Annotated in this window: 117 protein-coding genes, 1 other RNA gene, 2 pseudogenes and 1 riboswitch (2 of these 121 running past the window's edge); of the genes and pseudogenes, 22 read left to right on the top strand and 98 right to left on the bottom strand. The window is 37.9% G+C overall.

Translation table 11 applies throughout. The annotated features are described in order from the left end of the window. From ACLIJJ_RS02940 to ACLIJJ_RS02950, 3 genes are all read right to left on the bottom strand, one after another. Positions 1-516, bottom strand: partial view of a superoxide dismutase gene (locus ACLIJJ_RS02940; RefSeq protein ID WP_237941673.1) — the 5' portion only. 378 nt of this gene lie to the left of the window's left edge; 516 of the gene's 894 nt are visible here — the first part of the coding sequence; its start codon is at positions 514-516; the stop codon falls past the left edge of the window. Between the two features lie 132 nt (positions 517-648). Continuing rightward, positions 649-1,230, bottom strand: a complete 582-nt coding sequence (scpB, locus tag ACLIJJ_RS02945; protein ID WP_282581398.1) for an SMC-Scp complex subunit ScpB — start codon at positions 1,228-1,230, stop codon at positions 649-651. Further along, entirely contained in the window at positions 1,227-1,982 is a 756-nt protein-coding gene (locus ACLIJJ_RS02950; protein ID WP_233313310.1) for a segregation/condensation protein A, read from the bottom strand. Before ACLIJJ_RS02950 ends, scpB begins: the two co-directional genes overlap by 4 nt. 190 nt (positions 1,983-2,172) lie before the next feature. Here ACLIJJ_RS02950 and ACLIJJ_RS02955 point away from each other — a divergent pair, with 190 nt between their 5' ends. Then, positions 2,173-2,700 (top strand): DUF309 domain-containing protein, encoded by a 528-nt coding sequence (locus ACLIJJ_RS02955; RefSeq protein ID WP_411410526.1) that lies wholly within the window; start codon positions 2,173-2,175, stop codon positions 2,698-2,700. A gap of 58 nt (positions 2,701-2,758) precedes the next feature. On the opposite strand, the gene ACLIJJ_RS02960 is transcribed toward ACLIJJ_RS02955, so the two are convergent. Further along, positions 2,759-3,127 carry a GNAT family N-acetyltransferase gene (locus ACLIJJ_RS02960; RefSeq protein WP_233313307.1) on the bottom strand — a complete coding sequence of 123 codons (369 nt, stop codon included), beginning with the start codon at positions 3,125-3,127 and terminating at the stop codon, positions 2,759-2,761. Positions 3,128-3,575: 448 nt separating this feature from the next. Here ACLIJJ_RS02960 and ACLIJJ_RS02965 point away from each other — a divergent pair, with 448 nt between their 5' ends. Continuing rightward, entirely contained in the window at positions 3,576-4,442 is an 867-nt protein-coding gene (locus ACLIJJ_RS02965) for a DUF1002 domain-containing protein (RefSeq protein ID WP_233313305.1), read from the top strand. 37 nt (positions 4,443-4,479) lie between these two features. Here ACLIJJ_RS02965 and lysA read toward each other — a convergent pair whose 3' ends face one another. The 9 genes from lysA to ACLIJJ_RS03010 form a co-directional block, all read right to left on the bottom strand. After that, the gene (gene lysA, locus ACLIJJ_RS02970; RefSeq protein ID WP_411410527.1) at positions 4,480-5,805 is read right to left on the bottom strand and encodes a diaminopimelate decarboxylase; all 1,326 of its coding nucleotides are present in this window, start codon (positions 5,803-5,805) and stop codon (positions 4,480-4,482) included. Positions 5,806-5,987: 182 nt separating this feature from the next. Continuing rightward, on the bottom strand, positions 5,988-7,460 hold the full coding sequence (locus tag ACLIJJ_RS02975; RefSeq protein ID WP_282581399.1) for a spore germination protein: 1,473 nt from the start codon (positions 7,458-7,460) through the stop codon (positions 5,988-5,990). After that, on the bottom strand, positions 7,441-8,022 hold the full coding sequence (gene spoVAEA / locus ACLIJJ_RS02980; protein WP_233313295.1) for a stage V sporulation protein SpoVABEA: 582 nt from the start codon (positions 8,020-8,022) through the stop codon (positions 7,441-7,443). The genes ACLIJJ_RS02975 and spoVAEA overlap by 20 nt, the downstream gene beginning before the upstream one ends. 34 nt (positions 8,023-8,056) lie before the next feature. Next, positions 8,057-8,476, bottom strand: coding sequence for a stage V sporulation protein AB (locus ACLIJJ_RS02985; protein WP_233313293.1), 420 nt, complete (start codon positions 8,474-8,476; stop codon positions 8,057-8,059). Next, positions 8,466-9,086: a stage V sporulation protein AA gene (locus ACLIJJ_RS02990; RefSeq protein WP_233313291.1), complete on the bottom strand. Its 621-nt coding sequence runs from the start codon at positions 9,084-9,086 to the stop codon at positions 8,466-8,468. Before ACLIJJ_RS02990 ends, ACLIJJ_RS02985 begins: the two co-directional genes overlap by 11 nt. A 118-nt stretch (positions 9,087-9,204) precedes the next feature. Continuing rightward, positions 9,205-9,960, bottom strand: coding sequence for an RNA polymerase sporulation sigma factor SigF (gene sigF, locus ACLIJJ_RS02995; RefSeq protein WP_233313290.1), 756 nt, complete (start codon positions 9,958-9,960; stop codon positions 9,205-9,207). A 12-nt stretch (positions 9,961-9,972) separates the two neighbouring features. Then, a complete protein-coding gene (gene spoIIAB / locus ACLIJJ_RS03000) occupies positions 9,973-10,413 on the bottom strand; it encodes an anti-sigma F factor (protein WP_233313288.1) in 441 nt (146 codons plus the stop codon). After that, entirely contained in the window at positions 10,414-10,764 is a 351-nt protein-coding gene (gene spoIIAA, locus ACLIJJ_RS03005) for an anti-sigma F factor antagonist (RefSeq protein WP_233313286.1), read from the bottom strand. It abuts the gene before it with no gap. Positions 10,765-10,889: 125 nt separating this feature from the next. Next, the gene (locus ACLIJJ_RS03010) at positions 10,890-12,053 is read right to left on the bottom strand and encodes a D-alanyl-D-alanine carboxypeptidase family protein (protein ID WP_411410528.1); all 1,164 of its coding nucleotides are present in this window, start codon (positions 12,051-12,053) and stop codon (positions 10,890-10,892) included. Between the two features lie 227 nt (positions 12,054-12,280). Here ACLIJJ_RS03010 and map point away from each other — a divergent pair, with 227 nt between their 5' ends. Then, entirely contained in the window at positions 12,281-13,027 is a 747-nt protein-coding gene (gene map, locus ACLIJJ_RS03015; RefSeq protein ID WP_411410529.1) for a type I methionyl aminopeptidase, read from the top strand. A 45-nt stretch (positions 13,028-13,072) separates the two neighbouring features. On the opposite strand, the gene ACLIJJ_RS03020 is transcribed toward map, so the two are convergent. From ACLIJJ_RS03020 to spoIIM, 9 genes are all read right to left on the bottom strand, one after another. After that, positions 13,073-14,488 (bottom strand): amidohydrolase, encoded by a 1,416-nt coding sequence (locus ACLIJJ_RS03020; RefSeq protein ID WP_411410530.1) that lies wholly within the window; start codon positions 14,486-14,488, stop codon positions 13,073-13,075. 118 nt (positions 14,489-14,606) lie between these two features. After that, positions 14,607-14,951 carry a DUF6176 family protein gene (locus tag ACLIJJ_RS03025; protein ID WP_411410531.1) on the bottom strand — a complete coding sequence of 115 codons (345 nt, stop codon included), beginning with the start codon at positions 14,949-14,951 and terminating at the stop codon, positions 14,607-14,609. A gap of 115 nt (positions 14,952-15,066) precedes the next feature. Beyond that, positions 15,067-16,371: a pyrimidine-nucleoside phosphorylase gene (locus ACLIJJ_RS03030; protein WP_411410627.1), complete on the bottom strand. Its 1,305-nt coding sequence runs from the start codon at positions 16,369-16,371 to the stop codon at positions 15,067-15,069. A 26-nt stretch (positions 16,372-16,397) separates the two neighbouring features. After that, a complete protein-coding gene (locus tag ACLIJJ_RS03035; RefSeq protein WP_233313274.1) occupies positions 16,398-17,219 on the bottom strand; it encodes a purine-nucleoside phosphorylase in 822 nt (273 codons plus the stop codon). Positions 17,220-17,231: 12 nt separating this feature from the next. After that, positions 17,232-18,416 (bottom strand): phosphopentomutase, encoded by a 1,185-nt coding sequence (deoB, locus tag ACLIJJ_RS03040; protein WP_411229284.1) that lies wholly within the window; start codon positions 18,414-18,416, stop codon positions 17,232-17,234. A gap of 167 nt (positions 18,417-18,583) precedes the next feature. Beyond that, positions 18,584-19,474 carry a site-specific tyrosine recombinase XerD gene (xerD, locus tag ACLIJJ_RS03045; RefSeq protein WP_341077658.1) on the bottom strand — a complete coding sequence of 297 codons (891 nt, stop codon included), beginning with the start codon at positions 19,472-19,474 and terminating at the stop codon, positions 18,584-18,586. Between the two features lie 6 nt (positions 19,475-19,480). Then, a complete protein-coding gene (locus ACLIJJ_RS03050) occupies positions 19,481-19,708 on the bottom strand; it encodes a YqzK family protein (RefSeq protein ID WP_237941678.1) in 228 nt (75 codons plus the stop codon). A 133-nt stretch (positions 19,709-19,841) separates the two neighbouring features. Then, positions 19,842-20,291, bottom strand: coding sequence for a ferric iron uptake transcriptional regulator (gene fur, locus ACLIJJ_RS03055; protein WP_233313267.1), 450 nt, complete (start codon positions 20,289-20,291; stop codon positions 19,842-19,844). Positions 20,292-20,414: 123 nt separating this feature from the next. Beyond that, a complete protein-coding gene (spoIIM, locus tag ACLIJJ_RS03060; RefSeq protein WP_233313264.1) occupies positions 20,415-21,083 on the bottom strand; it encodes a stage II sporulation protein M in 669 nt (222 codons plus the stop codon). A gap of 155 nt (positions 21,084-21,238) precedes the next feature. Between spoIIM and ACLIJJ_RS03065 the strand changes: the two genes are divergently transcribed. After that, entirely contained in the window at positions 21,239-21,796 is a 558-nt protein-coding gene (locus ACLIJJ_RS03065; RefSeq protein WP_411410532.1) for a GNAT family N-acetyltransferase, read from the top strand. A gap of 52 nt (positions 21,797-21,848) precedes the next feature. Here ACLIJJ_RS03065 and ACLIJJ_RS03070 read toward each other — a convergent pair whose 3' ends face one another. Both ACLIJJ_RS03070 and ACLIJJ_RS03075 read right to left on the bottom strand, forming a co-directional pair. Further along, on the bottom strand, positions 21,849-23,021 hold the full coding sequence (locus tag ACLIJJ_RS03070; protein WP_411410533.1) for an endonuclease Q family protein: 1,173 nt from the start codon (positions 23,019-23,021) through the stop codon (positions 21,849-21,851). A 9-nt stretch (positions 23,022-23,030) separates the two neighbouring features. After that, entirely contained in the window at positions 23,031-23,573 is a 543-nt protein-coding gene (locus ACLIJJ_RS03075) for an NUDIX hydrolase (protein ID WP_411410534.1), read from the bottom strand. 93 nt (positions 23,574-23,666) lie between these two features. Here ACLIJJ_RS03075 and mciZ point away from each other — a divergent pair, with 93 nt between their 5' ends. Then, entirely contained in the window at positions 23,667-23,819 is a 153-nt protein-coding gene (mciZ, locus tag ACLIJJ_RS03080; protein WP_233313259.1) for a Z-ring formation inhibitor MciZ, read from the top strand. Between the two features lie 73 nt (positions 23,820-23,892). Beyond that, entirely contained in the window at positions 23,893-24,804 is a 912-nt protein-coding gene (locus tag ACLIJJ_RS03085) for an aldo/keto reductase (RefSeq protein ID WP_411229282.1), read from the top strand. Between the two features lie 38 nt (positions 24,805-24,842). Here ACLIJJ_RS03085 and ACLIJJ_RS03090 read toward each other — a convergent pair whose 3' ends face one another. Together ACLIJJ_RS03090 and ACLIJJ_RS03095 are read right to left on the bottom strand one after the other, a co-directional pair. Then, positions 24,843-25,088 carry a YqkE family protein gene (locus ACLIJJ_RS03090; RefSeq protein ID WP_411410535.1) on the bottom strand — a complete coding sequence of 82 codons (246 nt, stop codon included), beginning with the start codon at positions 25,086-25,088 and terminating at the stop codon, positions 24,843-24,845. Positions 25,089-25,108: 20 nt separating this feature from the next. Beyond that, a complete protein-coding gene (locus tag ACLIJJ_RS03095; protein WP_233313256.1) occupies positions 25,109-25,558 on the bottom strand; it encodes an OsmC family protein in 450 nt (149 codons plus the stop codon). Between the two features lie 305 nt (positions 25,559-25,863). On the opposite strand from ACLIJJ_RS03095, the gene ACLIJJ_RS03100 reads away from it, so the two are divergent. Together ACLIJJ_RS03100 and ACLIJJ_RS03105 are read left to right on the top strand one after the other, a co-directional pair. Beyond that, on the top strand, positions 25,864-26,772 hold the full coding sequence (locus ACLIJJ_RS03100; RefSeq protein ID WP_233313254.1) for an alpha/beta hydrolase: 909 nt from the start codon (positions 25,864-25,866) through the stop codon (positions 26,770-26,772). A 40-nt stretch (positions 26,773-26,812) separates the two neighbouring features. Beyond that, a complete protein-coding gene (locus ACLIJJ_RS03105) occupies positions 26,813-27,250 on the top strand; it encodes an ASCH domain-containing protein (RefSeq protein ID WP_411410536.1) in 438 nt (145 codons plus the stop codon). A 47-nt stretch (positions 27,251-27,297) separates the two neighbouring features. Here ACLIJJ_RS03105 and msrA read toward each other — a convergent pair whose 3' ends face one another. The 3 genes from msrA to rnz form a co-directional block, all read right to left on the bottom strand. Next, a complete protein-coding gene (msrA, locus tag ACLIJJ_RS03110; RefSeq protein ID WP_237941683.1) occupies positions 27,298-27,813 on the bottom strand; it encodes a peptide-methionine (S)-S-oxide reductase MsrA in 516 nt (171 codons plus the stop codon). Between the two features lie 198 nt (positions 27,814-28,011). Further along, complete coding sequence (locus tag ACLIJJ_RS03115; protein WP_411410537.1) at positions 28,012-28,803, bottom strand: SDR family NAD(P)-dependent oxidoreductase; 792 nt, start codon at positions 28,801-28,803, stop codon at positions 28,012-28,014. Positions 28,804-28,830: 27 nt separating this feature from the next. Then, complete coding sequence (gene rnz / locus ACLIJJ_RS03120) at positions 28,831-29,760, bottom strand: ribonuclease Z (protein ID WP_233313249.1); 930 nt, start codon at positions 29,758-29,760, stop codon at positions 28,831-28,833. Between the two features lie 386 nt (positions 29,761-30,146). Here rnz and zwf point away from each other — a divergent pair, with 386 nt between their 5' ends. Together zwf and ACLIJJ_RS03130 are read left to right on the top strand one after the other, a co-directional pair. After that, positions 30,147-31,652 (top strand): glucose-6-phosphate dehydrogenase, encoded by a 1,506-nt coding sequence (zwf, locus tag ACLIJJ_RS03125; RefSeq protein WP_245399878.1) that lies wholly within the window; start codon positions 30,147-30,149, stop codon positions 31,650-31,652. Between the two features lie 89 nt (positions 31,653-31,741). After that, entirely contained in the window at positions 31,742-32,851 is a 1,110-nt protein-coding gene (locus ACLIJJ_RS03130) for a metallophosphoesterase (protein ID WP_411410628.1), read from the top strand. A 49-nt stretch (positions 32,852-32,900) separates the two neighbouring features. Here the strand turns inward: ACLIJJ_RS03130 and gndA are convergent, their stop codons facing one another. The 4 genes from gndA to ACLIJJ_RS03150 all read right to left on the bottom strand — a co-directional run bounded on the left by gndA (position 32,901) and on the right by ACLIJJ_RS03150 (position 37,562). Then, positions 32,901-34,310 (bottom strand): NADP-dependent phosphogluconate dehydrogenase, encoded by a 1,410-nt coding sequence (gndA, locus tag ACLIJJ_RS03135; protein WP_233313247.1) that lies wholly within the window; start codon positions 34,308-34,310, stop codon positions 32,901-32,903. Between the two features lie 161 nt (positions 34,311-34,471). Further along, a complete protein-coding gene (locus tag ACLIJJ_RS03140) occupies positions 34,472-35,728 on the bottom strand; it encodes a DNA polymerase IV (protein ID WP_237941685.1) in 1,257 nt (418 codons plus the stop codon). 23 nt (positions 35,729-35,751) lie between these two features. Next, complete coding sequence (locus tag ACLIJJ_RS03145; protein WP_245399879.1) at positions 35,752-36,228, bottom strand: chemotaxis protein CheW; 477 nt, start codon at positions 36,226-36,228, stop codon at positions 35,752-35,754. Positions 36,229-36,437: 209 nt separating this feature from the next. Beyond that, positions 36,438-37,562 carry a tripeptidase T gene (locus ACLIJJ_RS03150; protein WP_233313244.1) on the bottom strand — a complete coding sequence of 375 codons (1,125 nt, stop codon included), beginning with the start codon at positions 37,560-37,562 and terminating at the stop codon, positions 36,438-36,440. Positions 37,563-37,725: 163 nt separating this feature from the next. Between ACLIJJ_RS03150 and prli42 the strand changes: the two genes are divergently transcribed. Next, positions 37,726-37,818: a stressosome-associated protein Prli42 gene (gene prli42 / locus ACLIJJ_RS03155; protein ID WP_233313242.1), complete on the top strand. Its 93-nt coding sequence runs from the start codon at positions 37,726-37,728 to the stop codon at positions 37,816-37,818. Between the two features lie 137 nt (positions 37,819-37,955). Here prli42 and ACLIJJ_RS03160 read toward each other — a convergent pair whose 3' ends face one another. From ACLIJJ_RS03160 to ACLIJJ_RS03230, 15 genes are all read right to left on the bottom strand, one after another. After that, a complete protein-coding gene (locus tag ACLIJJ_RS03160; RefSeq protein ID WP_233313238.1) occupies positions 37,956-38,477 on the bottom strand; it encodes a L,D-transpeptidase in 522 nt (173 codons plus the stop codon). A gap of 214 nt (positions 38,478-38,691) precedes the next feature. After that, positions 38,692-39,414, bottom strand: coding sequence for an amino acid ABC transporter ATP-binding protein (locus tag ACLIJJ_RS03165; RefSeq protein WP_233313237.1), 723 nt, complete (start codon positions 39,412-39,414; stop codon positions 38,692-38,694). Further along, the gene (locus ACLIJJ_RS03170) at positions 39,407-40,066 is read right to left on the bottom strand and encodes an amino acid ABC transporter permease (protein WP_233313235.1); all 660 of its coding nucleotides are present in this window, start codon (positions 40,064-40,066) and stop codon (positions 39,407-39,409) included. Before ACLIJJ_RS03170 ends, ACLIJJ_RS03165 begins: the two co-directional genes overlap by 8 nt. An 85-nt stretch (positions 40,067-40,151) precedes the next feature. Next, a complete protein-coding gene (locus ACLIJJ_RS03175; RefSeq protein ID WP_233313234.1) occupies positions 40,152-40,925 on the bottom strand; it encodes a transporter substrate-binding domain-containing protein in 774 nt (257 codons plus the stop codon). A 243-nt stretch (positions 40,926-41,168) separates the two neighbouring features. Beyond that, positions 41,169-41,606: a BrxA/BrxB family bacilliredoxin gene (locus ACLIJJ_RS03180; RefSeq protein WP_341077700.1), complete on the bottom strand. Its 438-nt coding sequence runs from the start codon at positions 41,604-41,606 to the stop codon at positions 41,169-41,171. A gap of 110 nt (positions 41,607-41,716) precedes the next feature. Next, entirely contained in the window at positions 41,717-42,988 is a 1,272-nt protein-coding gene (locus ACLIJJ_RS03185; protein ID WP_411410538.1) for a dihydrolipoamide acetyltransferase family protein, read from the bottom strand. A 26-nt stretch (positions 42,989-43,014) separates the two neighbouring features. Further along, positions 43,015-43,998 (bottom strand): alpha-ketoacid dehydrogenase subunit beta, encoded by a 984-nt coding sequence (locus tag ACLIJJ_RS03190; RefSeq protein ID WP_233313230.1) that lies wholly within the window; start codon positions 43,996-43,998, stop codon positions 43,015-43,017. Positions 43,999-44,012: 14 nt separating this feature from the next. Then, positions 44,013-45,005: a thiamine pyrophosphate-dependent dehydrogenase E1 component subunit alpha gene (locus ACLIJJ_RS03195; protein ID WP_233314714.1), complete on the bottom strand. Its 993-nt coding sequence runs from the start codon at positions 45,003-45,005 to the stop codon at positions 44,013-44,015. Between the two features lie 53 nt (positions 45,006-45,058). After that, positions 45,059-46,480 carry a dihydrolipoyl dehydrogenase gene (lpdA, locus tag ACLIJJ_RS03200; protein WP_233313229.1) on the bottom strand — a complete coding sequence of 474 codons (1,422 nt, stop codon included), beginning with the start codon at positions 46,478-46,480 and terminating at the stop codon, positions 45,059-45,061. A gap of 21 nt (positions 46,481-46,501) precedes the next feature. Next, positions 46,502-47,575, bottom strand: coding sequence for a butyrate kinase (buk, locus tag ACLIJJ_RS03205; protein ID WP_233314713.1), 1,074 nt, complete (start codon positions 47,573-47,575; stop codon positions 46,502-46,504). A 40-nt stretch (positions 47,576-47,615) separates the two neighbouring features. Further along, positions 47,616-49,250, bottom strand: coding sequence for a sigma 54-interacting transcriptional regulator (locus tag ACLIJJ_RS03210; RefSeq protein WP_411229278.1), 1,635 nt, complete (start codon positions 49,248-49,250; stop codon positions 47,616-47,618). 196 nt (positions 49,251-49,446) lie between these two features. Then, positions 49,447-50,172 (bottom strand): glycerophosphodiester phosphodiesterase, encoded by a 726-nt coding sequence (locus ACLIJJ_RS03215; RefSeq protein WP_233313227.1) that lies wholly within the window; start codon positions 50,170-50,172, stop codon positions 49,447-49,449. Between the two features lie 84 nt (positions 50,173-50,256). Continuing rightward, the gene (locus ACLIJJ_RS03220; protein WP_127737529.1) at positions 50,257-50,457 is read right to left on the bottom strand and encodes a cold-shock protein; all 201 of its coding nucleotides are present in this window, start codon (positions 50,455-50,457) and stop codon (positions 50,257-50,259) included. Between the two features lie 611 nt (positions 50,458-51,068). Beyond that, a complete protein-coding gene (locus ACLIJJ_RS03225; protein ID WP_233313226.1) occupies positions 51,069-52,025 on the bottom strand; it encodes an AEC family transporter in 957 nt (318 codons plus the stop codon). A 203-nt stretch (positions 52,026-52,228) separates the two neighbouring features. Beyond that, positions 52,229-53,926: an NAD-dependent malic enzyme gene (locus ACLIJJ_RS03230; RefSeq protein WP_233313225.1), complete on the bottom strand. Its 1,698-nt coding sequence runs from the start codon at positions 53,924-53,926 to the stop codon at positions 52,229-52,231. Between the two features lie 240 nt (positions 53,927-54,166). Here ACLIJJ_RS03230 and ACLIJJ_RS03235 point away from each other — a divergent pair, with 240 nt between their 5' ends. Then, complete coding sequence (locus ACLIJJ_RS03235; protein ID WP_233313224.1) at positions 54,167-54,487, top strand: winged helix-turn-helix transcriptional regulator; 321 nt, start codon at positions 54,167-54,169, stop codon at positions 54,485-54,487. Between the two features lie 183 nt (positions 54,488-54,670). Further along, a complete protein-coding gene (locus tag ACLIJJ_RS03240) occupies positions 54,671-55,156 on the top strand; it encodes a hypothetical protein (RefSeq protein ID WP_411410539.1) in 486 nt (161 codons plus the stop codon). 115 nt (positions 55,157-55,271) lie between these two features. Here ACLIJJ_RS03240 and ACLIJJ_RS03245 read toward each other — a convergent pair. From ACLIJJ_RS03245 to spo0A, 15 genes and pseudogenes are all read right to left on the bottom strand, one after another. Then, positions 55,272-55,403, bottom strand: a pseudogene (locus ACLIJJ_RS03245) (sporulation initiation factor Spo0A C-terminal domain-containing protein); the annotation flags it as partial. 260 nt (positions 55,404-55,663) lie between these two features. Continuing rightward, positions 55,664-57,577, bottom strand: coding sequence for a hypothetical protein (locus tag ACLIJJ_RS03250; protein ID WP_411410540.1), 1,914 nt, complete (start codon positions 57,575-57,577; stop codon positions 55,664-55,666). Positions 57,578-58,003: 426 nt separating this feature from the next. Next, on the bottom strand, positions 58,004-59,677 hold the full coding sequence (locus tag ACLIJJ_RS03255) for an RNA-directed DNA polymerase (RefSeq protein WP_411410541.1): 1,674 nt from the start codon (positions 59,675-59,677) through the stop codon (positions 58,004-58,006). Between the two features lie 192 nt (positions 59,678-59,869). Continuing rightward, positions 59,870-61,549: an SIR2 family NAD-dependent protein deacylase gene (locus ACLIJJ_RS03260; protein WP_411410542.1), complete on the bottom strand. Its 1,680-nt coding sequence runs from the start codon at positions 61,547-61,549 to the stop codon at positions 59,870-59,872. Positions 61,550-62,083: 534 nt separating this feature from the next. After that, positions 62,084-63,685 carry a tetratricopeptide repeat protein gene (locus ACLIJJ_RS03265; protein WP_411410543.1) on the bottom strand — a complete coding sequence of 534 codons (1,602 nt, stop codon included), beginning with the start codon at positions 63,683-63,685 and terminating at the stop codon, positions 62,084-62,086. Continuing rightward, positions 63,657-64,334 carry a hypothetical protein gene (locus ACLIJJ_RS03270; protein WP_411410544.1) on the bottom strand — a complete coding sequence of 226 codons (678 nt, stop codon included), beginning with the start codon at positions 64,332-64,334 and terminating at the stop codon, positions 63,657-63,659. The genes ACLIJJ_RS03265 and ACLIJJ_RS03270 overlap by 29 nt, the downstream gene beginning before the upstream one ends. 466 nt (positions 64,335-64,800) lie before the next feature. Then, entirely contained in the window at positions 64,801-65,364 is a 564-nt protein-coding gene (locus ACLIJJ_RS03275) for a recombinase family protein (RefSeq protein WP_411410629.1), read from the bottom strand. A 699-nt stretch (positions 65,365-66,063) separates the two neighbouring features. After that, the gene (locus ACLIJJ_RS03280; RefSeq protein ID WP_411410545.1) at positions 66,064-67,329 is read right to left on the bottom strand and encodes a putative phage abortive infection protein; all 1,266 of its coding nucleotides are present in this window, start codon (positions 67,327-67,329) and stop codon (positions 66,064-66,066) included. Between the two features lie 299 nt (positions 67,330-67,628). Next, entirely contained in the window at positions 67,629-68,669 is a 1,041-nt protein-coding gene (locus ACLIJJ_RS03285; protein ID WP_411410546.1) for a hypothetical protein, read from the bottom strand. A gap of 183 nt (positions 68,670-68,852) precedes the next feature. Next, positions 68,853-69,812, bottom strand: coding sequence for a hypothetical protein (locus ACLIJJ_RS03290; protein ID WP_411410547.1), 960 nt, complete (start codon positions 69,810-69,812; stop codon positions 68,853-68,855). Positions 69,813-70,022: 210 nt separating this feature from the next. Then, complete coding sequence (locus ACLIJJ_RS03295) at positions 70,023-70,445, bottom strand: HNH endonuclease (RefSeq protein WP_411410548.1); 423 nt, start codon at positions 70,443-70,445, stop codon at positions 70,023-70,025. A gap of 831 nt (positions 70,446-71,276) precedes the next feature. After that, positions 71,277-71,966 (bottom strand): hypothetical protein, encoded by a 690-nt coding sequence (locus ACLIJJ_RS03300; RefSeq protein ID WP_411410549.1) that lies wholly within the window; start codon positions 71,964-71,966, stop codon positions 71,277-71,279. A gap of 126 nt (positions 71,967-72,092) precedes the next feature. Further along, on the bottom strand, positions 72,093-72,989 hold the full coding sequence (locus ACLIJJ_RS03305) for a hypothetical protein (protein ID WP_411410550.1): 897 nt from the start codon (positions 72,987-72,989) through the stop codon (positions 72,093-72,095). 1,358 nt (positions 72,990-74,347) lie between these two features. Next, a complete protein-coding gene (locus ACLIJJ_RS03310) occupies positions 74,348-75,346 on the bottom strand; it encodes a tyrosine-type recombinase/integrase (protein WP_411410551.1) in 999 nt (332 codons plus the stop codon). A gap of 159 nt (positions 75,347-75,505) precedes the next feature. Continuing rightward, entirely contained in the window at positions 75,506-76,303 is a 798-nt protein-coding gene (spo0A, locus tag ACLIJJ_RS03315; protein ID WP_233313221.1) for a sporulation transcription factor Spo0A, read from the bottom strand. Between the two features lie 419 nt (positions 76,304-76,722). Between spo0A and ACLIJJ_RS03320 the strand changes: the two genes are divergently transcribed. Then, entirely contained in the window at positions 76,723-77,640 is a 918-nt protein-coding gene (locus ACLIJJ_RS03320) for a 1,4-dihydroxy-2-naphthoate polyprenyltransferase (RefSeq protein WP_237941688.1), read from the top strand. A gap of 35 nt (positions 77,641-77,675) precedes the next feature. Here the strand turns inward: ACLIJJ_RS03320 and spoIVB are convergent, their stop codons facing one another. From spoIVB to spoIIIAA, 20 genes are all read right to left on the bottom strand, one after another. Continuing rightward, positions 77,676-78,962: a SpoIVB peptidase gene (gene spoIVB / locus ACLIJJ_RS03325; RefSeq protein ID WP_411229318.1), complete on the bottom strand. Its 1,287-nt coding sequence runs from the start codon at positions 78,960-78,962 to the stop codon at positions 77,676-77,678. A gap of 216 nt (positions 78,963-79,178) precedes the next feature. Continuing rightward, the gene (gene recN, locus ACLIJJ_RS03330) at positions 79,179-80,867 is read right to left on the bottom strand and encodes a DNA repair protein RecN (protein WP_233313216.1); all 1,689 of its coding nucleotides are present in this window, start codon (positions 80,865-80,867) and stop codon (positions 79,179-79,181) included. Between the two features lie 15 nt (positions 80,868-80,882). After that, positions 80,883-81,332, bottom strand: a complete 450-nt coding sequence (gene ahrC, locus ACLIJJ_RS03335) for a transcriptional regulator AhrC/ArgR (RefSeq protein ID WP_233313215.1) — start codon at positions 81,330-81,332, stop codon at positions 80,883-80,885. Positions 81,333-81,588: 256 nt separating this feature from the next. Next, on the bottom strand, positions 81,589-82,410 hold the full coding sequence (locus tag ACLIJJ_RS03340) for a TlyA family RNA methyltransferase (protein ID WP_233313212.1): 822 nt from the start codon (positions 82,408-82,410) through the stop codon (positions 81,589-81,591). Between the two features lie 7 nt (positions 82,411-82,417). Then, positions 82,418-84,310 (bottom strand): 1-deoxy-D-xylulose-5-phosphate synthase, encoded by a 1,893-nt coding sequence (dxs, locus tag ACLIJJ_RS03345; RefSeq protein ID WP_411410552.1) that lies wholly within the window; start codon positions 84,308-84,310, stop codon positions 82,418-82,420. A gap of 418 nt (positions 84,311-84,728) precedes the next feature. Beyond that, positions 84,729-85,616, bottom strand: a complete 888-nt coding sequence (locus tag ACLIJJ_RS03350; protein ID WP_233313210.1) for a polyprenyl synthetase family protein — start codon at positions 85,614-85,616, stop codon at positions 84,729-84,731. Between the two features lie 4 nt (positions 85,617-85,620). After that, the gene (gene xseB / locus ACLIJJ_RS03355) at positions 85,621-85,854 is read right to left on the bottom strand and encodes an exodeoxyribonuclease VII small subunit (protein ID WP_233313209.1); all 234 of its coding nucleotides are present in this window, start codon (positions 85,852-85,854) and stop codon (positions 85,621-85,623) included. A gap of 6 nt (positions 85,855-85,860) precedes the next feature. After that, positions 85,861-87,207, bottom strand: a complete 1,347-nt coding sequence (gene xseA, locus ACLIJJ_RS03360; RefSeq protein ID WP_285109839.1) for an exodeoxyribonuclease VII large subunit — start codon at positions 87,205-87,207, stop codon at positions 85,861-85,863. Between the two features lie 110 nt (positions 87,208-87,317). After that, positions 87,318-87,707: a transcription antitermination factor NusB gene (nusB, locus tag ACLIJJ_RS03365; protein ID WP_233313206.1), complete on the bottom strand. Its 390-nt coding sequence runs from the start codon at positions 87,705-87,707 to the stop codon at positions 87,318-87,320. Between the two features lie 280 nt (positions 87,708-87,987). Next, positions 87,988-88,395 carry an Asp23/Gls24 family envelope stress response protein gene (locus tag ACLIJJ_RS03370; protein ID WP_233313205.1) on the bottom strand — a complete coding sequence of 136 codons (408 nt, stop codon included), beginning with the start codon at positions 88,393-88,395 and terminating at the stop codon, positions 87,988-87,990. A gap of 14 nt (positions 88,396-88,409) precedes the next feature. After that, entirely contained in the window at positions 88,410-89,768 is a 1,359-nt protein-coding gene (gene accC, locus ACLIJJ_RS03375) for an acetyl-CoA carboxylase biotin carboxylase subunit (RefSeq protein WP_233313204.1), read from the bottom strand. Between the two features lie 18 nt (positions 89,769-89,786). Then, positions 89,787-90,266, bottom strand: a complete 480-nt coding sequence (gene accB, locus ACLIJJ_RS03380; RefSeq protein ID WP_411229275.1) for an acetyl-CoA carboxylase biotin carboxyl carrier protein — start codon at positions 90,264-90,266, stop codon at positions 89,787-89,789. Between the two features lie 241 nt (positions 90,267-90,507). Continuing rightward, positions 90,508-91,083, bottom strand: a complete 576-nt coding sequence (locus tag ACLIJJ_RS03385) for a SpoIIIAH-like family protein (RefSeq protein ID WP_233313201.1) — start codon at positions 91,081-91,083, stop codon at positions 90,508-90,510. Between the two features lie 13 nt (positions 91,084-91,096). Then, positions 91,097-91,771: a stage III sporulation protein AG gene (gene spoIIIAG, locus ACLIJJ_RS03390; protein ID WP_233313200.1), complete on the bottom strand. Its 675-nt coding sequence runs from the start codon at positions 91,769-91,771 to the stop codon at positions 91,097-91,099. 7 nt (positions 91,772-91,778) lie between these two features. Further along, positions 91,779-92,405, bottom strand: coding sequence for a stage III sporulation protein AF (gene spoIIIAF / locus ACLIJJ_RS03395; protein ID WP_311315886.1), 627 nt, complete (start codon positions 92,403-92,405; stop codon positions 91,779-91,781). Between the two features lie 9 nt (positions 92,406-92,414). Next, positions 92,415-93,632, bottom strand: coding sequence for a stage III sporulation protein AE (gene spoIIIAE / locus ACLIJJ_RS03400; RefSeq protein ID WP_233313199.1), 1,218 nt, complete (start codon positions 93,630-93,632; stop codon positions 92,415-92,417). Between the two features lie 28 nt (positions 93,633-93,660). Continuing rightward, positions 93,661-94,053: a stage III sporulation protein AD gene (gene spoIIIAD / locus ACLIJJ_RS03405; protein ID WP_233314711.1), complete on the bottom strand. Its 393-nt coding sequence runs from the start codon at positions 94,051-94,053 to the stop codon at positions 93,661-93,663. A gap of 11 nt (positions 94,054-94,064) precedes the next feature. Beyond that, positions 94,065-94,271: a stage III sporulation protein AC gene (spoIIIAC, locus tag ACLIJJ_RS03410; protein ID WP_127737492.1), complete on the bottom strand. Its 207-nt coding sequence runs from the start codon at positions 94,269-94,271 to the stop codon at positions 94,065-94,067. A gap of 18 nt (positions 94,272-94,289) precedes the next feature. Beyond that, positions 94,290-94,805 carry a stage III sporulation protein SpoIIIAB gene (gene spoIIIAB / locus ACLIJJ_RS03415; RefSeq protein ID WP_233313198.1) on the bottom strand — a complete coding sequence of 172 codons (516 nt, stop codon included), beginning with the start codon at positions 94,803-94,805 and terminating at the stop codon, positions 94,290-94,292. A gap of 3 nt (positions 94,806-94,808) precedes the next feature. Then, positions 94,809-95,735: a stage III sporulation protein AA gene (spoIIIAA, locus tag ACLIJJ_RS03420; protein WP_411229273.1), complete on the bottom strand. Its 927-nt coding sequence runs from the start codon at positions 95,733-95,735 to the stop codon at positions 94,809-94,811. 190 nt (positions 95,736-95,925) lie between these two features. Between spoIIIAA and ACLIJJ_RS03425 the strand changes: the two genes are divergently transcribed. Together ACLIJJ_RS03425 and ACLIJJ_RS03430 are read left to right on the top strand one after the other, a co-directional pair. After that, positions 95,926-97,302: an alkaline phosphatase gene (locus tag ACLIJJ_RS03425; RefSeq protein WP_411410553.1), complete on the top strand. Its 1,377-nt coding sequence runs from the start codon at positions 95,926-95,928 to the stop codon at positions 97,300-97,302. A gap of 104 nt (positions 97,303-97,406) precedes the next feature. Next, positions 97,407-97,805: pseudogene (locus ACLIJJ_RS03430) on the top strand (M23 family metallopeptidase); the annotation flags it as partial. Positions 97,806-98,045: 240 nt separating this feature from the next. Here the strand turns inward: ACLIJJ_RS03430 and ssrS are convergent. From ssrS to ACLIJJ_RS03450, 4 genes are all read right to left on the bottom strand, one after another. Continuing rightward, a non-coding RNA gene (gene ssrS, locus ACLIJJ_RS03435) (6S RNA) lies at positions 98,046-98,238 on the bottom strand. 57 nt (positions 98,239-98,295) lie between these two features. Beyond that, a complete protein-coding gene (gene efp, locus ACLIJJ_RS03440; protein WP_233313196.1) occupies positions 98,296-98,853 on the bottom strand; it encodes an elongation factor P in 558 nt (185 codons plus the stop codon). Positions 98,854-98,874: 21 nt separating this feature from the next. Next, a complete protein-coding gene (locus tag ACLIJJ_RS03445; RefSeq protein ID WP_233313195.1) occupies positions 98,875-99,936 on the bottom strand; it encodes a M24 family metallopeptidase in 1,062 nt (353 codons plus the stop codon). A gap of 126 nt (positions 99,937-100,062) precedes the next feature. Beyond that, positions 100,063-100,611 carry a YqhR family membrane protein gene (locus tag ACLIJJ_RS03450; RefSeq protein WP_233313194.1) on the bottom strand — a complete coding sequence of 183 codons (549 nt, stop codon included), beginning with the start codon at positions 100,609-100,611 and terminating at the stop codon, positions 100,063-100,065. A 206-nt stretch (positions 100,612-100,817) separates the two neighbouring features. Between ACLIJJ_RS03450 and ACLIJJ_RS03455 the strand changes: the two genes are divergently transcribed. Together ACLIJJ_RS03455 and ACLIJJ_RS03460 are read left to right on the top strand one after the other, a co-directional pair. Beyond that, positions 100,818-101,756, top strand: coding sequence for a DUF1385 domain-containing protein (locus tag ACLIJJ_RS03455; RefSeq protein ID WP_233313193.1), 939 nt, complete (start codon positions 100,818-100,820; stop codon positions 101,754-101,756). A gap of 171 nt (positions 101,757-101,927) precedes the next feature. Beyond that, positions 101,928-102,302 carry an SA1362 family protein gene (locus ACLIJJ_RS03460; protein WP_233313192.1) on the top strand — a complete coding sequence of 125 codons (375 nt, stop codon included), beginning with the start codon at positions 101,928-101,930 and terminating at the stop codon, positions 102,300-102,302. Positions 102,303-102,412: 110 nt separating this feature from the next. Here the strand turns inward: ACLIJJ_RS03460 and ACLIJJ_RS03465 are convergent, their stop codons facing one another. Then, on the bottom strand, positions 102,413-103,297 hold the full coding sequence (locus ACLIJJ_RS03465; protein WP_233313190.1) for a patatin-like phospholipase family protein: 885 nt from the start codon (positions 103,295-103,297) through the stop codon (positions 102,413-102,415). Between the two features lie 202 nt (positions 103,298-103,499). Here ACLIJJ_RS03465 and ACLIJJ_RS03470 point away from each other — a divergent pair, with 202 nt between their 5' ends. After that, a complete protein-coding gene (locus ACLIJJ_RS03470) occupies positions 103,500-103,703 on the top strand; it encodes a spore coat protein (RefSeq protein ID WP_233313189.1) in 204 nt (67 codons plus the stop codon). A gap of 42 nt (positions 103,704-103,745) precedes the next feature. Here ACLIJJ_RS03470 and splB read toward each other — a convergent pair whose 3' ends face one another. Together splB and ACLIJJ_RS03480 are read right to left on the bottom strand one after the other, a co-directional pair. Next, the gene (splB, locus tag ACLIJJ_RS03475) at positions 103,746-104,771 is read right to left on the bottom strand and encodes a spore photoproduct lyase (RefSeq protein WP_233313187.1); all 1,026 of its coding nucleotides are present in this window, start codon (positions 104,769-104,771) and stop codon (positions 103,746-103,748) included. Between the two features lie 119 nt (positions 104,772-104,890). Then, positions 104,891-105,727 carry a lipoate--protein ligase family protein gene (locus tag ACLIJJ_RS03480; protein WP_233313185.1) on the bottom strand — a complete coding sequence of 279 codons (837 nt, stop codon included), beginning with the start codon at positions 105,725-105,727 and terminating at the stop codon, positions 104,891-104,893. A 191-nt stretch (positions 105,728-105,918) separates the two neighbouring features. On the opposite strand from ACLIJJ_RS03480, the gene ACLIJJ_RS03485 reads away from it, so the two are divergent. Then, positions 105,919-106,299: a rhodanese-like domain-containing protein gene (locus tag ACLIJJ_RS03485; RefSeq protein WP_233313184.1), complete on the top strand. Its 381-nt coding sequence runs from the start codon at positions 105,919-105,921 to the stop codon at positions 106,297-106,299. 85 nt (positions 106,300-106,384) lie between these two features. Here the strand turns inward: ACLIJJ_RS03485 and gcvPB are convergent, their stop codons facing one another. The 3 genes from gcvPB to gcvT are packed head-to-tail and all read right to left on the bottom strand — an operon-like array spanning position 106,385 to position 110,296. Beyond that, positions 106,385-107,839: an aminomethyl-transferring glycine dehydrogenase subunit GcvPB gene (gcvPB, locus tag ACLIJJ_RS03490; RefSeq protein ID WP_411410554.1), complete on the bottom strand. Its 1,455-nt coding sequence runs from the start codon at positions 107,837-107,839 to the stop codon at positions 106,385-106,387. Continuing rightward, a complete protein-coding gene (gene gcvPA / locus ACLIJJ_RS03495; protein ID WP_251644991.1) occupies positions 107,832-109,178 on the bottom strand; it encodes an aminomethyl-transferring glycine dehydrogenase subunit GcvPA in 1,347 nt (448 codons plus the stop codon). Before gcvPA ends, gcvPB begins: the two co-directional genes overlap by 8 nt. Positions 109,179-109,198: 20 nt before the next feature. Continuing rightward, a complete protein-coding gene (gene gcvT / locus ACLIJJ_RS03500; RefSeq protein ID WP_411410555.1) occupies positions 109,199-110,296 on the bottom strand; it encodes a glycine cleavage system aminomethyltransferase GcvT in 1,098 nt (365 codons plus the stop codon). Positions 110,297-110,571: 275 nt separating this feature from the next. Further along, positions 110,572-110,662: riboswitch (glycine riboswitch) on the bottom strand. Between the two features lie 371 nt (positions 110,663-111,033). On the opposite strand from gcvT, the gene ACLIJJ_RS03505 reads away from it, so the two are divergent. Together ACLIJJ_RS03505 and ACLIJJ_RS03510 are read left to right on the top strand one after the other, a co-directional pair. Further along, positions 111,034-112,743, top strand: a complete 1,710-nt coding sequence (locus ACLIJJ_RS03505) for a DEAD/DEAH box helicase (RefSeq protein ID WP_233313181.1) — start codon at positions 111,034-111,036, stop codon at positions 112,741-112,743. After that, entirely contained in the window at positions 112,712-113,509 is a 798-nt protein-coding gene (locus ACLIJJ_RS03510) for a YqhG family protein (RefSeq protein WP_251644988.1), read from the top strand. Before ACLIJJ_RS03505 ends, ACLIJJ_RS03510 begins: the two co-directional genes overlap by 32 nt. Positions 113,510-113,556: 47 nt before the next feature. Here the strand turns inward: ACLIJJ_RS03510 and ACLIJJ_RS03515 are convergent, their stop codons facing one another. The 5 genes in view from ACLIJJ_RS03515 to comGD are tightly spaced (at most 59 nt apart) and all read right to left on the bottom strand, a layout consistent with a single transcriptional unit that may run on beyond the window. Then, positions 113,557-113,736 carry a YqzE family protein gene (locus ACLIJJ_RS03515; protein WP_233313179.1) on the bottom strand — a complete coding sequence of 60 codons (180 nt, stop codon included), beginning with the start codon at positions 113,734-113,736 and terminating at the stop codon, positions 113,557-113,559. A 59-nt stretch (positions 113,737-113,795) separates the two neighbouring features. Next, positions 113,796-114,176 (bottom strand): competence type IV pilus minor pilin ComGG, encoded by a 381-nt coding sequence (comGG, locus tag ACLIJJ_RS03520; RefSeq protein WP_233313178.1) that lies wholly within the window; start codon positions 114,174-114,176, stop codon positions 113,796-113,798. Beyond that, entirely contained in the window at positions 114,173-114,655 is a 483-nt protein-coding gene (gene comGF / locus ACLIJJ_RS03525; RefSeq protein ID WP_411410630.1) for a competence type IV pilus minor pilin ComGF, read from the bottom strand. The genes comGG and comGF overlap by 4 nt, the downstream gene beginning before the upstream one ends. Beyond that, on the bottom strand, positions 114,609-114,929 hold the full coding sequence (locus tag ACLIJJ_RS03530; RefSeq protein WP_237941697.1) for a hypothetical protein: 321 nt from the start codon (positions 114,927-114,929) through the stop codon (positions 114,609-114,611). The genes comGF and ACLIJJ_RS03530 overlap by 47 nt, the downstream gene beginning before the upstream one ends. Next, positions 114,913-115,343 carry the 3' portion of a competence type IV pilus minor pilin ComGD gene (gene comGD, locus ACLIJJ_RS03535; RefSeq protein WP_233313175.1) on the bottom strand. 13 nt of this gene lie beyond the right edge of the window, so the window shows 431 of its 444 coding nt (coding positions 14-444); the start codon falls outside the window, past its right edge; it ends in the stop codon at positions 114,913-114,915. Before comGD ends, ACLIJJ_RS03530 begins: the two co-directional genes overlap by 17 nt.

Genomic DNA, 115,343 nt, shown 5'->3' on the forward strand with positions numbered 1-115,343 from the left:
CCAAAAGATCGTATGCAAATAATGACCAGATCCGTGGAAGGCTAGCTCTCTCGACCAATGCTTCACAAGGTCAAACTTTCGATCTTTTCTTGCTTGTGCCAGCATTGTTTCTGCTTTATTTAGTCCATCCACATAGGATTGATGATGTTTTGTATGGTGAAGCCTCATAATTTCTTCCTCTATATAGGGCTCCAATGCATTATAAGCATACGGCAGCGGCGGCAGCTTGTGGCCTCCTGCCTTTACTGACGGTTCATTGATGAAAATCGTTCCAACCTGCTGTCTCTGCTTAAAGTAACCTTCCATTTCGTCCTGAAGCTCTTCCGCTTTATGCTGGATTTTAATCAGTTCCTCTGTATCAATCGGTTTGCGTTGGACCGTTTCCATTAAGGATGTAAACTTATCAAGGCTTTTCCAAATTTCTGCGCTTCTTTGGACATTCTCTGTTTCTAAAAAGTCCTTCAATTCTCTGTTCCAGACTAACACATCTTTTACATATTCATTGTAGCTGCTCATTGATCTCAGATAACCCCTTTTCTATCTAAAGTCATTCTTTACAGAATATGTGCAGAATGGGGGGAACATGTTTAAATAACCGAAAAAAAGAAGCAGGATGAATGCGTTGCTTTCATCCTGCCTCTTTTTGTTTTAGTCATCCAATTGCTGGAATGATTCGAAGAACAAATCTGCCTCTTCCTGCTTATAATCTTCCTCTTTTTCTGCTAATTCAGGAAGTTCCTTTAAGTCCTTTAAACCAAAATGATCTAAAAATTCCTTTGTCGTTCCGTATAAGATTGCCCTGCCTGCACCTTCTGCTCTGCCGACCTCTTTTATTAGCGCTTTTGCAGAAAGGGTATGAAGGGGCCTTTCTGTTTTCACACCGCGGATTTCTTCAATTTCTGCTCTTGTAATCGGCTGCCTGTAAGCAATAATGGCAAGGGTTTCAAGTGCAGCCTGTGATAATGTAGAAGCATGCGGGGATTCAACAAGCTTTTTTAAATAGACTGAATGCTCTTTTTTCGTGGCAAGCTGAAAGGTCCCGGCTATTTCCACAATGGAAATACCTCTATTTTCATCTTTACGATAATCCTCCATCAGCTCTCTTGTTACCTGCTCCGCCTCGAATTGCTCCACATTCAGGACATGGGCCAGCTGCTTAAGTGTCAAGCCTTCATCTCCAGCTGCGAATAATAAACTTTCAATAATACCTTTCCAATTTGTAACCATCAAAATCTTTCCTCTTCCTTTCCAACCACAAATATATCTGCAAAGTTATGCTCTTGTTCCACAAATAACGCCTGGCGCTTCATTAGCTCCAACAGAGCAAGAAAGGTCACAACTATATGGGTTTTATCATGGACAGGAAAAAGCTCTTCAAAATGAGTTCTTCTTCTGCTTTTAATGAAAACAAGAATTTCCTCCATCCTGCTCTCGATTGGAATTTCCTGTCTTGTTATTTTTGTCGATAGGGGCGCCTGCAGCTTTTTCCTGCGCATCAGCTTTTGGAACGCAGCCAGCATATCGTATAAAGACACGTCCAAATCGCTTTTAGCATTTTGATCTGCATCTTGGGTAAAGTCAGATAAATCGCTCGGAGGCTTCGTGAAAATCAACCCTCTCTCCTGCTCCATCTCCTTAAGATCATCCGCTGCTTCTTTAAATTTACGATATTCTACCAGTCTTTCGATTAAGTCTTCTCTTGAATCTTCTTCTGGCTCATACATAAGGTCATCATCAAGAAGCTCTTCATCGTATTTAGGAAGCAGCATCTTGCTTTTAATTGCGAGAAGTGTCGCTGCCATCACTAAAAATTCACTTGCAATATCAAGCTGCAGCTCTGACATTGCATGGATATATTCTAAGTATTGTTCCGTTATTTCCGCGACATTTATATCATATATATCAATTTCTAATTTATTTATTAAATGCAGCAGCAAGTCCAAAGGACCTTCAAAACTGTCAATCTTCACATTATATTGCATTATATCTCACCAAAATCCTAATAAAATAACATCCATATTCCTTATGCTAGTATAAGTATAGATGATTCCATAAAGTTATCCAATAATAAATTATACCATCTTCAAAAGCATATAGGGTAACTGACTTTTCTATCTGCTTGTAAAGGAAGTATAATAGCAAAAGATACTTTTTGTCGGGAAGGAGAAAATAGTGGTGTATCCAGATGAATATATTGAGTATTTGGCACATTTTCATGGAGATCAAGATTTCTTTGAGTGCCATGAAATATTAGAGGAATATTGGAAAGAGGTGGATCCAGGCAATAAAGAATCGATTTGGGTCAGCTTTATTTTAATGGCAGTATCATGTTATCACCATCGTCGCGGAAATTTCACTGGCGCACGCAAAACATTAGAAAAAGCCATTATCATGTTTAAGCATGGAAACTGGATATGGTCAGACTATGGACTGGATGAGCATATATTGCTGGCGAGATTGGAAGAAAGATTGCATAATATTAATAACCAGCTTCCCTTTAAACCGTTAGTCCTGCCTATTAACGATGCTTTTTTAGAAGAGCAATGCGTGAAATGGTGTCTATCGCATGGAATGGAGTGGAAATCAAGTTTAATACCTGCTGAAGCAATTGTTCATCGTCATCTGACACGAGATAGAAGCGAGGTCATCTTAGAAAGAAATGCTGCCATTGCAGAGCGTAAGGAACGCAGGAAGAAATAGGTAGCAAAAAATCCCTGACCGCTTACCTGTAAGGAATCCGGTCAGGGATTTATTTTTATTACGAATTAAGATTTTCCTCCATATTCATGCATTTAGAAAGAAAGCCTACAGTCAATTCGTTCGCTTCGATTTTTTTGTTGGTATATAATGACTTAATTGCTTGCACCATCGATTTACCGACACCTTGATGTCTGTACGAAGGGTTTACGGATATATGCTGGATGCTGATTCTGTCCGCATCTTCAAAGCTGATTCCTATAAGCCCGATAATATCCTCTTCTTCCTTCCATAAAAAAAGCTGCCAATTCTCGTTAGCTTCGTATTGCTTTATCGTTTGCTGTAGCACTTTTAAATCCTTTTCGGCAGGCATAAAAGAAAGCAGGCCCATCGCAATTTTCTCAAAAGATTTTTTATAACGAATAATCATTTGTATCCCTCATTATTATTAAAGCATATTTACCTGTAAGTTTTCCCATAATGGATTGTTTCCAAACAATATTCTATTTTAAATATGAAGAAACCGGCACTAGTATTTAAATCCGCCATAAGAGCATAAATTATCTGACTTTGGCGAAACCTGTTATAAATACTATCATACATAAATTATGATTAATCTTCAATGAAAATATTATAAGAAGAAAGCATCATTACAGTAACTGCGTCAAAATCCCTACTGTTTGCAAGTAATCCATATATCATCTTCTCATTATAATAGTATGCTAAAACAATTCATTCAGCTACTATTTTTATTAGCCTTATTATCGATTATAATAGCAAGTGCAAATCCCGTCCTTTACACAATATGTGGGTAGAAGGAAACTTTTTGATTTGCCTGTACGTCTATATGCATAGAACATATTTAGGAGGAAACACAGATGATTAGAAAAAAATGGGCTGTGCTTGTCTTTTCACTTTTGCTCCTGCTGCCATTGCACGCATTAGCAGATGCAGCGCCAGGGGATATGATTATCACTTTAGGTGAAAACTTGACAGAAGAGCAGAAGAAACTGCTTCTGACGGAAATGAAAGCGCCTGATGATGCACAAATCATTACAGTCTCTAATAAAGAAGAACATCAATATCTAGGAAGCTATATTTCCAAGGCATTGATTGGCACAAGAGCCATCTCTTCCTCCGCTATTACCATCAATGATGCAGGAAGCGGAATAGAAGTGACAACTAAAAATATAAACTGGGTAACAGATGAAATGTATATTAATGCGTTAATAACTGCAGGTGTAAAGGATGCTGACATTTATGTTACAGCTCCAATTGAGGTTTCGGGGACAGCAGCACTTACAGGTCTTATTAAAGCATATGAAGTATCAACAGATACAGAAATTCCAGAGGATGTTAAACAGGCTGCCAATGAAGAGATGGTGCAGACCGCTAACCTCGGTGAAGAAATAGGAACAGATAAAGCATCTGCACTAATGGCAAAAATCAAAGAAAAAATCGCGGAAAATAAACCGTCGACAGATGCTGAACTGGAAAAAATCATCAATGATGCAGCAAGCGAGCTTAATATTTCGTTAAGCGATACTCAAAAGCAAACATTGATGGATTTCTTCAATAAGCTTAAAGAGCTGGATATCAACTGGAATCAGGTTGGAGATCAGCTGCAAGATGCAAAAGATAAATTTAATGCATTTATTGAAAGTGAAGAAGGTCAAGGTTTTCTTGCAAAAGTAAAAGAATTTTTTGCAAGTCTCGTTGATGCGATAAAATCATTCTTCTCTTAATAGAAAAAAAAGGAAGTGCAAATGCACTTCCTTTTTCTTATTTATTTACAGACGCCTTCTCTTTCAAAGGTAAATCCAGACGAACTATGTCCTCATACGTCTCTCTTTTTACAACAAGAACCGCTTCCTTGTTTTCCACAAAAACGACTGGAGGTCTTGGAATTCGGTTATAGTTATTAGCCATAGAATAACCATATGCACCTGTGCAGAACACTGCTAAAATATCTTGTTCTCCTGCTTTGGGCAGTGGTAGATCCCAAATTAGCATATCTCCTGATTCACAGCATTTGCCAGCGATGGACACCGTTTCTTCTGCTTCAACCAAAGGTTTATTTGCCAAAACAGCCTCATATTTCGCATCATACAATGCCGGACGGATGTTATCTGTCATTCCTCCATCAATCGCTAAGTATTGGCGCACTTCTGGAACTTCTTTTCTCGAACCAATCTTATATAGAGTTGTGCCTGCATCCCCAACTAGTGATCTGCCTGGCTCAATCCAAATTTCCGGCATGCTCATGCCAAATTGATTCATATTTTTCTCCACTTCAGTAATAATCTCTTCCACATATTCTGAAGGCTGGATCGGTTGGTCTTCGTTTGTATATCTGATACCGAAGCCCCCGCCAAGGTTTAAAACTTTAGATTCAAAGCCGAAAGCCTGTTTCCATTTATAAAGCTGACCAATAATCTTTTTTGCAGCAAGCACAAAGCCTGTTGTCTCAAAAATTTGAGAGCCGATATGACAATGCAGCCCTAACAGCTCAAGATTTTCAGATTCCATCGCTTTAAGGATCGCTTCCTCTGCTTGTCCATTTTGCAGTCCAAAGCCAAATTTAGAATCCTCTTGTCCTGTAAGGATATAGTCATGTGTATGTGCTTCAATCCCAGGTGTTACGCGAAGCAGAATCGGCATCTTGCTGTGGTTCTGTTCACACAGCTCCTGCAATAAGGCAAGCTCATAAAAGTTGTCAACTACAATACAGCCGATTTTATGCTCAATTGCCATCAGCAGTTCTTCTCTGCTTTTGTTATTGCCGTGGAAATGGATTCTTTCCATCGGGAAACCAGCTGTAATTGCCGTATAAAGCTCACCGCCGGATACTACGTCAAGGGACAGCCCTTCCTCATTGGCAAGCTGTACCATTGCAATTGTTGAAAATGCTTTGCTTGCATAAGCAACCTGTGCCGGAATACCTCGTTTAGCGAATGTATCCTTAAATCCTCTTGCTCGTTCTCTGATAAGTGCAACATCATATACATATACTGGTGTTCCGAATTCTTCGACTATTCTCACTGTGTCAACACCGCCAATTTCCAAATGGCCAGCTTCGTTCACACTGGAAGTTCCATAATAATGCATATATCCCCCTCGATTCTCCCTAAGATTGATATGAAAGGCTAAGATGAAAAAATAAGAAACAAGCAGACAGTTCCCCTTTCGAACTGTCTGCCTTTTTATGTCCAATTATTTAACAGCCTACTTGATTAAACAAATGTATCATAAATAAACCCATTTCTCAATCCTCTTTTTATTGGATATTTCTATTTATTACGGTCTTGAGCATGTGCATGGCTTGGTCTTAATTTACTACTAGGAACTGTTCTTCTGATAAGAATATTAAGTAGCGCCTTTGGATAAAACGGAATGAAAGGCCATAGATATGGAACATTCAATGTGCGCAAGCTTGCTAAAAACAGAACATACAAAGTACAGCCGACAACAAAACCTGGAGTATGGAATATAGCGACTAATATTAAGAGAACAAAGCGTACGAGCTTATTGGCAATCCCTAATTCATAACTTGGAGTCGCAAAATTCCCGATTGCTGCCACTGACACATAAAGAATAACTTCTGGTACAAACAAACCAACATCAATGGCGATTTGCCCAATCATAACGGCCGCAATTAAGCCCATAGCGGTCGACAGCGGTGTCGGTGTATGAATGGCTGCAATCCTTAAGAATTCTAAACCGAAGTCAGCAATAAATAACTGAACAATAATCGGCAAGTGGGTACGCTCTGTCGGTCCGATAAAGGCCAGGTTTTCCGGCAGCAAAGACGGCTCAAGTGTAACAAGAAACCACAATGGCAAGAAAAACAAGGAAGCGATAACACCTAAAAAGCGAACCCAGCGCACAAATGTGCCGACCATTGGAGCTTGTCGATATTCCTCAGCATGCTGCAAATGATGAAAGAACGTAGCAGGTGTAATAATAACACTCGGTGATGTATCAACATATATGACAACATGGCCTTCTAGCAAATGATTGGCTGTGACATCTGCTCTTTCTGTGTAGCGGACTAGAGGATATGGATTGTAACCTTGCTTTAGCAAAAACTCCTCAATTGTCTTGTCTGCCATCGAGATGCCATCAACATTTATTTGCTCTAGCTCCTTTTTAATGATTGCAACTAGATCTGGATCAGCAATATCTTTAATATAACCAATTGCCACATCAGTTTTTGACCGTTCTCCGACCTTCATAATCTCAAAACGGAGCCGCTCATCACGTATTCGTCTTCTTGTAATTGCCGTATTTACGATAATATTCTCGACAAAACCATCACGAGAACCGCGGATAACCTTTTCTGTATCCGGTTCCTGCGGAGTTCTGCCAGGATAGCTTCTTACATCGATGGCAATACCTTTTTCATAGCCTTCCATGACTGCAACAACTAAACCAGACAGCACTTGGTCTACAAGCTCATCCATTTTTTCCAGGGGCTTTACTTGGTGGTGCACAAGCTGGTTTTCAATAATTTTAAAAAAGTCATCTGATTGATGTACACGTTCTTCATCATTTAAAAATAATAGCTGTTCTAAAAGCTGAGAAATGATGGCACTGTCAACGAGTCCGTTCACATAGTACACATTTACCTCATGATGGAGAACACTGATTTTTCTCACTCCAAGGTCAAAGCTGACACCTAAGCCTACCCTGTCGGTCATGTACTTTTCTACATCGCAGAGCCTTCTAAAAATAGTCTCCATATCATGTGTTTCCTTGCTCATAAAATCCACTTCTTTCTAAAATATATTCCACTGCAATTCGTGTTATTGGTGCACCTTTTTCATAGGAATCTCTTTTTCCCATTTTGCCTATATCACCGATGCCGACAACTAAAGGCAAGTCGAGACTATCGAGACTGTAGACAGTATCACCGCTCATTCTTCCTATCTCATACTCTGGAATGCCAAGCTTATCTACACCGTAAGGAGTCAGATTGCCATCTTGGTCGATTGCCACATCAATCCTTGTCCATTCCTCTCTTCTCGTTCTGCTTGCAACAGCAATTACCCCAAGCACTTCCACATCCTTGTGTGCTGCTATGTATTTCAAAGCTGTCTCGCCTGCCCCCTCACCCACATAGCCACTATCATCAAACATCACTAATACGGGATCATTTTTGGCTTTTTTTATGAGATTTAAAATCTCCGGTCCACTATGGGTGGAGGGATTTCCAAATGACGTAGAAATGCAGCGGCCTCCCACTTCTTTTGCCACCATTTCAACTGCTCGTTTTGCATATTCGTCTCCATCTGTTATTAAAATAATTTTTCTTTTTGTACCCATCTGCAAATTCCTTTCTTTGACACTTTGCTAGAATCTACGGTGCAAAATACATCCAGTGAAATAAGGAGCCAAAGATTTTACCAAAGACAAGTGCCATCATCAATACGAGCAGCCGATCATCGAGGCTTACCCTTTTTGCGAGAAGAGGAAAAACATTTAATACTTCTGTAAGTGCTGCAGCAATCATACCTATATAGATTCCACCGGCTAGACCCATTACTGTTAACAGAATGGCTGGTAATGAGAAGGCTGGTTCTCTCAAAAAGACGAATGTACCGCAGACTGCACCGCAGACGACAGACCATTCATAGGAATATATCTTGCTTCCTGTTTTCGTCAGCTGCGTCAATCTCGGAATAATCCCAAAGACGGTTAAAAAAGCAACATAACCGGCTCCGACTGTTATTCCCCAAGCTCCCCCAATAAAAAGGACAGCAAGTATTTTAATGATCATCTAATTTTTTCATGCTTTCTTTATTTTCATGCATGATGACATATTGGTCCAAAGCTTGCTGATAAGAGAAAACTTCTACTTCCAGGGGGCTTGGTTCCTCATTAAAACGCTTTTTGAATACATGGTTGAAAAAAATGATCATTCCTAAGCCTAAACCTAGACTATAGGGAATTTGGAAGATGAGAGGCTTTTCTACCTCTTTTCCTGTAATGATTTTATACAGCTTTTGGTGGACTGCCTGCATGCTGACGTCTTCATGAAAATTCATAATAGTCAAGGCAGAGCCAATAAAAAGGAGCAGCCAAACCAAAAGGAACAGCGGTATAGACACTTCTTTTTTTTTGAGGATGACTTCAATGATGGTTTGTGCAGGACCGATAATCTGTATCTCCAAGTTTAGATTGAAGCTGCGTATTGCCTTAATTACCCTTGTGCTGTCGATGATGATGATGTTACGGTCACTTTCTGAAATAGAATAGATTACCAAATTATTCAATTGTTCCATTAAGCTATCAGCAGCTATTACTTGGGCTAAATCCTTCAGCAGCACATCTTCATTCAATCTTTTTTCGATACGATTTCTCATCCGAATATAGACTGTCTCAGCCATTCATCAACACATCCAATCATCTAATGTTTTTACGATGATGGTAGTATTTGCTTAATGTGGGCAATTTATAATGATAATTTTTTTGGTAATATTTCCATATAAAAAGAGCAGATGGATATTAAATATCCATCTGCTCTTTCATTTGTAGCAATATTTTTTTCTCAAGGCGTGATACTTGGACTTGGGATATTCCAAGCCGGGTTGCAACTTCAGATTGTGTCTGATCTTTGTAATAGCGCAAATACACAATCAGCCTTTCTCTTTCGTCGAGTTCCCTAATCGCCTCTTGCAGGGCGATTTTATCAAACCATTTGCCCTCATTGCCATCATCTATCTGGTCTAGAAGGGTAATAGGATCGCCGTCGTTTTCATATACTGTCTCATGGATAGAGGACGGTGTTCTGGCGGCCTCTTGTGCTAATACAATATCTTCCGGCGGAATATCAAGATGCTCTGAAATCTCTCCAACAGTTGGTGTACGGCCGTACTGCTTGGAGAGTTCATCTTTTGCTTTCCTGATTTTATTGCTCAGTTCCTTTAAGGAGCGGCTCACTTTCACGGTTCCGTCATCACGGATAAAGCGCTGAATTTCGCCAATGATCATCGGGACTGCATAGGTCGAGAACTTCACATCATAGCTTAAATCAAATTTATCTACTGATTTAAGCAATCCGATACAACCGATCTGAAATAAGTCATCCGGATCGTAGCCTCTGTTCAAAAACCTTTGCACGACTGACCATACAAGTCGCATATTCTTCTGGACTATTGTGTCTCTAGCTGACTGATCGCCATCTTGGCTTCTTTTGATAAGCTCCTTCACTTCATGGTCTTTTAAATACGTTTCTTTCTCCTTTTTTACCTCCACATCCATAAGCGATTCTCCTTAATTGCTTAGCATTTTGCTCTTTATTAAATGCTTGCGCAGGCGGATCTCAGTTCCATTTTCTGGGCTAGAATGCACTTCAATTTCGTCCATAAAATTTTCCATGATGGTGAATCCCATTCCGGATCTTTCCAATTCAGGCTTTGTCGTAAATAACGGCTGTCTTGCTTCTTCTACATCCATAATTCCTCTTCCATCATCACGAATGGTCAAATCGATAAAGGAATCTTCCATAATGACTGAAATGTAGACAATCCCGTCAGGGTCATTTTCATAACCATGAATAATACAGTTTGTGACCGCTTCTGATACGACTGTTTTGATTTCTGTCAACTCATCCATCGTTGGATCAAGCTGTGTAATAAAAGCAGCGACAGTTACCCTTGCGAAGGATTCGTTTTGGCTTTGTGCGCTGAATTGCAAATGCATTTCATTTCTCATTTATGCAACCCCCAATCTTTCAAGTGCAAATTGTTCATTTGTTTCCAGCTTCATTATCTTAAACATGCCAGACATATCAAACAACCGTTGTACACTCGGGGAGATTGCGCAAATCACCATTTCTCCGCCTAGCTGCTTTATTTGTTTATATCTGCCTAAGATTACTCCTAAGCCTGAACTATCCATAAATGATAAATGCTCTAAGTTTAAAACAATATGGCGAATATTTCTGCTCTCTATCGCATCAGTCGCTTTTGTGCGCAGCTCTTCTGCGTAGTGATGATCTAATTCCCCTGCTAAACGAATACAAAGAACATTGTTTTTTGTTTCCAGCTCAATATTAAGACTCACTATCCATAGCCTCCTCTTTTTAGGTTAGTGAGTCAATTCTACCTTTAATCCTGCATTTCCTTCAAGCAAGACAAAACTAGTGTTGATTCGCTAAAAAAAGAGGAATGCTGACAGTTTTAGCAAGCTTATTGCGTTTTTGTAAACATACCGGCAGTTCGTTTAAACAGTGTCCACCAGCCTGCTTCTTTAATTTCTGTTTGCGATATGAGCGGACTTTCCACGATTGTCTTGCCATCTTTCACAAATTGGACCTTGCCGATTTCCTGACCCTTTGCAATTGGGGCTTTTAAGTTTTTGTTCATGACGATTTTTTTCTCTACGTCATCAACCTTTTCTCCCTTTTTCGTCAATAGAGAGATTGGTTCGCTTGTAACGGCTGATGCCTGTTTTTGGTCCCCTTTGCTTACATTTACTTTGCCGATAAGCTCATTCCTCTTATAGACTGGATGCGTTTCGTATTGGCTAAATGCATAATCAAGCATTTTTGTTACTTGTGCATTCCGCTCTTTTGATGTAGGCGCACCAAAAACAACAGCAATCACACGCATTCCATTCTTTTGGGCAGTTGCTGTCAGGCAGTATTTTGCTTCTTTCGTGAATCCCGTTTTCAAGCCGTCTACTCCAGGATAAAACTTAACAAGACGATTAGTATTTACAAGCCAGAACTTCTTGTCAGAGTCTTCTCGCAAGTACGCCTCATATGTACCTGTAAATTTAGTGATATCCTCATATTTCAATAATTCCTTCGCCATGATAGCCATATCATGTGCTGTGCTGTAATGCTCATCGACCGGGAGGCCTGTGACATTCTTGAATGCTGTATTCTTCAATCCTAAACTGCTCGCTTTTTTGTTCATCATTTCTACAAATGCTTCTTCTGAGCCAGCAAGTCTTTCGGCTACTGCCACTGCTGCATCATTCCCAGACCCGATTGCAATGCCTTTAAGCATTTCCTCTGTTGTCATTTCTTCTCCAGGCTCCAAGAAGATTTGGGAGCCGCCCATTGAAGCTGCATGTTCACTCGTCCTGATTTTCTCGTCTATTTTGAGTTTACCTTGATCGAGTGCTTCCATGATTAAAAGCATAGTCATTATTTTTGTCATACTTGCCGGCGGCAGCTCTTCATTGCTGTTTTTCTCATATAGTACTGTCCCAGTGTCTCTGTCAATCAAAATAGCTGATTTAACATTGTCCACCAATTCACTACTTTTCTCTGCAGCAAGTGTGCTTGGTGCCAACATAGATGCAAATAGTAACATGGTTAAAAAGATTGTTGCGATGCGTTTCATCTCAAAGACCCTCCATTCTATATACTGTCCCATTTTTTCCAATCATGTTTTTTTTATACAGTCAGCTATAAATATTTTTCTTAGGAAGACTACTGTGCGCACGAGGAGTGAGTATCCTTGACACAATCATGCATTTAAGCTATTTTTAGACTGTTATATAAATAGTTCGGCTATAGAAATAAGCTGTATTAACTTAGTGGTTTTTTCGAAATAAAGGAGGAGAAATTTTGATTCAAATAAAAACAAAGGAGCAAATCGAAAAGATGAAGAAAGCCGGGGAAATCCTTGCAGATTGCCATAAGGAAATCCGCAAGTTAATTAAACCTGGCATTACAACACTTGAGATTGATAGATTTGCAGAAGAATATATCATAAAAAGAGGAGCAACGCCTGAGCAGAAGGGATATCACGGTTATCCTTTTGCGACATGCGCATCTGTCAACGATGTTATTTGCCACGGATTTCCAAACAAGACTGCTTTGAAAAATGGCGATATCGTTACAATTGATATGGTGGTTAATTTAGACGGATGGCTTGCCGATTCTGCCTGGTCCTATGCGGTCGGAACGATTTCGGAGGAAGCGCAAAACTTGCTGAAAACGACAGAAGAGGCCCTGTATAAAGGGATAGAGCAAGCAGTTGTAGGAAACAGGGTCGGCGACATTTCCCATGCCATTCAAACCTTTGCAGAGGCAAAAGGCTATGCCGTTGTTCGCGACTTTGTCGGCCATGCGATTGGCAGAGACATGCATGAAGAGCCGCAAATTCCTCATTTTGGTCCTCCAAATTTGGGTAGAAGGCTGAAAGAAGGCATGGTTATCACGATAGAACCAATGTTAAATACCGGAATGTATCATGCGAAGGTTGATTTAGATGGCTGGACTGCAAGAACAGTAGACGGCAGTCTCTCAGCTCAATATGAGCATACGCTCGCAATCACAGCAAATGGGCCTGAGATATTAACAAAGCAATAAGAAAAAAAGGGAAGCTAATTTTAACGCTTCCCTTTTTGTATGCAATTATTCGTGGATAAGCTGTCTCACTTGATTTGGCGGCATTACATCTGCCGGTATTCCAGGCTCATAAAGTTTCACAGCCGATGTTTTTGCAAACTCTTGTTTAGCTTCGTCTATTAAAGAATGATCTTCCAACAAATCATAAAGTGTTAAAGCCATTGTTTTGGCAGCTAAATGCATTCCTTTAAAGCCGATAGAGCTGCCATAACAAGCCGTTGCTTGCCAGGAATGCGCTTGAACTCCTACCGGTGCACAAGTTGTCATCACTTGTCCTACAGGGGTGATCCAGCTTACATCGCCGACATCTGTTGAACCGCCGATTGATACACCTTTCATTCTTTGATCGTCAATATTGACTGTTGGAAGGAGATCATCTGTGAATGCTGCAATGCGCTGTTTAGATGTAGCAACGATACTTGGGTCAATGGAAGCGATAACTTCACTTGCAAATTGTTTTTCCACTTCTGTAAAGAATAACGGGTTTTCCTCCATATTTTTCAGCATTAGCCCGTTTAATGTATCGTTGGGCAATGTTTCATAGGCGAAAGCAAGAATTTCAGAACGAACTGTCGTTTCTGTCATTATGGCCGCTCCATCGGCACATTTTTTTACCCTTTCAAGCAATTCGTCCACTTGTTCCTTTGTGGCAGCCCGGATATAATACCACACGGTGCTAGCATCTGGAACAACATTAGGAGCAAGACCTCCATTAGTAATGACATAATGTATTCTCGAGCCATCGAGGATATGTTCTCGCAAATAATTGCTGCCAATATTCATGATTTCCACGGCATCAAGTGCACTTCTGCCGGCATGAGGAGCTCCTGCAGCATGTGCGGCAATTCCGCTGAAATGGAATTTAATTGACACCATTGCTTGCATGCTAAAGTTTGACGTCATATTAGCAGTACCTGGGTGCCAAGTAAGGGCACAATCTAAATCATCAAATACACCTTCTCTTGCCATAAAGGTCTTGCCTGACAGAACCTCTTCGGCCGGACAGCCATAATAACGAATCGTTCCAGTGAGGCTTTCCTCTGCCATTTTCTCTTTTAAGGCAATAACTGCTGCCACCCCTGCTGTCCCTAATAGATTGTGTCCGCAGCCATGGCCTGGACCGTTTGCAACTATTTCCTCCCGAACTGGCGATACGGTTTGAGAAAGACCTGGCAATGCATCATATTCTCCTAATATGCCGATGACTGGACTGCCGCTACCAAACTCTGCAATAAAAGCCGTTTCTGAGCCTCCTGCATTTTTTGTAACCGTAAACCCGGCATTTTGCAGTGCTGCTATTTGCAGCCCGACAGCATGCGTTTCCTCATAAGCAAGCTGCGGATGTTCCCATATATCCTTCGCCATGTCTGTAAAGAATTGTTCATGTTCGTTCAGCCACTCTACTACATCTGTTTTACTCATATAAAGCCTCCTAATCAATTAGTTGCAAAAAGAAGAATGAATATTCTGTATTTTAAAAGCATAACCCATCTTTTTAATTCGTGCCACTAATCAGTCAGGAAATCTGACGAAAACATTTTTATTGAAGAACATCCATCACTTTATTCTGTATCATGACAACCTCATTTTTCATATGTACTGGCTCATATTCCTTGTCTATACATTCCTCCCAATAGGCAATATGAAGGTTATCTATTTCATGTTTGGATTCCGCTAACAAAGCTCCCCCTTCACCTTGGATTGAGTACCAATAAAGAAATTCCTCACCGTCTGTAACCTCCCGAAAGATTGTTTCCACATACATTTTTTCATCTTCCAACGTCAGCAGCACCTTGTCCATTTCCTTATTTAGAAGCGCCATCCATTTATCCACGACTGCAGATTTACCTTTTTTCACTTTTACTTTCGTCAACTCTATATTCACAAGCAGCACCCTCCTCAAGTAATTAATGTCATTATAGCAAACTAATTAGATATCTGTCTAATTAGTTTGCTGTAAAAGAAGATCGAGTTCGCCTCGACCTTCCTTCCTGCTTTATTTAGCCTGAAATTACTTCATAAATTAATTCAGGAGCATCTACTTTTTGATCTGTCACTTTAATATGCTCATATAATCTTTGTTTAACATCATCGACATTGTCTGTATTACTATAAATCGTCACAAGGGATTCGCCTGCTTCCACCTTGTCACCGATTTTCTTGTTTAGAACCAATCCAACAGCTAAGTCAATTTCTGACTCCTTCGTCGCTCTGCCAGCACCTAGAATCATCGCTGCTGTTCCGATACTATCAGCCGTGATTTCTGCCACATAGCCGGACTCCTTTGCAGGTAGCTCAAGCTTGTATTGTGCTTGTGGAAGACGCTCAGGCTCATCCACAACACTTGAATCGCCGCCTTGTGATTCTAAAAACAGCTTGAACGTTTCCAAGGCTTTGCCGCTCTTAATTGCATCCTCGAGCATTTCTCTTGCTGTTTCAATACTTTCAGCCTTCTCCGCTAAATACACCATCTGAGAGCCTAGAGTGAGACAAAGCTCTGTTAAGTCTGCTGGTCCTTGACCCTTTAATGTATCGATTGCTTCCTTCACTTCTAAAGCATTACCGATGGCAAATCCAAGCGGCTGGCTCATGTCAGAAATAATTGCCATCGTCTTGCGGCCGACATTATTGCCGATTCGAACCATTGCTTCTGCAAGTTCCCTTGAGTCATCCAATGACTTCATAAAAGCTCCTGCCCCTGTTTTAACATCAAGACAAATCGCGTCAGCACCGGCAGCGATTTTTTTGCTCATTATGCTGCTTGCAATAAGAGGAATACTGTTTACTGTTGCCGTAACATCTCTTAAAGCATACAATTTCTTATCAGCAGGAGTCAGATTGCCGCTTTGACCAATGACAGCAACCTTATTTTTATTTACTAGTTTAATAAATTCTTCTTTATCGATTTCCACATGGAAACCTTTTACTGCTTCTAATTTATCAATCGTTCCGCCAGTATGGCCAAGACCCCTGCCGCTCATTTTCGCAACAGGAACGCCTACAGCCGCAACGAGCGGGCCGAGTACAAGTGTCGTCGTATCGCCGACACCGCCAGTAGAATGTTTGTCAACTTTGATTCCTTCAATTGCCGACAGGTCGATTACATCACCGGAATGAACCATTGCCATTGTTAAATCAGCTCGTTCCTTCTCGGTCATGCCTTGAAAAAACACTGCCATTGTAAATGCACTGATTTGATAATCAGGTATTGTACCATCTGTATAGCCGTTGATAATGAAAGAAATTTCCTCTTCCGTCAATTCGCGTCCATCACGTTTTTTCTCAATTAAATCAACCATTCGCATTTTCATAGTGAGAATCCCCTTATCTACTATTCGCCGATTTTTGTAACCAATTCTTTCACATATTTAAGGAAGTCTGCTTTAACTTTTTCTGTCGTTTCAATTACTTCTTCATGATTCAACGGCTGGTCAAGAATACCTGCTGCCATGTTGGAAATACAAGAGATTCCAAGGACTTTAAGTCCAGCATGTCTAGCAACAATTACCTCTGGAACTGTTGACATACCGACTGCATCTCCGCCAAGAACTCTAAGCATTCTAACCTCTGCCGGTGTTTCATACGATGGACCTGTGTTACCGACATATACGCCTTCTTGTACCTTTAAGCCGATGCTTGCAGCGATTTCCTTAGCTGTTGAACGTAAATTTTTGCAATATGCTTCAGACATATCAGGGAATCTAACGCCTAGGGCAGAATCATTTGGGCCGATAAGCGGGTTTGTTCCCATATTATTAATATGATCTGAAATAAGCATTAAGTCTCCAGGAGCGTATGATTCATTCACACCGCCTGCTGCATTTGTTACGATTAAGTTTTCGACACCTAATTCTTTCATAACACGAACTGGGAATGTCACTTTTTCAAAAGTGTACCCTTCGTAATAATGGAATCTCCCTTGCATTGCAACAACTTCCACACCGCCAATTGTTCCAAATACAAGCTGACCAGCATGGCCTTCTACTGTTGAAACTGGGAATTCTGGAATTTGCTCGTACGGAATTTTTACAGCATTTTCGATTTCTTCAGCTAGAACACCAAGTCCTGAGCCTAAGATGAGGCCAATTTTTGGCACAGCGGAATATTTTCCCTTCAAAAAGTCTGCTGATTGTTTAATTTTAGTATAATCCATGTTCACTGCTCCTTATATTAACTCTTTTAAAAAGCTCTTTCCGTTTTTTGGCATAGAGACATTAAAGTTTTCTGCAATCGTTGCGCCAATGTCCGCGAACGTTTCTCTTAACGGAAGCTGTTGTCCTGCACTGATTTTTTTGTTGTATACTAACAGCGGCACATACTCTCTCGTATGGTCAGTTCCATGATGGACAGGATCATTTCCGTGGTCTGCTGTGATAATCAGCAAATCATCCTCGTTTAAGAGCGGCAGCACTTCTGAAAGCCTTGCATCATATTCCTCAAGCGCCTTGCCATAGCCGATTGGATCACGTCTATGTCCGTAAAGAGCATCAAAATCGACAAGATTTAAGAAGCTTAATCCCGTAAAGTCCATATGTAAAGTTTCAAGCAGCTTATCCATCCCATCCATATTCGATACGGTTCTTAGTGACTTAGTAACACCTTCGCCATCATATATATCAGAGATTTTACCGATAGCAATGCTGTCAAAACCGCTGTCTTTCAGTTCGTTCATTACTGTTCTTTCAAACGGCTTCAACGCATAATCATGGCGGTTTGCTGTTCTTTTAAAGCTGCCTGGTTCACCGACAAACGGTCTTGCAATAATTCTGCCTACCATATACTTCTCATCAAGTGTCAATTCTCTTGCAATTTCACAAATCTCGTAAAGCTCCTTTAATGGTACAACTTCTTCATGTGCTGCAATTTGCAGGACAGAATCAGCTGATGTATAGACAATCAAGGCACCTGTTTTCATATGCTCTTCGCCAAGCTCATCTAAAATTTCCGTACCGCTGGCAGGTTTATTGCCGATAATTTCTCTGCCTGTTTTTGCTTTTAATTCATTTAACAGCTCATCCGGGAATCCTTCCGGGAAAACACGAAACGGTGTGTCAATACGCAGGCCCATGATTTCCCAGTGACCAGTCATTGTATCCTTGCCGTTTGATGCTTCCTGCATTTTCGTATAATGAGCCATCGGCTTGTCTGCTTTATCAATACCTTTAATTTCTTCGATGTTGCTCAAGCCAAGTTTCCCCATATTTGGCATATGGAGACCATTCATCTTTTCAGCTATATGACCAAAAGTATGGGCACCTAAATCGCCGAATTTTTCAGCATCAGGAGCTTCACCAATTCCGACTGAATCCATCACAATTAGGAATACCCTTTTAAATGGATATGTGGACATTTAATTACCTCCTATATATGAATTAATCATCCTATTTTACCCTTTAGTATGTATCTTTAACCTAAAAAATTATAGCATATTGTCAGAAGTCTGACATCTATTTGCATAAAAATAATTTTAGGGCCAGTCCTTCCACCATTGTATGAAAAAAGGTGAAAGGGCTGCCCCTATGCTCTTGGATGATATTGACTATAAACGTCTTTTAATCTTGTTTTTGTAACATGTGTATAAATTTGTGTTGTAGAGATGTCAGCATGTCCAAGCATTTCTTGAACTGCCCGCAGATCTGCCCCATTCTCAAGCAGATGTGTCGCAAAAGAATGCCTTAGGGTATGGGGAGTTATCTCCTTATTAATCTCCGCTTCTTTGCCGAGTCGTTTTAAGATTTTCCAGAAGCCTTGCCGTGACAGTCTTCTGCCGTGATGGTTTAGAAACAGGGCATCTCCTACTTCTTTTTTGCTTATAAAAGCAGGTCTTCCTTCTTCAAGGTATTCTGTAAGCGCCCTTGTGGCGGCACCCCCGATTGGAATGATTCGCTCCTTATTCCCTTTACCGATACACCGAACGAAGCCCATCATTAAATGGACATCATCCATATTCAACTGAATCAGCTCACTCACCCGTATTCCTGTTGCATATAAAAGCTCCAGCATAGCCTTGTCTCTTTTTCCAAAATGATCCAGCTTATTCGGAAATTCAAGCAACGCCTCTACCTCTTTCATAGACAGCACCTTAGGCAATGACCTTTCTCCTTGCGGCGATTCAATATGTACGGTCGGATCCTCTTCGGTCACCCTGTCCCGAAAAAGGAATTGGTGAAACGCTCTGATAGAAGCTATGTGTCTGGCAATTGTTTTAGAAGATTTTCCGTTATCTTTCAAAAACCCCAAAAACCGAACAATATGTGCACGCTGAATATCGGTAAGGCTAACCATCTCTACTTCTTTCATGTACTTACTGTAGGATTTCAAATCCCGTTCATACGAAACTAGAGTGTTTTTTGCCAGACCCTTCTCCACCAATAAAAAATGCATAAAGTCCTTTAGCTGTTCTTCCATTAGTCATTACTCCCCATTTAAGTAAAAAAGAAATATTCGTTCCTTCCAGGAAAACTCCTCTGCCTTTCCATCACCGCTCACTTTCACAGCAGCTCCAGATGGTTCATCATAACGATGAAAATCCTGATATTCTTCATTAAACCATATAAGCGCATAATAAAAAAGAACTGTGCATCCTACAAACAGCAAAAAAACCTTTGCTGTCCGAAAAACTACTTTAGACCATTGCAGCATTATTACTCCTCCAAACTAGTGTCATACTAAAAGCTATGCCAGTTTACGGAGTAAATATACCTGTAATAGGGCCTAAAACTACTAAACAATGCAAAAAACCTTCTCCATATGAAAAAGGTTTCTCATTCTTTGATTAATCTGCACTTTTTTCAATACAGCGATGACATATTCCATGAAAGGTTAAACGGTGATCTTTTATTTTAAAGTTCCAGTCACGTTCAACCACTTTTTCAACATCCCCTAATAAATCCTCTTGAATTTCATCAACAGCTCCACATTCTATGCATACTAAATGATGGTGAAAGTGAGCTGCACCTTCTTGTCGCAAGTCATATCTAGAAACACCGTCACCGAAATTTATCTTGTCGACTATTTTCAGCTCAGTCAGCAGCTCTAATGTCCGGTAAACTGTCGCTAATCCAATCTCGGGAGATTTCTCTTTTACAAGGAGGTAAACATCTTCTGCACTTAAGTGGTCTTCTTCATTCTCTAGCAAAACCCTCACTGTTGCTTCCCTTTGAGGAGTTAATTTATAGCTCGAAGAATGCAACAGCTTTTTTATTCTATCTATTCTACTTTCCATTCCGAAAGTCCCTCCCTAGCCACTGTCCATATCATTATAACAGAAGAAGGAATAGAATCCTAATAAAAATTATTATAAATAAGAATCAATAATTATTTGTTAATTAAAATAATTATAATTTACTTACACTTTCGGGATGAACCCTATAAATGATTCTACCATATTAATAATCGATTTCATAAGTCCTGGTGAAATATAGGCCTCCACTCCAGCGGCAGCAGCAAGGAATATCATGGCAGCAAACAGCAGAAACATATATCTTCCAAATAACGGCAGCATCGGCTCTCCCATTTTTTTCATAAATTGCTGTCTAATCATCTTAAATGAAAACGAAACAGACAAGGTTGCAGAGATGATAAAAATCGGGATAATGATAATATTTTGAGGCAAAACAGACACAAAAGAAAGCAAGAAGCCGTTCCAGCCCATCTGGTTTACTAAAAATCCGACTGTAAATCCAACAACCATCCCTTTAATGAACAATAAAATGAGAATAACCGGCAAACCGATGATAGAAATACCCAAGAGCCACATCAAGCCGATGAATTTACTGTTATGAGAAAAGCTTTGAATAAATAAATCCTTGCTGTCAGCAACCTTGCCATTAGAAATTTGGCTGAAAAACTGTGACAGATAATAGAATAAATCTTCCTTTTGACTCAATGTTAAACTGTTCACGACAATTGCTCCAAATATGACACCCATCAAAAACAACACCGCAATAAATAAATAGATGGAGGAATGCTCCCGAAAATGATTTGCTAGAATGTTCTGGTACTTATTTTTTTTCATTGCTACCTCTCCTCTGTGCCAATCTGTTAGTTCATTCTATGAAAAGATTCAGCAGTATATGACTAGCAAATCTAGTATTTTTCTACCAAAAGTATCTGTAAATTATAGATGGCAGCACGTATACTAAAAGAAACCAATAGAAGGGGCGAGCGCTTATGAAACCAATCCTCCTTGATTTTCCTCCTAGAATAGAAACAGACAGACTGTATTTAAGGCCATGCCTACCAGGTGACGGAAAACTAGTTTTGGACAGCATCCAGCATTCCTTGCAAGAGCTGCAAGATTGGCTCCCTTTTGCCCACAAACAGCAGACATACGAAGAAATAGAAGAGAATATTAGAAGGTCGTATGCTAAATTTATTTTACGAGAAGACATTCGCTTGCATATCTTCTTGAAAGAGACAGACACATTTATTGGATCAACTGGCCTTCACAAAATTAATTGGGATGTGCGCATTTTTGAAATCGGCTACTGGTGTGATTCAAGATTTGCTGGATGTGGCTATATTACGGAAAGCACGAAGGGATTGGTCCAATTTGCGAAAGATGTTCTAAAAGCAAATCGAATTGAGATTCGCTGTGACCCTCTCAATACAAAAAGTAGAAACATCCCTGAAAAGCTCGGATTTACGCTGGAAGGAATTCAAAGGAAGGATTGTATGAGCGCAGACGGAAGTACCCTTAGAGATACTTGTGTGTATGCTTTGACTTAACTCATGACAAAAAACGAAAAGAAACGGCCAATCCGCCATTTCTTCTCGTTTTTTATTCGTCATTTTTATTAGAAACACGCCCATACCTGCCGCCGCCGCCAACAGTGAGCGACAGCTTGCCAGCTCTTGCAGCTTGGATATATTCGGCCACCTGAGTCGGAAGTATTTCAGCAAGCTGCTCATACGGTGCTTCGTGAATAATTTGCATTTCCGTCGAAAAATAATGAAGCAGCTTCTCAAGTGTTTTTTTCCCTAAACCTGGAATAAACTCCAGTGGAACTTGATGAATATAGGGCGGCCTTGACGGCTTATCACCAGCAGTGGCAAGCTCTTTTATCCTTGCAGCCACCCCTTTTTTTCCGTTTTTATGCCCGCAGCTTGAGCATACCTCTTCCTCTTCTCCTAATGGCTTGTGGCATTTTAAACAAACTGTATTATGATATTTGCCTAACAAAGGATCCATTCCATAGTTTTCTGCGACTTGCCGGCCATCGACACCCTGCAATGCTTTCTCCAGCTCTGTGAAGGATGCTTCCTCTACCTCTAAAATTTGATACTCTCGGGCAATTTTTGCCAGAGAATGGGCATCTGAATTGGTGATATACGTATAGCTGTGTAGCTCCTTGATCTGATCTGCCATCATAGTATTCGAGCTTAGGCCCAGTTCTACAGCATCAATCAAATCTGGATCAAAAACTTCTGAAAGGGATGCTTTTACGCCGCTTCCGTACAAACTTTTATATGGTGTAAAGATATGTGCAGGAATAAACAAACCGCCAAGACTCTTTACCTTTTTTTGCAGTTCTTTGCCTGTCACATAGATGCGCTGTGAGCTTAATTGAATGTTTTTCATGTATTTAGAAAGCCATGATGAGAATTCCTTCATAGCCGTCAATGTCGGCATATAACAGAGCACATGGATAGGCCCTTTACAAGAATCATCATATATTTCAAGCTCAGAACCAGGAATAATGGTTATTCCATCCATCTCCAGTCCCCCGCCTGTCTTTTGAACCATTCTGCCTTTTGCGATGTATTCATCCATTTCCATTAGTATTTCTGGCGAATGGCAATCGATAATTCCAATCATATCAAGCCCCTTTTGAAAACTGGCATATTCGATAATGTTCAAAAGCGTCAATGTACGAGATCCTGTGATTTTTACTGCCTTACCGCTTGCTGTTCTGCCGATATGGATATGTAAATCTGCAAATATGCGAATCATTAAATCACCTTATTTTCCTAGAAGCTGCCAGTACTGGACGGCATACATTGTTTTGGCATCAAAGATTTTTTGCTCCGTTATTAAGCTTTGTGCTTCCTCCATTGTAATTTCCATCAAGTTGACGAATTCATCTTCATCTAGTTCTGCCGCATTTTCTATTTTATAAAGACCGCTCGCCAAGTATACATGGACAATTTCATCAGCAAAGCCAGGGGAAGTATAAAAGGAGCTGATAAGCTTCATTTCCTTACAGCCATAGCCGGTTTCTTCCTCTAATTCCCTTCTTGCACAAAGAGCTGGGTCCTCATCCTTTTCAAGCTTGCCTGCCGGAATTTCCACAATCGCTTTTTCCAAGGCTTTCCTGTATTGCTCCACCACCACAAGCTTCCCTTCTTCTGTTATCGCTATAACTGCAACAGCTCCAGGATGCTTAATAATCTCTCTTTTGGAAGTACTGCCATTCGGAAGCATTACCTCATCCACTCGTAAGGAAATAATTCTCCCGTTAAAAATCTTCTCTGTGCTGATTGTCTTTTCTTCTAAATTTTCCATTTGTCCTTCACTCCTGTTCTAAGCAATTCCATTTTTCATATATTTCATTATACTTATTTCCCTGTGCAAAAGGGAAGGAAACGGAGGATGTCTTTGAAGATTTATAAACAGGAAAAAGCCATTATACTGACTGGAAAGGCATGGCAAGTCCGGCATATGCTTAAAAACTACCGTAAAGACTATGTTTATATTAAGGATTGGATAAAGGGCGAAAAAACACTGCAGAAAAAAGAAGACAAACTTTAAGCCACTTTTTTTGTCTTCTTCTCCTCCTTTTCGTTAAAATAAAGATGGAAATACTAGTGAGAGAGGTGTGCTTATGAAGAAAAATCGTTTAGGTCAATCTGATTTACATGTTTCTGCTCTCGGACTAGGCTGCATGAGTCTTGGGACAGACGAAAAAACAGCCTTCCCTATCCTTGAAGCAGCACTGGAAGCAGGCATTAATTATTTTGACACAGCCGATTTATATGATTTCGGACAGAATGAACAAATCTTAGGTAAATTCTTTAAGCAAAACCGAGAGAATGTTATTATTGCTTCTAAAGCTGGCAACAAGTGGCAGGAAAACAAAGAAGGCTGGACGTGGGATGCCAGCAAGGCTTATATAAAAGAAGCGGCCAAACAAAGCTTGAAACGCCTTGATACAGATTATATCGACTTGTACCAGCTTCACGGCGGAACGCTCGATGATCCGATTGAGGAGACGATTGAGGCATTCGAAGAGCTAAAAGCAGAAGGTTATATCCGTTATTACGGCATTTCTTCCATCCGCCCAAACGTTATTAGAGAATATGTAAAGCGTTCTAATATTGTTTCAGTTATGATGCAATACAGCATATTGGACAGGCGTCCAGAAGAGGAAGCCTTGCCACTTCTTCATGACAGCGGAATCAGTGTTGTCACGCGCGGTCCAGTAGCAAAGGGCTTGCTGAGTGATAATTACCTAAAAAAGCTTACGGCAAAAGGCTATTTAGACTACAGTGAAGAAGAGCTCCGCTCCACACTGGAAGGTTTACAGGCACGCTTTGAAGGCAAACGCTCTATTTTGGAAGCAGCTGTCCAATACAATCTTTCCAATCCGGCAGTTGCTACTGTTATTGCTGGGGCTAGCAGTGTGGAACAGCTGCAGGAAAACGCCAGAGCTGTTAACAGCATTGCCTTAACTCAGGACGAACAAAAAGTCATTCAAGCCGTATCAAAAGCTTCCTTCTATAAGGATCACCGATAAGAGTAAACAAAAAAAAGCAGGATTTTAGCCTGCTTTTTTTATTTGTATTCTTTCCAATTCATAGGTGTCTCGTTCAAGAGTTCTTCAAAGCTTTTGTTTTTATCACGCTGCCTGCGCTCTTCTTTTTTTCTTTCTTCTTCGACTTTAAGTTTTTCTTCTTCTGCAGCTTTCAGCTCCTGCTTCTTATCCTTAAGCTGTTTGGCAAGCTGTTCATTCAGCATATCTCCAAGTGTTACAGGCTTAGCTGTGTTATCCTTTTTTGCAGGTCTGTTTTGTTTTCTCATGGCAAGAAACCACCTTTCCATTAATCTTCGATTGTAATCGTCTCTTCAAGGCTAACCTTAACATTGCCTTTAATTGCTCTTGTAATCATGCAAGATGCCTCTGCCTTTTCCGCGAGCCTTTTTGCAAGCTCCACCTCTTTGCTTGAAGATCCAGCTGGAAGAACTATATTTGGACGATGGATGATTTCTTTATATGTAAAGACACCGTTTGTCACATCTACAATCGCTTCCGATGCCAATGTTAAGCTATTTTTATCTAATTTGCTTCTTTCCATCATTGCTGCCAATGTAATTATAAAGCAAGTAGCCGCTGCACCGAGCAGCATTTCATCAGGATTTGTCCCGACACCTGGACCATCCATTTCCTTTGGAATAGAAATTTGTGTTTTTAAATTGCCGCTTTCAATTGTGCCAATATCATTACGAAGTCCTGGCCAATTTGCCTGCAAATGAAAATGATGTTCTGCCATTCCTTTCATCGTCCTTTCTGTAAAACCTGATGAAAGTATCATACCATAATTTTGGAGCGTTTGTTCGTTGGAAGCTTATACAATTACTCACTTGACTCATCTTTTCCTGTTTAGGCTTTTATGTGTATCGAATCTCGTGTTTTTGTGTATGTATAATACTAGCAAAGCTTGTTTCATGCTTAGCTAAAAGCCAGTAAGGAGACAAGGGGTGCAAATTATATTATTGTCCGCTTTGTTTCTATAGAAAATAATGGTAAACTCATATTAGTTTTTTGAAATGAAATATTTTGTTCGGAGGAATGAATGTGAAAAAATTTTTTCGCTATTTTTTTTCATTCTTAGTTTTTATCTCATCCATCGGTGTATATTGTACGAACCGATTGATGTATATGAAGAAAAAAGAAGACGAATTTATTTTTAACAGGGAAAAAGCAGCTGGAAGACTTAAGCCAGAAGTTCTGGAATCCCTAAAAAAACGGGAAGTAACCATCCCTTCCCCATATGGATACATGCTGAAAGCAGTTGTAGCAGAGCCTTTCCCTGAAAAGCGGTATATTATTATTGCCCACGGGGTGACGGAAAGCAAAACGAACTCCATTAAATATATGAACTTGTTTCTTGAGAGAGGATTTAATGTTGTCATTTATGATCATCGTCGTCACGGGGAGTCTGGCGGAAAAACAACGAGCTTTGGTCATTACGAAAAATTCGATTTAAAAGCTGTTGTTGATTGGTTAAAGGCAGACAAAGGCAAAGACATACTTTTAGGTATTCACGGGGAATCGATGGGAGCTGCCACGATGATTCTATATGCCGGGATGGTCGAAGACGGTGCTGATTTTTATATTGCTGATTGCCCTTTTTCCGATTTTGGCGAACAGCTTAATCATCTTGTCAAAGCTGAAATGAAGGTGCCTGGAAAACTGTTTCTGCCAATTGCTGATGTTTTTCTGCGGGCAAGAGAACGATATTCTATCCGCCAAGTGTCTCCCATTGCAGTTATTGATAAAATCGCGAAGCCGATGCTGTTTATCCATAGTGAAAAAGACTCCTTTATTTTGCCGCATATGACACAGGAGCTTTTTGAAAAGAAACAAGGACCTAAAAAGCTTTTTTTAGCATTAAATGGTTTTCATGCCCAAAGCTATAATGAAAATAAAGAAGAATATGAAAAAGTAATTGATGATTTTTTGCAGGAATATGTCATTCAGTGATTTATTCACATATTCTTTATAGGAAGGTTGGCTTCTTTATATGAAAGTTCTATCCATAATCCAGCCTTGGGCAAGTTTATTTGTACTTGGTGAAAGTAAATTCGAGACAAGGTCGTGGAAAACAAATTACCGCGGACCTCTTGCCATTCATACGAGTAAGAAAATAGACAAGAAGGCAAGCAGCCATCCCAATATTCAAAAACTGTTGAACTTAAAAGGCCAAGCGCCAGACACTCTCCCAACAGGAATGATTATCGGCGTCTGCATGTTAACAGACTGCTTACGAGTGATAGACAGCCGAGAGAATGAGGCAGTGTTGGCAGATGGCCGCCTTGTTATCGGCAATGAATTTTTCCTTGGTGACTACACTGTCGGCAATTATGCTTGGGAAGTGAGCTCTATGAAGCAGCTGGATGTATTTATCCCTGCTAAAGGGCAGCTCGGATTATGGGAATATAATGGAGATATCTCCATTTAAGCAAAAAAAGACATGCAAAGCTTCGTTCTTTGCATGTCTTTTTTTGCTTATTTCCAGTGCTCGTTTATATACTCATCTCTTCCAGACATTGCTCTGTCCTCTTTGTAATGCTGTTTATTTTTCTTATGATAATCTTGATGATAGTCTTCAGCTGGATAAAAGATAGCTGCCGGCTCAATTTCTGTTACAATCGGCTTTTTGAAACGGCCGCTGTCTTCAATTGCCTTTTTCGAGTTTTCTGCCAACTGTTTTTGCTTTTCATTATGATAGTAAATAGCAGTACGGTACTGGGAACCTCTGTCTTGGAATTGCCCGCCGCTGTCTGTCGGATCTATTTGCTGCCAATACAGCTCCAGCAGTCTCTCATATGGAAAAACCTCTGGATCGAACGTGATTTGTACCACTTCTGCATGTCCAGTGCTACCCGTTTTCACTTGTTCATATGTAGGATTTTCAACATGTCCTCCTGAATACCCTGATACAATGCCTCCGATTCCCGGAAGCTCTTCAAAAGGCGTTACCATACACCAAAAGCATCCGCCTGCAAATGTTGCTTTTTCCATCTTCATCCCTCTTTCTGACCACTAACTTCCTAAACGGAAGATTCTTCTAACTTAAGATTGAAACTAGTATATACTAAATTCTAGTAGGATACTACCATTTAACACTAAAAAAGGACTTGCATTCATTGGATAAATAGCTATAGAAAGATGCTTAAAATGGCTGAAATTAAGGTTTCGGCTATATTACCGTTAAGGAGATTACTTTTTGTCCAGCATGCCGCCCATAATCCGGTCAGCAATACGAGGAAACAGATTATAAAGAACGCTGCCTGCATTCATCCATTTCGGCAAATTCAACTCTCTTTTCGGTTTTAAAATCAGCGCTGTTATCTTGTCCGCAACATAATCTGTGGAAAGCATGAACTTCTCCACATTTTTTGCATAGTTGCCGGATTTATCTGCAATCTCAAAAAAATTAGTATCAATTGGTCCTGGGTTAACTGCTGAAATACGGATATTGGTTTTAGCAACCTCCATTCGCAAGCTGTTAGTGAAGCCTAACACAGCATGCTTTGTTGCTGAATAGCCGCTTGACTTAGCTGTCGCTAGCTTGCCGGCTTGTGAGGCAATGTTAATAATATGACCTTTATTGGCACTTAACATCGACGGCAAAACTTCCTTCGTACAAGCAATCAGTCCTAGAACATTGACAGCAAACATTCTTTCCATATCAGCAATACTTGTTTCATGGAGGTACTCAAAAATGCCAAAGCCGGCATTGTTCACTAAAATATCAACAAAACCGACCTGTTCATTAATTTCAGCAAATACCTCATGCACTTTTTCCAGATCGCTTACATCTAAAGCGAAATAGATTGGATTTACTGCTGTTTCACTTTGTATTTTTGCTGCGATTTTTTGGAGCTTTTCCTCTGTTCGCGCAGTCAGGATTGGTCTTCCACCAAGCAATGCTATATTGATAGCAAGCCTTTCGCCAATTCCTGATGATGCTCCTGTTATTATGATATTTTTACCTTGTAAGCTTTCCATCCGTTTCACCTCTTATATCATTCATGATTAATCGCTATCTTTTTGTACTGGAATATCATATTCCTTGAAATCCTCTGCAGCAGAGGATGGCGGGAATATTCGTTTTGCTTCTTCAAGAAGGCTGTCGGCACAATCATATCTGGCGCTAATATGGGTAAGAATCAAAAATTTCGCCCCCGCTGCCTTTGCGTTTGCAGCTGCATGTGTTGTCGTCGAATGATAATATTCCTTTGCTATGTCTGCTTCCCCTTCAGCAAAAGTGGCTTCATGTACTAACACATCAGCATCTTTTGCAAGCTCTACTGCTGCTTGACAGGTTCTTGTATCACCTAAAATTGTGACTATTCTCCCCTTAATACTAGGTCCAACAAAATCTCTGCCATCAATGATACTGCCATCTTCAAGGGTAACTTTGCGGCCTGCTTTAATCTCTTTAAATATCGGTCCAGGCTTTACTCCGATTTCTGCCAGTTTGTCTGTTTGCAGAACACCAGGCTTATTCTTTTCCACAATACGGTAGCCAAAACTCACCACACCATGCTCCAGCATTTTCGCTTCCACTGTGAATTTATCTTCATCTAATATAATGCCATCTTCTATTTCTACTATCTTTAATTCATATTTTAAGTATGTTTGACTAACCTTCAGGCTAACAGCAATATATTCAGCAATTCCTTTTGGTCCGTATACAGTAAGAGGTGTTTCTCCTCCTTGAAAGGATCTGCTTGCTAAGAAGCCTGGTAACCCATATAAATGATCGCCATGAAGATGGGTGATAAACACCTTTTCCACTCTTCTCGGTTTAATGTTCGTATGTAAAATTTGGTGCTGTGTTGCTTCCCCACAATCAAACAGCCAAATGCTTCCTGTTTCCTCGAGCAGTTTCAATGCGATGCTCGTCACATTTCTTGCCTTGGCTGGAATGCCAGCTCCTGTTCCTAAAAATGTAAGCTGCATATTCAAGTCACTTCTTTCTCTTTTTCTAAGCTTCTTTCTACTAAAAGTATGGGTATGTGATTGGACATTTTGCACAAAAAAATCGATACTAATAGCAGTATACGGCAAAAAATGCCACAAACCAAATATATTAAAACTTTTTCCTAGTAAGTTTCCCTATTATCATGTAATATCTAAAAAGACAACATATTTTTCAGATATGGATATAGGCTGCTTACCTTTTAAAAATTTTCAAATATTCAAACATAATATTTGCCAAATTAACTTTAGTCAGCTAAAATTCTATATCTGTACAGATGCTCAAGGCTTGCAAACCGAGTTTTGCAAGAACTTGAACAACAACAATGGGGATACAAAGATCATACATATATATAGAAAAGAGGTCCATGTACGTGAATCAAAATCAACAATCTACTGCGTTAATCATGATTTTTGGGGCAACTGGAGATTTGGCAAACAGAAAACTGTTTCCTTCCCTTTACCGTCTATACCAAAAAGGCAAACTTTCTCGTTTTGCTGTAGTCGGCGTCGGAAGAAGAACTTTAACAGATGAGCAATTCAAACAAAATGTACAAAACTCTGTCGCTGAAGCAATATCTGGCAGCAAGGATTTAGAAGCATTCGCTTCCCACTTCTGCTACCATTCGCATGATGTAGCTGATTCCAGTTCCTATGCTGCTTTGAAAAACATTGCGGACGACTTGGATAATAAATATAATTTGGGCGGAAACAGAGTGTTCTACTTAGCAATGGCACCTGAATTCTTTGGTCCGATTGCCATACATTTAAAAGAGGACGGTCTGACAGATGTTGCTGGCTTTAAGCGCCTGATTATCGAGAAGCCGTTTGGACATGATTTAGAATCAGCCAAAGAGCTGAATGAACAAATACGTACTGCATTTGCAGAAAACGAAGTATACCGCATTGACCACTATCTTGGTAAAGCGATGGTTCAAAATATTGAAACAATTCGTTTTTCCAATGCTATTTTCGAAAATCTATGGAATAACCGTTATATCAGCAATATTCAAGTCACTTCTAGTGAAGTGTTGGGTGTGGAAGAAAGAGGAAGGTATTACGAAACAAGCGGCGCTTTGCGTGACATGGTGCAAAACCATATTCTGCAAATGGTTGCCTTGCTTGCAATGGAGCCGCCAATCCGTCTGACTCCAGATGAAATCCGCTCTGAAAAGGTTAAAGTATTCCGTGCAATGAGACCTGTTGAAGGGGATGCAGTGAAGGATTATTTCGTCAGAGGACAATACGGAAAAGGTGTAGTGGAAGATTTGGAGGTTCCTAGCTACCGCGAAGAACAAATGGTAAATCCAGAGTCGCAAACCGAAACATTTGTGGCTGGAAAAGTGATGATTGATAACTTCCGCTGGGCTGGTGTGCCATTCTATATCCGTACAGGAAAACGCCTTGAATCAAAATCAACCAAAATTGTCGTTCAATTTAAAGATATCCCAATGAATCTTTATGACAGACCAGATCAAGCGTTAACGCCAAATCTGCTTGTTATCCATATCCAGCCGGAAGAAGGAATCACCTTGCACTTAAATGCAAAAAAAGCCGGCCAAAACATGGAAGCTACACCAATTAAATTAAGCTATGCCAACACAGGCATCGCAAGCATCAATACTCCAGAGGCATATGAAAAGCTGATTGATGACAGCATTCATGGTGACGCAACAAACTTTACCCACTGGGATGAAGTGGCACTTTCCTGGAGCTATGTTGATAAGATTTCACAAGCTTGGGCAAGCACTCCAGCAGAAAACTTCCCGAACTATGTTTCTGGCAGCATGGGTCCGAAAGAAGCAGATGAGCTTCTTGAGAAAGACGGATTCTTCTGGTGGCCGCTAAGTCAGTTTGAAGTAGATGTTTGCTGATTATAATAATAACAATATTAAAAACGTGAAATCCTCGATTTCACGTTTTTATGTACTTATCAATATTATGATGGGAGTTTCGAAGTTTGATGGGAAAAACAAAAATAGTCTTGCAATTTTTACTCGTGTTTCTTCTATATAATTTAATTATTTTATATATTGGCTGGAATATCTTCACATGGCTTGAAGTATTGCTGCCGAATGTGTATGTTCCTGTTTTGACGGCTATACTGCCTATCGTTGCGTATTCGTATTTTGCCGGCCATCTCATCCGTTCCATTCCCTTATTCCGGATTGTCGGTTCGTATTGGCTCGGTTTTCTTCAATATGCTGTCCTTATCTTGCCAATAGCTGACTTAGCAGCATATATTATTTCAAGATTTACGGATGCCGATAAAACAGTTGCCATTATTGGAATTATGACCCTTATAGCTTTTGCTTATTTACTGATTGCAGGGAGCTATAATGCTTACTCCCCTGTTATTAAACAATATGAGCTTATGCTCCCTAAAGGTACAGCAAAACCTAGTAAGCTGAAGATAGCAATGGCATCCGATATGCATTTTGGCACATTATCAGGCAATGCCCACTTAAACCGGCTTGTAGAGCAAATCAATGGACTGGAACCTGATATCATTCTTTTTCCAGGTGATATTATTGATGATGACCCTATTCCCTTCCTCCGTAAAAGAATGGGTGATAAAATGATGGAATTAACCGCTCCTTTAGGAATTTATGGTGTATTAGGAAATCATGAATATTATGGTAAAAAAATTCCGGAGTTTTTGGAGGAAATGAATCGTGTCGGTGTAACGATTTTAATGGATGAGACAGAAGTCATAGATGACCGATTTATCCTGATTGGCAGAAAAGATAAGACAGACAAAGACCGCTTGCCTATCAGGGAATTGGCTCACCAAAAACCTGCTGATCTCCCTGTCATCATGATGGATCACCAGCCAGCAGAGTTAGTGCAAGCTATGGAGGAGGGCATCGATTTATCTTTATCTGGCCATACACATAGAGGTCAAATGGCACCAAATCATTTAATTACTAGAAAAGTATTTGAATTAGATTGGGGCTATAAACAAAAAGAGCAGCTTCATGCCATTGTTTCATCTGGCTATGGATTTTGGGGTCCTCCAATCCGCATGGGCAGCCGCTCGGAGATTGTATGTATTGATATTGAATTTGTATAAAATTCAGCAAACAAAAAAACACCGAATGGTGTTTTTTTGTTTTAACTGTTTATTTCATCCAGTTAGTGTGGAATACGCCTTCTTTATCCGTACGTTGGTATGTGTGTGCACCAAAGTAGTCACGTTGTGCTTGAAGAAGGTTTGCTGGAAGCGTTTCTGTACGGTAGCTATCAAAATACGCCAGTGCAGCAGCAAAGCTTGGTACAGGAATACCGTTCAATACAGCACCTGAGATTACTTCGCGAAGAGCAGCTTGGTATTGCTCTGCGATATCGCTGAAGTATGGATCAAGCAACAAGTTCTTCAATTCTGGGTCACGGTCATAAGCATCTTTGATTTTTTGCAGGAATTGTGCACGGATGATACAGCCTCCGCGGAAAATCATTGCGATTTCGCCGTAGTTAAGATCCCAGCTATACTCTTCAGATGCAGATCTCATTTGCGCGAAACCTTGCGCATAAGAAACGATCTTGCTCAAGTATAGGGCTTTGCGAACAGACTCAATATATGCAGCTTTATCGCCTGTAAACGGCTTGATTTCTGGTCCAGTTAATACTTTGCTTGCTTTAATACGCTCTTCTTTCATTGCAGAAATGAAGCGTGCAAATACTGATTCAGTAATCATTGGAAGTGGAACACCTAAGTCAAGTGCACTTTGGCTTGTCCATTTACCAGTACCTTTTTGGCCTGCAGTGTCAAGGATTAAGTCTACAAGCGGCTTGCCTGTTTCTTCATCCACTTTAGTGAAGATGTCTGCAGTGATTTCGATTAAGTAGCTGTCTAATTCGCCTTTGTTCCAGTCAGCAAATACTTCATGCAATTCTTGAGCATCAAGGCCAAGAACATGCTTCATGATGAAGTAAGCTTCACAGATTAATTGCATATCTCCATACTCAATACCGTTATGAACCATTTTTACATAATGACCAGCACCGTCTGGACCGATGTATGTTGTACAAGGCTCATCGTTTACTTTTGCAGAGATATCTTTGAAGATAGGAGCTACTAGCTCATAAGCTTCTTTTTGTCCACCAGGCATGATAGAAGGTCCTTTTAGTGCTCCTTCTTCACCACCAGATACACCAGTACCAATGAAGTGGATACCTAGCTCACTCAATTCTTTGTTGCGTCTTTGCGTATCTACGAAGAAAGTGTTTCCTCCGTCAATAACAATGTCGCCTTTATCAAGCAATGGCTTCAATTGTTCAATTGTAGCATCTGTTGCTGGACCTGCTTTAACCATAAGCATGATTTTGCGCGGCACTTCTAATGATTGAACAAATTCCTCCATTGTGTATGTGCCAACAATGTTTTTACCTTCTGTTTCTTGCAGCATTTCTTCCGTTTTTTCTTTTGAACGGTTGAATACTGAAACAGTGTAGCCCCTGCTTTCGATGTTCATAGCAAGGTTTTTACCCATGACTGCTAAACCAATAACCCCAAATTGCTGTTTTGTCATCTTTTAACGTCCCTTCTAAACTATGTATCCTTAGCTTTATAGTAGAATTCACTTTACTTTAGCAAGATTCTACTATTTATACAACTATTCTAGCTCATTCCAAACAAACTTTCATCGAAATTCTGAAAAAAATTTTCTTAAAAAGTAAATTACTTATAAAACTACTTTCCTTGGAGGAAATCTTTGTTAAAACTTGTTTGTGTTCCTACATTTTCATCAGCCTTTGAAACTGCATTTTCTGAGGCCGGTTCAATAATTTTCGAACCGTATTTTGCCTTTAACTGTTCAATAGTTTTCCATAAAGGCTCTTTTTCTGCTTCTTTTTCAAACGAGAATAAATCAAGTTGTTTGGCAACATAGCTATTCTCTACTAAATCAGTTGCAGTTATGCCAAGCAGTCTGACCGCATTGCCGTCCCAGGCTTGAAGAAACAGTTCCTTTGCGATGTGGATTAAGTCACTTTCCGCTTTCACCGGGTTATTAAGCTTTCTGCTTTTTGAAAAGTTCTTCCTATTTCCATACCGGATTGTAACACTTAACCCCTTTGCATGGACTTTCTTGCGCTTCATTCGGGTTGCAACCTTATGGGCCAATTCTGTAATTACTGCAAATAGTTCCTGCTGATTTGCTGTATCCTTCGGCAATGTGGATGAATTGCCGATGCTCTTGAACTCTTTAGCAGCTTCAGGATCAACTTGTCTGTTATCCATTCCATTCGCTCTGTCCTTTAAACGGAGACCGTTTATCCCAAGCACTGCCTTCAGCTGGATTGAATCAGCATGCGCCAAATCCTTTATTGTCGTTATGCCCTGCTTCCTCAGCTTTTCACCTGTTTTTGTGCCAATGCCATGCATTTCCTCGACTTCAAGAGGCCATAAGACGTTTGGTACATCCCTTTTTCTCAGAACAGTAATGCCCATTGGCTTCTTAAAATCGGAAGCGGTTTTCGCGAGAAATTTGTTTGGAGCAATTCCAATACTGCATGGCAAATCCAGGCGGTCGTGTATCCTTTTTTGAATAGACTCCGCAATTTCAAGGGGAGTTCCAAACTCATAGCTTTCTGTTATATCAAGATAGCCTTCATCAATGGATACAGGTTCTACTAAATCGGTGAATTCCCGCAAAATGTCAAACATAGCAGAAGAAGCTGTGCGATACCTGTCAAACTGGGGTTTCATGATAATCAGCTCAGGACACAATCTTTTCGCTTCCCAAAGGGGCATCGTCGTCTTTAGACCGAACTTTCGGGCCTCATAACTGCATGTAATAATAATCCCTTTTCGTTCCTCCACATTGCCTGCAATGGCAAGCGGTTTTCCTTTTAATGAAGGCTCGTATGCCATTTCTACTGATGCATAAAAACTATTCATATCGACATGCAGAATGACTCTGCCCTTTTTCGGATAGAATTCCTTCATTAAAATCACCCATCCTATCTTTACTACACAGGCTGTTTGTTCATATAATCCTTAATTTCTTTGATGCCATCAAGGGAATCAAGCAGAATATGCGGCTCAATCACCATAACGAGGCGATTGTCTTCCAGATTCAAGACACCTGTGAAATAGCTTGTCTTTTGATAGGCAGACAAGCCTGCTTGTTTAATCATCTCTGCTTTTACATCTATTATTTCCTTGGCTGCATGAACTAAGACAGCAAATGACAGTTCTTCTGTTTTAATAACAATCAGCCTGTTGTGCTCATTAGACTGCGTTGCCTTATTATACAATACATTTTGCAGATCAATAACGGGAATAAGCTCATCCCGCACCTTCGTAATTCCAAGCACATAAGAAGGCAGCTGAGCTATATTTGTTATATTTTCCTCTTTTTCGATGGATATAACGTGCTTAATGGAAATAGAGTATTCTCCTGAACCAACTTGAAATATTACCGCTTTATCTAAATCCTGTATCATTTATACTTCTCTCGCTTTCTATTAATTTTTTATGTAAATGGATGTTATTTGAAAGTCACTCTAGTATTATTATACTAATTTTATCTTATATCCTCTACCAAAACGACTAAATCTAGCTGTTTTTATCCGTTAATTGACATTATTTCAGTATATCACTCCTGTTATTTCTCCATAATAAAAAGCTTTCCCTTTTAAGGGAAAGCTTTTTATTATTTTGCTGCTGCAACTTCCTCAATAATTGCCACAACCATCTCTGCCAATTTATTCAGTTCTTCGATTGGCATTCTCTCATTTGTTGTATGTATCTCCTCATAACCGACTGCAAGGTTAACTGTTGGAATACCAAACCCACAAATTACATTTGCATCGCTGCCGCCGCCGCTTTGCTGCAATTCACAGCTTCTGCCGATTTTTGCTGCTGCTTTGCGCGCTACTTCCACAACATGGTCTCCTTCGCCAAACTTGAAACCTGGGTACATTACTTCGACATCAACAATCGCTTGACCGCCCATGTCTTTAGCAGCTGTTTCAAATGCACTCTTCATCTTTTCTACTTGAGCTTCCATTTTTTCAGCTATTAACGAACGCGCTTCTGCAAGGATATCCACATGGTCACAAACGATATTCGTTTGCTGGCCGCCTTCGAAACGTCCGATATTTGCTGTTGTCTCACTGTCAATTCTGCCTAAAGGCATATTGGAAATAGCTCTTGATGCAATCGTAATCGCAGAAATGCCTTTTTCAGGTGCAACACCAGCATGAGCTGTTTTGCCAAGGATGGTCGCTTTAATTTTTGCTTGTGTAGGTGCAGCGACAACAATATTGCCGACTTTTCCATCACTATCAAGTGCATAGCCGTATTTAGCTTTTAAAAGGGACGGATCTAGCGCTTTAGCTCCAACCAATCCAGACTCCTCACCGACTGTGATGACAAATTGAATAGTGCCATGCGGGATAGACTGCTCTTTCAAGACAGTGATAACTTCAAGCATAACTGCAAGACCTGCCTTATCATCAGCACCTAAAATAGTTGTGCCGTCAGTTACGACATAGCCATCTTTAATGGAAGGCTTAATGCCGACACCTGGAACTACAGTATCCATATGAGAAGTAAAGTAAATTGGATCTGCTCCCTCTGCATTTCCTGGCAGTGTACAAATCAAATTTCCGGCACCATGGCCAGTTACAGCTGTTGTGTCATCTTCAAATACATCTAAGCCAAGTGCTTCAAATTTGCTTTTCAGCAATGCACAAATCTCTTTTTCATATTTTGTTTCGGAATCTACTTGCACAAGCTCCAAAAACTGATTTAATAAACGTTCGTTATTTATCATATTTCGTTCCTCCAAATAATTACTCACTTTATTAGTATACACCTAAATCAGCAAATGTTTGAATATATTCGCTTTGATTCATGGAAATTTCTTTATAGTTGTTACTTTATGCTTTTCCTAGTAAAATAGAAGGACAAGAATAAGCAGATAAATGGAGGAATTTATGAACAAAAAATTTCAAAAGATCGTCGTGTATTTGATGATTTTTATCATGTTGCTTTCTACTCTAATGATTGGATTGAGCATGCTGTTCTAAATAAAAAATGGCCTGTTATTAAGTGCTGCACCCCAAAAGTTAGAGTTGAAATCTAACTTTTGAGGTGTTTTTTTATGGCTAAATATAGTGGGAATTTCAAACTGAATATTTTTCAAGAGTATTTGAAAAGTGCTTCTTTACATATTTATGCCTTTATCAATTGCTCCATATTCAACAGCTAACGATTCAGCATCCTTACTGGAATCTGTAATCAGCACCTTTGTACCTAAAGGAACAGATTGAAAGATTGACTCAATTGCCTCATTTTGCATCCGCACACAGCCTTGTGACACATAATGGCCAATGGAGGCTGGATTGTTCGTGCCATGAATTCCGTATGTTCTTCCTTCTGTGCCTTCTGCATCAAACCCAATCCATCTTGTGCCTAACGGGTTTTTCGGATCTCCGCCCATAATATCCTTCTTGCGGTAATAAGGATTGATTGCCTTTACAGTCACAGTAAACAGCCCTTCAGGTGTGAGTTCATCCTTTTTTCCTGTCGCCACACTAATAAGTGTCTGCACCCTGTTATCATCCACTAATGCCATTTGATTCGTGCTTTTATTTATAATAACGAACGGGTCGCCCGGCATTGGATTATCGCCAAGCGGCCAAATCGGAGACACAGCCAGCAGCAGACCTGCCAGTAATTTCAGCATCCACACACATCCTTTTTAGTCTAGTATGTGTGAACACTGTATTTTTATACTATAGTTTATTAATAGCTAAATGATAACTAGAATTTATTTGATTTCCCATAACTAGGCCGAGTTAGCGGCTATTACATAGATAGCAAGTCTTTGGGAAAGATTATCATGTCTAATAACCAGTAAAATAAAAAAAGCTGCCTTTTATCAAGACAGCTTTTTACTATTACAGCATTTTTTCTAAAAACTCTTTCGCTCTTGCACTTTTCGGATTTGAAAAGAACTCTGCAGGCGGCGCATCCTCAACGATTGAGCCTTGATCCAAGAACAATACTCTGCTTGCAGCTTCTCTAGCAAAGCCCATTTCGTGTGTAACAATCAGCATCGTAATCCCTGTATTCGCCAATGATTTCATAACTTCAAGTACTTCCTTAACCATTTCCGGATCTAAAGCTGAAGTAGGTTCATCGAACAAAATAACCTCTGGATTCATAGCAAGTGCTCTGGCAATTGCTACCCTTTGCTTTTGTCCGCCAGAAAGACGATTCGGATATTCATTAGCCTTTTCAGCCAAGCCGACTTTCTGCAGCAACTCTTTCCCTTGCTTTTCAGCCTCAGATTTGCTCATACCTTTAACTTTAATTGGTGCATAAGTGACATTTTGCAGGACAGTCTTATGCGGAAAAAGATGAAAGTGCTGGAATACCATTCCGACATTTTCTCTCATTTTTTTAATGTTAGCCTTCTTAGCTGTAACTTCCACATTATCAATGAAAATTTTGCCTTCAGTCGGCACTTCTAATAAATTCAGGCAACGCAGGAAAGTGGATTTACCAGAACCAGATGGCCCGATAATTGTCACTACTTCACCTTTTTTTATTTCTGTTGAGATTCCTTTCAAAACTTGTAAGGAACCGAATGATTTATGCAATTGTTGAACATTAATCACTTCTTCTCATTCTCCTTTCAAGAACCTTCGCAAGCAATGTCAGCACCATTACCATTACATAATAAATTACCCCTGCAAGCAATAATGGTTCGAAATAGGAAAATTTGTCTCCACCCATTATATAAGCCCTTCTCATTATGTCCGTAACACCAATAACTGTAACGATTGCTGATTCCTTCGTTAAAGAAACCGCTTCGTTTATAAGTGCTGGAAAAATGTTTTTCAGTGCTTGTGGAAGAATTAAATCGAACATTGCTTGTCTGTTGCTAACTCCAAGAGCAAGCGCTGCTTCCTTTTGGCCTTTATCCACAGCCAGAATTCCTGCGCGGATAATCTCAGAAATATAGGCAGCTGAGTTTAACCCGAATGACATGATTGCCGCTGCAGCTGGTTCAATTTGCACACCTGTAATTTGCGGTGTGCCGTAATAGATAATCATTAACTGAAGAACAAGCGGCGTTCCTCTGAAAATAGACGTATATGCATCTGCAATCCAGCTCAATACTGGGAATTTGCTAATTTTTAAGATCGATAGGACTATCCCTAATACAAAGCCTAATATTCCTGCAACAAATACGATTTTTAATGTAACGATAATTCCTTTTAATAGAAAAGGAAGGGATGGAATAAACTGTTGAAAATCCAATTCCATACAATGACTCAATCCTTTCAAAAAATAAGAAAACGTTAAAGAGAGTCTCTTTAAACGTTTTTCTTATTTAAGCTATTTATTTATGTTAGTTATCAAACCATTTAACAATTAACTTATCCAACTCGCCGTTTTCTTTCATTTTATTCAATTCTTCATTAAACTTCGCTGTTAAATCACTGTCTTTTGGAAACGCGATTGCAGAACCAGCATCGTCATTTGCTTCTGTTGCAGTAAAGGAGCTTAAAGTATCATCCTTTTTCAAATACCCTTGTGCTACTACATCTTCAATGATTGCTGCATCAAATCTGCCTGCTTTAATTTCTTCCACCAACTGTGGAATACGGTCACGGTTTTCGACTTTCACATCAACTTTTTTTGCGATCTCATTTGCAGCATCTTCTTGAATGGATGCAAGCTGTACGCCGATTGTTTTGCCTTTCAAATCTTCCACGCTGTTAATATTGCTGTCTTTTTTTGTAATAACTAAATCTTGAGCAGTATAGTAAATATCACTGAAATCAACATTTTCTTTTCTTTCAGGTGTAGGTGACATACCTGACATAACTAAGTCCACTTGGCCTGCTTGGATTGCTGGAATCAAACCGCTGAAATCAAAGTCTTTCACTTTAATTGTATAGCCCAGTTTTTCACCAAGTGCATTTGCTAAATCAATATCGAATCCGATAATATCTTCACTTTTTGCTGAATCAATGTATTCAAACGGTGGATAGTCAGCTGATGTTCCCATAATAAGTTCTTTTTTATCAGAAGAACTTCCGCTGTTGCTGTCATCTGTGCTTGTACCACAACCTGCTAGAATTGCTATCATTAACAGCATAAGTGCCATTAGTTTTTTCATAAAGTTTTCCCCCTATAATCAATATGATGTATTTTGCGCGATGTTTTTTCGTTCTCATGAGAGTTATATTCATACAACTATATGCATTTTAACACAAACTAATAATTATTCAATACACTTTATACAAATTCATTTAAAAAAATAATTTTCCAAAAGGATGAATTGAACTACTTTTCTGAAAAAACTTTATAATAAAAGACAGAGGATAATTTCCTCTGCCTATCTTTTACTTATTTTGAAAGTTTATACTTCCTCACAATATTCTTCAAATGCATTTTGCAGTTTCCCGACAACTTCCATTGGATCATGGCCTTCGATTTCATGACGTTCTACCATCTTCACAATTTGCCCGTCTTTTAATAAGGCAAAGGATGGTGAGGATGGTGCATATCCTGTAAAGTATGATCTTGCTTTTTCTGTTGCTTCTTTATCCTGTCCAGCGAAAACCGTTACGAGATGATCCGGCTTCTTCTTATAATGTAGGGAATATCCTGCAGCTGGACGGGCAATACCTCCTGCACATCCGCACACAGAATTGACCATCACTAATGTAGTTCCTTCTTTAGCAAAAGCCTCATCTACTGCCTCAGGTGTAGTAAGCTCTGTATAGCCAGCTTCTTCCATGTCCTGGCGTGCTTGGCGAACAACATCGTTCATGAATAAATTAAAATCGATATTCATTATTTTGCCCCTCCGATTTATTTGATTAAGACATTATGTCCAGTATTTACTTATCTATCTTATTATTATCAATTGACCCGCAACTTTCAATTAATATGTTTTATCTTCTATTAATAGATTGGCGTATTGTCTTTTGTTGTATTTTCTAATCTTTCTTTCAAACGCTGCATAAATCTTCCACATACCAAACCATCAAGCACACGATGGTCAAGAGACATGCACAAATTAACCATATCGCTAATTGCAATCATGCCATCCTTAATAACAGGACGCTTAACAATCGACTCAACCTGCAGGATTGCCGCTTGCGGGTGATTAATAATACCCATTGACTGAACTGAACCAAAGGAACCTGTGTTATTCACAGTAAAGGTTCCTCCCTCCATTTCATGAAGCTGCAATGTACCGTTTCTTGCTTTTGCAGCAAGTTCCGTAATTTCTCTTGCAATTCCTTTAAGGGATTTCTCATCGGCATTTTTGATAACTGGTACAAATAGTGCATCTTCTGTTGCGACAGCTATAGAAATATTTACATCTTTTTTGCGAATGATTTTATCGCCAGCCCATGTTGAGTTAATTTCCGGGAATTCCTTTAATGTTTGCGCAACTGCTTTAACGAAGAAGGCAAAATATGTAAGGTTATAGCCTTCTGCTTTTTTAAAGGAGTCTTTGACCTCGTTTCGGTATTGAACAAGCTTTGTTGCATCGACCTCGATCATTGTCCAAGCATGAGGAATATCTTGCTTGCTCTTCTTCATATTAGCGGCAATCGCCTTGCGCACACCTGTTACTGGAATCTCGATATCACCAGGAACTGCTTGAACATCAACAACTTGAGGAGCTGGAGCTGTTTGCTGTACAGCTACGTGTACTTGCTGCTCTTTTTGCACATCGATTTTTTCTGGTGCAACAACAGGCTGCTGTATCGATTGGCCACTGTTAATAGCAGCTAAGACATCTTTCCTTGTAATTCGGCCGCCTAATCCACTGCCTGTTATCTGGCTTAGATCAATTCCTGCTTCTTGGGACAGGCGCAGTACTGCAGGTGAATATCTTGCTTTGCCTGCTGCAGGCTTTTCTGTTGTATTGCTTGATGCTGTTTCTTTGACAGCAGGAGCTGCTGCTGTCACTTCTTCTGCTCCTTCTACATCAATGATGCAGATGACTTCACCGACTTGCAGTGTATCTCCTTCTCCTGCAATCAGTTCTTTAACACTGCCTGAAAAAGACGAAGGTATTTCTGCGTTGACTTTATCTGTCATTACCTCAGCCAATGGTTCATATTTGTTGACAGTATCTCCAACAGAAACGAGCCATTTGCTGATTGTTCCTTCTGTTACGCTCTCTCCAAGCTTTGGCATGGTAATCTTTTCACTGGACATGTTATCCCTCCTTATCACTCAAATCATTAAAATTCTGCGAGCTTACGCATAGCATTTTCGACTTTTTCCGGGCTGACAATGAAGTGTTTTTCCATCGTCGGTGCATATGGCATAGCAGGAATATCTGGTCCAGCGAGCCTCATGATTGGTGCATCCAAGTCAAACAGGCAGTTCTCTGCAATAATTGCCGCAACCTCACTGATGATGCTGCCTTCTTTGTTGTCTTCTGTTATTAACAGAACCTTCCCTGTTTTAGAAGCTGCCTCAATAATTGCTTCTTGGTCAAGAGGATAAACAGTACGCAAATCCAATACATGTGCAGATATTCCGTCTTGCGCAAGCTTTTCTGCTGCCTGCAGTGCGAAATGTACACATAGTCCGTATGTAATGACTGTAATATCTTCTCCTTCTCTTTTTACATCTGCCTTTCCGATTGGCAGTACATAATCATCCTCAGGCACTTCCCCTTTAATCAGGCGGTATGCACGCTTATGTTCAAAGAAAAGAACAGGATCTGGATCACGAACAGCTGCTTTTAGCAATCCCTTCACATCATACGGTGTGGAAGGCATAACAATTTTCAATCCAGGCGTATTGGCAAACATTGCTTCCACTGATTGCGAATGATAAAGAGCGCCATGAATTCCTCCGCCGTATGGTGCGCGAATAACAATTGGACAAGTCCAGTCATTGTTAGAGCGGTAACGAATCTTTGCTGCCTCTGAAACAATTTGGTTTACAGCAGGCATGATGAAATCAGCAAACTGCATTTCCGCAATCGGCTTCATACCGTACATCGCGGCACCGATACCGACTCCCGCAATCGCAGATTCTGCAAGTGGTGCATCGATGACTCTTTCTTCACCGAATTGTTCATATAAGCCGGTTGTCGCCTTAAATACGCCACCTTTCACACCCACATCTTCTCCTAGGATAAATACCTTTTCATCTCTTTCCATCTCTTCTCTGATGGCCATAGTAACTGCATCAATATATGAAATAACTGCCATTATTTCTTTCCCCCTTAATTCCCGTACACATAATTCATTGAGTCTTCTGGTTTTGCATATGGAGCCTTTTCTGCATATTCAGTTGCTTCATTGATAATTTCCATAATATCAGCATTCAGCTCTTGGTCCATTTCTTCTGTCAGGACACCAACTTCTGTTAAATAATTTTTAAATGTGATAACAGGGTCCTTCGCCTTCGCTTCTGCTACTTCCTCGCGGCCTCTGTAAGTTCTGTCATCATCGTCAGAAGAGTGAGGAGTTAAACGATAAGAGACTGTCTCAATAAGAGTCGGTCCTTCCCCTCTTCTTGCTCTGTCAACTGCTTCTTTAGTGACACGATATACCTCAATTGGATCATTGCCGTCCACTGTATATCCTGGCATGCCATAACCAATGGCTCTGTCTGACACATTTTCGCAAGCTAATTGCTTTTCGATTGGAACAGAGATAGCATATTTGTTATTTTCACAAACGAAAATGACTGGGAGTTTATGTACTCCAGCAAAGTTCGCACCTTCATGGAAATCTCCCTGGTTGGAGGAACCTTCTCCAAAGCTGACATAAGTTACAAAATCTTTCTTCTCAATTTTACCAGCCAAGGCAATGCCCACAGCATGTGGAACTTGTGTAGTTACAGGTGAAGAACCAGTTACGATGCGGTTCTTTTTCTGTCCGAAATGTCCTGGCATTTGTCTGCCGCCTGAGTTAGGATCTTCTGCTTTAGCAAACCCTTGCAGCATAATTTCTCTTGGCGTTTGTCCGAATGCAAGCACAACACCTAAGTCTCTGTAATACGGCAATGAATAATCTTTAGCTCGGTCAAAGGCGAATGCCGTACCTACTTGCGCTGCCTCCTGGCCTTGGCAAGACACAACGAAAGGAATTTTTCCAGAGCGGTTTAAAAGCCACATCCTTTCATCGATACGTCGTGCTAATAGCATATATCTATACATTTCAAGTACTTGCTCATCTGTTAATCCTGCATTTAAATGGCGCTTTTCTACCATTTGATTACCTCCTACATTTCCTTGTCTCACTTTTTTATCTCCAGCTATTTGCGTCATCCGTGTATCTCCTTTCCATCAACTGCTAATGCAGCCTCTCCGATTGCTTCAGATAATGTCGGATGAGGGTGTATCGTTGCTCCTATTTCCCATGGAGCGGCATCCAGTGTGGCAGCTAGCGCTGCTTCTGAAATCATGTCAGTAGCATGAGGTCCGATAATATGAACACCTAATATATCATCTGTTTGCCTGTCAGCAATTATTTTGACAAAGCCTTCCGGTTCGCCGTATACTAGGGCTTTTCCGACTGCCTGGAAGGAGAATTTCCCTTTTTTAATTGTAAATCCTGCATTTATTGCTTCTTCTTCTGTATATCCAATACTCGCTATTTCTGGACTAGTATAGATACATTTTGCGATTTTTTTGTAATCTAGTCGCTCTGGCTGCAATCCTGCAATATGCTCGACAGCCTTTATCCCTTCATGGGAAGCAACATGAGCCAGCTGAAGTCCTCCAATAACATCGCCAATCGCATAAATATGAGCTTCCTTCGTCTGGAAATTCTCATTTACCTGTATGGTATTATTGTCGAAGATGATTTCTGTATTTTCCAATCCCAATCCTTCCACATTGCCGATTCTGCCGACTGAAACAAGCAGCTTTTCGCCTGAAAAGAACACCTTTTCACCCTTTATTTCTGCTTGAACAGTGACATGCTCATTTTTCTCCAGCGTTTCAGGCAATACTTTTGCACCTATGACAACCTTGACACCTTTTTTCTCCAGCTGCTTCTTCAGTTCAAGGCGAATATCTTTATCCTCTGTTGGCACAATTGTGTCGCTGTATTCTATTAAGGTCACATCTACATCAAAATCAGCAAGCATGGAAGCCCATTCTACACCGATGACACCGCCGCCGACAATAAGGATTGATTTTGGAAGTTTATCCATTTTTAATGCTTCTTCTGAGCTGATAATCAACTCTCCGTCAATCTCGAGTCCGGGCAATGTATTAGGTCTTGAACCAGTAGAGACAATCACGTTTTTAGGAAGCAGCATCTCGTTTTCTTCTCCGTTATTCATCTCAACAGAGATAGTCCCTGGAATGGGAGAGAATATAGATGGACCGAGAATTCTTCCTTTCCCTTCATATACGTCGATTTTCCCTTTTTTCATCAAATACTCGACACCTTTATGCAGCTGGGTGACAATACTATTTTTTCTTGCTTGAACCTTTCCAAAATCAAAGCTCACATCATTCACAAGCACACCGAAGTCCTCGCTTCTTTTAGCCGTTGAATAAACCTCTGCACTTCTCAGTAAGGCTTTGCTTGGGATACAGCCATTATGGAGGCATGTACCGCCGAGTTTTCCTTTTTCGACTATGGCTGTTTTTAAACCTAATTGGGAAGCGCGGATTGCCGCAACATAACCGCCTGTCCCGCCTCCTAAAATAACTAAATCATATTCGTTAGCCACTATATTCACTCTCCTAAAAAATCACTTTATGTTATATGCTTTTGCTTGCTCTTCCCCGCGAAGAACACGTAAACATCCATTTGCTAATGATTGCATATCATTTTCACCCGGGTATGTGAACACATCTGCTATCCATTTAGTCCGTTCGACAATTTCGTCCACAAGCATCGTGCTGTAAGCCATAACCCCTGTCAAGATGATTGCATCAATTCTGCCGGCAAGAACAGTACTTGCACTGCCAATCTCTTTTGCAATCTGATAAGAAAGTGCATCGAAAATGAGCTTATCCTGCGTGCTGCCTTCCTTGATACCGGCTTCTAATTGACGGAGTTCCTTTTTGTGCAAATAGCTGTTTATACCTGCGTGGTACAGCAGCTGCTCTTTCATTTCCTTATAGCTGTATTTGCCGGAATAGCAGAGGTCGACCAAATCACCATGTGGAAGACTTCCAGCTCTTTCAGGGCTGAAGGGCCCTTCTCCGTTCAGACCATTATTAACATCAATGACTTTTCCGCACCTATGTGCTCCGACCGTAATTCCGTCTCCTAAATGGGCTACTATAAAATTACAATCCTCATAGGACCTGCCAAGCTCCATCGCAGCCCTTCTGCCGCTTGCTTTATGATTTAATGCATGAAAGACACTTTTTCTGGAAATAAGGGGATATCCTGATATTCGGGCAATGTCTTCAAGTTCATCAACCACAACTGGATCAGTGATAAAAGCAGGGATATTTAATCCCGCGGCAATCTCCGCTGCTATTAATCCGCCAAGATTGGAAGGATGCTCTCCTCTTTCGCCTGCCTTAAGATCTGCTATCATCGCACTGTCCACCATATATGTTCCGCCTTCAATCGGCTTTAACAAGCCGCCTATTCCGGCAATTGCGTCAAGCCTGGAAAGATTAAATCCTTCAGATAGAAGAAAATCCAGAACCTTCTTCGTCCTTGCAGGCGCCTGGGCAGCGATGTTAGGATAATCTGCTGTATCCTCCTGCATGATAGATTGCTCAAAGATTGGCACTTCATTTTCATATAGGGAAATAACTGTTGATTCGGATTTAGGGTTTATGACTAATATTCGATGTTTTTCCATCATCTTTGATAATCCTCCCTGTCCAGACAGTTTTTATTTGTTAGTTCAAATGATATTTTTCCAATTTATAATATAAATTCCGGACAGATAAGCCTAGCTTCTTCGCTGTTAACGTCTTGTTTCCATCAAGCTTTGCCAATGTACGCTCGATAATAACTTTTTCATATTCCTCAACAAGCTCAGAAAGCGGTTTATCTTCTGGTTCTAGAAGGATTGCATTCTGACTGTTGTCAGCAGTGCTGCTTGAAAAAGCGAGATCAGCTTCTTTAAGGATTGTTTTCTGTCTATCTATTTTTGCAAGTGAATGAAAAACAACAGCCCGCATTTCTCTGAAATGATGTTCAAACGGGAAGCTTTGCAATGCTTCTATTGCAGTCTTGTCAACAGAAGCAACACAGCTGCCATACTCCTTATTGGCTAGTTGTATCCATTCCTTCACCAGTGGAGCTATATCCTCTTTCCTTTCTTTAAGGGAAGGGAGATGAATGCTCGTCTGCAGCAGTTCATAATATAGTTCCTGCAGAAACAAACCTTTCATCATTGCCGTTTCCACATTAACAGAAGCGGAGAGAACTAAACGGTATCCGGCAGTTTCATCTTGATTGGAACAGATGAGATGCAGCTTTTTTTGCTGCTCCATAGATAGATCTGTAATATTTTCCATATACACCGTACCTGAAGGCTGCAGGGAAGTATCTTCACTTCTAAGCATTTCCAAAAACGCTGAAACTTTTTCCTGCTCTTGCAAACAATCAATAGCAGTAAATGCTTGATATCTTCTCTTCCCCTCATTATGGATGGCATTTGCAAACATTTTCTTGCCAGTACCGGCAAGACCACGCAAAAACACGATATAATCCATATCAGCTGCTATTTTCCCCTGCTGCACAGCCATCTTCATCCGCGGGGACTCTGCTGTAAAGTCTTCAAACCGGCTTTGTGCTTCTAATGTACGAATAATTTTTCTAGATTGCTCAAGCTTCTTCCTTAGTTCCGCCTGCTCTATATCATAATCAATAAACAGAATACAGCCCTTCCATATCCCATCGATCAAGTTAGGAATACATCTAATATTTCCTTCTATTGAAGGTCCTGCCACTTTTTGCACAACAGTCCTTCTAGTCTCCATCGTCTTTTTGCTCACATTACTGAGCTGTTCCTTCCATTCCGCTTCAGCAGAACTGTCTTTCTTTAATAAATACTGAAACTTCTCATATGCAGGATTTTGCAAGATAACTAACAGATTTTCATCCATAATCACAAATGCTTGTGATGCGTTTTGCAGTACTGCCTGCATTCCCTGTTGTATGTATTCATCAACACGCCAATCCTCTTCCAATGCCCTATCCTGCTGAATAATCGCAGCTGCTCCAAGCAATTCTCCATCCTTGTTTACAAGGGGAAAACGGGACACATGCACGGAAATATGTTCAGACAGACGGAATAACTTTCTGATTTCTGCCTTTTTCGTCTGGAGCACTCTCATCAGCTCTGCTTTAGGAAAGACATCAAGAATATGCGCATCCTTCGCTAACGGCCTTTTGTTCTGATGTGCAGCAAGCGTGCTTGCCTGCTGGTTGTAATAAACAATTCTTCCTTGTTTATCAATGAGCACGACCGCTTCTTTTAAGTCCTGAAAGATCGATTGTTCTGTTGATTGATAGGATAAATCCATTTGCAAAAACCTCACTTTTTGCATAATCATAAAATATTAACCGTGCAATTTATTTCATATCTATACTATAAACATATTTGCAATTCCATGCAAATTTTTTCTCGATTTTTATGTATTCTGATAATTTATTCAATTTAAACGCTTACATTTTTTACATAAAAAAGGTACCTGCATTAGTAGCAGGAACCGCACAGTCCTATTTAGAGGATGCCTGAAGAATTTGCATAGCTTGAACTGGTTCATCCGTAATAATAGCGGACGCTCCGGCTTGGATAAACTCTGTCATTTTCATTGCATCATTAACGGTATAAGGCCTAACACTTATGCCAAACCTTTCAGCCTGCTCCACCATTGGAATGGTGATCCTTTTGTAATTAGGATGAATTCCTTTAGCCTTGATTGCTGTTGCATAAATCCATGGCTGATATATTCTATCTGAAAGCAGTGCGGCTGTTTCTATTTCTGGGGCAATTCGGTGGCTGAGCACCATGCTGTAATGATTAAAGGAAGAAAAGATAATCCGGTCACCTAATCCAAACTCAGAAATAAGATTAATTGTTTTTTCTTCCATGCCATCATATGGGACATTATTGTTTTTAAACTCAATATTGCATAATAAGGAGTTGCCCTGCATCCATTCAAACAGCTCTTTTAATGAAGGTATCTTTTCGTTAACACCAGCAAATTTATAAGAAGCTTGTAATTTCCTTAACTCACTAAAAGTATGTTCTGCAACAAATCCAGTTCCATTTGTCGTGCGGTCCACTGTTTCATCATGAATGATGACTAATTCGCCATCCTTCGTCATTTGCACATCCAGCTCAATTCCGTTCGCTGAAGCCTTCTCTGCTTCCGTGAAAGCTATCATCGTATTTTCAGGAAAACGGGCAGAATAACCTCTGTGAGCAAATATCAATGTCATATACACACACTCCTAAACTAGAAATTGTGTTGATAGTAAAACAGACTCTAACGAAAGTTAGAGTCTGTTTTTGTTGAAAGTTAATTAAGCTTTAGTAACGTTAGCAGCTTGTGGTCCGCGTTGTCCTTCTTCTATGTCAAAAGAAACTTCTTGGCCCTCATCCAAAGTTTTGAAACCTTCAGATTGAATAGCACTGAAATGTACGAATACATCTTGTCCTTCTGAAGTTTCGATGAAACCAAATCCTTTTTCAGCGTTGAACCATTTTACTTTACCTGTAGCCATTTTTGTTTCCTCCTATGTGCTTCACACACTATGTATTACTATCCTTGCTCTTCATAAAAAATAAAGAATGTTCTATCCTAACTATTTACTTCGAACAAAAATAAGTCTCCTTTATAGTAACAGGTTAAACATGGGAAAGCAAATCTTTACAACAAAGTTTACAAAAAGAATGAAAAATTTATGATTTCTTTATACTTTCCGACTGATTGTCATTTTCGTAATCCTTCTAAAAAATAATCTTGCAACGATAAAGATGAGCCAATACAAAATATAACCCATCTAAACACGAATAATAATATTCCATCTAACTTAAACTTAGAAACAATAAAGCTTGGTATTATACGGCTTTAAAATTAGTTCGTTTCATTGCGCTCTCGGCCACTTTGCTTTCCGCGGGGAGAAAGATGAGCCTCCTCGTCTTCGCCTGCTGGGTCTCATCCTTCCCTCTATTTCCCGCAGGAGTCGAGTGACCTCCGCTCGATTCCACTAAGATTTTTAATTATTGTATATAATCGAAACAAAAAAACCAAACTATTAATCAATAAATGATAAAAATAGTTTGGTTTTGATTCGTATTTTACATACTTGTGTCCCAGCCTGTTAAAATGATCTTACATCAACCAAGACAGGAAGATTGGTAATGTAATTAAGGAAAGGATGGCACTGAGGACAAAGGAGGACGCTGTTTCAGCTTCCAATGTCTCAAACCTTGTTGCAATCATCGCAGCTACTGCTGAGCCTGGGAAAGCAACCAATAAGATTGCATTTGTCATATCTGTTTTAGATAATCCCATCATTAGAGCAATCAATACCATTGCCAACGGATGAATAATCGCTTTTATGAAGGCAATGCTGATAGCAGTTTTGCTGAATTTAATATTGCGGATACCAATTGTTACCCCAATCGCAAATAAAGCTGCACCAGAAGTGATAGAACCAATTTCATCTAAGCTGTCTGCTAGTATATCTGGTGAATGGAAGCCGCAAAGAATTAAAACGACACCAAGCAACGGCACGCATGCAAGCGGTTCAGACAATCCATGCAGAATAGATGAAACAGTCACTTTCCATAAGCTTTGTCCCTTTTCCTTCGCATTGGTGCTTGACTGGCCAATAGTTCCGATAATACTAGCCAATGGATCAAGAAGTGCATTAACTACTACACCAGTTATCGCAATAGGGATTGCAACTGCATCCGCCCCAAATATACTTCCTAATACTGGTATACCCATAAATGCAAATGATGGCTGCGTAGAATTTAATGCAAACATAGATGCTGGAGTTGTTGATGTTTTAAATACAAAACGTGAAATCAGTAAAAGAACTACATAGAAACCGATAATACCTATGAACATTGTGACAAAGAAAGGCCATTTATCGATAAGTGTTTGTTTAGAAGTTGTTGTAATTCCGACAAATAAATGTGCTGGCAACGCAAACTTTGTAACAAGTGTGTTCAAGCCTTTAGATGAAGCAGCATCGAACTTTTTAAAATACCCTGCCAAATAACCTAAAATAATGACAAAGAAAATTGGTATTAATATAATAAATATTTGACCTATACCCATAATTTAAATCCCCCAAATGTTATCCAAAGCGTATCAATACGCTCAAAAATTGTGCTAATAAACTCTACTTAACCTATTTATTAAGTAGGTTTTAATTCTTCAAAAAATAAGTGAGACTGCTCTTTAGGGTAAATCCGGCTTTTAATCCGTATTACTAAGATTAAAAGCCTCCCTCTTTAAAGCCTTATTTCTTTCAACAATACTTACATTGCTTCAATATCTTTATATACTGGATACCACATAGCATCCTTCACAGCTTCCTCCACATTTGCAGGAATATCTTGTGCAACTCCATCTTCAATGGCTGCTTTAGCAACAGCAACTGCTACTTCATAGGAAACTTCACGAAGCTGAGAAACACTTGGCAGCAATGAAGCTCCATCTTTGCTAGTATCACAAAGCTTTGCAACTGCATCTGCAGATGCAATGAACATGCTGTCTGTAATTAATTTAGCTTTTACTACAATCGAACCAAGACCAAGGCCTGGGAATACAAAGGCATTGTTTGATTGACCAATTTCATAGCTAATTCCTTTATATTCAACAGGCTCAAATGGGCTTCCAGTAGCGATTAACGCTTTTCCGTCTGTCCATTCAATCAGGTCTGATGGAACTGCTTCGGCTAGATGCGTTGGGTTTGACATCGGCATGATGATTGGACGCTCAACATGTTTTGCCATTTCTTTAATGATTGCTTCTGTGAAAGCACCTGCAACACCTGAAGTACCAATCAAAATGGTCGGCTTCACTTGTTTAACTGTCTCCATTAATGAAATAATGCCATTTTCTTTTTCCCAGCCTGCAACTTCTGCTTCTGAACGTACATATGGTTTTTGGAAGCTCAAAATACCGTCCATGCCATCTGTCAACAGACCTCTGTGATCAACAGCCCAGAATCTTGCACATGCTTCTTCTTCTGTCAAACCTTCAAGAACCATCGCATCTTTCATTTGGTCTGCGTTACCAATACCGGCAGCTCCTGGTCCAAACACTAATACACGTTGATCCTTTAATGATTCATTTTTGATTTTTAATCCTGAAAGAATACCTGCTAACGTTACTGCTCCAGTACCTTGGATGTCATCATTGAATGTTAAAACTTTATCTTTATACTTCTCAATAATATGGCGTGCGTTCACATTACCGAAATCCTCCCAGTGCAGCAATGCATTCGGGAACATGTCAAGTGCTTTTTCAATATAAGCATCAATGAACTGATTATACTTTTCACCACGAATTCTTTCATGGCGGTTACCGATATATAATGGATCGTTAATTAGCTTTTCATTGTTTGTACCTGCATCAAGCACTACTGGCAATACACGTTTTGGGTGGATACCTGCAGCTGCTGTATATACAGCCAGTTTTCCAATTGCGATATTGATTCCGCCGACACCCCAGTCACCAATACCTAAAATGCTCTCAGAGTCTGTTGCAACGATTAAATCAATATCGTCTGCTGAAGCACCAGTATTCGCAAGTGCTTCCTCAATTCCATCTAAATCATTAACAGACAGGTAAACACCACCTGGACGGTGATATTCGTGGCTGTATTCTTGGATGGATTGACCAACAGTCGGTGTGTAAACAATCGGCAGCATTTCGCTCAAATGATCTGTTAACAATCTGTAATATAAAACCACGTTGCGGTTGAACAAATCATTTAATGAATTGTTTTTCTCCAGATTACTTGATTTGGAAGCAAATTGCTCATATGCTCTTTTTACTTGCTCTTCAAGCGTCAAGACCGCTGGAGGCAAGATACCGTTAAGGCCAAGCTCCTCTCTTTCTTTTTCTGTAAAGGCAACTCCTTTATTAAGCAATGGATTTGCAAGGACATCCTTACCTTTTAATGTTGTATGAATCGAACCGTCTTTTTCTAAGAAAATAACTTTGCTCATCTTCTATTCCTTCTTCCTTTAACTTGGTTACTAAAAGTTAACTGGTTAATTTACGTTACAGATTCTACTCCCCTATTTTTTCTTCGTCAACGGTCACTGCCACACAATTGTCACAAAACCATTTATTGAAAACGTTTTATATGATATTATGTAAGTAAGGCTGATTTTTTTAATTATTTAACTATGTTATTTATAATATATTGGTTATCATTAATAACTAAAAAAATGAGGATGAAGGAAATGAGCGAAGAAAAGACTCCGCGCAACTTAAGCGAAAAGGTGGAGAAGCTGTATCAATTCATCAGCAAAAAGTGGACTGGACTTATTATTCACGCATTAATGGATGAACCGAAGCGATTTAGTGAAATTCACAGCTTTATTCCAGATCTCAGCAAACGCATGCTGAATGAAAGAATTAAGGATCTTGAGCATCACGGCATCGTCATACGCAATGTTATTACAGAGAGACCGATACGAACGGAATATTCTTTGACAAAAAAAGGCCATGAACTCGGCAAAGCATTGGATGCAGTGGAATTATGGGCTAAAAAATGGATGTGAACAGAGACCGGGTTTTCAACACGGTCTCTTTTTTTACTTTTTTTATTTACATAAAGATATTCGGCTGATTTTTTTACAAATTTACTTGCACGAAATGAACATATTCAGATTTTGAAACAATTCTGAATCATAACCCGTATATAACTTATACTCATTAAATGGTCTGGAGGAAATAAAGATAATATGCAGATTAGAATTGCTGTTTTTTTTGTCTTAAGCTTATTTTTGTTGGCAGGATGTTCACTTGAAGTAAAGCGATCAGAAGAATTTAAGATTACAGATGATGAAGAAAAAAGCAATGCTGATGAAATAAAGGAAATGGATTATATTGACACGACCCATAAAACAATCGATGGCTTGATTGATGAATTAACTGCGTTAAAAAGGAATAATGAAGAAAGTATCCTGTCTAGTGACTTAGAAACTTTGCCAACAATCTATAAGGAAAAAGAAGATTTGCTGACAGATAAACAAAGATTCCAATACAGCAGTACTATGCTCGCAATGGACGGTGCACTAGAAGAGGTCGAAACCATCCATTCATTAACGCAAGAAAGCCTACATACGAAAGATACTAAAAAGCAGGAAGAACTGCTTAACATGCTCGATCAAACCATTTATAATCTTGAGGCAATTATTGAAGTATTAGAAAATGAGCGGAATTATTAGAACAAGAAGTATTCTTGTGTCTTACTTGACTATTTTATTTCAGAAAAAAGCACTTCCCATTAATAAATAGGAAGTGCTTTTCTTCATTTACCTAATAGATTAGTGACAATCTTTATTAGGAAGCCTTATGCTCCAATCTCAGCTTATCTGCCACAATCGCGATAAATTCTGAGTTCGTTGGTTTTGCTTTGGACATGCTGACAGTGTAGCCGAACAGGGTGGAGATGGAATCGATGTTGCCTCTGCTATTATTCGGAATCTCTTAAATAAATCCATATTCAAAAAGCAAAAAGTTCGTGTTTTAAAATATAAATTTTTTCATCTCATATGTATTTGTTGGTTTATAATAATATATTTGTTGCATTACATTAATTATATTACACTTTTTTATTATCCAAGTAAATTAAATTATTGACCCTTAATCATGTCGTGAAGCTTTCTTGTTCATAGAATATTTAAATAGATAAATTTAGTAAGAACTTTTTACTTATGGACTCATTAATTTATTTATTTCCTTCTATCTTCATTAATACATAGGTCATCATTTATTTTAATGATTATTATGACAAATAGTTTAAGAATCAAGTAGTAATCTGTCTCGTACTGTTTCTCATCATCAATATTAGTTCCATGTAAATACTTATTCCTAATATCATGCCCGTTAGTAAATTTGGATTTATTAAGATAATAATCAAGATAATCTTGTTCATTCCTAGAAAAAAGACTACTTTCAAAGTTAACTAGATTTTGACTATTTAACTCATCTATTAATATTTGTATCGGTTCAGCAGAACGCCAATAACTTATTACTTCCTTATAATACAATTCCTTAAGAATATATATAATTCTATTGTCAACAAATTGTATTTTTCCTGTGTTATTTTCATTAATTAAGTTATTATCAAATAACCATTGCATTGTTTTCCATTGATATTCGTGAAAATCATCTTTAGTTACCATTTCACTTGTTATCAAGTTATAAAAATTTTTATATTTTTCTTTTTTATTTGGTAAATAGAATATACTACTTTGGTCAGAAAACAAGAAGAATGAGGCTGTTTTATACCAATCACTGGAAGTATAAACGTACTTCTTTTTATTTAGCGACTTAATATCTTTAATTTTAAAACTCGAAGAAGACATTTGTATTAATTCCTGGTCTATTCCTCCTTCTTCAAGTAAAATATTATATTGCTTAAAAATTCTATCTATCTCAGGAAGAATAGTTCTACATTTTTCAAAATATGATGATTCATTCGATGGCATTTTAACCTTAAAATTTTCAATTTGAAATTCCAATCTTAAATAATCCTCAAAAAACCATTTAATCATTTCTTCCAATCTTATCCCTATTTCATTTAATTCAAAAACAAAACTATACAATTCAGCGTAAGAAAGCATTTCTTTGAAGTTAAAAGAGGATGATTGATAATACAAGTGTTCTGCTTGCGTTCTAAATGCAGATTCCAGAGCAGAGCTTTCGCTTTTTTTAGAATCTAATTCCAATCTCATATGTTCATCAACAAAACCAAATAAATAGATAAAATTATTCCAAAGTGTGGCATAATCATTATTTTCTTCAATCCACTTCCGACTTACCTTAATAATGGTTGTTCTACCTTCTATAGTTGATACTATAGGTTCAACTTGGTCTTTTGGATAAGCAATCATTACCCCTGATTCAATACCTACACTGTTATGAAAGATTTTAGCCTCTTCTTCTTCAGCTCTCCTTTTAGCATGTAATTTAATTTTATCAGTTATACTTAACCCTTTATTTGTTGGAAAGTTAATAATTGTTCTCAATACATTAAGATTCACTACTGGTAAACCAATATATTTATCGATTAAACTTAATACATCTGTATTAGTCAAAGATGGTGGTAAATTTATTTTTACTTCCTTTAAATACTTTGACAAAATGGTCTCTGCATTCATAGGGTCTAATAAAAGCACGTCTTTAACTGCTTCATCGAAAAGGTCAGTCAATCTTTTAAATTCGAGGATTGAATTAATATGGACATTTTCTTTATTTAGAAATTCCCGAAAACTAGTTATTTCTATATTTTCATATAACTTATAATTATCAATAACTTCAAAGAAATCTGAAGTGTCATCAAAGTCGATTTCATCATATAGACTAATGAAACCACCTTTTTGACCATTTACAAACCTACCGATTTTTTGCTTTATTTGCACAACGTAAGTCTTTACGTTAATACTTGTCTCTTGAACAATCTGGTCACTAAAACTAGTAACTTGCATATATTTCAGAATATTATAAAAATCTAATAAATCAGTTATACTCCACTCAGACTCAATTGTATTATCATTAATTTTTTCTACTATCTTTCCCAATTCCCAACTAAAAGCCATTTCGTGTTCAGAAAATTTAATCTTATCCATATGCTCACCTTTCATAGCAATTAATTCCCCTCGAAGAAGTTAATAATGTTAGTATGTTTTGGCACTTTCAATATCCTTGGTTTACATTCAATTCATCTCCAAATTTCACCTTCTAGTTGAACTGTTTATGCCACTTCTTTATTAATAAATCAAATTGCTTAGATATAAAGAAGCTTCGTAAAAACCATTGCTAAAAAATCAGTATTTTAATAAGATTTAAAATAGGAATATTGTTTACGAATTCTTCTAGTTTATCTCAACAAGCATGTTCACCATCTTTTGAGAATATAAACATTTTATTTTTAACTTAACTTCATATTTTTGAATATCATCAAATTTCAAACTTTCATTTTAATACTAAAGGATACCCACTTATTCACTATAGTTTAGTACACGAATAAATAGGTATACTTCAAATTCACTTTTTCACCTTTGCTCCATTTAATAAAGTCTCTTTCTCCTTCTAGTTTTCCTTCTTTGTAACTTCTCATTATCTGAAAGGTTAACTTCAACTGGCAACACTTGTTCGTCAGGTTTATAAAAACTTATATTCTTTTCTAAAAGTAATTTGAAGAAATCATCATCTTCTATAATGGCTCTTCCTTCTTTGGGATTTAGCCACCCTTTGTTAATTGCTTCATAAGTAAGCAGCCAATGATTTGAATAAAGACTTTCCTTTGTAACTAATGATTCCCATAAAGAAACATCTATTTTTTTTATTTTGCCTTGATTGTGTAAATCTAAAGTTATTAAAGCAACTATGCTATCTTCTATTTTAGCTAACTCTTTTGCTACTTTGACTGGGATATTAATATTTAGAGACTTGCATAACCATAATGCCCAACTAATTTCGTGTGTATATCCGTATGAACAGTAGTATAAAATAATCTCAAATAAAGTTAATTTGATTTTCTTAAAATCCAAAGGGTATTTAGCAATACGATATCCAAGCAGTATTTCTGTTGCTATCGGTAAAACACTTGGTTCGACAATCATTGAATTTAGTACAAGTGATTCATATATTTTCCACTGCTCTTTACTTATCTGCATTTCAGCTATTTCTGTTAATGCATATTTCAACACTGATTCATCTGGGTACTCTTTTGATAATTCAAAGGCTCTACTAAAATATGTGATTATTTCATCATCTGATAAACTTAATTTATTTATATTTTTATTCTGGAGTCTTCTTAATTCAATTGTCCATTTTGGCTCAAGAATAACTGGCAATTCAATTATTTTTGTTTTTTCTGGACTAAGTTCTAACTCAAAATCTTTCATAATATGGTGTAAAGCAGATAATGCAAATTGGGCATCATTGAATGTTTTAAAATATAAGTAAAAATCGTCTACAAACCTGAAACCTTGTAATTTTATTTTCTTTTCTTTCAATTTTTGATATAAATATTTATCTATTGCTGCACCAATAATCTCTGCTATAACGAGTGAAGTATCTGGTCCAATCGGAATACCAATAGTTTGATTTTCTTGAGTAGACCTTGTAGCTTCGTCAATTTTATTACCCGAAAGATTTTTAAAAAGTGTTCTATCCTTCAAACTACTTTTGGCAGTATCCTTTGAATGCAATGCCCAAGGTATAATGTGTGTGTATATTGTAGGATAAAACCTAGATATATCAGTCTTTAACAAATATCTAGCATCTGTTGAATGTAATATACTTTCCTTAGAAATATCAGATAAATTTATCTTTCTAGAGAAGGTTCGTATTTCTCTATTAGAATTAATTTTCAAATTATTTATTACTGGCTTACTAAGAGAAATAGGGGAATTTTCAATATGCACTTCTATTTCTTCCCAATTATCTACAATTAATTGGGAAAGTTTAAGCTGATGATAAGGATTTGGTATAGCTAGCAATCTTCTTACATGTTTAACTTTAGGAATAGTGTACGTACAATATTTGCTGTATTTTTCCCCCTTAAAACTTTGAACTTTACTAGATATATAGGAAATATTATCTGCATAATCATTAGTATTTATTGGTGGAATGATTTCATAAGGTAGATACCCCCCTCGAATTAAATTTTCTAAGCTTAAACCTTCAGGAGATTCTAAAAAATCCCAATCCCCAAAATCAAAAAAATCACTGGACATCCTTTTTCTCCTATCATATATATTTCCCGTTCATATTGATTAGTTTTAAATATAACTATCACAAGTATATTATTATATTAAACTTACATAAAAGTGAAAAAAATTAAAGAAACTTTTAATTCAAAGGGTTAATAAAATATAATTAAAAGACAGTAAGTTTTCTATATATCCTACTGTCTACGTTACATTACTTTATTTTAATTCTCTAGCTGAAGCTGCTTGCTTAACGCTTCCAATTAATTGGTTAACATTTCGAACAATTTTAGAAGCCTCTTTTTGAGAAATAAATTGTTCTTGACCATGGACTAATTTATTTCTCCACACTACCCATTTTTTAAATTCACGACTGTACGCCTCGTCTACTAAACCAGAATCTATTAATAAAGTAAATAGATTTGATAAAGTTGAATGGCGATAAATATTATTTATCTTATTGGACTGTCCCTCTATATTTAATTCGAAAAGTTTTCTTAACTCAGATTCTAAAAGAGTAATTGCAGAAATAACAGCTGCTTTATATTCTTGTTTTCCTAGCAATCGCCCAGGTTCACTATTTAAGTCCATCATTATATTCTCAGACACTTGTGATAACCAATTTTCGATTGTATGTATAAATGTTTCTGACTCAATATAAGCCTCTGAAATATTGCTGTTTACAAATTTTATATTATGGATACCATTTAGTTTCGTATCAAAGCCAGATGAATTCTTTTTAGATAATACAAGAAGATGTAATGGCTTCTGTCGTTTTTCAAGGATATTTCTAATTCCATTTAAGCTTTTATCATCTTCAGCATCAAAAATAATCATATCTGCTCGTTCAATTAAAGCTGTTTCTCTGGCTGTTATATTATCACCATGCATGATTAGTTCATCAGATGAAATTGGCGAAAATCCATATCCTTCAATAATCGGGAATATATAACTTCTATATAAAGATATTTTTGAATATGGTACAGCAACATAACATAACCTATTTGTAGCATCTACTGGTAAAGACAGTTCCGCTAAAGTTTGTTCATTAAAAACTAGACTTTTATTTGGTAGATTTTCAAGCCAATATTCCCTTATTTCTTCGAATAGTGTTTCAAATACTTCACCATATGACTTGGCATCAATATTTATTACATTAACTCCTCTTCTTTTATACCTATTGATAGCAGCTTGTTTAGCCCCGACAGACAAAACATAAGCTGGTCTTCTTAATTCACCTAACCTATTACTTATTATTTGCCACACTTGTCTAAAATCCGCATCTTCTAGACTGTATCCAATAAACAGTGGAGTACGGGTGATTAATAGATTTGCTAGATATGTGGATATTAGTGGGTAATTTTCTAAAAAGGAATCATAGTCCTGTTCAGTGGCTACCATCCTATTTGGATGATGTAAATCTCCGTGAAGTTTTACTAGAAGAACATTTTTATTATGATTAGTTTTCAGATTCGAACCTATCGACAATTGTTCTTCATCTATTATTGGTAGGCAGTATTTACCTACGTTATCAAATCCCTTTTCCAATAAAAAGTCAAAATTTGTAGTACAAACAATATCAAAGGGGACTCTGCAAAATGCTTTATGTACATTTCCTGGTTTTGAATCAGCAATAAATAATAGTTGAGTTAACTTTTCCACTAATTTAGAGCGAGAATACTCAAAACTGTATGCAGATATAGCATCAAGTGCATTGCTATAGGGATAATCAATTAAATCATTAGAAAAACTTCTTCCCAAATCTTCCCACAGGGGCATTTCTTTCCCCTTCGGTAAATCACAGTTTAACGAAAAACCAGCCCCTACAATTGGTATACACTGATTATTTAAGATATCTTCAAGTAATGGTTTAGGAATGTATTGAATATATTTAGTCATGATTCCCTCTCTTTTTAGATAAAAATTTTTTCTATCAAATTATTTTATCTAGATTACTAATTATAAACAATACTATACCATGATTTTTTACATAAACATCTTTTTTTACCAAATTATTCATTAGCGAGTTTTCATATATTAAGAAATATAATTAGGGAAAATTTCTTATTATTTTCTAATTTGAAGTATAATTATTATTTGAATCTAGATAGACTATAATGGAGAATGGAAAGCGACATACTATATTATTAGCACTCTAAAGCAGGTTAGATAGAAAAGACTACTGTGTGAATCCCCCCTATGTTAAAGAAAAAGTTGAAATAGGTCCTTCCTTATTATTAAAATAAAAAAAGAGACCCCTTTAAGAGTCCCCAAATACAACTTATATTAGATAATATGAAACCTTTAGTAATTTTTTATTTCTTCACTAGCTGCAGTTTTCACACAAAACTTTTTTCTTATAAGGAGTTCAAGTTTAGATTTAATTATTAATTACGCTTCCACAAAAATCTACACAGTTTTATATTATTAGGTTTAACTATCTTTGGGATTGTTGTTTAATTCAATAAGTTTATCTTTATACTCTTGAATTAAATTTAAATAACTTTTCTTTTCAGTCACATTTTCCTCTATACTCATCATCCTATTATAAAAACGTATAAGGTTTTTATAAGCTGCTTTTAAATTCCCATTAATCTGTAATGCATTTTTATTATCCAGAATAGCTTTATCATAATCCCCAAACTCCCAAAATATTGCCCCTCTAAGGGCAAGTGCATAAGAATAATTTTCATCTATACTTAAAGCCTTATTTACTTCATTAAAAGCTTCCAAGTATCTTTCTGAGGAATAATATGCATATGCTTTTCCATAATACCCCTTAGAAAACTCATTATCTAAATTTAATAACTTGTCAAAAGTTTCTAGCGCTTCTTCCCAGCGCCCTCTAAATACCAAAACATTTCCTAGTCTCAAATATACATTTTTATTATTAGGATTAATTTGTATAACCTGTTTATAATCATTTATAGCCTTAGCGTATTCTGATTTCTTCCGATAGATATAACCCCGAAAATACAATGCATGCCAATAGTCTGCCTTTAAACCTATTGCGGTATTTAACATATTTATAACTTCATCTAGGTCCTCACCCATTTTATTTAGAATGGAGGCTCTGTCATAAAATGATTCAGCTCTGTTAGGATTTAATTTATCAATTTCTTTAATTATTTGTAGCGCCGCTTCAAAATTTTTCATATCAATAAAAGATTTTACTTCATTACTTAGTTTGTTAATCTTTTTCTCAATATTAATACTATCGGGAACTAAATCAATCATACCATCCTCTGAAATTATAACAATTAGACAATTTCCATTTATATCTTTCCCACTCTCGTATCTAATTGCTGAATTATATCTAGCACCTCTGGAAGCATCACCTTTATCCAATTCAGCATGTCCATCTAAAATTACTCCAATAGCATGACAATTCCCATCTACATCCAAATATAGCGCCCCGTCAATATTAGTTATTTTTTTTATGGTTTTTGCTATATTTACGTCTTCATAAAAATCGATTTTATTCACTTTAATAGATTGTGTTTTCAATCTTTCTGCTTCTTTTCGTGCCAACTCTGGTGTAGATATCACAACTGTTGTCCCATGTCTCTGCTTATACGCAGCTTCTATTATTTTTATAATGTTAGTAAATTTCTTCTCCCTATATTCTTCTGAAATATGTTTATTAAATACATTTCCAATAGAGTACATTAACTTCTCTTTCGAAAGTTTATTTTCAACTAAAGTTAATTTCCCATGCTTTATGCCTACAATCAGCCTTTCTTCAAAGAACCATCTAATTCGTTCCTCTCTAATACCTATACTAGGTTCTAGCCTATTTGTAATATTAATTGTCTTTAAGTTGTACTCAAATCTATTCAAAAAATCAATTAATACCACGTTATTTTGTTTTAAATTATGTAAATTAATAAGTTTTCCTAATCCATAAATTTGGTTATTATCACCAATAAGATATGTATCGTCATCAGTCATCTCCAATAATTTCCTCATTTTCCTATGTTCTTTATATTGAATGACCTCTTCAAATTTAATTAGGAAATTTATATTTTTGTCCATTAAATTTCCTAATTAATAGTAACTTAGCATTTATAGCACTTCCTTCATAATTTAGGGTAGAGATAATATTAATCTCGTCAAAAAGGTTTTTATCTTTCCCTAAACACACCCGATTAATTATATTATTAATGAAATCTCTTCCAAAAGATGATAAAATATCGCCAAGATTATTTTCAAATAATTTATCCGTCTTATTTTTTAGTTCTTTGCGCAATACATCAAAAAAACAATCCATAGCATATTTTAAAAAGGAAAGAGAGGGACTATTCAAGTAAATATCTTTAATATCATCTTCAAATCCCTCAAGTGTTATATAAATTAATAAATTTTCTTTGTCATCACTAGTGTTAATATAATTTATATAATGTAACTCTCCTAGATTTGTAAATGTTAATTCCTCTATATCCTCATTTTTGTTACTAATTGACTCTCCATTATTCAAGTTTATGTTAATTTCATTTAATGAGGTTTCCTCTATTAAGGAAGATAGCTCTGAAATCCCGTGTACCTTAAAAATTTCTAGTATTATCGACGGTAACTTTTCATTCACATTATTAAACATCTCAATTTGAGTACTTATTGCAGGATTTAGTAATTCTATAAAATTTCGAAATAACAATTTCAATTGCTCTTCATTTATATCTTTCATAAAAATTATTTCCTTCTTCCTTTTTAGTTTATTTAAAAACCTTAAGTAAATCCAAGAATGCTTTTTAAGATATACTATTATTTTTTATATGGGAATTAATTACTTCTTAAGGACATAATCAAAAAATTTTAACTACCTTCATTACTCCCTAAAAAATTATAGCATGAAGTTAGCATTAGTTAGAGTTAGTGAAGTTTAATTTTAGACAAATTGAACATTTTTATATTTTATTTCAAGTCCTATTTTCTATCAACTTTCTGCATGAACTTAAAATGGCAGTAATTAAAAAGAGAAAACTTAAATTTACAACTTCTTCTTCAAATACTTATCTACTAATCAATAAGTTTCTTGTGGTGTGTGGTTAAACCCACTATGGTTTTCAGCCACAGATTTCCCCACTGAAAATGTGGAAATATCCCCCTCCTCCTCAACATAAAGAAAGAGACCCTTCCATGAAGAGTCTGACTTATAATCGCATAGCCTCTAATTCATTTTTTCTGTAAATCAACGTTCTCTTTTTTATTCCTGTCTTCGTTTCTACTTCTTTGTATGTATGAGTCTTGAGCAATTCTACAGCATGAAGTATTTGTTGCTTGGAATGCTTTCTTGGTCTACCTTCTCTAAAATCGTCACGTTGCTTAGCCAATGCTTTTCCTTCTTGAGTTCTTTCTACAATCATATCTCTTTCAAACTCTGCGAATGAACTTAAAATATTGAAAATCAGCCTGCCAGTTGCTGTATCTTCTACAAGACCTATGTTAAGAATGTGAACCTTAACCCCTCTTGTAAATAGAGCCTTTACTGTTTGAATACCTTCTACTGCTGACCTAGCAAATCTATCTAGCTTTGTTATAACTAATGTGTCATCTTTTTTTAATGCTTCAAGCAACTTATTGAACTCAGGTCTATCAGTTTTAGTACCTGTGAACTTCTCTTGATAAATGACCTGGCATTCTGCCGCTTGCAAAGCTTTGATTTGAACCTCTAAGTCTTGTGCTATTGTTGAGACTCTAGCATACCCATACCTCAATGTTATATCCTCACTTTTCTCCAATGATTTATTTCACTAAGTTATTGCACCTAATAAAGCTGATTATAGCAAGGCTTTAAAAAAGTGCAATAACTTTCAAGTATTTGCACTATTTTTAAATGTTTTATATGAATGGTAAAAGCAATCTTTTTGATACAGATAGATTTATTAACTCGTCTCGAACAACGTCATTGTTTTAATAACTCTTCTGCTCATCTAGGAACTATTAACATGACTATTTTTGGCGTCGTATCGGAGATTTTTAGAAGTCTTATTTGTGACTAAGGGTGGTATATTCTATTAAACCGACTTTAATATACTAAATTCAGACAATTATACAGGTTGAATTTAAGCATGCATTGCTCTATTCACCTCTGAATTTCTTTAATGTGATACGTAGACCACAGATTCTTTTATAGCCTACCTCTTGGGTAAACTCTTGGGTAAAAAGCTTCGTTCTTATTACATAATGGATTCAATTGTATTGAACCATTACAAAAAACACACCAAACTTAACCATAGATTCCAATGTGTTTGAAACTCCCAGTTATCATCTGCACCAACGTATTTAATATAACTTAAATACATAAATTAGATATCAGTGACCAAAAACCGAAAAGAGATATATTCCTCTAAAAATAAACACTGAACAGGTTTCATGTTCAGTGTTTTAAAATATATTAGACTATCTGGTGGTATCTAGGCTAGCACCTCTTCAATATCATTTTTCCATATAAAATCATTTGTAACAAGATGGTCGTCAAAAAAATTAGTGTTTATAAGTATCTCTTTAAATTTCTCACCCTTCTGCGAATAAACAACATTGTAGAATACCATTAATAACTCAAATGATGATAATTGTGCTCTCAGGATACCCCTATACTTACGTTTCTCAATTTCATTAATTTTATCATCTACATCAAAAATCTCACTTTGAATAAACTTAACTATTCTATATAAATTTCTATAGTAATGTCCAACTGCATTCTCATTCCTTTTATATACTTCCTCATAAGCTAGTTTTTTTAAGTCTTTCATAGGTTGATTAAGGAAATTAGTTTTAAATTTATCAATATAAACATTTGAAAATTTATCTTTTACTCTGTTAAAATCTATTGTCTCAATTAATTCTTTATAAGCTATATAATTTCCATATATGTTTTGAGAATAGTATACTAAGTGTTGCTCTTTTCTTCTGTTCCATTCTTTATTTTGACCATTATCTATAGTTTCATAAAACTGTTCTTTTTCAGTCATATCTGCAAACCCATTATAATCGTACCTGGGAAGAAAATGAAGTTCAAATTCATCTGTATATTCACTTAATTGATTATCTAGGTACAATTGTTTTATTAGTCCATCTAAAATCTCAATATCACCTTCAAGGGCTTCTTCTTTTAATTTTTCACAGTACTCTCTATAAATCTTTCCATCATATGTATTAATTAAATCATCATAAAAATATTCAATAGCAGCTCTTCCTGAAAATTCTTCAATTTGTATTTCCTTCAGAATATTGTGATGTAAATTTATCATATTGAAAAAGGTGGTTTCAAACTGTTGTTTTTTCATTGTTTCATTAGTAATTTGGGTTTCTTTCCTTGCTTCTTCAGCTTGCTTCACCGATGCTTCTGTTTGCTTAACTAATTCCTCGATGCTTTGTTGACTAATTTTTATTTCTTTTCTTTGCATAATAATAGTTGCTAATAAAAGGACAACACTAGATGCAGTTAAAAACGCAACAGTTGTACCTCCTATAAAATCACCTACCGCTCCTAAATCTGCCAAATTTTCATATTGGTCTAATCGGGAATCATAATAATTTTTTACAGCAAAAGGCATTATACTTGCTGTAACCAACAAAGCAAAGCCTAAAATGGTAAACACCAAAATGCCAACTTCTGATATCTTATTCCTTAAATTAGTTTTTAAAACCATTAATACTACCAATACAACTAACACCATTAAAAGCATAATCAAACTCTTCTCCACCAATCTAGTTTACTTTTGATAATTATAATAAAACATTTATCTATTGTATCAACAATTAACTCTTACTACTAACAAAATTTAACTCTTAATGAAATCACAGTTTTATTGTTTGTGTAATATGACAAAAAGTGGAGAAATCTAAGTACAATCCAAATATACGCTAAGGCTCATAATTACTCATTTTATAAAATTAAATAAAACAAAAAAGACAGTTCATGCTTTTACTGTCTTTTTTTAATCTCGGAAATTTATATAAATATCATAATTCAATTTTATAGAATACTTCTTAAATTTCTTCTAATCCCTGCTTGCCGTTTATCTAGGTTTTGAATATCTGTTAAATATCGAGTTGCCAGTGACCTACTCCTATTTGTCTTAATCTTACTATATATTTGTGGTAACCCAGTATATACTGCACCCAAACCAAGTGTTTCGTTCAGAAGCTCTAGATTTCCTCCATTATTTGTAAGTGCAATATGGATTCCTAATATGGTTGTTGAGAGTGCTGTCCCCAGTTCAATAATATCACTTAATAGACTTTCTTTAGTGTTAGATATATTTCTTTTTATTTCAAAAATACTTTGTTCCGTGAATTTGCTATTGGGGATGTTTGACAATTCATTAACTGCTAACTGAAACTCCTTTAACTTTCTTTGAAAATTAATATTATTTCGCAATTTAACAATTTTGCTGAGTGGAATGTCCTTTAACCCAGATGGTACTTCAAGAGAAATCAACTTTTTTATAATCTTTATCTCTTCAAATCTACTATTATACCTCCAAGTTTTTTCATTTATTTTTCTCAGTTTCCTCTCTTCCTTCAAATCCGTAATTACATCCATATTATTATAATCACCTATGTTATGTGCTAAGATTGACATATATGAAATTCCTAATTGATAAGGTATCATAATTCCATTTTCTGAAAAACTTACAAATCCTAGCTCACGACAAAAATCTTCAAACTCATAGCTGAACTTTGATTGAAATAATTCAAAGTTATGATTCTGAGGTTGTCTCCAAAAGTCTAAAATGTTTATCTCACCTAATATACCTAACATTTTAACAGGGTTTTCAAGCTCTCTAGTTATAGCCCATATTGCATCTTCAGTAGACTTACTGATTTCCTCATAGGTGGGTCTATACGATGCTAGTAAATCAGTTTCGTTTAAAAGGAATCTGTGTATACCGCTTAAATAATCATCAGCCTCAGGTGGTACAATTGTATTTACATCATTTAAATAGAGAAGAGCAAATTTTAACCATTCCTCATCATTAATTTGAAAACCAGGGTAATATATAATATCTTTCATTTCGTTATCTCCTATTAATACAAATGTATAAAAATTCCATCAACTCAATTCTACCATTTCATTTCACCTAATAAAATCAAAATTTTATTAACCTATTATAATTTTCTATTTAAAAATCAAAAAGAATAAGATTCATATTCCTTTGTCTTTTTCTATAAGAATTTCACAATCTTACTTACTTACTTACTTACTTATGTACTTTAAATTTTTATAGATGTAATTTATAGGAAGGTCACCATTATATTGTGATAACCTAGGGGCTGGTGTACTACTAGAAATAGGACTTCCAGCTCTCATACTTGAAATGTAAGTGCTTGATTCTCCATCTAGCCAATTAAGTGTTTCTTCAAATAAAATTTGTGCTAAGTAAATACGTTGAGTCAGTTTGCAAAAGTTAATAATATTATTTTTATTTGCTTGAGCAGTATTTATTTTTGAAGCATCTTTTTGTTCCAATGCTACGTGCAACCCCAAGTACTCCTTAACAGAATTAATTATTAAATTAGACAATATTTCATTGGATAGTTGAGAAATATTTACTGGAACTAGTATACGATTATGATTAGGCAACTCTGATAATTTAAATGAATCTTTCCTAATTTTACTAGGTACAGTGTAATGAAGCTCTCCTTGAAACTCAAATGCAAGTCTAAAATCTTCAAATAAAATGTCTAGTTCAAGCTTAGCTCCTGTTGCTGGGTTAACAAGAAAAGATGGCTTCGACCCTATCTCTTTTGGTGTTTTAAGGACTGTGAAAGTTACAAATAAATCCAAATAGCAATTTAATAACCCTTCACCATACGATGCACACTCACCATTGTATTTTGAAGAACGTCGTTTATCTAGAGCGTCTATTAAATATTTATTAATTATTTTTAGCTCTTCGTTAAATTTATATATTGTTAGTCTTAATCTCACTAAATCTTCGTGAAGTCCAAAAATTTTACGAGAAATATTTGGAATCATTATTAATGAGTTTTGTGAACCAAAATCTTTCCTTAAAAAACTTTGCATTCTTTCAGTTAACTTTTTAAATCTTTCTTCAATCTGTTTATAATCTGCTGAACATGTTATACTATCCAAATACTGTCTTTGGCACTGTTTTATTTGTTTGATGACCTTATTCCTCTCATCCTTATTCATAAGTCATATCCTTTCCACTAATCTTTGTTTGAAAGCAATTTGGTGTTTAAATATATTTGCTTGATGCCACTTCATTTATTTCTTCTGGCAATCATTCAAACCTATCCCCTTAGTTTCATTAATATAAAGAAAAACCTTAGAATTCTTATCCAAAATATCTGAAATCAAAATCACACCATCTTCACCAAAACTAAAATATCCCTTATCAAATCAGGCATCATGATTTGGACACAAGAGCAGTCCATTGTTAACATCTAACCACTCCTGATTTATAGACTGATTCCATGGCTTAATATGCCTAGCTACTAAGAATCGTTCATCTGATACACCACACAGTTTGCATTTCTTTCCTACAGCTAAAAGAGCCTTTTTAAAAATTGACTGTCCTATACGTGCTTTAACAACCGAATCTTTTTCGGTGTTATCTAAAACAATCAGTGTTTCTAAGTCTTTCTGAAGTTTTAGAAAACTCTCAGTATGCAGTGGATTCACCATCTCGAGTAACAGTTTTAACGTAAGAGATTGCAATTCTGTATGGTTCGGAGATGGATTATAATTAATCCATATTTCCTCTAATAATGCCCTATTAACTTCAAAGGGGTTTCTAATTCTATGATTTTTCTGGATTTCCAAAAATAATTACTTTATTCTCCTGATTTCAATTTCTAAATAAGTGAGGATTTTGGTAATACAGCATTATTTTATTATCCATTTTTGCCTTTTGAATATCCTATACCTTTTTTACTTCATAATATGCAATGATACAGGGTTTATCTTCAATAGTTTATAAAATAAGGACATCCCCCTTTGTAACTTTAGTTTTTAAAATTAGTCCTCTATCCCAACATCTCCATAAGTGAACTCCGAGAATAATGGGTCTTCCTCTATATTTGGTCTAAATATGGGATTATATAACTGCTCAAAAGACACTCCCCTATCAAATTTATAGTTTTTAAAACAAAATTTCATTTGATTAATTATCCGAATATAAATTGCTTTGCAAGAATCAAATGCAAACATAGCCTATACTTTTTATACTAATTTAGGTAGATTATACCACATTTTAACATAAGTAATATTAATAAAGAGTTTCTAAATTGTTTATAACCTATTTATTACCTACAATGCATGTTAAACCAATATTTCCTCCCGAAACAATTAATTATCTAAGGATATCTAGTAGATATACATTGGTTAGGGCTTCTCAGCCCGTTATTCGTGAGTTCATCACGAATAACTCCTCGAGAGTATGACCAATCTCCGCTTTGCTGCGATTAGTCATACTTATTAAATAATTCAACTTGAAAGTTATTAATATATTAAAGTAGATATAGTTACGTAGTCCCAACGAAGTGGACTGCGTAACACCAACTCAGCGAAGCTGAGGCGGTAGCTACCTTCGACAGAAGGTAATAAAAAACTCCTCATCCCTTCTATATATAGAAGGGATGAGGAGTTTTGATTCTAGAATATGAGCTTTTTTAGAATTTTAATATCATGATGTTCTACTTTAATATAACCTGTCTTTATAAAGCTTTGGATTTGCTTAGATTTCCACAGTCGGGACAAATTATGTGTTTTTGTACCAATCTTCTCAGCAATCTCAGCTTTTTTATAAATTCCCTCATTTAATTCTTTAAGATAGTTGATTAACTTTATATCTAAAGTTATTGCTTTTTGCTTGTTTTCTGAGCTAAACTCAAATTCTCTATCTATTGTTAGGAATTGAATATTCTTGAATTGTTCTTGTACCAATAATGTTACTTCTTCATTATTATTAACAATAATAAAATGCCCTTTAGGATTTGGATTCCGTTGAATTAACTTGGCAGCCTGATAGAAATCTGCTGCTAGAAAGCCTATTCTAATTTTTTCGATTGAGTCGTCAACAAACTTTCCCTTTTTCACTTTAAGATTTAAATCTTTTAGTTTATTAAATCCATTATAGATAGCATATTGAAGAAAATAAACAGGATAAGGAAGGTTATTTGTTGCAATGATATAAACTAAATCAAAATCAGAATAATTATTTTGTCCAACAATATTACCAAACCAATTAATTGCAAATCTGCTATCCACCATTTTAACCTCTTCATCTTTTGTTGGTAGATGTACATTTAAACCAGATATACCTATATTATCAATTGATTTCAATAATTTGTCAGATTCTGATTTATGACAAATGAATAAACATTTTTTTTCTGTATCAGTATAAGTTCTACAAACCTTGTTGCATCTGCAAAATACTGAGTTTCCATTCTTTTCACTGTATTTCGACTACTATTTCGAAACAACAACAAAAGTACATCGGCTATAGTCTATTATTCTTCTAGACTCAATTATCTTAAATTTATTACCTTTATATATAGAATCTACTGTTGCACTGGCATCTAACATTATATTGTTACTAAGCATTCTTAATTTCATCTTGTTATTAACAGCATAAAATTTACCACCATTATAAATAACTTCGTCGCTATAAAAGAATATTAATTGTTCTATAAATGTTATTAAGTCATTTAAATTACCCTTAATACTTTCTTTATTTTCCTCAATTAAATTCTGAAAATCTTTAAGTTTAGATACATCAAATAAAACAGAGTCTACAATAATTTCATTTGTATTTCCTAACTGATACATTTCCAGCTTTTCTAATAACGGTGATGTTACTTTATCCAACTCTTTTTGTAGGCTATGTAACAGCATGGGTCGAACTTTATCATAATTACCTTTTGAAAAAGTATATATTGGGAATTCAATTTTTTCATCTATTAATAGTGTATCTCTATTTCCAAAGGGTGCTTTTAGTTCCTCTACACACAATTCAATATACCTTTGGTGAGTTATTACAAGAACCAAACAACTTTCCAGTTTGTTAAGGTTTTTTCTCCAATACTTCCAATTATCTGATGTTATCCCAACAACAGTATCTTCACCAAACAAATCATAAGCATATGATTGTTTTAGTGCTTTAACTGTTTCTTCTACATCAGATTTGAATTTTTTTACAATTAAGTACTTAGGTATTTCCCCTGAATTAAAGGTAGATTCTTCAATGCATTCAGCTATATATTGAGTTGAAAATTTACTTTTTCCTAGTCCAGCTTCCCAAGCAAACACCTGAAAAACCTCAGGTTGAAAATCTCCTTTTATAGTATCACTTAATTTTTTTTTCATTTGTTCCAATTGATGCTCGTCTACCAAGGTGTTCATCTCCAATGTTTATATAATATGTAATCTCTATTATACTTGATAAACATTTTAATATTACTCCTAACATATTAAATACTACTTGGAAATTTATCTATTAAAAAAGGGTGGCTTGTAATTAATATACAAGAAATTAAGATGATTGATTGGGATGCTGAATTTTGCCACCTATACTATACCTCCATTTGTAGCCTCCTAATGTTACTTGATTACCATTGCAACAATTCAGAATATTTATATAAGTTTTATCATCTAGTTCTTTTGCTATTTTACTTGCACTACAGAACCATTCATTTATTAAATTACCATCTAAGTCAAACTGAAGTATAGTCCTTTTAGACATTTTTATTAATTGTACTCTTTCATGTAATGTATTACTTTCATCTTTATAAATCCAAATAAAACCTTTGTATAGGTCTTTTTTTTTATTAGCACAATCGAAGGTGGACAACGCATTTACATGAATTAAGAAAAAACCAACACAGTAATAGTTACATGCAGTATTCTTATAATAAATTCAGGGAAAATTCATTTGGAATTACTATTATTGAGAGTGTCTACGATAAAGAATTACTAATTGAAAGAGAACAATTTTGGTTAGATACACTTAAATCTTATGCCATATGTTAACTGCACTACCAACATATATCTTCCCATTACCCTTGCATACAATTTTGTAAATTCCGCATAATATATCAAGTTCCTTCCATTTGATATCAAACAGCCCATACCGATTATTAATGACATAAGAATTCCCTTCACAAAATTTAAATCGAGATTTAAATCCACTTTTTGCATCTGAATCTACATAGAAATAATCTTTTGACTTAGGTAATATTTTTTTACAACTACTGCATTTTTTCGTAACTTGATAAGATAGATTTTTCAAAATATCAAACCCCTTTCTTGAAGTTTAATATTTCCTCCAATATCCATCTTATACCGAAATTCAAATTATTTTATTATAAACACATAGTGTGCTAGTGTGTTACCTACACACTAATTCAATTCTTATACTTGAATGCACTTACTAACAGGTTAAATACCCTATCTAATCAAAACGAATAGATATATAAAACAACTTACAAATCTATTCATCTCCAATATTCTCCAAAGACAAAAGCATAAATAAAGACTAGACAAAATAATAGGATAAAAATAAAAAAGAACCGCTTAATTAAATAGCAGTTCTCATAATTAGACCAATTCCAGCATTTAAAAGATTATGCATTTCCCCCACTCTTTCAATGCATTTTCCTATAAATTCAAATAGCTTTGTGTCCATTTTCAACTAGCCATAGTTAACTTTTCAATGACATTAAGCTCTATTTGTAAGGTATTTCATGTCTAATTCCCCATTTAGATAAAGGGGAATGTTGTTGATACTTCTTACCGATTTCCTCTCTGGTTAAGTCCATATACGCTTGTTCTGTTACTGTGACAGAACTATGACCCAAAATGCGGCTAAGCGTATAGAAATCCCCGCCATTCAGTAAATAATGTCTTGCAAAATTATTCCGTATTTGATGTGGATGTATATTAAGACCTATTTGCTCTCCTGCTTGTTTAAGTTGCTTCTCAAAGGATTGAATTGTAAGTAAAGTATTTCTCGTCGTTGGGAAGAGTAAATTTGTTCCTGTATATCTATCTTTAAATTTTAAGTAGTGTTTTAGCTCTCTTTCCATTACCTTTGAAAAGTATACGTACCTTTCCTTTCTCCCTTTTGTTTTGGTAACTAAAATCATTCGATGTTTAAAATCAATTGATTCTACTTCAAGTGCCAAACATTCACCAATTCGCATACCAGTATCTTGCAGTATCATTACAATGACTTTATTTCTATACCCATGAAACTTTGTGTAATCAAACTGTGAAAGCAATCGGTTAAATTCTTCTTGATTTATTCCTGCTTTTTGTCTTCTTTCTGTTTTAATCTGTTTAATGTTATCAACTGGATTCTTGTGTAGTTCTCCTTCTTGTTGTAACCAATTGAAAAACACTTTTATATTTCTTACATAATTATTAATCGTTACATTAGAAACTGTTTTCTTGAAATCCCGTCTATTATGCGGATGATTTATTGTTTTAGAAACTTCTTTGTTAACAACAGTATACTTACCTCGTTCTTGCAAATAAGCGACATATTGCCGTATATGACCTGCTTTAACACGTTGAACATCTTCAATATCATGTTCGCCTTTTAAATACGCTAGGAATAGCTTTAATGACTGCTCATATGATGATAATGTTTTCGGTGATAGGTTCTTACTTTGGCATGCTAATAAAAAATCATCTAGATAAAATTCTAACTCAGTTAACTTCATTCTTTACACTCCCCATCTCCAACAAATACAAAACCCAACAAATCAAATGATTTATTGGGTGAGATGGTAAAAATTTATTGGCTTTAATCCGAACAGAATGTTTATTTTCAAAGAATTGGTTGGCTTAGTAAAAACTAATAACCCAATCGCACCGCTTCTTTAAGAAGCCTTATGCTCCAATCTCAGCTTATCTGCCACAATCGCGATAAATTCTGAGTTCGTTGGTTTTGCTTTGGACATGCTGACAGTGTATCCGAACAGGGTGGAGATGGAATCGATGTTGCCTCTGCTCCACGCCACTTCAATCGCATGACGAATTGCCCGCTCTACACGGCTCGCAGTGGTATTATATTTTTTAGCAATATCAGGGTAAAGAACTTTTGTAATCGAGCCTAATAATTCAATATCATTATACACCATTGAAATAGCTTCCCTTAAATAAAGATAGCCTTTAATATGGGCAGGAACACCGATTTCATGGATGATGCTCGTGATGCTTGCATCAAGATTTCTTGGTTTTTGTTCTTGCTGCTGTGATCTGTAAGATGTTGAGGATGTTTGTTTGCGGACAAAACCGTTTGATTTGCCGCTCACCTGGCGGATATGGCTAGCTAAATAATCCATATCGAATGGCTTTAAAATAAAGTAAGATGCTCCAAGGTCAACAGCTTTTTTTGTGACATCCTCTTGACCAAAGGCTGTCAGCATAATGACATTTGGCATGGATGGAATACTCAATTGCTTCATTCTATCGAGAACGGCCAAACCATCTAAATGAGGCATGATTATATCCAATACCATAACATCAGGCTGTATATCCTCCAGAAGATCCAAACACTCCTGACCGTTATGGGCTACACCGACGACTTCCATATCTTCCTGGGAATTTATGTATTCCTCCAGCAATCCAACAAGTTCTCTATTGTCATCAACAACACATACTTGTATTTTCTTCAATGATAGTTTCCTCCTCAATATCCAATATCTCTCTATTTCTACTTTTATTCTAAATGACAATTTCGACAAAGTAACTAAAAATCCTTTGATTTTATAAAAAAATATAGAAAAACTCGTTTTTTCTCATGTATTCTCTTATTTTCGACCACTTTCGCCATTTAACTGCTTTCTGTGCGTGTTTGTCGAATAATCTTTATGTATTTATTATACAACCTTTATTAGGTGAGAATAAAGCTTTTAATGGTTATAAAAGCTGTTAATTTTACCCCATTAAAAAAATAAGTATTTTATAACTAAAAAAATATGGCGATTTTATGAATACGCTCTTGTTGCTGACGGGAAATTTAAGTTATTATAAAAGATGGACTTTCGCATATCGTATTATTTTTTAGAATGGTTTTACAGAAAGGATTTTTTTTATGGAAAATGTTGCAAAGAACGATCAGCCTACACATAAAGTATTGTGGCAGCTGACTAGACCACACACGTTAACTGCTTCTTTTGTTCCTGTATTTATCGGAACAGTTTTAGCATTACAATATGAACAGATTCATCCAGGTTTATTTTTGGCGATGCTGTTTGCTTGTTTGTTTATTCAAATAGCTACGAATTTGTTCAATGAATATTATGATTTCATTCGCGGATTGGATACTGCCGATTCTGTTGGGATTGGCGGTGCTATTGTCAGACACGGGATGAAGCCGAAAACAGTTATGAACTTGGCAGTCGGCCTTTATGCTGTTTCGCTCCTTTTAGGTGTTTATATTTGTATGAGCACAAGCTGGTGGATTGCTCTTGTCGGCCTGCTTGGTATGGCAATTGGTTACCTATATACAGGAGGACCGCTTCCTATTGCCTACACTCCATTTGGTGAATTGTTTTCTGGCATTTGCATGGGAACGATTTTCATCCTTATTTCTTTCTATATTCAAACAGGTTTTGTTAATGAACAAAGCATTTTGATTTCTGTGCCAATCGCGATTTTAATCGGCTGCATTAACCTGTCTAACAATATAAGAGATATTGAAGAGGATACTCTCGGGGGCAGAAAAACAATTGCGATTTTAATGGGATTTGAAAGAGCTGTCCAGCTCCTTGCTGCATTATTTGCCATATCGTATATTTGGGTTATCGGAATTATCCTATTTGGTGTAAGCAGTCCATGGCTCTTAATTGTATTCTTAAGTATTGCTAAACCAATCCAAGCAATCAAAGGCTTTAAAGGCAGCCGCAGTGAAACACCACTTGCGATGAAATCAACAGCCCAAACAAATACATTCTTCGGATTGTTCCTAGGAATTGGTTTGCTGCTTGAATTTATCTTTTCAAACCTATAAAAAAAAGCGCACCTAATTGGTGCGCTTCTTTTCATTTAGGAAGCCTTCTGCTTGTTTTCCTCATAAATGTCAATTCCAGCTTCATTCAGCATCCATTCAATATGAACACCATATCCACTAGTCGGGTCATTAACAAAAACATGGGTAACTGCTCCGATAAGCTTACCGTCCTGAATGATAGGGCTGCCGCTCATTCCTTGCACAATTCCTCCTGTTTTCTTCAGAAGCTCCTTGTCTGTTACCTTGATAACCATCCCTTTTGTTGCTGGGAATTTCTGCGGCACAGAGCTGACCACTTCTATATCAAACAATTTCACTTCGTCATTATCAACAACAGTAAGAATTTGAGCCGGTCCTTCTTTCACTTGGTCGGATAAGGTAATCGGCATTGCTTTATCCATCACTCCATTGGAGATACCTCTATTTAGTTCACCAAAAATTCCGAATGGGCTGTTTGTTGTAATATTACCAATTACTTCTTTATCGGAAGAAAATCTCGCCAGCTTTTCACCTGGATTGCCATTTTCCCCTTTTTCTATGCTTGTAACAGTCGATCGCAAAATTTCTCCGTCATCGACAACTATTGGCTTTTTCGTATCCATATCAGAAATGACATGGCCTAAAGCTCCATATTTTTTTGATTGCGGATGATAGAACGTCATCGTTCCAATTCCAGCTGCTGAATCTCTAATATATAACCCCAATTTATATGTGCTTGATCCTTTTTCTTTTAAAGGAACCAATTTTGTTTTGATTTTTTCTTTTTCTCTCATTATTGTTAAGTTAAGCGGATCTCCAGTTTCGCCTGCACTTTGGACAAATGGTGCTACATCCGCCATTTTTTCGATTTGTTTGCCATTGATTTCTGTAATCATATCTCCAACTTTTATGCCAGCCTTTTCACCAGGGGAAGCTTTGCCATTTTCCGTGTTCACCTGATGATGGCCGACGATTAATACGCCAACTGTATTTAATTTTACCCCGATGGATTGTCCGCCTGGGATAACTTTAAAGTCTTTTAAAACATTCACATCAACTTTTTTTATCGGAAAGCCTGCCAGCTCTAAAACCATTTCGTTTTTACCATTCTCTTCACCATGCAGCGAATACTTCCCTTCATCTTGACTTAAGGCAACGACTGAATTGTCCTCTGTCATCATGCTTGATGCAGGTATCGATGAACTGTTTATCACTGTATTTTGGCCTTCAAAGATAGTGACGCTTTTTGGGATATGAAGATATTGTTGAAAGGGTTTATTGAAACTTAAAGATATTAATGAAACAAGGAGAATTCCACCAATTATTTTTCTAAGGAAATCCATTTTCAAATCATTCACTCTCCTCGCTTCTTGTCACCAAACTTGTGGCTTATATATAAGTTTGCCTGCATGGCGGTCATTTATTACTGTAAAAACTATAAAAAACCTGCACACTTTGGTTAGTAATAGTAATTTTGTAAAACTTGAATAGCTAAAAGCATACTCAAAAGTTCCTTAGTAAAAATAGAAAACCCCTGTTAAACAGAGGTTTTCCTTGTTCTATCCATTATTCTTGACCTTTTGGGCTAATTTTAACAGCTCTTTTGCATGTTTTTTTGTCAAATCGGTAATTTCTGTTCCGGATATCATTCGGGCAATTTCTTTTACTTTATCTTGTTTTGCCAATGGAGTGACAGTCGTCGAAGTTCTTCCATCATGAATGGCTTTAGCAATATAAAGATGGGTATCTGCCATGGCGGCCACTTGCGGCATATGGGATATGCAAAGCACCTGTGAACCTGCTGCAACTTTGGATATCTTTTCAGCAATCGCTTGTGCAACTCTACCGCTGACACCTGTATCCACTTCGTCAAAGATAATCGACGTCACGCCTTGATGCTTAGAAAAAATACTCTTTAATGCAAGCATCATTCTCGACAATTCACCGCCTGAAACAATTTTAGACAATGGCTTAAGCGGCTCGCCCGGATTTGTTGAAATATAAAACTCCACATCATCCATACCAGATTTAGTTACATTATCATCATCCGCATTAATTCTGACTTCAAACACTGTCTTTTCCATATACAGCTGTTTCAGTTCTTGATGAATGTCTTCTGTCAATCGGAGTGCAGCTTTTTTGCGAAGAGAACTAAGCTCATTTGCTTCTACTAACAAATCCTTTTTGATGCTTAATAATTCTTTTTCAAGCATATCAATATGTGTTTCTTTATTTTGGAGTGTTTCGAGCTCCTCTTCAATTTTAGCGGCATATTCCAATATTTCGTCAACGGATTTTCCATATTTACGTTTTAGTGAATTTATCTCATTCAGTCTGGATTCTATACTATTGAGCCGTTCAGGGTCATATTCAAGATAATCAAGACTGTTTCGAAGCCTGCTTGCAACATCCTCCAGTATGTAAAAGCTGTTAGATACAGAATCTGCAATCTCTTTATACTCTGGATCAAGGCTTGCTGCTTCTTCCATATGCCCCATCACTTCACCAAGCCAGTCTAACCCCTTTTGTTCTCCCTTTAAGGCAGTATAGCTTGTTTGAATGCTTTCGAAGATTCTCTCAAAATTGCCGAGCTTTTTTCTTTCCTCCAGCAATTCTTCATCTTCATTCTTTTGCAGATTGGCATTAATAATTTCCTGATGCTGAAAGGTTAATAAATCCAAACGATGAGCCATCTGCTGTTCATTTTCAGTCAAGTTCATAAGCTTTTTTTGTGTTTGAGTATACGAACGGTATAATGCTTCATATTCCTTTAGCACAGGGGCGAGTTCTGTATGAGCATACGTATCCAGAAGCATGAGATGTTTTGTTTCATCCATCAATTCCTGATGCTCATGCTGGCCATGGATATCGATAAGGCTTGAGCCGATTTCCCTCAATGTGGATATCGTTATAAGCTTTCCGTTTATTCGGCAAACACTTTTGCCTGAAACGGAGATATCTCTTCTCAAGATAATGGTTCCTTCCTCGATATCTATTCCGAACTCTTCCATTTTCTGAAAGCAAGGATGGCCATTTTCAATATAAAAAAGCCCTTCTATTTCTGCCTTTTCTTCCCCATGGCGAACAAATTCAGCAGAACCCCTGCCGCCTACAAGCAAATTTATCGCATCAATAATAATGGATTTCCCAGCACCTGTTTCCCCTGTTAGAACGGTCAATCCTTTTTGAAAGGAGACGGATAAGGATTCTATTATGGCAAAATTTTTAATTGATAATTCATTAAGCAAAATATATCACCTCTTTTACAACATATCAAGAAAGCGGTCTGTAATCGTTTGTCCGTCTTCTGCAGTACGGCAAATAATAAGACATGTATCATCTCCACAAATGGTCCCTAAAATCTCATCCCAATCAAGGTTATCGATCAGCGCACCGATTGCTTGTGCATTGCCAGGAAGTGATTTCAATACGAGCAAATTTCCTGCAGAATCAATTTTTACGAATGCATCCATTAGCGTTCTTTTTAGTTTCTGCAGCGGATTAAAGCGCTGGTCTGCCGGCAAGCTGTATTTGTAGCGGCCGTCCTGCAACGGCACCTTTACAAGATGAAGCTCCTTAATATCTCTTGAAACAGTTGCTTGTGTCACATTATAACCAGCATTCTTCAGCTCATCTACAAGATCATCCTGTGTTTCTATTTCATTATTAGCAATAATATCTCTTATTTTTATATGCCTTTGGCCTTTATTCATATCTATCATTCCTTTATGGACAATTTGTCCACTTTTTTTAGAGTTGTGATTTAAAAAGTTTTTAGTTAAGTACATTTTTTTGTCTGCATTATGCAGACTTTAAAGTCTATACTCCTATATTTCGCCATCGTTTGACAAAAACCTTCTTAATCCTTGTATTCTCATTGTATCTTTATTCTATAATTTGTATGTATTCTTTTGCAATCCAAAAAGGAATAAGTGTGAACTTATTCCTTTCAGAAGAGTCCCTATTAACTTACTGCTTTGCTTTTTTCAGTTCCTCATGTGCAGAATCTACGACTTCTTTTATGTGGATTTGTGCATCTGTTCCGTCTTGATTTTCAGACCAATATAAATGGAGAAGGAATTCAATGTTCCCATCTCCGCCTGTTATCGGTGAAAAGGACAGGTTTTTGATTTGATAGCCTTCCTTCTTCGAAAACTCAATAATCGTTTCGAGTACATCCATATGAACCTTTTTATCGCGGACAATTCCCTTTTTGCCGACTTGCTCTCTGCCTGCCTCAAACTGCGGCTTAACTAATGCAATAATATCACTGCCAGAAACCAGCAAGGTTTTCAACACAGGAAGAATCAGCTTTAAAGAAATGAAAGAAACATCGATGGATGCAAAATTCGGCATTTCTCCTTCTAAATCTGCAGGAGTAACATAACGGAAGTTAGTGCGCTCCATTACAACTACTCTTTCATCTTGTCTAAGCTTCCAGGCAAGCTGGTTATAGCCCACATCAAGTGCATAGGACATTTTCGCACCATTTTGTAAGGCGCAATCTGTAAAACCACCTGTTGACGCGCCTATATCGAGCAAAACTTTGTCTTGAGCTGTTAAATCAAAGACTTCCAGTGCTTTTTCCAGCTTCAAGCCGCCGCGACTCACATATTTCAGCGTTTTTCCTTTGACAGTAAGCTTGGATTCTGCCGGGATTTTTTCGCCCGGCTTATCCAGTCTCTCCTCATCACAATACACAATTCCTGCCATGATGGCTCTCTTTGCTTTTTCTCTCGTTTCAAATAATCCTTGCTCGACTAATAAAACATCAATGCGTTCTTTCTTCATCTATTATCTAAGCCCTTTTTTGTTTTTTTCTCGCAATCGAGTTAATTCTTTTAACCGCTTCTTCTGTTGTTAAGTGAATTTCTGCCAACAAGGAATCAACATCTCCATGCTCTATAAATTGATCAGGAATTCCCATTCTGTCAATAACAGTAGACCCAAAGCCAGCTCCTTGTGCATATTCAAGAACATAGCTGCCAAAACCGCCTTGCAATACTGCTTCTTCTATTGTTAATATTGGCATTTGGAGTTTGAACAATTCATTTAGCATCTGCTCATCCAATGGCTTGATAAATCTTGCATTAATGACTTTAACAGATGTTCCTTGCTTTTCAAGAATTTCAGCAGCTTTCATCGCCATTCCGATTGTTGTACCGAATGTCAAAATAGCTGCATCTGTGCCTTCTCTCAGCACTTCCCAAGTTCCAATTGGAATTGACTGTAATGTTTCGTCCATCGGAACACCAAGCCCGTTACCTCGAGGGAATCTCATTGCAATCGGTCCATCATTGTAGCTAAGCGCTGTATGAACCATATGCTGACCTTCGTTCTCGTCTTTCGGCATCATTATTACTAAATTCGGCATATGGCGAAGGAAGGAAATGTCATACACACCTTGATGTGTCTCTCCGTCTGCACCTACAAGTCCTGAGCGGTCAATACCAATAAAGACGTTCAGATTTTGTCTGCATACATCGTGAAGCATCTGGTCATATGCTCTTTGCAGAAAAGTAGAATAAATCGCCAAAAACGGCTTCATGTTTTGGGTTGCAAGCCCTGCTGCAAGTGTAACTGCATGCTGTTCTGCAATTCCCACATCCAGCATTCTGTCCGGAAACTCTTGCGCAAAGGCTTCAAGTTTAGACCCAACAGGCATGGCAGGCGTAATGGCGACAATTCTTTCATCCTGTCTAGCAAGCTTAAGCACCGTATCACTGACAAGTTTGCTCCATGCTGGGGCAGTATTGGCAGGCTTCACTAGAGCACCTGTCTCAATTTTATATGGACCTGTTCCATGCCAAGTGCCGACCTTATCCTTCTCAGCAGGTGAAAAGCCTTTGCCTTTTTTCGTCAATACATGCAAAAGGACCGGGCCTTCCGTTTTCTTTGCATAATTCAAATGTTCCATTAAATCTTCATAGTTATGGCCGTCGACCGGACCTAGGTATGTGAAGCCAAGCTCTTCAAAGAACACACCAGAAACAAGCAGATATTTTAGACTGTCTTTAATTCTTTCTGCTGTCGCTGCCAGCTTCCCGCCAACTGCGGGGATTTTTTTCATGAGCATTTCCAGTTCATCTTTCGCCCATTGATATTTACCGGCTGTCCGCAGTCTTCCAAGCACATGATGCAATGCTCCAACATTTGGTGCAATGCTCATTTCATTGTCGTTAAGAATCACAATCATATTAGTTTTCTCATCGCCAATATGGTTTAAAGCTTCTAACGCCATTCCGCCTGTTAAAGCACCATCACCAATGATTGGCACAACATAAGAGTCTTCCTTCTTCAAATCACGAGCAACTGCCATACCCATTGCCGCTGATAAAGAGGTAGAGCTGTGACCAGTTTCCCAAACATCATGCTCGCTTTCATTCATTTTTGGAAATCCTGATAACCCTTTATATTGTCTGAGCGTATCAAATTCCTTAGCTCTGCCTGTCAAGATTTTATGCACATATGCTTGATGTCCTACATCCCAAATAAACTTGTCTTTCGGGCTATCAAAACATTTATGCAATGCGATTGTCAACTCGACTACACCTAAATTCGGACCGAGATGTCCGCCCTTATCCGACAGTTTATTTATTAAAAAATGACGAACCTCTTCACTCAACTTCTCAAGTTCTTCGATCGATAGGTCTTTGAGAAAGGCTGGATTCTTTATTGACGATAAATCCATCGTTAACAACTCTCTTTCCTTCAATTTAAACCTTATATAAAAAACCGTGTTTATTTCCTTTTTTATAAATAAAATTAAAATTATGTATGCTTTATTATCATCTAACCTTTATTATTAGCTATACATATTAAATATGTATTATACCATTCAAACATCCTTAATAGGAAGTAATTCTATATAGTTCTTACTAAGTGGTAAATATATATTAAAAAAGAAAACTTAAATCCGAACACCTTTTTCACATAAAAAGTACCATTCATGTTTATTTTAACATAAAGCTCCTAAAAATAACCGCTAACACAAAGTGATAACGGTCGTATTTACGTATATTCTTTACGTAGCAGGGTTAACTTGTCCTTAAAAAAAGAAGTGTCTTTTCCCAAATATACCCTAATTCAATTATTAGTTAAACATGTTTTTAGCTGTTACGATTACCGACTAAATCTGTCATTTCCTCCAACAGTTTAGTTTCCAGCGATAAACCGGCGAGCTTTTCCTTAGCGGCAGCAATATGATAAGCGAGCTCTTTTTTTGCCCCGTCCATTGTCAGGAGAGCGGGATATGTACTCTTATGATTATCTTCATCACTTCCAAGAGGCTTGCCGATCAGTTCTTCATCGCCCTCTACATCTAAAATATCATCTCTGATTTGGAAGGCTAGACCTAAGTGATAAGCAAAAGCTGTTAAAAGCTCAATCTGCTCGCTTTTTGCGTCTGCAAGATGAGCGCCGACTAAGACACTTGCCTCGAGCATTTTGCCTGTTTTATGGACATGGATATATTCAAGATCTTGTTTAGAAAGCTGTTTTCCTTCCCCTTCAATATCGCCGACTTGACCGCCGACCATACCTTCAGCACCTGCAGCCTTCGCAATAATTTCCAGCACTTTAATTTTTTTATCTGCGTCAGTGTCTTTCATGCTTGTTACAAGCTGAAAGCTGTATGTAAGCAAGGCGTCTCCTGCAAGAATGGCAATAGCTTCACCATAGACTTTATGGTTAGTAGGAATACCTCTTCGCAAATCATCATCATCCATGCTTGGCAGATCATCATGAATCAATGAATATGTATGTATCATTTCAATTGCCGCAGCGGGTATAAGTCCAGATTCGGGATCTTTCCCAAAAGCCGCCATTGTGGCGAAAGTGAGCAACGGGCGGATGCGCTTGCCGCCGGCAGAAAGAGAATAGTGCATGGAATCTAGAATAACTTCCGGGGCTGCCAGTTGTGAAACGCTGTCTTTTAATTGCTGTTCAACTAGTTTTTTATATTTTTCTGTAAAAGCTGCTAAAGAAAGTCCGGACAAGCGCTTATTCCTCCTCGCCTATGGAAAATGCTTCTTTTTGTCCATTATCGAGGACAACTTCTGCAAGCTGTTCTTCCACATTTTTTAGTTTATCATGACAAAACTTCGATAGTTCCATCCCTCTTTTGTAAGTATTGATTGCTTCCTCAAGAGGCACATCGCCTTCCTCAAGCTTTTCCACAATCTTTTCTAGCTCTTCCATCGCTTCTTCAAAGGATAAGCCGGTTATTTTAGACATATTTATTCACTCCTTAATAGATGTCACTTGAGCTTTTACTGTTCCATCCGAAAGCCGCAGTTCTATTTTTTCATTTTCGGTTACTTGTTTTATGCTGGAAATTAATTTCCCTTCAGTTGAATAAGCAAGATTATAGCCTCTTTCCATGATTTTCAATGGACTCAATGCATCCATTTTGCCAATGATGGAATGAAACATCTGTGCTTTGTTCTGGTATATTAAACTCATATTTCGAACAAGGTTTTTTTCTAGGCTGATTCGGTCCTTTTCTGCAAGACTCAGCAGCTCTTGTGGATGACGTCTGAGAAGGCGGCGTGCCAGAACTTCCTGCTTCTCTTCATTTGATGCAAGCAGCTTTTTAATATTGCGCTGCAATAATTCATTTTGCCTATCCAATTGTTCCATCTTTTGGTCAAGGAGTAGCTTTGGATAACGAAAGGCATATGATTTTTCCATCTTTCCGAGTCTGTGCTTTTCCTTGTCGACCCTTTCTTTCATTCCGCGAATGAGCCTTGCCTTACGGGTCAGCACTCTTTCCATAAGCTCTTCCATATGCGGTGCTGCCATTTCGGCTGCTCCAGTTGGCGTTGGAGCTCTCAAATCTGCAACAAAGTCAGCGATCGTGAAGTCTGTTTCATGCCCTACAGCAGATATAATCGGAACTTTCGATGCAAATATAGCATTAGCAACAGCTTCTTCATTAAATGCCCAAAGCTCCTCAATCGAACCGCCGCCTCTTCCGACAATCAATACATCAATGGATGGGCCCGTTAGATTGTTAGCTTTTTCAATTGCTTTTACAATAGAAGGTGCTGCTGCCTCTCCTTGAACTAGTGCAGGAAAAATGATGATTTTAGCGATTGGATAACGCCTTTTGATGGTGATGAGTATATCTCTGATGGCTGCACCTGTAGGAGAAGTGATAATCCCGATTGTATCAGGATATTTTGGGATTGCTTGTTTATATGTAGGAGAAAACAGTCCACTTGCCTCCAATTTTTTCTTTAGCTGTTCATATGCCAAATACAAGTCGCCGACACCGTCTGGCCTCATTTCTTGCACATACATTTGGTATTGACCGCTTTGCTCATATACGGTAACAGATGCCTTTACAAGTACCTTCATGCCGTTTTCAGGCTTGAATTTCATGCCTTGTGCGTTTCTTGAAAACATAACGGCAAGAATTCTTGCTTTATCATCCTTTAATGTAAAGTACATATGCCCGCTGCTATGCTGTTTAAAATTGGATATTTCTCCTTTGACATGGACATGTTGCAAATGGGGATCTGCATCAAATTTTCTTTTTATGTATTTTGTTAATGCTTGTATTGTTAAATATCTATTTTCCATTATATAACGCTCCTATACAGGATAAAAGGGAATGGCAGTAGTCCTGCTTTTCCCTTTCGAATGACGAGTAAGCCCTATTTGGCATGCACTCTTTTATTCCCTTTAGTCAAGCCTTACAAACTGTTTTTAATTTTAGAAAGGATGCCATTAACAAACTTGCTTGATTTATCATCACCATATGCTTTTGCAATTTCTACCGCTTCATCAATTACTACATTTTGCGGCACTTCCTCTGTATTGTAAACAAGTTCATAAACAGCTATGCGAAGCAGATTTCTGTCGACATTGGCAATTCTTTCAATCGTCCAGTTTTCCAAGTGCTTCTTAATATGTTCGTCAATAGATAACTGGTTGTCCAGCACACCATTCACCAGTGCAGACAAATAGGCATCCGGCTTTTCTCCGTCTAATGCATGGATGATTGCCTCATTTTTATCTATATCGCTCAGGTCAATTTGAAATAATGCTTGAAGCGCCTTTTCTCTTGCCGTTCTTCTTTTCATTTCCTTTATGCTCCTTTAAACACTTGCATGTAATTTGCATGCTTGTCATGTTTTTCTCTAAAAAATCCTGTCATGGACTCTTATTTTTATACTATTTGATCTCATTCATGCTATTTTTGCAAACATTGCTAAAAAGATAATAGCATATATAGCTTGAAACTGCTATTCACGAATGAATCAGACAAAGAAAAAAGCTGCCATGGATAGCTACTTCTCTACACATAGTTTGGAACGCTAAATGTATAGAAAGTTAAGCATATCCTAATAGCAGCTTATTTTTTTACATCTCTTGCTGTGTTTCTGTATCTTGCTTAGCATTCTCAAACTGAACGCCAACCACATGTATATTTATTTCTTCAGCCACTAACGCCGTCATATTGATCAGTGTTTGGCGAATATTATCTTGTATTTGCTGTGCCACTTGCGGGATGGAAACGCCAAAATTCATGACACAATAAACATCCACCTTGATACCTTCATCTGCAAGTTCTACCTTAACTCCTTTGTTGTGCAGCTTTTTCCCAAGCTTTTCTACAACACCAGAGGCAAAGTTTCCTCTCATTTGGGCTACGCCCTCCACTTCAGATGCGGCAATTCCAGCGATTACTTCTATGACTTCAGGGGCAATTTCAACTTTTCCTAAGCCGTTAAATTCCTGGTTCATATCTAAAATAGTTGATTCGCTCATATTGGTTCCTCCCTTTAATCTTCAGATTTCATCAAATCATACATCTCTAAAAATTTTGTGTTGAAGTTTCCTTCCACAAATTTTTCATGATTAAGGAGTTTCAAGTGAAATGGGATTGTCGTATGAACACCCTCAATGACGAATTCACTAAGAGCACGCTTCATACGTGATATTGCTTCTTCTCTTGTTGCGCCATATGTAATAACTTTAGCAATCATGCTGTCATAATACGGCGGGATCGTATAACCAGGATACGCTGCTGAATCAACACGAACACCTAAACCGCCCGGCGGAAGGTACATATTGATTTTCCCGGCAGAAGGCATAAAGTTCTTAGCTGGATTTTCAGCATTGATGCGGCATTCGATTGCCCATCCGTTAAATTCTACATCCTTTTGCGTAATAGCCAATGGTTTTCCAGATGCTACTAGTATTTGCTCTTTTATCAAATCAATACCTGTGACCATTTCTGTAACCGGATGTTCCACTTGAATACGTGTATTCATTTCCATGAAATAGAATTGTTCGTTTTGATAATCATAAATGAACTCAACTGTACCTGCACCAGAATATTGTACTGCCTCTGCCGCTTTAACTGCTGCAGCTCCCATTTTATTGCGAATTTCTTCTGTCAAAACAGGAGAAGGCGTCTCTTCCAGCAACTTTTGCAGTCTTCTTTGGATAGAGCAGTCTCTTTCACCTAAGTGAATAACATGGCCATAGTTATCAGCAAGTACCTGCAGCTCTACATGGCGGAAGTCTTCAATAAACTTCTCCAAGTATACACCAGCATTACCGAAAGCTGTCAAAGCTTCCTGCTGAGTAATGTTGATTCCACTAATCAGCTCTTCTTTTGTTCTGGCAACACGGATACCTTTACCACCGCCGCCTGCAGTTGCTTTAATAATAACAGGATAGCCGATTTTCTCTGCTAAGCTGATACCATCTTCTAAATCTTTAATGATACCTTGTGAGCCTGGTACAATCGGCACACCAGCTTCACGCATTGTTTCTCTGGCAATGTCTTTTGTTCCCATCTTATTGATCGCCTCTGGACTTGGTCCAACGAAGGTGATATTGCAGTCACGGCAAAGCTCCGCAAAGTCAGCATTTTCTGCCAAAAATCCGTAGCCTGGATGGATGGCATCACTGCCAGTCAGCATTGCTGCACTGATGATGTTTGTAAAGTTTAGATAGCTTTCCTTTGAAGAAGTCGGCCCAATGCAGATAGCTTCGTCTGCAAGCTGGACATGAAGCGCTTCTCTGTCTGCTTCTGAGTAGACTGCTACTGTTTCAATATTCATTTCACGGCACGCTCTAATAATGCGGACCGCAATTTCTCCTCTGTTTGCGATTAACAGTTTCTTAATCATATGTTAAACCCTCTCTTCTTACAGTGCCTTCACTAAGAATAAAGGTTCACCATATTCTACTAGCTCGCCGTCTTTAACAAGAATCTCGACAATTTCCCCTTCAACCTCAGCCGTGATTTCATTGAATAGCTTCATTGCTTCCACAATACATACTACTGTATCTTTTGACACTTTATCTCCAACTGAAACATATGCAGCAGCATCTGGTGTTGCTGATTGATAAAATGTCCCTACCATCGGAGAAGTTACTTTATGTAGGTTCTCTGCTGCTACATCTGCTTGCTTAGCTTCTGGTGCAGCTTGCACAGCTTGAGGCTGAACTGCTTGAACTTGAGGTACTGGTGCTGGTACTGGTGCACTTACAGCTGCTACTGCTTGCACTTCAGGGCGATTTTTTTTGATTTCTACCTTTGCTCCTTCGTTCTCATATACAAAGTCGCTGATGTTTGAATCATTGATTAGGTTGATTAAATCCTTAATTTCTTCTATTTTCAACATGCTATTCTTGCACTCCTTTAATTACATTTCTTTATGACTAGCTACTAATATCATACGATAAGACCTTCTAATAGTTCAACCACTTCTATCATTCAGTATCATTTTTCTTGCAGTTTTTTATTCCTTCTGCTAAATTATCATACCATTTTCTGCTGAAAATAACTATTCACAGCATATTTTCTGTTTTGACATAAAAAGAGCAAAAAGGAAAAGTCGCCTTTTCCTTTTTGCCGGCAATTTCTTATTTTGGATCGAATGTAACTGCTACAAATGCGTTCGGCTGATTTAAGTTTTCTCTTACTAACTGAACAATATCATTTGCAGCTTCTGCAGAAAGCTCTTCTGCTTTTACAGTGACATTAACTTTGCCGTCAACAGTGCGGACAAGTACATCCTCATAATTTTCTGCTTTAATCAGTGTTTCCACCATTTTTTCATTATCGGAAAGTGTTCTTATTTCATCAATTTTGTCTTGAGCTGCACTTTTCTCTTCTGCTGTTTTTGCCTCTGAAATTGTCTCTGTCAGCTGTTCTTCTTCCTTGCTGCGCTGTTCATCAAGTTGCAGGCGCATTTCTTCAAACACTTCATCTGAAGCGACTGTAGATACAGAGCTGCCATCCTCTGCTCCTTTTGTTTCTGCACTTTGCTCAGCATTTTCAGTTCCAGCTGCATTTTCCTTGGCTGTATCTTCTGTTTGCTTACTTTCTGTAGCAGCAAATTCATTTGTCTGTTCTGGTGATGTTGTGTAGTACACAGTCAATACAACCACTAAGCTTAACATTGTCAATAACCATACAGTTTGTTTTTTCAATAACATTTATGAATCCCCCTTAGTTTTGTTTTGCTTGAACAGATACCCGATGGCTTGGGACATCTAAAGCCCTTGTTACAGCCTCGACTATCATGCTTTTTACTTTTATATTTTCAGCTCCTTTTGCGATGACGAGAACACCTCTAATAGTCGGCTTCTTTGTTTCCACCACAATCGGAACTTGTTTATCTCCATTTGGTACAGTAACGAGCGTCTCTTCTGAAGAGTTTTCCTCCACAGTTCGTTTCCCGCCCTGCGGGTCTTCCTCTTCAGTTGTTTGACTTGAAGTTGTCTGATTTTTCTCATATACTTTTTTCTCAGAGCCATCAATGTTCACATAAACAACGGCGTCTTTCACGCCAGCCATTGAATTGACTGCCTCTTTGATCTTTTCTGTATATAGTTTCTCGTAATCAGTAATATCAGATGAACCGCTTGATTTCTGTCCGAAAACTTCTTCAGCCTGCTCGGACGTGTTTTCCGCATTCTGGCTGAATGCAGATACATCGGAGTTGTCGTTTTTAAAGAACATATTGCTTAAAAGCATGATTCCCGCTCCAAACAGGACGACTATTATCAAGTATTGAGCCTTGTTTTGCTTCTTGTTGTTATTGCCAGACATCAGCTTTTTCAAAAAGGTGATCGGGCCTTGCGTCTTGTCCTTTTCGTGGTCATTTTCATTGTCTTTTCCCATATCTGCACTATTCCCCTCCTTTAGCTAGGATGTCAATGCTATCTTGTGGTACATCCCATTTTCCCGATAGAAATGAAACAATATCTGCATTATCTACTTGTTCCTTGTCACTGCTTGCAAGAAGGGGTTGCTGTGTGTCAATAGATACTGGGCTGACTGCTTCCACTGCCCCCTGATTGTTTTCGTCTGCCTCTTTCAAGACGAGGACAAGTTTGTCTAAATTCTCTGGAAAGCTTTGCTCTGTTTGGTCATTCAGCGATAGTTTAATCGAATCGATTTCGACACCGTAATCTGCTATCAACTCCTTGTTGGCATCCTCCTTCAGTTGGACAGCCATTTTTTCTAATGTATATTCATCAAGTGATGCTTGTATTTCTTTTTTTTGCGATTCTATCGAATTTTCTATATTTTTTTCTTCTGGAAGATTGATAGTAGCTGCTTTGAGCACTTGTTCAAAGTCACCGGAAACAAGCTTGAACACAGGTGTTAAGATAACCGTGATCAACAGCAGACCGCAAACGAGCTTCGCATATTTCTGAAATGTTGAATTCGGCAGCAGCATATCGATGACTGTTGCAAGCAGTACAAAAAGAATTATATTGGTGACCCATTCTGTTATATAACTGATATTCACTCACCTACCTTATTTCATCATCATCGTCACATTGCTTGCAGCGATAATGACTGTAAGACTTAAAAAGAACATGAAGGAAACGATCGCCAAGGCAGCAAATACATACAGAACACTTTTGCTGATAATATCTAGACAGTTGATGACAGGACCTCCGCCAAGTGGCTGAAGAAGTGCTGCGGCAAATTTATAAATGATGGAAATCACTAGAATTTTCAATGCAGGAAAAGCAACGATTAACAGCAGAATGGCAACACCTGCAATCCCAACTGTGTTTTTAAGCAAAAGGGATGCGCTAATAACTGTATCTGCTGTGTCTGTGAACATTCTGCCGATGACTGGAATGAAATTGCCTGCCACAAATTTCGCTGTTCGCAATGTAACCCCGTCCGTAACAGCAGTTGATATCCCTTGAACAGATATAACACCTAAGAATATTGTTAGGAATAACCCAAGAATTCCGATAGAGATATTGCGCAACAAATTACCTAGCTGTGTGACTTTATACTGCTCTGACAAACTGCTGACAATATGCAGCAAGGTAGCTAAAAACAGCAAGGGCAGCACAATATAGGAGATCAGCATACCGCTTGTATTCATAAGAAACAGAATTACCGGATGAAAAAACGCCGCTGAAATTACTCCTCCAGATGCTGCCATCAATCCCAGCAGGAGCGGAACCAAAGCAAGGATAAAGCTTGTCATCGTGCCAATCGCCTCATTGGCATATGTTATAGCTACATGAAAGCTGTTCAATGCTAGTATGATAATCACCATAAATACAATCGCATAAGCAACCTTGCTGATGGAGCTCTTTTCAAATGAATTTTGGAGCATTTGCAACAGCATGCTGAAAACAGTTAATAGAATAAGAGAACCAAGGAGCTTGCCATTCACGACAACTTCATGAAAAATAAACTTAACTAATCCAGAGAAAAACATGCTGTAATCAAAATCTTTTTCTCCTTTAAGAAAATCATATAGACTCCCTTTCTGAATCTCTGGCAAATACCCTCCATACTCGGATGTGATACTTTCCCAGAAACCTTTTAATTCGGATAAGTCCAAGCTATCTATTTGAGTTTGAACGACCTCTTCCGCGCTTAATGCTGCATTTTGCTCAGTTGGTTCTTCTTCTGTAGCTTCTTGAGGTGCTGCTTGTACAACTGGATTAAATACAAAAAAGAATGTGAATAGGAATAGTAGCGCAACTTTTAGTTTCGTTTTCATCAGTCCACCTCGAGATTAAAGCGTCTTACTAATTAGGAATCATATTAATAATTGTTTCTACAAGAACAGTTAAAATCGGCACGGCCATGGCGAGAATCAGTATTTTTCCGGCAAGTTCTATCTTAGAGGCAATCGCACCTTGACCAGCATCCTTTGTTATTTGCACGGCAAATTCAGCAATATAGGCGATGCCGATTATTTTTAAAATCGTTTCCACATAAACGGTATTCACCTTTGCGTTCAAGGCAATTCTTTCTACCATTTCAATGATGGATGCGATTTGATCCACAAGAAACAGAAAAATCACACAGCCAACAAATACAACTAACAAAAAGGCGATATTAGGTTTTTGCTCTTTTATAATTAGGGCTAAGAATGTCGAGATTAAGGCTACTCCGACTATTTGAAGTATTTCAATGATCGTATCCCCCTTTATCCCTGGAATAAGAATACCGATTTAATTTTTTGAAATAAGTCATCTACGATGTTGGCAACCATGAATAAAATATAGATAAAGCCAAATAATGTAACCCATTGTGCATACTCTTTCTTACCTACCTGGTCCAGTATCGTGTGCAAAAAGGCGACTACGATGCCGACACCTGCAATCTTGAAGATAATATCCACCTCTAAACCCATGTATGTCTCCTCCTAAACCTACATCAATAAAATGACAATTAATAACCCTGAGAGCACGCCTAAGCTTTTTATCATCTTTTCATATTTCAGTTGAATATCTCTTGCCTCTTGTTCTTCTCTGTCGATATGCGTTAATGTGAGCAGGATTTGTTTTTGCTGTGAGATTCTGTCATGTCTGCCCAGTGTTTCACCGAATTGCTTCATGATTTCCAGTTCAGGCTTTTTCATCGCTGTTCTTTTCCAAATATCATCAAGACAGGTTGTCCAAGCATCCTTTACTGTTGTATCTTCCGTCATCAGCTTTTCGGAAAAGCTCGCAAAGAAATGACTTAAAGGCTGCTGAAGCTGCTCAGATAACCGGCGTGCTGCTTCATGTAACGGTGTATGGCCGTACATAATTTCTGCCTCCAATGACTGCAATGCCGATTTAAGCTGTCTTAGCTGCTTCGGCCGCTCGCTAAATGTCTTGGCTAGTTCCATGCCGCCAAAGCTTGTGGAGGCAAGAATAATAATTGCTCCAACTATTTTCATCATCTATTACATCACCTTCATTTCCTGCACAAGAGCCCTACCTTGTCCATCCTTTATTGCACTGACCGTCCCTGGACCGTTTGCTCTGCTCAGCTCAATATATCGTTCAAAAATCCCTGTTTCGATAATCGGCTTTAATGTTGGTCTGTTTTTAATTTCATCAAATGAAGTTCCATGTGTTGACATCATCAGCTGGATACCTGCATTCACCGCTTCCAGAATCGCCTCTCCATCCTCTTTGCGCCCAACCTCGTCAACGATTAGCACATCAGGGCTCATCGAGCGAATCATCATCATCATTCCTTCCGCCTTTGGGCAGGAATCAAGCACATCTAGTCTCGTCCCAAAGGTCATCTGCGGGATTCCATCCATGCACCCGGCGATTTCCGATCTCTCGTCGACAATCCCGACCTTTAGCGGTCCGATACCAGCCTTGCTGTTCCCTGTTGAAATGATTCTGGCAATATCGCGTAATACTGTTGTTTTTCCAGTTTGCGGGGGTCCGATAATCATCGTATGCAGCCAACGCGAGCCGTTATATAAAAACGGAGCAAAAGGCTCAGCCGCACCGATTTTTTCCTTTGCAATCCGAATATTAAAGGAAGCGACATCCCGAATCGCCTTGACTGCACTGTCTTCGAGGATAACCTTGCCTGCAAGCCCAACGCGATGACCGCCTTCTATAGTGATATAACCTCTCTTAAGCTCTTCTTCTAGTGTATAAACCGAATAATGGCTTAGTTTATGGAGAAGCTGGAGGGCATCCTCACGCGTCATATCCATATCAATAAACCGTACGCCGTCATGGAAGGAAACCTCCAAAGGCCTTCCAATACGGATTCTGATTTCTTCTAGTTGCTCTCGTTCAGCAGGAGTAAGTGTGAGTATAGAATCGGCAATTTTTTTAGGCAAAAATGAATAGAGTGTTTTCACAGCGTTTTTCTCCTTTATAAAGGTTGTCCATCAATCCTAAATCATTAAAACGGATGGCTTACTATGCCACTTACTAGAATGTATGAAAACAAAAACCATAATATGCCTGCCTATTCTTTTAACTGGCGACTAAAATGAAGATTGATTCCAAAAGATATAAGAAACAATTCTTATAAAAGGGGACTAAACGATGAAAAACACAATAATTCGCTGCATTTGTATCGTGATTGCCATATGTACCATTTCCGGGAGCGTTGCTTGTTCAGCAGAGCCAGCAAACGGCGCCCCTAAAAATGTGATTCTTCTGATTGGAGACGGAATGGGAATGGGTCAAATGGAGATTGCCAGTGTTTTTGAGCATGGGAAAAGTGGCGGTTTGTTTTTACAATCCCTGCCATACACAGCTTTAGTTAAAACATATTCTGCCAACAATAATGTGACCGATTCTGCTGCAGGAGGAACAGCAATCGCCATTGGCAAAAAAACAAACAACGGAATGATCGGTCTCACCCCAGACGGTAAAGAACACCCAAGCATACTGGATGTTTTTAAGGAAAATGGGAGCAAGACAGGAATTGTTACGACTAATAGTGTGACAGATGCAACTCCTGCCAGCTTTACAGCTAGTGTTAAAGACAGGTGGGCAGATCAAGAGGAAATTGCCAAACAACAGTTAAAAAATCAGATTGACGTAATTATGGGCGGCGGTTCTATGTATTTTGGAAAAGACGAAGCGCTCGTAAGAAAATATAAAGACCTCGGATATTCTATTGCCACTACGAATGAGGAGCTTGCCAAAATGAAAGGAAGTAAGTTATTAGGTCTATTTGCCAGCAAACATCTCTCCTATAAACAAGATCGGGAAGAACTAAAAAGCAAAGAACCTACTTTATCAGAAATGACGAACAAGACGCTAGAAACTCTCGCAAAGGGAGATAAAGGCTTTTTTGCAGTAATTGAAGGTGCAAGAATTGACCATGCCGCTCACTCCGCCGATTTAACTGGCATTTGGAAGGAAACGGTTGAATTTGATGAAGCTGTTAAATATTGTGTGGAGTGGGCGCAAAAAAGAAACGACACATTAGTACTTGTCGCTGCAGATCACGAAACGATGGGTTTATCGTTGACAGAGCCGTTAGACATAAAAGGGTTGAAGAACATTTCTATAAGTCCTGAATTAATGGCCCAAAAATTACAAAAAGACGAAAAAACGGGCACCTACACGAAAGAAAGCATTCTTTTTGTATTCCAAACATATGCACACATCACGCTAACAGAGGAACAATTAGCTGACTTTAATAAAAAAATTAAAAAGGACAATGGCAAACTCTACCCTGAACAAAAGGTCGGCAGAGAAATCGGGAGAATGATCGCCTCTCATTTTCACGCCGGCTTAATGGATAGACCAACCCAGCAGCTCAGCAGCACAACAGGCGGTCATACAGGCAATATGATTGCTTTGTTCGCAGTTGGCAAAGGTGCAGAGGAATTTCATGGTGTGATTGAAAATACAGATATTCCAAAAATTATAGCCAAATTAAAAGGCTATGATTTTGTAAGTAAATAAGAAAAAAGGCAGAGCTTCTTTAGTTGCTCTGCCTTTTTCCTTGAAAATGGACAATACTTGTCCAAACTTTTACTTTCTGTTTTGAATATCCTATCATGGAGGTGATATCCATGTTTAGGCGGCCAACATCCGTTACCAATGTGAGCAATCCTTTTCGCTACTCTGGATCAAACAAGCATTTCGGGGTAGACTTTGCGAAATCCGGGACAAATCCAATTGCAGCTGCTGCTGACGGAACTGTTTCCCGCTCTTATGTTTCTTCAAGCTATGGGGAGTGCATTATGATTGTCCATCAGCTCGGCGGGCAAATTTGGGAAACTGTTTATGCACATTTGCGCGCAGGTTCCAGAAGAGTATCTGTCGGTGAGCGAGTGAAAGCTGGACAAACAATTGGCATTATGGGCAGTACAGGGCAATCTACTGGGCAACATCTGCATTTTGAACTTCACAAAGGCAGATGGAACAGTGCCAAGTCCAATGCTGTCAATCCCCTTCCTTACTTGGAGGAAAACCAGCAAACAACTACCGCTCCTGCCACGCCTGCTAAATCTTATACTGTTGTTGCCGGTGATACGCTTTCTGAAATCAGCCAGAAGTATGGCGTGTCTGTCGGAGCCATTGCAGAGGCCAACAATATCGGAAACATCAATCAAATCTATGTAGGTCAAAAGCTTGTCATTCCAAGTAATTCTTAATTTTGTCCCTGCAGATACAAAAAAAAAGAAGAGAACAAAGTTCTCTTCTTTTTTGCCGCATTTGCCGCTTAGGTGTATGGAGTTTCAAAACCTGCTCCACCAGGTGGGTGTTCGCAAAAGATTTCTTCATATGTCCTTTAGGAACATGTCATAAAGGCATGCTGATCCTTCTTTAATATAGAACTCCCTAATTAACGATAAAGGTTGAAACTTCATACGATAACGTACAACGCAGCGTTTATATTTATATAATACAGCATCCCATCCTGAAACGCAAATGGTAAAAACCGTAAACTAATTACGCGCGGGAAACATAGCTCGCTTCAGCTGTATTGATAATCAATCTGTCGCCTTGGTTAATAAAGAAAGGAACTTGCACAGAAAGACCTGTTTCTAAGATTGCAGGCTTTGTACCGCCAGAAGCTGTGTCCCCTTTAATGCCAGGCTCTGTTTCTGTTACTTCAAGCTCAACTGTATTTGGAAGCTCTACGCCAAGTGTTTCGCTTTGGTACATCATGATATGAACTTCCATGTTTTCTTTCAAGAACTTTAATTCATATTCAATCGCATCAGCAGATAGCTCGATTTGATCATATGATTCTTGGTCCATGAATACATGCTGATCGCCGCTTGCATACAAGTATTGCATTTTACGGTTGTCGATTTGTGCTTTTCCAACCTTTTCGCCAGCTCTGAATGTTTTTTCTTGAACTGCTCCTGTACGTAAGTTCTTTAATTTAGAACGCACGAATGCAGCGCCTTTTCCTGGTTTAACATGTTGGAAATCCAAGACACGCCAAATTCCGTTATCCACTTCAATTGTTAAACCTGTTTTAAAATCGTTTACTGAAATCATAAAAGATCCTCCTGTTAAGTCCTATAAAATAATCAATTCTTTTGGTGAATGGGTTAAAGCTTCATTATGATCATCTGTTATGATGGTATCATCCTCTATGCGAACCCCACCCAGACCTGGAATATAGATGCCTGGTTCAACTGTTACAACCATGCCGGGCTCAAGGACTGTTTCCGATTTATAGGATAGTCCAGGACCTTCATGGACCTCTAAACCGATTCCATGACCTGTAGAGTGGCCAAAATATTCACCATACCCATGTGCACTTATGTAATCACGAGTCAGCGCATCTGCCTGAATGCCAGTAAGACCCGGCTTGATTCCTTCCATTCCTTTAAGCTGAGCTTGGAGGACAATATCATATATTTCCTTTAGCTTATCGTCTGGTTTGCCAACAGCAATTGTTCTCGTAATATCAGAAACATACCCTTTATAATATGCTCCGAAATCCATTGTCACAAAATCACCGGCTTCAATCACTTTTTCTGATGCCACACCGTGAGGCAATGCAGATCTTGTTCCAGAAGCGACAATTGTATCAAAGGATGATGATACTGCACCTGCTTTTCTCATAAAAAACTCTAATTCATTCGAAACTTCCAATTCTGTTTTCCCAACCGTAATAAATTTAAGGATATGGGCAAAAGCGGCATCTGCAATCTCCGCTGCTTCCTTTAATATCTTAATCTCTTCACTACTCTTAATCAAGCGTAACTTTTCTACAATGCCTGAAACTGGTACAAGTTCTCCTTTAAACGTTGTTTCATACAGCCTGTATTCTGTAAAAGTCATATAGTCCTGTTCAAAAGCTAATTTTTTTATACCAAGCTTTTCTGCTTGTTCTGCCACTTCCTTTTGAATTGGGCCTGTATGTTTAACAATGTCAAAACCAACACATTGGCTGGCTGCTTGTTCTGTATAACGGAAGTCTGTAATGAACTTAGCTTCTTCCCCGCTGATTAACACAACACCTGCTGAGCCTGTAAAGTTAGAGATGTAACGGCGGTTAAAATTGCTTGCTATTACAATTCCGTCAACACCTGCAGCTGCCAAAGCTTCTCGTAATTTTTTTAATTTCTCCATTAAGGTTCTCTCCCCGATTACTAGTTTCGTTTTTTTCCGAATGTGCAAACTCATTGATAAATAATTTAAAAATTTTGCCTGCTATAAAAAAAGAATGCTCATGTAGAACATTCTATCATATATTAATTATCCTTCACTACCCGAAATGTTCGCCTCACTCTTCTTTTCTTTTTGTTTTTTTGTCCGTATTTCGCTTTCCTCATAAGAAATCGTATAACCGACAAATACCCCCCACAGCATATACAGACAAACTGACGTAATAATGGTATTCAGACTGAGCTGCAAAAATGGCTTTATACTCGGAAAAATAGGATTTAAGATAATAAAGACCACACCAAAAACCATTATGCCAAATCCTAAACCTATATAGAAGGACTTGAATCTTCTCAGCAAAAGATAATAGCCGAAAGCAGCCATTAAAGAAAAAAATCCGATAGCACAAATGCTGATAATGGTTCCAAGCCAGCTAGTCTTCCAGCTTCCTAATGCCCATGGCTCCAAGATGACATTCGGCCTTATTTCTGTCATATGAAAATAATAAGCGATGAATCCGATGAACGCCCAAAAAATTCCGCCAAATAATCCTGTCCAGACAACAAGGCTGATGAAATGCATGGATGGCTCCTTTGAAATTCCGCTGATATTTTCCGCTTCTCTTTCATTTTCATTATTCATTTCCTATGCCTCCTGCAAAAGATTCTTCCATACCTTCCTTTTTGCAAATGCTCCTAATTCATCAGGCTAGTTGTTTCTCTAAATTTTTAGTAATATGTAATTAGGGGTTTTACAGTGATTTGAGACAACCTCTCACATCCAACAGAGAAAACAATTACGCATTTGCTTTTCCACCCTAATTTAACCTGAGGTTGGTGTAAATATTCATGTCAAATAAGCAAAAACCAGTATTCGGAGGACAGGCAGTTGTAGAAGGTGTTATGTTTGGCGGAAAACATCATTATGTGACTGCTATAAGACGTAAAGATCAATCGATTGATTACTTCCATTTGCCGAGAAAACATAATCCGAAGCTGGCTAAATTAAAAAAAATCCCCTTTATCAGAGGGATTGTAGCCATCATTGAATCAAGCGGAAATGGTACAAAGCATTTAAATTTCTCCACAGATCGCTATGACGTAGACCCTGCCGACGATAATGTAATTGAAGAAAAGGAACCTTCTAAAATGACAATGATTTTAGGGGTAGCAGCAATCGGTATACTTTCCTTTCTGTTCGGCAAATTTATCTTCACGTTAGTTCCTGCCTTTTTGGCTGAGTTTTTCAAGCCTGTTATAAGCGGACATGTTGCTCAAATTTTGCTTGAAAGCTTCATTAAACTGCTGCTTTTGCTTGGCTATATTTACTTTGTTTCCTTAACCCCTCTTATAAAGCGGGTCTTTCAATACCACGGTGCGGAGCATAAAGTGATCAATGCTTTTGAAAATGGCAAAGAAATAACCGTAGAAAATGTTCAAGCTCAATCAAGGCTCCATTATCGATGCGGCAGCAGCTTTATTTTGTTTACCGTATTTGTTGGTCTTTTTCTATATTTGCTGTTCCCGACAGATTCATTTGTTGAACGGATAGTAAGCAGAATTGCTTTAATTCCTGTCGTGCTTGGAATTTCATTTGAGGTGCTGCAATTTACAAATAAATTGAGAAATATCCCGGTTTTAAAATACTTAGGATTGCCAGGTCTTTGGCTGCAGCTTTTGACAACAAAAGAGCCGACAGACGATCAAGTAGAAGTAGCCATTTATTCCTTTAAGGAATTAAAGCGCAGAGAAGAAGAAACAGAAAATACAATTTTAGTTAGCAGCTGATTAATATTCTTATATTTAGGGGATATTGCATATTATAGGACACCAAAAAAAATTATTTTGTACAGCGCTTCACCAAAGCAACAATTTTCGTAGCTGTGAATAAACTTTTTTTAATACGAGTTTAAAAGTTGTAAAAAATGCTCATCATGCTTTTAGGGAGGTGGCTTTTTCTTGAAGAATCGAATTCCTTTTTTTGTTATTGGAATCGTCTGCTTACTTGCTTTAATAGGTTTGGTATCGTCTGTTGTTTCCAATCCTGTTGGGTTTATGCAAAACATACTCTCTTTAGTTGTTGTTGGACTTCTCATCTGGTTTATCGTGCGACGTTTTTCCAAAGCTAGCCCTGAAAGAAAAGAGCAGAAGGCTTTTGTCAAAGCAGCAAAAAGATCGAAAAAAAGACAACATACAAAAGGGAAAACCTTGCCAAAGCAAGGCGTCCAAGCAAAACCTGCATCCTTCAAAGGCAAGAAGAGAAGCGCGAGCAGTGCACACTTGACTGTCATTGAAGGAAAAAAAAGCAAAAAGAAAAATCGGGCAACTTTTTGACCTGTTTTTAAAGAAGGCAAATTCCCTGCCTCCTTTTTGCCATTTATAAATATTTTTGTTCTATGTAAAAAAAGTCGAACTTATCCTAAAGGCAGGTTCGACTTTTTTTATTAATAAGTCCATGAGCGTAGGAATTTATTGGCATAGTCTCGGCCCATCTGAATTATTTCAACTTGTTTTTCTTTCGTTAAGGTGAATTCAGTAGACATAACTCCTTCAGAGGGAATGAATATGATATTCTTTTCATGCTTGCGCGAAATATACCTGGAATCATGGGCATCCTTCATTGTCTCAAACATCGCACCAAACAAATGAAAAGCGTTTTTTATCATATGTTTTGGATGCTCTGACTGTTTATGACTTAGCTTTAGCCCAATAACCGGTCTGATTTTTTTTACATTTTCTTTATCAAAAAGCCACATCGGAAAATTGCTGAGAACGCCACCATCTACAATAATGCTTTTATTTTGTTTTGTTCCAAGGGTTGCTGGTTCAAAAAAGAAAGGAAGACTGCAGCTCATTCTAATGGCCTTTGCAACAGAGAAACTGCCTGGATCAATTCCATACTTAGGCAAGTCATCCGGAAGAACAACCATCACACCATTTGTAATATCAGATGCAATCACCCGCAGTGAGTTTGGAGGCAAATCTGCAAATGTCCTAATCCCTTTATAAGCAAGCTTCTCCTCCAGCCACCTTTCTAATGCATTGCCTTTATATAAGCCAAGTCGCCAATAAAGAAACAGCCATTTCGCAAATGGAAATGGAACGAGAAGCTTGCGTTCATCGAGAAGTGTGGACAAGTCGAGTTCTTCCAGCATTTTCGCAATGTCTTTACTCGTATACTTTGCAGCAACAAACGCGGCAATAATAGAACCAGCACTTGTCCCTGCCACTCTAACAAACTCAAATCCCTTTTCTTCCAGCACTTCACATGCCCCGATCAAGGCAAGACCCTTTATGCCACCGCCTGAAAACACTCCATCTATGTGCATAATGCCTTCTCCCCTTTTATTGCAGCATTGTTACACTTTAATATCGAAAACAGAAAAATAGTACAGCAGGCAAGCCATTTATTTACGTAAATCCACAATTCCCTATTGATTTATTTACATGCTGGGACATTCATCCAATCTTTTATAGGTTGCTGCACATAAAATAAAAGCGTATAGATAAAAAAAATGGAGGTATTTCATCATGAAGCATCACGATGTTCGAAGACCTTATGGATTTGGCAGACCTGGATTTGGTTATGGAAGACCTGGATTTGGAGGAGCAGGATTTGGTCTTGGTGTTTTAGGCGGACTTGCGACAGGAGCTCTGCTTGGCCCTGCCCTTTATGGAGGATACGGTTATCCTTATGGCGGCTTCGGCTACCCTTACGGAGGATATTATTATTAATATAATGACAAATGCGCATAACTCTTGTTATGCGCATCATCTTTATGTGAAGTAAGCAACTTCTGCTTCAGGAAAGAACTGAGATACATAGCCTCTGATTGTATCCTCCATATCTTTTGCTTCATCGTTTTGATAAACATACTTTCCTATGCCGTATCTGCCCCATTTATATTTTCTTTTTTCCTCATCCATCTCAAGCTTAGTTTTCGGGTATCTTTTTGCAATGACTCTTTTAGCTGGCTTTGTGAAGCGATGCTGAATAAGCTCGAATGTCAGATTAGAGAGATTGACGCCCTGCAGACTTTCGGACAACCTTTCAAACAGCTCGTAATAGCCTTCCTTCCAATCTTCATGCAAATAAATAGGCGCGACAATAAAGCCAAGTGGATAGCCTGCATTAGCTACCTTTCTGGCAGCCTCTAGCCGTTCATCAAAGGTAGAAGTCCCAGGCTCGAAATTTTTTATTACATAACGGGAATTCACACTGAACCGGAATCTTGTTCTGCCGTTATGCTCTGCATCAAGCAAATGGTCGACATGGTGATATTTTGTTACGAAACGCAGACGGCCTCTGTCTTGCTGTCCGAAATATTCAATTGTTTTTTTCAAAGAATGCGTTAAATGATCAAGTCCTACAATATCTGATGTACATGCAGCCTCAAATCTTGTAATTTGATCGCCTCGTTCGTCCATGTATTTTTGCGCTTGATCAAATATTTCCTCCAGATTGACATATGTCCGTATATACGGTTTGCTTCCAAGCGTTGTCTGCAAATAACAATAATGACAATGCCCCATACAGCCAGTCGCAAGCGGAATGGCATATTCTGCTGATGGTTTTGACGTATCAAACTTTAATGTTTTTCTGATGCCGACAACAAGAGTAGATTTAGCATTTCTGTACTGCTGAAGCTCTGTTTCACCTGGAATGCCTCTCACCTGGTTATGCGAGGTCGTTTCTCTTATTTCAAGACCCATCTTTTCAAATTTTTCCTTTAGTTCTCTTCCTAACTGGTATTCTAATGCTTTCGGTTCTATATAAACTAATTGGGGAACAAACGGCTTCATAGTAAAATTTCGCCCTTTCGTAATTTATTATGGCTATATGTTTAATGTTTGCCAAAACAAAAAAAAGAGGACAGGGAATTATCCCCATCCTCAATCGATATAAGCCGTTTAGCTTGTTTTTATCTTTTAAAGTTCCATTCATTGTTTTCATATCTTTCTTTAGCGAGCTTTTCTACATAGTCCAGCTGCTGTTGGTTAAGCTCATATTCCTGCAAGTCAATATTGAGACCTCGCTCAAATCCTTCTTTAAATGCTTTTTTTGCCATCTCAATTGTAATTTTCTTGTCTGTCAAATTATTGATTGCTACTGCCTTTTCCTTAAAAGCCGCCTGCATCCTCTCTTTAATTCGTTCACTCGAATATTTAAACAGACGGAACAGCTTGTCTTCATCAAGATCAAGCAAAATAGAGCCATGCTGTAAGATTACGCCTTTTTGTCTAGTTTGAGCACTGCCTGCAACCTTTCTGCCTTCCACTACAAGCTCATACCAGCTTGGCGCATCAAAGCATACGGCAGAGCGCGGATTCTTTAGTGAAGCTTTTTGCTCTTCTGTTTTCGGAACGGAAAAATACGCATCAAGGCCGAGAAGCTGGAAGCCTTGCAGAATACCTTCTGAAATAACCCGATATGCTTCTGTTACTGTTTTCGGCATATCCGGATGCTCCTCAGACACAATAACACTATATGTTAACTCATGCTCATGAAGCACGCCTCTTCCCCCTGTAGGCCTTCTCACAAACCCTAAGTTCAATTCCTTTACAGCGTCCATGTCAATTTCTTTTTCTACTCTTTGAAAATAGCCGATAGATAATGTTGCCGGATTCCATCCATAAAAGCGAATAACAGGAGGAAAATCTCCAGCAGAATGCCAATCTAGCAGCGCCTCATCTAATGCCATGTTAAAAGAAGGGGAACAGTTGCCAGAATCAATAAATCTCCATGTTTCTTTCATCATAAGTAAACCCTCTTTTACGTTAAAATATGTATTATGCACGTGATTAAGTCTATCAAAAACATCAATAGTTGAAAAGAAACAAGCTGTAAAAAAACTTGCCAGCATTCCCTGTAAACTATTGCTTTACTACAATAAGGTTTCACTTATATAATAGAAGTAGAGCAACATGTATTCGAAAGGAGAAATGAGAATTGCAAGCAGTATATACTCTTTTAATTGCGATAGCAATTTTTGCTATCTATTCTATAATCGTATACCTCTATCAACGCAAGATAGTTAAAACGATTTCAGAAGAGGAGTTCCGCCAAGGGTACAGAAAAGCCCAGCTGATTGATGTCAGAGAACCAAATGAATTTAATGCTGGACACGTACTTGGGGCAAGAAACATTCCTCTATCTCAATTAAAAATGAGAAAAGGGGAAATTCGTTCGGACAAGCCTGTTTACTTATATTGCCAAAACGGGATGAGAAGCGGAAGAGCCGCTCAATTTTTACACCGTAAAGGCTACAGACAGCTTACACAGCTGCAAGGCGGCTTTAAAAAATGGTCTGGAAAAGTAAAAACAAAATGATGAAAGGACACTTTTTAGTGTCCTTTTTTATGTACATAAATTCCCCCCATTGCTTCTATGACAACGGGGGGGAATCCTACTTTATTTATTTTTGATAGCGAAGAACTGGCTTTCTCGCAGCAAGCGTCTCATCAAGACGTCCGATTACTGTGGTATGCGGTGCTTCCTGAACAACCTCTGGTGTCTCTTCTGCTTCTTTAGCAATTTGAATCATTGCATCAATGAATTGATCCAATGTTTCCTTTGATTCTGTCTCTGTTGGCTCAATCATAATACATTCCTCTACATTAAGCGGGAAATAAATTGTCGGCGGATGGTAGCCGAAATCAAGCAGTCTTTTCGCAATATCCAATGTACGAACACCGAGTTTCTTTTGACGGCGCCCGCTTAATACAAACTCATGCTTACAGTGTTTGTCAAATGGCAGATCATAAAATTCCGCTAATCTTCTCATCATATAGTTCGCATTAAGAACTGCGTTTTCCGTAACTGCTTTTAAGCCGTCTGGTCCCATGGAGCGGATATATGTGTATGCACGGACATTAATTCCGAAGTTCCCGTAAAAAGGCTTAACCCTTCCAATAGATAATGGACGATCATAGTCAAATACATATTCCTCTCCAACCTTTTGAATGACTGGCTTTGGAAGAAATGGAATCAAATCAGCCTTTACTCCAACTGGACCTGAACCTGGACCGCCGCCGCCATGAGGTCCTGTAAATGTTTTGTGAAGATTTAAATGAACAACATCAAATCCCATATCGCCAGGTCTTGCTTTAGAAAGAACAGCATTCAAGTTTGCCCCGTCATAGTATAATTTGCCGCCTGCGTCATGGACAATTTGGGCCATTTCGAGAATATTTTCTTCAAATAGCCCTAGTGTGTTTGGATTTGTCAGCATAAGTGCTGCTGTATCCTCACCGACCACTCTCCGCAAATCCTCCAAATCAACAAGACCATTTTCATCCGATTTTACTGTGATTGTTTCCAAGCCGGCAACTGTCGCCGATGCAGGATTTGTTCCGTGTGCAGAATCTGGGACGATTACCTTTGTGCGAGATGTATCTCCATTTGCTTCATGGTATGCACGAATCATCATTAATCCTGTCCATTCTCCATGAGCACCTGCCGCAGGCTGAAGTGTCACTTCATCCATACCTGTAATCTCCATTAAATGCTCCTTGAGATCATACATCAGCTCCAGTGCACCTTGAACAGAGCTTTCATCCTGCAATGGATGGATATGAGCAAATCCGCTGAACCTTGCTACATTTTCATTGATTTTCGGATTATACTTCATCGTGCATGAACCTAGTGGATAGAATCCGGAATCAAGCCCATGATTTCGTTTAGAAAGAGCGGTGTAATGACGCATAATATCCAGCTCTGAAACCTCTGGAAGTTCTGGCGGTGCCGTGCGAATATACTCTGCTGGAATCAGCTCGTTTACGTCTAGTTCTGGGATATCCATTTCTGGCAGGCTGTAACCGATTCGCCCGGGTGTGCTGTTTTCAAAAATGAGGGGTTGATGTTTATCCATGATAATCCTCCAATTCCTTGACAAATTCGTCGATTTCTTCTTTTGTACGCAGCTCTGTTACAGCAACCAGCATGCAATGATCCATTCCCTCATAGTCCCTGCCGAGGTCATAACCGCCAATTATATCTTTTTTCAGCAATGCTCTGTTAATAGCAGCAACCGGAGACTTGCAATCTACTACAAATTCATTAAAAGAAGGTCCCTCAAAGCGAATCTCAAAGCCAGCTGCCTTCAATTTCATCTTTGCATAATGAGCTTTTTGAATGTTGGCCAATGCCATCTCCTTAACCCCAAGTTTTCCAAGTGCAGTCATTGCCACAGACGCAGCTAAAGCATTCAGCGCCTGGTTGGAGCATATATTGGACGTCGCTTTATCACGGCGAATATGCTGCTCACGAGCCTGAAGTGTCAAAACAAAACCGACAGCTCCGTTCTCATCAACCGTTTGTCCGACAAGTCTTCCTGGCACCTTTCTCATCAATTTAGAAGTAACAGCGAAATATCCACAGTGCGGTCCGCCGAATGCTTGTGGGATTCCAAAAGGCTGGGCATCACCAACGACGATGTCTGCCTTAAACGCTCCAGGTGGTGTTAATGCTCCAAGAGCTAGCGGATTGCTTGATACAACAAACATTGCTTTATTGGCATGGATGACTTCTTCGAGCTCCTTCAAAGGCTCGATTCTGCCAAAGAAGTTAGGATATTGAATCATAACTGCTGCTACATCATCACCCATATGAGTTTTCAGCACTTCCACATCTGTAATTCCATCCTTATGCGGCACTTCAATCACTTCAATATACTGGCCTTTTGCATAAGTTTTTACGACTTCTTTTGCTTCAGGATGAACACAGCTTGACAGGAGAATTTTCTTTCTTTTTGTTGCACCGGCGCTGAGCATTCCAGCTTCTGCAAGTGAAGTTGCACCATCATACATGGAGGAATTGGCAACATCCATGCCTGTCAACTCACAAATCATTGTCTGGAACTCAAAGATTGCCTGTAATTCCCCTTGGGAAATTTCTGGCTGATACGGCGTATATGCTGTGTAAAATTCCGATCTTGAAATAACATGATCGACAATAACAGGAGCATAATGATCGTAAACTCCTGCACCTAAAAAGGAGACATTTGACTTGCTGTCTGCATTTTTTGAAGCCAGCTTGCTTAGTTCCTTTAATAGTGCAGATTCGCTTTTCGCATTTTTAATATTGTATTCCCCTTTAAACCGTACACTTTCAGGGATATCAGAAAACAGCTCATCAACAGAATCTGCCCCAATTGCTTTAAGCATGGCATTTCTGTCTTCTTCAGTCATTGGCAAATAGCGGTGTTTCATTCTTATTCCTCCTGTCATTGTCACTTGTTCCTTTTATAAAATGGAGTAGCTGTCACTTGTGCTTTTACAAGCTTCCCTCTTATTTCCACTTCCACTTCCTTACCGACTTCTGCATAATTGCTGGAAATCAGCGCAAGACCGATGTTTTTCTTTAATGTCGGTGATTGTGTTCCTGTTGTTACTTCACCGGTAGCAGCACCGTTTGCATAGACTTTGTAGCCATGTCGTGGAATCCCTCTATCTATCATTTCAATCCCAACAAGCTTTCTTTGCAATCCAGATTCTTTCTGTTCTTTCAAGGCAGCTTTGCCGATAAAGTCAGCTTCTTTATTCAGCTTTACGGCAAATCCAATCCCTGCTTCCAATGGAGAAATATCCTTGCTAAGCTCCTGGCCGTATAAAGCTAAAGTCGCTTCAAAGCGAAGCGTATCTCTTGAACCTAGACCGCATGGAATAACACCGGAATCCTTCCCAGCATCTAAAATCTCTCTCCACAGATGGGCAGCATCCTCTTTGTTGCAGTATAGTTCAAAACCATCCTCGCCTGTATAGCCTGTTCTTGACAACAGTACCTCCTTGCCGCTGACAGTTGTATGCTGAAATTGAAAATAACCGAGTTCAGCTATATTAGCGCTGCTGATTTTCTTAAGCGTCTCTTCTGCCAACGGGCCTTGCAGAGCCAATTGAGCATAATCGCTTGATAGATTTGACAGCTCTACTTCTCCCTCTACATGGCTTGCAAGCCATGCGAAGTCCTTATCGATATTGGATGCATTAACCACGAGCAAATAGTGGTTTTCGCCAAGCTTGTATGTGAGAAGATCATCGACTGTTCCGCCGTTTTCATAGCACATCGCTGAATATTGCGCTTTGCCGATTTGGATTTTAGAGACATCGTTTGTCAGCATCTTTTGCAGATAATCTAAGCTGTTTTTACCTTTTACCTCAATCTCTCCCATATGAGAAACATCGAATAATCCAGCTTTTGTGCGAACTGCTTCATGCTCTTCTTTAATACTGGAAAACTGAACAGGCAAATCCCATCCGCCGAAATCAATCGTTTTGCCTCCATACTCCTTGTACAGTTCATACAAAGGGGTCTGTTTTAATTCATTCATCCTCTCATCCCCATTCCACTATTTATCTTCCTATTGCATGATAAGATCCACTGCTTAACCGGATTTTACGTTTATCCTATCTTAGGGGGGACTGTAAAAGCACGCAAAAAAGGACAGAACCTCCCCTAATATCCTTTGGATAAAGAAAGGTCTCTGTCCTTGCACCTGAAAGTTTACCGAAATGAATCGGGTGTCCCCTTTGGTGGCTGTCAAAAAGTAGATTTACTTTTTAGCTGATTCCAATATTTCTGAAATCTCAGCACTCTCCAGAGCTGCGTCAAAATAGAGTTCTTTTGCCTGAGAGATTCACAAGGATTTGCTTGCTCCTTCGGCGCTACATAATGTAGTCTCTCCCCTATTTATCATCCGCTATGTATATATAAAATTTAAATAATAAAACTTCTAAGGTTTTATTGGTTTTTTTAGCAATGCTCTCCTGTTCAAATGGATAGATTGCCTCAATATGGCCATACTAATAGATAACTATGAAAAATTCTTAAAAATCGTTCTTTTTAGTAAAGGCGATTATTTTTATATAATAACGCTAAATTCGTTCATGTTTTACCGACAAAATATCCAAAAATACGACAAAACAGAAAACTTTTTACACCACTATCCTAACATTTACAATCATATCAAGGCAATAACTTTTTTATGATTTTTGAATATTTTTTGATAATTCAAGATGTTCTATATCGTTCATACGTACCAGTAAATAACAGAAAGGATGGCAGCATATGACAATTAACATCAACTTCGACCAAACCTGGAAGGAAGAATTGCTGAAAAAAATGAATGATGATGGTCCATGGTCTAATTGGGAGCTGTTCCAATTAGCTTTGGAAGTAGAACAGCATACAATCATTCCTGAATTTGAAGGCTTGCAGGCACCAAAGCATTTGTCTGATTTGACACCGTTGCCCCATCAGTTGGAGGTTGCCAAAAAAGTAATCGAGGATATGAACGGGAAAGCAATCCTGGCTGATGAGGTCGGGTTAGGAAAAACCATTGAGGCTGGGCTTATTCTAAAGGAATATATGATTCGAGGGTTAGTAAAAAAAGTGCTGATACTTGTTCCTGCCTCCCTTGTCACACAATGGTCAATGGAGTTAAACAGCAAATTTTTCATTCCGGCTGTGTCGCAAAGGAAAAGCTATGTTTGGGAACAGTGTGATATTGTCGTTTCTTCTATTGATACAGCTAAAAGAGAACCACATAGAAGTATCATCAACAATTTGGACTATGACCTTGTCATCATTGATGAGGCTCATAAATTAAAAAACAATAAAACAAAAAACTATGAATTTGTCCAAAATCTTAAAAAGAAATTCTGTTTATTACTGACAGCAACCCCTATTCAAAACAGGGTGAGTGAAATTTTCAATCTTGTTTCCTTATTGAAGCCTGGACATTTAGGCAGTGAAACCGCCTTTTACGAAAAATATAAAAAGGATTCACGCTCTGTTAATGATGATGAGCATTTAAAAGAACTTGTTAATAAGGTAATGATTCGAAATCGCAGGAGCGATACGGGAATTGAGTGGACAAAACGGGTTGTTGAAGCCGTTACGATTGATTTTACAGAGGAAGAAAGAGAACTTTATAACACTATCGAATCTCTCAAAGGCTATGAGGCTGACGATGAGAAAGCGGGCACAAGAAGTCCATTCTCGATGATAACATTACAGAGAGAAGCCTGCAGCAGCAGAGAAGCTGTGTATTATACATTGCAGAACATGATGAAAAAAACCGAAAATCCCACTCAGGAGTTTCAAGATAAAATCCAGCTGCTCGGCAGCAAAATCATGGCAATCACGAAAAACTCCAAGGCAGAAAAAGCGCTCGAGCTCATAAAAAATGTCGATGATAAGGTGATTATCTTTACAGAATACAGAGCAACTCAGTTATATCTTCAATGGTACTTAAAGCAGCATGGCATCACTTCCGTTCCTTTTAGAGGCGGATTTAAAAGAGGGAAAAAGGACTGGATGCGTGACTTGTTCCAAAACCATGCTCAAGTGTTGATTGCCACTGAAGCAGGCGGAGAAGGCATTAACTTGCAATTTTGCAACCATATCATCAATTTTGATCTTCCTTGGAATCCAATGAGACTTGAACAGCGGATTGGCCGGATTCATAGACTCGGTCAGAAAAAGGATGTGATGATTTACAACTTTGCTATAAGAGATACTGTTGAAGACCATATTCTTAAATTATTGTATGAAAAAATTCATCTTTTTGAAAAAGTTATCGGCGATTTGGACGATATTCTCACAAAACTGGACTTTGGCAATATGGAAGAATATATGGATGATATATTCACCAATTCAAATTCAGAGGGAGAGATGCGCATTAAGATGGATAACCTCACAAGTATGATAGAATTTGCGCAAAATCTAAAGGATGGTGACAACTATGAAGCAGCAAGAAATTCATCAATTTCTTAAACAGTTTTTTCAGGCAAATGATTGTGAGCTGATAGAAGAAAATGAGGGCTATATGATTGTACAATTGACAATTGATTTAGATAAAGAGCTGATGAACCGCCCCTTTTATTGGCACTATGTAGAAAAAACTGGCGGTGTCCCTAACCCCGCCAGACTTACATTAATAACAGATCCAAATAAAGCACCACAGGATTTAAAAGGAGAGCTGATTCATTTTGGATCTCCAAGATTGCATCAATTGTTTTCCTGCGCCAAAAGACTATCTGGATATATTCGTTTATATGAGAATATTCCAGGACAAAAAAATATGCACACACCACTGCGTCCTTGGCTGTCTATGAACGTGAAAATTTCTTACCAATGCGACCGCAAAAGGGATGTGTTTCGCTCTATTGGACTGCAGCTTATTAACGGTCAGCTAGTCGATAACTTTCATCAAACGGTGAATAAGCTTAATCTTTCTGCCAAAATACCAGACTATGCCTTCACACTTTCACCGTTAATAATGCCTAAAAGCGGGATGATAAGGATTGAGAACACAATTAAACAAACTATCCTCCAAGAGGATCATCAATGGGCGGAAGAAGCGAAAGGAAGATGGTCGAAGGACTTAAAGCTGCTGGAGCATTTTTATGAAGACGCAGAAGAAGACCGGATGGAAAGCTTGGAGATTGAACGGCTGGCATTAAAAGAACAATATGAACCAAAAATCAATGTTTCTATCATAAATGGCGGACTGTTTTATTTAGCTTCTGATGCCGTATAAATAAAAAGGATGAATCCCAAACATCTTAGGATTCATCCTTTTGCCTATTAATATTTTTTCCTGAAAAAATAAACGAACACATACGGAAGTATTCCAAACCATCTCAGCATAAACGGCTCTTTTTCCCCACGCTTTGCCGCCTTTATTTTTTGACGTTCCTCTTTCGGTTGGTCCATGTACTGTACAAATGTCTGCGTTAAATATTTTACATAATCATTTGTTTTCATAACTCACCTTAATCTTTTTACGGATTAGTTTAACCAACCTATCTTTACTCTATACCTTTTTATTTAACCTCTACCCACTTTGTCATGCGGTTTTCTCCCCTGTCAAAATAGCTGTAGGCTTTCATTGGTTCCATTTTGTCTGCAAACAAACGGTATTCCACCTTTAATACATCGTCCGATACTTGCTCAACTGTATAAGCAACCTCTCCTGTTCGATAATGAAACTCTCCCGTTAACATATGTCGATCTGCCCTTAGCTCTTCCTCCAATTGCTTTACTGTACTCATAAAATAATATTCTTGAATAAGAAGCAGCTTCGAGTCGTTGTAAATTCTTTTCTCATTGATATAGATACCTGTTATGACTAGAAAAAAACAGATCACTAGCAGATAAACAGATAAGGTAACAGGATATATAAAGCCATTTTCTGTCTTAATCATAATGGGCTTTCCTCTGCCAGCCGTAGAAAAGAGTAGACAGCAGCCTCCCGTTTAATCTGAAGGCTGTCTGTCACAGCTATCATGACACCATTTTGGATTGCTTCAAATTTAATTGCCTTTACTTCCTGCAGGCATACTTCATGTCCTGTTCCATTAACTCTTCTTCTGATTTTATTTCCATATAACTCATAGTGGATATTCTCTTCCTCAACAGTTAGATGGAGCTTTTGCTCTGTTACGCGGACAGATTCAGCTAATCGCACCTCTTTTTTTAACTGATGCAAAAACACATCCCATTCAAGACTGCGAAGACTGCTGGAAATGATTGCTCCATCTGTTGTTAATTTGATAGCGAAGGGAAAAAAAGCACAAAATACTAAAAACAAAGACAAGGCAACAAGCATTTCTGTTAGCAGAAATCCTTTCTCCCCTTTAACTCTCTTCACAGATTGCCTGTGTTTTCTTAAATACATCCACATATTCAATACACGCCTCCTTTCCGTCTTTCCAGCTGATCTTATAAACGATATTTTCCTTCTCGATTGTCTGCGTTAAGGGGCGGACAGACTCCTCAGCCCTCCATTTCAACAAGCATTCATATAATAGCTGGTGTGCTGTTAAATCCTGTTCGATTGCTTTCATTTGCTGAAGCAAATGAATGTATGCAGGTATAAAAAAGCAGGCAATAATTAGCCATGTACCAATAGCCAGAAAAAACTCAGGAAGGAGAAATCCCCTATTGTTTTTTAACATAAAACCTCCCTCTCCCAATTTGAATGGTAAAAAGGTATTTCTTGCTGCCAATACTAATCCGATAGGACGCAAATTTAGAAACATTGCCGCTTGGTGTTATCGTAAAATAAATGGGAACAGCATCCTCGTTTATCTTAATGCTGTCATGATAAATCCTGTCTACAATTCTCCCTGTTTTCAAATCTCCGCGAATATAGTATCTTTTATCGGCCGGGTTAATTTGGACGTAAACAGTTTTCTGGTGAGCTAACGCATAGTTTTGTGCGTAGAACAGGTCTGTTTGCAATTGAGTAAAGAAGGTTCTTTCCTGAAGCAATTCAGATTGAGGCTTTAATAAAATAGGAGTAACTGCGAGGAGGACAAGTACTATAGATAGAACAGCAAGCATTTCCAGCAAAGTAAAGCCGCTTTGAG

Origin of the sequence: Niallia laureatilytica (assembly GCF_046613985.1) — a bacterium.
Lineage (GTDB): Bacteria > Bacillota > Bacilli > Bacillales > Cytobacillaceae > Niallia.

What these genes read in the sequence shown, in the direction of transcription:
- ACLIJJ_RS02950 (WP_233313310.1), bottom strand. Translation starts at nt 1,982, where the DNA reads ATGCAATATAATGTGAAGATTGACAGTTTTGAAGGTCCTTTGGACTTG.
- ACLIJJ_RS02960 (WP_233313307.1), bottom strand. Translation starts at nt 3,127, where the DNA reads ATGATTATTCGTTATAAAAAATCTTTTGAGAAAATTGCGATGGGCCTG.
- ACLIJJ_RS02965 (WP_233313305.1), top strand. Translation starts at nt 3,576, where the DNA reads ATGATTAGAAAAAAATGGGCTGTGCTTGTCTTTTCACTTTTGCTCCTG.
- lysA (WP_411410527.1), bottom strand. Translation starts at nt 5,805, where the DNA reads ATGCATTATTATGGAACTTCCAGTGTGAACGAAGCTGGCCATTTGGAA.
- ACLIJJ_RS02975 (WP_282581399.1), bottom strand. Translation starts at nt 7,460, where the DNA reads ATGAGCAAGGAAACACATGATATGGAGACTATTTTTAGAAGGCTCTGC.
- spoVAEA (WP_233313295.1), bottom strand. Translation starts at nt 8,022, where the DNA reads ATGGGTACAAAAAGAAAAATTATTTTAATAACAGATGGAGACGAATAT.
- ACLIJJ_RS02985 (WP_233313293.1), bottom strand. Translation starts at nt 8,476, where the DNA reads ATGATCATTAAAATACTTGCTGTCCTTTTTATTGGGGGAGCTTGGGGA.
- ACLIJJ_RS02990 (WP_233313291.1), bottom strand. Translation starts at nt 9,086, where the DNA reads ATGGCTGAGACAGTCTATATTCGGATGAGAAATCGTATCGAAAAAAGA.
- sigF (WP_233313290.1), bottom strand. Translation starts at nt 9,960, where the DNA reads ATGGATGTGGAGGTAAAAAAGGAGAAAGAAACGTATTTAAAAGACCAT.
- spoIIAB (WP_233313288.1), bottom strand. Translation starts at nt 10,413, where the DNA reads ATGAGAAATGAAATGCATTTGCAATTCAGCGCACAAAGCCAAAACGAA.
- ACLIJJ_RS03010 (WP_411410528.1), bottom strand. Translation starts at nt 12,053, where the DNA reads ATGAAACGCATCGCAACAATCTTTTTAACCATGTTACTATTTGCATCT.
- ACLIJJ_RS03020 (WP_411410530.1), bottom strand. Translation starts at nt 14,488, where the DNA reads ATGAGTAAAACAGATGTAGTAGAGTGGCTGAACGAACATGAACAATTC.
- ACLIJJ_RS03030 (WP_411410627.1), bottom strand. Translation starts at nt 16,371, where the DNA reads ATGCGAATGGTTGATTTAATTGAGAAAAAACGTGATGGACGCGAATTG.
- ACLIJJ_RS03035 (WP_233313274.1), bottom strand. Translation starts at nt 17,219, where the DNA reads ATGGATTATACTAAAATTAAACAATCAGCAGACTTTTTGAAGGGAAAA.
- deoB (WP_411229284.1), bottom strand. Translation starts at nt 18,416, where the DNA reads ATGTCCACATATCCATTTAAAAGGGTATTCCTAATTGTGATGGATTCA.
- xerD (WP_341077658.1), bottom strand. Translation starts at nt 19,474, where the DNA reads ATGGAAGAACAGCTAAAGGACTTTATGCATTTTTTATTGGTGGAGAAG.
- ACLIJJ_RS03050 (WP_237941678.1), bottom strand. Translation starts at nt 19,708, where the DNA reads ATGCTGCAATGGTCTAAAGTAGTTTTTCGGACAGCAAAGGTTTTTTTG.
- fur (WP_233313267.1), bottom strand. Translation starts at nt 20,291, where the DNA reads ATGGAAAGTAGAATAGATAGAATAAAAAAGCTGTTGCATTCTTCGAGC.
- spoIIM (WP_233313264.1), bottom strand. Translation starts at nt 21,083, where the DNA reads ATGAAAAAAAATAAGTACCAGAACATTCTAGCAAATCATTTTCGGGAG.
- ACLIJJ_RS03065 (WP_411410532.1), top strand. Translation starts at nt 21,239, where the DNA reads ATGAAACCAATCCTCCTTGATTTTCCTCCTAGAATAGAAACAGACAGA.
- ACLIJJ_RS03070 (WP_411410533.1), bottom strand. Translation starts at nt 23,021, where the DNA reads ATGATTCGCATATTTGCAGATTTACATATCCATATCGGCAGAACAGCA.
- ACLIJJ_RS03075 (WP_411410534.1), bottom strand. Translation starts at nt 23,573, where the DNA reads ATGGAAAATTTAGAAGAAAAGACAATCAGCACAGAGAAGATTTTTAAC.
- ACLIJJ_RS03085 (WP_411229282.1), top strand. Translation starts at nt 23,893, where the DNA reads ATGAAGAAAAATCGTTTAGGTCAATCTGATTTACATGTTTCTGCTCTC.
- ACLIJJ_RS03090 (WP_411410535.1), bottom strand. Translation starts at nt 25,088, where the DNA reads ATGAGAAAACAAAACAGACCTGCAAAAAAGGATAACACAGCTAAGCCT.
- ACLIJJ_RS03095 (WP_233313256.1), bottom strand. Translation starts at nt 25,558, where the DNA reads ATGGCAGAACATCATTTTCATTTGCAGGCAAATTGGCCAGGACTTCGT.
- ACLIJJ_RS03105 (WP_411410536.1), top strand. Translation starts at nt 26,813, where the DNA reads ATGAAAGTTCTATCCATAATCCAGCCTTGGGCAAGTTTATTTGTACTT.
- msrA (WP_237941683.1), bottom strand. Translation starts at nt 27,813, where the DNA reads ATGGAAAAAGCAACATTTGCAGGCGGATGCTTTTGGTGTATGGTAACG.
- ACLIJJ_RS03115 (WP_411410537.1), bottom strand. Translation starts at nt 28,803, where the DNA reads ATGGAAAGCTTACAAGGTAAAAATATCATAATAACAGGAGCATCATCA.
- rnz (WP_233313249.1), bottom strand. Translation starts at nt 29,760, where the DNA reads ATGCAGCTTACATTTTTAGGAACAGGAGCTGGCATTCCAGCCAAGGCA.
- zwf (WP_245399878.1), top strand. Translation starts at nt 30,147, where the DNA reads ATGTACGTGAATCAAAATCAACAATCTACTGCGTTAATCATGATTTTT.
- ACLIJJ_RS03130 (WP_411410628.1), top strand. Translation starts at nt 31,742, where the DNA reads ATGGGAAAAACAAAAATAGTCTTGCAATTTTTACTCGTGTTTCTTCTA.
- gndA (WP_233313247.1), bottom strand. Translation starts at nt 34,310, where the DNA reads ATGACAAAACAGCAATTTGGGGTTATTGGTTTAGCAGTCATGGGTAAA.
- ACLIJJ_RS03140 (WP_237941685.1), bottom strand. Translation starts at nt 35,728, where the DNA reads ATGAAGGAATTCTATCCGAAAAAGGGCAGAGTCATTCTGCATGTCGAT.
- ACLIJJ_RS03145 (WP_245399879.1), bottom strand. Translation starts at nt 36,228, where the DNA reads ATGATACAGGATTTAGATAAAGCGGTAATATTTCAAGTTGGTTCAGGA.
- ACLIJJ_RS03150 (WP_233313244.1), bottom strand. Translation starts at nt 37,562, where the DNA reads ATGATAAATAACGAACGTTTATTAAATCAGTTTTTGGAGCTTGTGCAA.
- prli42 (WP_233313242.1), top strand. Translation starts at nt 37,726, where the DNA reads ATGAACAAAAAATTTCAAAAGATCGTCGTGTATTTGATGATTTTTATC.
- ACLIJJ_RS03160 (WP_233313238.1), bottom strand. Translation starts at nt 38,477, where the DNA reads ATGCTGAAATTACTGGCAGGTCTGCTGCTGGCTGTGTCTCCGATTTGG.
- ACLIJJ_RS03170 (WP_233313235.1), bottom strand. Translation starts at nt 40,066, where the DNA reads ATGGAATTGGATTTTCAACAGTTTATTCCATCCCTTCCTTTTCTATTA.
- ACLIJJ_RS03175 (WP_233313234.1), bottom strand. Translation starts at nt 40,925, where the DNA reads ATGAAAAAACTAATGGCACTTATGCTGTTAATGATAGCAATTCTAGCA.
- ACLIJJ_RS03180 (WP_341077700.1), bottom strand. Translation starts at nt 41,606, where the DNA reads ATGAATATCGATTTTAATTTATTCATGAACGATGTTGTTCGCCAAGCA.
- ACLIJJ_RS03185 (WP_411410538.1), bottom strand. Translation starts at nt 42,988, where the DNA reads ATGTCCAGTGAAAAGATTACCATGCCAAAGCTTGGAGAGAGCGTAACA.
- ACLIJJ_RS03190 (WP_233313230.1), bottom strand. Translation starts at nt 43,998, where the DNA reads ATGGCAGTTATTTCATATATTGATGCAGTTACTATGGCCATCAGAGAA.
- ACLIJJ_RS03195 (WP_233314714.1), bottom strand. Translation starts at nt 45,005, where the DNA reads ATGGTAGAAAAGCGCCATTTAAATGCAGGATTAACAGATGAGCAAGTA.
- buk (WP_233314713.1), bottom strand. Translation starts at nt 47,575, where the DNA reads ATGGAAAAACATCGAATATTAGTCATAAACCCTAAATCCGAATCAACA.
- ACLIJJ_RS03210 (WP_411229278.1), bottom strand. Translation starts at nt 49,250, where the DNA reads ATGGATTTATCCTATCAATCAACAGAACAATCGATCTTTCAGGACTTA.
- ACLIJJ_RS03215 (WP_233313227.1), bottom strand. Translation starts at nt 50,172, where the DNA reads ATGACATTGATATTTGCTCACAGAGGTTATTCTGCCCGTTTTCCTGAA.
- ACLIJJ_RS03220 (WP_127737529.1), bottom strand. Translation starts at nt 50,457, where the DNA reads ATGGCTACAGGTAAAGTAAAATGGTTCAACGCTGAAAAAGGATTTGGT.
- ACLIJJ_RS03225 (WP_233313226.1), bottom strand. Translation starts at nt 52,025, where the DNA reads ATGGGTATAGGTCAAATATTTATTATATTAATACCAATTTTCTTTGTC.
- ACLIJJ_RS03230 (WP_233313225.1), bottom strand. Translation starts at nt 53,926, where the DNA reads ATGAGCAAAGTTATTTTCTTAGAAAAAGACGGTTCGATTCATACAACA.
- ACLIJJ_RS03235 (WP_233313224.1), top strand. Translation starts at nt 54,167, where the DNA reads ATGAGCGAAGAAAAGACTCCGCGCAACTTAAGCGAAAAGGTGGAGAAG.
- ACLIJJ_RS03240 (WP_411410539.1), top strand. Translation starts at nt 54,671, where the DNA reads ATGCAGATTAGAATTGCTGTTTTTTTTGTCTTAAGCTTATTTTTGTTG.
- ACLIJJ_RS03250 (WP_411410540.1), bottom strand. Translation starts at nt 57,577, where the DNA reads ATGAAAGGTGAGCATATGGATAAGATTAAATTTTCTGAACACGAAATG.
- ACLIJJ_RS03255 (WP_411410541.1), bottom strand. Translation starts at nt 59,677, where the DNA reads ATGTCCAGTGATTTTTTTGATTTTGGGGATTGGGATTTTTTAGAATCT.
- ACLIJJ_RS03260 (WP_411410542.1), bottom strand. Translation starts at nt 61,549, where the DNA reads ATGACTAAATATATTCAATACATTCCTAAACCATTACTTGAAGATATC.
- ACLIJJ_RS03265 (WP_411410543.1), bottom strand. Translation starts at nt 63,685, where the DNA reads ATGGACAAAAATATAAATTTCCTAATTAAATTTGAAGAGGTCATTCAA.
- ACLIJJ_RS03270 (WP_411410544.1), bottom strand. Translation starts at nt 64,334, where the DNA reads ATGAAAGATATAAATGAAGAGCAATTGAAATTGTTATTTCGAAATTTT.
- ACLIJJ_RS03280 (WP_411410545.1), bottom strand. Translation starts at nt 67,329, where the DNA reads ATGGTGTTAGTTGTATTGGTAGTATTAATGGTTTTAAAAACTAATTTA.
- ACLIJJ_RS03285 (WP_411410546.1), bottom strand. Translation starts at nt 68,669, where the DNA reads ATGAAAGATATTATATATTACCCTGGTTTTCAAATTAATGATGAGGAA.
- ACLIJJ_RS03290 (WP_411410547.1), bottom strand. Translation starts at nt 69,812, where the DNA reads ATGAATAAGGATGAGAGGAATAAGGTCATCAAACAAATAAAACAGTGC.
- ACLIJJ_RS03305 (WP_411410550.1), bottom strand. Translation starts at nt 72,989, where the DNA reads ATGAAAAAAAAATTAAGTGATACTATAAAAGGAGATTTTCAACCTGAG.
- ACLIJJ_RS03310 (WP_411410551.1), bottom strand. Translation starts at nt 75,346, where the DNA reads ATGAAGTTAACTGAGTTAGAATTTTATCTAGATGATTTTTTATTAGCA.
- ACLIJJ_RS03320 (WP_237941688.1), top strand. Translation starts at nt 76,723, where the DNA reads ATGGAAAATGTTGCAAAGAACGATCAGCCTACACATAAAGTATTGTGG.
- spoIVB (WP_411229318.1), bottom strand. Translation starts at nt 78,962, where the DNA reads ATGGATTTCCTTAGAAAAATAATTGGTGGAATTCTCCTTGTTTCATTA.
- ahrC (WP_233313215.1), bottom strand. Translation starts at nt 81,332, where the DNA reads ATGAATAAAGGCCAAAGGCATATAAAAATAAGAGATATTATTGCTAAT.
- ACLIJJ_RS03340 (WP_233313212.1), bottom strand. Translation starts at nt 82,410, where the DNA reads ATGAAGAAAGAACGCATTGATGTTTTATTAGTCGAGCAAGGATTATTT.
- dxs (WP_411410552.1), bottom strand. Translation starts at nt 84,310, where the DNA reads ATGGATTTATCGTCAATAAAGAATCCAGCCTTTCTCAAAGACCTATCG.
- xseB (WP_233313209.1), bottom strand. Translation starts at nt 85,854, where the DNA reads ATGTCTAAAATAACCGGCTTATCCTTTGAAGAAGCGATGGAAGAGCTA.
- nusB (WP_233313206.1), bottom strand. Translation starts at nt 87,707, where the DNA reads ATGAAAAGAAGAACGGCAAGAGAAAAGGCGCTTCAAGCATTATTTCAA.
- ACLIJJ_RS03370 (WP_233313205.1), bottom strand. Translation starts at nt 88,395, where the DNA reads ATGAGCGAATCAACTATTTTAGATATGAACCAGGAATTTAACGGCTTA.
- accC (WP_233313204.1), bottom strand. Translation starts at nt 89,768, where the DNA reads ATGATTAAGAAACTGTTAATCGCAAACAGAGGAGAAATTGCGGTCCGC.
- accB (WP_411229275.1), bottom strand. Translation starts at nt 90,266, where the DNA reads ATGTTGAAAATAGAAGAAATTAAGGATTTAATCAACCTAATCAATGAT.
- ACLIJJ_RS03385 (WP_233313201.1), bottom strand. Translation starts at nt 91,083, where the DNA reads ATGTTATTGAAAAAACAAACTGTATGGTTATTGACAATGTTAAGCTTA.
- spoIIIAG (WP_233313200.1), bottom strand. Translation starts at nt 91,771, where the DNA reads ATGGGAAAAGACAATGAAAATGACCACGAAAAGGACAAGACGCAAGGC.
- spoIIIAE (WP_233313199.1), bottom strand. Translation starts at nt 93,632, where the DNA reads ATGAAAACGAAACTAAAAGTTGCGCTACTATTCCTATTCACATTCTTT.
- spoIIIAC (WP_127737492.1), bottom strand. Translation starts at nt 94,271, where the DNA reads ATGGGTTTAGAGGTGGATATTATCTTCAAGATTGCAGGTGTCGGCATC.
- spoIIIAB (WP_233313198.1), bottom strand. Translation starts at nt 94,805, where the DNA reads ATGATGAAAATAGTTGGAGCAATTATTATTCTTGCCTCCACAAGCTTT.
- ACLIJJ_RS03425 (WP_411410553.1), top strand. Translation starts at nt 95,926, where the DNA reads ATGAAAAACACAATAATTCGCTGCATTTGTATCGTGATTGCCATATGT.
- efp (WP_233313196.1), bottom strand. Translation starts at nt 98,853, where the DNA reads ATGATTTCAGTAAACGATTTTAAAACAGGTTTAACAATTGAAGTGGAT.
- ACLIJJ_RS03445 (WP_233313195.1), bottom strand. Translation starts at nt 99,936, where the DNA reads ATGGAGAAATTAAAAAAATTACGAGAAGCTTTGGCAGCTGCAGGTGTT.
- ACLIJJ_RS03450 (WP_233313194.1), bottom strand. Translation starts at nt 100,611, where the DNA reads ATGAATAATGAAAATGAAAGAGAAGCGGAAAATATCAGCGGAATTTCA.
- ACLIJJ_RS03455 (WP_233313193.1), top strand. Translation starts at nt 100,818, where the DNA reads ATGTCAAATAAGCAAAAACCAGTATTCGGAGGACAGGCAGTTGTAGAA.
- ACLIJJ_RS03465 (WP_233313190.1), bottom strand. Translation starts at nt 103,297, where the DNA reads ATGCACATAGATGGAGTGTTTTCAGGCGGTGGCATAAAGGGTCTTGCC.
- ACLIJJ_RS03470 (WP_233313189.1), top strand. Translation starts at nt 103,500, where the DNA reads ATGAAGCATCACGATGTTCGAAGACCTTATGGATTTGGCAGACCTGGA.
- splB (WP_233313187.1), bottom strand. Translation starts at nt 104,771, where the DNA reads ATGAAGCCGTTTGTTCCCCAATTAGTTTATATAGAACCGAAAGCATTA.
- ACLIJJ_RS03480 (WP_233313185.1), bottom strand. Translation starts at nt 105,727, where the DNA reads ATGATGAAAGAAACATGGAGATTTATTGATTCTGGCAACTGTTCCCCT.
- gcvPB (WP_411410554.1), bottom strand. Translation starts at nt 107,839, where the DNA reads ATGGATAAACATCAACCCCTCATTTTTGAAAACAGCACACCCGGGCGA.
- gcvPA (WP_251644991.1), bottom strand. Translation starts at nt 109,178, where the DNA reads ATGAAACACCGCTATTTGCCAATGACTGAAGAAGACAGAAATGCCATG.
- gcvT (WP_411410555.1), bottom strand. Translation starts at nt 110,296, where the DNA reads ATGAATGAATTAAAACAGACCCCTTTGTATGAACTGTACAAGGAGTAT.
- ACLIJJ_RS03505 (WP_233313181.1), top strand. Translation starts at nt 111,034, where the DNA reads ATGACAATTAACATCAACTTCGACCAAACCTGGAAGGAAGAATTGCTG.
- ACLIJJ_RS03510 (WP_251644988.1), top strand. Translation starts at nt 112,712, where the DNA reads ATGAAGCAGCAAGAAATTCATCAATTTCTTAAACAGTTTTTTCAGGCA.
- ACLIJJ_RS03515 (WP_233313179.1), bottom strand. Translation starts at nt 113,736, where the DNA reads ATGAAAACAAATGATTATGTAAAATATTTAACGCAGACATTTGTACAG.
- comGG (WP_233313178.1), bottom strand. Translation starts at nt 114,176, where the DNA reads ATGATTAAGACAGAAAATGGCTTTATATATCCTGTTACCTTATCTGTT.
- comGF (WP_411410630.1), bottom strand. Translation starts at nt 114,655, where the DNA reads ATGTGGATGTATTTAAGAAAACACAGGCAATCTGTGAAGAGAGTTAAA.
- ACLIJJ_RS03530 (WP_237941697.1), bottom strand. Translation starts at nt 114,929, where the DNA reads ATGTTAAAAAACAATAGGGGATTTCTCCTTCCTGAGTTTTTTCTGGCT.